The sequence below is a fragment of the Paenibacillus lautus NBRC 15380 genome (genome assembly GCF_004000945.1).
GTDB classification, from domain to species: Bacteria; Bacillota; Bacilli; order Paenibacillales; family Paenibacillaceae; genus Paenibacillus_AQ; species Paenibacillus_AQ lautus.
The window spans coordinates 173014-256406 of record NZ_BIMF01000008.1; the positions used below are offsets into that span (position 1 = coordinate 173014).

The 83393-nt window shown below is 51.0% G+C and carries 70 protein-coding genes and 3 riboswitches (1 of these 73 running past the window's edge); of the genes, 19 read left to right on the forward strand and 51 right to left on the reverse strand.

Features of this window, described 5'->3' with window-relative positions; genetic code table 11:
- The 4 genes from PLA01S_RS16340 to PLA01S_RS16360 all read right to left on the reverse strand — a co-directional run.
- Window positions 1–227 carry the 5' end (the start) of an SgrR family transcriptional regulator gene (locus PLA01S_RS16340; RefSeq protein ID WP_127593125.1) on the reverse strand. Its footprint begins 1561 nt before the window's first position, so only the first 227 of its 1788 coding nucleotides appear in the window; the start codon lies at window positions 225–227; its stop codon lies off the left edge, out of view.
- A 195-nt stretch (window positions 228–422) separates the two neighbouring features.
- The gene (locus PLA01S_RS16345) at window positions 423–1706 is read right to left on the reverse strand and encodes a histidine--tRNA ligase (RefSeq protein ID WP_127593126.1); all 1284 of its coding nucleotides are present in this window, start codon (window positions 1704–1706) and stop codon (window positions 423–425) included.
- Window positions 1707–1962: 256 nt separating this feature from the next.
- Window positions 1963–4032: a catalase gene (locus tag PLA01S_RS16350; protein ID WP_127593127.1), complete on the reverse strand. Its 2070-nt coding sequence runs from the start codon at window positions 4030–4032 to the stop codon at window positions 1963–1965.
- A gap of 420 nt (window positions 4033–4452) precedes the next feature.
- A complete protein-coding gene (locus tag PLA01S_RS16360; RefSeq protein ID WP_127593128.1) occupies window positions 4453–5928 on the reverse strand; it encodes an aminotransferase-like domain-containing protein in 1476 nt (491 codons plus the stop codon).
- 98 nt (window positions 5929–6026) lie between these two features.
- On the opposite strand from PLA01S_RS16360, the gene PLA01S_RS16365 reads away from it, so the two are divergent.
- Window positions 6027–6941, forward strand: coding sequence for a DMT family transporter (locus PLA01S_RS16365; protein WP_127593129.1), 915 nt, complete (start codon window positions 6027–6029; stop codon window positions 6939–6941).
- Window positions 6942–7057: 116 nt separating this feature from the next.
- Here PLA01S_RS16365 and gcvH read toward each other — a convergent pair whose 3' ends face one another.
- Window positions 7058–7447 carry a glycine cleavage system protein GcvH gene (gene gcvH / locus PLA01S_RS16370; RefSeq protein WP_127593130.1) on the reverse strand — a complete coding sequence of 130 codons (390 nt, stop codon included), beginning with the start codon at window positions 7445–7447 and terminating at the stop codon, window positions 7058–7060.
- 178 nt (window positions 7448–7625) lie between these two features.
- Window positions 7626–7747: riboswitch (glycine riboswitch) on the reverse strand.
- 187 nt (window positions 7748–7934) lie between these two features.
- Window positions 7935–8036: riboswitch (glycine riboswitch) on the forward strand.
- A 3-nt stretch (window positions 8037–8039) separates the two neighbouring features.
- Window positions 8040–8145, forward strand: a riboswitch (glycine riboswitch).
- 111 nt (window positions 8146–8256) lie between these two features.
- On the opposite strand from gcvH, the gene gcvT reads away from it, so the two are divergent.
- From gcvT to PLA01S_RS16390, 4 genes are all read left to right on the forward strand, one after another.
- Window positions 8257–9369 carry a glycine cleavage system aminomethyltransferase GcvT gene (gcvT, locus tag PLA01S_RS16375; protein ID WP_127593131.1) on the forward strand — a complete coding sequence of 371 codons (1113 nt, stop codon included), beginning with the start codon at window positions 8257–8259 and terminating at the stop codon, window positions 9367–9369.
- Window positions 9366–10715 carry an aminomethyl-transferring glycine dehydrogenase subunit GcvPA gene (gene gcvPA, locus PLA01S_RS16380; protein ID WP_127593132.1) on the forward strand — a complete coding sequence of 450 codons (1350 nt, stop codon included), beginning with the start codon at window positions 9366–9368 and terminating at the stop codon, window positions 10713–10715. The genes gcvT and gcvPA overlap by 4 nt, the downstream gene beginning before the upstream one ends.
- Window positions 10712–12169 (forward strand): aminomethyl-transferring glycine dehydrogenase subunit GcvPB, encoded by a 1458-nt coding sequence (gene gcvPB / locus PLA01S_RS16385; protein WP_127593133.1) that lies wholly within the window; start codon window positions 10712–10714, stop codon window positions 12167–12169. Before gcvPA ends, gcvPB begins: the two co-directional genes overlap by 4 nt.
- 448 nt (window positions 12170–12617) lie before the next feature.
- Window positions 12618–13400: an arylamine N-acetyltransferase family protein gene (locus PLA01S_RS16390; protein WP_127593197.1), complete on the forward strand. Its 783-nt coding sequence runs from the start codon at window positions 12618–12620 to the stop codon at window positions 13398–13400.
- A gap of 41 nt (window positions 13401–13441) precedes the next feature.
- Here PLA01S_RS16390 and PLA01S_RS16395 read toward each other — a convergent pair whose 3' ends face one another.
- Window positions 13442–13921 (reverse strand): nucleoside deaminase, encoded by a 480-nt coding sequence (locus PLA01S_RS16395; RefSeq protein ID WP_272868153.1) that lies wholly within the window; start codon window positions 13919–13921, stop codon window positions 13442–13444.
- A 219-nt stretch (window positions 13922–14140) separates the two neighbouring features.
- Here PLA01S_RS16395 and PLA01S_RS16400 point away from each other — a divergent pair, with 219 nt between their 5' ends.
- The 3 genes from PLA01S_RS16400 (at window position 14141) to PLA01S_RS16410 (ending at window position 16857) form a co-directional block, all read left to right on the forward strand.
- Complete coding sequence (locus PLA01S_RS16400) at window positions 14141–14482, forward strand: hypothetical protein (protein WP_127593134.1); 342 nt, start codon at window positions 14141–14143, stop codon at window positions 14480–14482.
- Between the two features lie 65 nt (window positions 14483–14547).
- Window positions 14548–16254, forward strand: coding sequence for an ABC transporter ATP-binding protein (locus PLA01S_RS16405; RefSeq protein ID WP_127593135.1), 1707 nt, complete (start codon window positions 14548–14550; stop codon window positions 16252–16254).
- 255 nt (window positions 16255–16509) lie between these two features.
- A complete protein-coding gene (locus PLA01S_RS16410) occupies window positions 16510–16857 on the forward strand; it encodes a hypothetical protein (RefSeq protein ID WP_127593136.1) in 348 nt (115 codons plus the stop codon).
- 83 nt (window positions 16858–16940) lie between these two features.
- Here the strand turns inward: PLA01S_RS16410 and PLA01S_RS16415 are convergent, their stop codons facing one another.
- Window positions 16941–17594, reverse strand: coding sequence for a response regulator (locus PLA01S_RS16415; RefSeq protein WP_127593137.1), 654 nt, complete (start codon window positions 17592–17594; stop codon window positions 16941–16943).
- Window positions 17591–18418 (reverse strand): sensor histidine kinase, encoded by an 828-nt coding sequence (locus PLA01S_RS16420; protein ID WP_127593138.1) that lies wholly within the window; start codon window positions 18416–18418, stop codon window positions 17591–17593. The genes PLA01S_RS16415 and PLA01S_RS16420 overlap by 4 nt, the downstream gene beginning before the upstream one ends.
- A gap of 239 nt (window positions 18419–18657) precedes the next feature.
- Between PLA01S_RS16420 and PLA01S_RS16425 the strand changes: the two genes are divergently transcribed.
- Entirely contained in the window at window positions 18658–19503 is an 846-nt protein-coding gene (locus PLA01S_RS16425) for a chemotaxis protein (RefSeq protein WP_127593139.1), read from the forward strand.
- 41 nt (window positions 19504–19544) lie between these two features.
- On the opposite strand, the gene PLA01S_RS16430 is transcribed toward PLA01S_RS16425, so the two are convergent.
- The 6 genes from PLA01S_RS16430 to PLA01S_RS16455 form a co-directional block, all read right to left on the reverse strand.
- Window positions 19545–20021, reverse strand: coding sequence for a GNAT family N-acetyltransferase (locus tag PLA01S_RS16430; RefSeq protein ID WP_127593140.1), 477 nt, complete (start codon window positions 20019–20021; stop codon window positions 19545–19547).
- 75 nt (window positions 20022–20096) lie between these two features.
- Complete coding sequence (locus tag PLA01S_RS16435; RefSeq protein ID WP_127593141.1) at window positions 20097–21959, reverse strand: ABC transporter ATP-binding protein; 1863 nt, start codon at window positions 21957–21959, stop codon at window positions 20097–20099.
- On the reverse strand, window positions 21956–23743 hold the full coding sequence (locus PLA01S_RS16440) for an ABC transporter ATP-binding protein (RefSeq protein WP_127593142.1): 1788 nt from the start codon (window positions 23741–23743) through the stop codon (window positions 21956–21958). Before PLA01S_RS16440 ends, PLA01S_RS16435 begins: the two co-directional genes overlap by 4 nt.
- A gap of 239 nt (window positions 23744–23982) precedes the next feature.
- Complete coding sequence (locus PLA01S_RS16445) at window positions 23983–24228, reverse strand: hypothetical protein (protein ID WP_127593143.1); 246 nt, start codon at window positions 24226–24228, stop codon at window positions 23983–23985.
- A gap of 379 nt (window positions 24229–24607) precedes the next feature.
- Entirely contained in the window at window positions 24608–25162 is a 555-nt protein-coding gene (locus PLA01S_RS16450; protein WP_127593144.1) for a chromate transporter, read from the reverse strand.
- Window positions 25162–25728 (reverse strand): chromate transporter, encoded by a 567-nt coding sequence (locus tag PLA01S_RS16455; protein WP_127593145.1) that lies wholly within the window; start codon window positions 25726–25728, stop codon window positions 25162–25164. The genes PLA01S_RS16450 and PLA01S_RS16455 overlap by 1 nt, the downstream gene beginning before the upstream one ends.
- Window positions 25729–25835: 107 nt before the next feature.
- On the opposite strand from PLA01S_RS16455, the gene PLA01S_RS16460 reads away from it, so the two are divergent.
- A complete protein-coding gene (locus PLA01S_RS16460) occupies window positions 25836–26723 on the forward strand; it encodes a LysR family transcriptional regulator (RefSeq protein WP_218033657.1) in 888 nt (295 codons plus the stop codon).
- Between the two features lie 299 nt (window positions 26724–27022).
- Here PLA01S_RS16460 and PLA01S_RS32010 read toward each other — a convergent pair whose 3' ends face one another.
- Window positions 27023–27172, reverse strand: a complete 150-nt coding sequence (locus PLA01S_RS32010) for a hypothetical protein (RefSeq protein WP_164817446.1) — start codon at window positions 27170–27172, stop codon at window positions 27023–27025.
- A gap of 617 nt (window positions 27173–27789) precedes the next feature.
- Between PLA01S_RS32010 and PLA01S_RS32630 the strand changes: the two genes are divergently transcribed.
- The 3 genes from PLA01S_RS32630 to PLA01S_RS33050 all read left to right on the forward strand — a co-directional run bounded on the left by PLA01S_RS32630 (window position 27790) and on the right by PLA01S_RS33050 (window position 29617).
- Window positions 27790–28827 carry a hypothetical protein gene (locus tag PLA01S_RS32630; protein ID WP_246059610.1) on the forward strand — a complete coding sequence of 346 codons (1038 nt, stop codon included), beginning with the start codon at window positions 27790–27792 and terminating at the stop codon, window positions 28825–28827.
- A gap of 221 nt (window positions 28828–29048) precedes the next feature.
- Window positions 29049–29450, forward strand: coding sequence for a hypothetical protein (locus PLA01S_RS32635; RefSeq protein WP_246059612.1), 402 nt, complete (start codon window positions 29049–29051; stop codon window positions 29448–29450).
- Complete coding sequence (locus PLA01S_RS33050) at window positions 29357–29617, forward strand: hypothetical protein (protein WP_371860424.1); 261 nt, start codon at window positions 29357–29359, stop codon at window positions 29615–29617. The genes PLA01S_RS32635 and PLA01S_RS33050 overlap by 94 nt, the downstream gene beginning before the upstream one ends.
- Before the next feature lie 164 nt (window positions 29618–29781).
- Here PLA01S_RS33050 and PLA01S_RS16475 read toward each other — a convergent pair whose 3' ends face one another.
- Window positions 29782–30264 carry a tetratricopeptide repeat protein gene (locus PLA01S_RS16475; protein WP_127593146.1) on the reverse strand — a complete coding sequence of 161 codons (483 nt, stop codon included), beginning with the start codon at window positions 30262–30264 and terminating at the stop codon, window positions 29782–29784.
- A gap of 149 nt (window positions 30265–30413) precedes the next feature.
- Window positions 30414–32651 (reverse strand): MMPL family transporter, encoded by a 2238-nt coding sequence (locus PLA01S_RS16480; RefSeq protein WP_127593147.1) that lies wholly within the window; start codon window positions 32649–32651, stop codon window positions 30414–30416.
- A gap of 167 nt (window positions 32652–32818) precedes the next feature.
- Here PLA01S_RS16480 and PLA01S_RS16485 point away from each other — a divergent pair, with 167 nt between their 5' ends.
- Window positions 32819–33442: a TetR/AcrR family transcriptional regulator gene (locus PLA01S_RS16485; RefSeq protein WP_100537637.1), complete on the forward strand. Its 624-nt coding sequence runs from the start codon at window positions 32819–32821 to the stop codon at window positions 33440–33442.
- 130 nt (window positions 33443–33572) lie between these two features.
- Here the strand turns inward: PLA01S_RS16485 and PLA01S_RS16490 are convergent, their stop codons facing one another.
- From PLA01S_RS16490 to PLA01S_RS16505, 4 genes are all read right to left on the reverse strand, one after another.
- Window positions 33573–34208 carry a nitroreductase family protein gene (locus PLA01S_RS16490; protein WP_100537638.1) on the reverse strand — a complete coding sequence of 212 codons (636 nt, stop codon included), beginning with the start codon at window positions 34206–34208 and terminating at the stop codon, window positions 33573–33575.
- A 124-nt stretch (window positions 34209–34332) separates the two neighbouring features.
- Entirely contained in the window at window positions 34333–34782 is a 450-nt protein-coding gene (locus PLA01S_RS16495) for an RrF2 family transcriptional regulator (protein WP_127593148.1), read from the reverse strand.
- Window positions 34783–34911: 129 nt separating this feature from the next.
- Window positions 34912–36915: a Na+/H+ antiporter gene (locus PLA01S_RS16500; RefSeq protein ID WP_127593149.1), complete on the reverse strand. Its 2004-nt coding sequence runs from the start codon at window positions 36913–36915 to the stop codon at window positions 34912–34914.
- Between the two features lie 194 nt (window positions 36916–37109).
- Complete coding sequence (locus PLA01S_RS16505) at window positions 37110–37868, reverse strand: SDR family oxidoreductase (protein ID WP_127593150.1); 759 nt, start codon at window positions 37866–37868, stop codon at window positions 37110–37112.
- 224 nt (window positions 37869–38092) lie between these two features.
- Between PLA01S_RS16505 and PLA01S_RS16510 the strand changes: the two genes are divergently transcribed.
- On the forward strand, window positions 38093–38701 hold the full coding sequence (locus PLA01S_RS16510; RefSeq protein WP_127593151.1) for a TetR/AcrR family transcriptional regulator: 609 nt from the start codon (window positions 38093–38095) through the stop codon (window positions 38699–38701).
- Window positions 38702–38873: 172 nt separating this feature from the next.
- Here the strand turns inward: PLA01S_RS16510 and PLA01S_RS16515 are convergent, their stop codons facing one another.
- A complete protein-coding gene (locus PLA01S_RS16515) occupies window positions 38874–39290 on the reverse strand; it encodes an Lrp/AsnC family transcriptional regulator (protein ID WP_127593152.1) in 417 nt (138 codons plus the stop codon).
- Window positions 39291–39460: 170 nt separating this feature from the next.
- On the opposite strand from PLA01S_RS16515, the gene PLA01S_RS16520 reads away from it, so the two are divergent.
- Window positions 39461–40441, forward strand: coding sequence for an oxidoreductase (locus PLA01S_RS16520; RefSeq protein WP_127593153.1), 981 nt, complete (start codon window positions 39461–39463; stop codon window positions 40439–40441).
- 133 nt (window positions 40442–40574) lie between these two features.
- Here PLA01S_RS16520 and PLA01S_RS16525 read toward each other — a convergent pair whose 3' ends face one another.
- Both PLA01S_RS16525 and PLA01S_RS16530 read right to left on the reverse strand, forming a co-directional pair.
- Window positions 40575–41165 (reverse strand): TetR/AcrR family transcriptional regulator, encoded by a 591-nt coding sequence (locus tag PLA01S_RS16525; RefSeq protein ID WP_127593154.1) that lies wholly within the window; start codon window positions 41163–41165, stop codon window positions 40575–40577.
- Window positions 41166–41235: 70 nt separating this feature from the next.
- Complete coding sequence (locus PLA01S_RS16530; RefSeq protein ID WP_127593155.1) at window positions 41236–42921, reverse strand: glycoside hydrolase family 2 protein; 1686 nt, start codon at window positions 42919–42921, stop codon at window positions 41236–41238.
- Between the two features lie 199 nt (window positions 42922–43120).
- Between PLA01S_RS16530 and PLA01S_RS16535 the strand changes: the two genes are divergently transcribed.
- On the forward strand, window positions 43121–43957 hold the full coding sequence (locus PLA01S_RS16535) for a helix-turn-helix transcriptional regulator (protein ID WP_127593156.1): 837 nt from the start codon (window positions 43121–43123) through the stop codon (window positions 43955–43957).
- A gap of 208 nt (window positions 43958–44165) precedes the next feature.
- Here the strand turns inward: PLA01S_RS16535 and PLA01S_RS16540 are convergent, their stop codons facing one another.
- From PLA01S_RS16540 to PLA01S_RS16605, 14 genes are all read right to left on the reverse strand, one after another.
- Window positions 44166–45176: a LacI family DNA-binding transcriptional regulator gene (locus tag PLA01S_RS16540; protein ID WP_174819223.1), complete on the reverse strand. Its 1011-nt coding sequence runs from the start codon at window positions 45174–45176 to the stop codon at window positions 44166–44168.
- 103 nt (window positions 45177–45279) lie between these two features.
- Entirely contained in the window at window positions 45280–46080 is an 801-nt protein-coding gene (gene iolB / locus PLA01S_RS16545; RefSeq protein WP_127593157.1) for a 5-deoxy-glucuronate isomerase, read from the reverse strand.
- Window positions 46081–46154: 74 nt separating this feature from the next.
- Complete coding sequence (gene iolG, locus PLA01S_RS16550) at window positions 46155–47186, reverse strand: inositol 2-dehydrogenase (protein WP_127593158.1); 1032 nt, start codon at window positions 47184–47186, stop codon at window positions 46155–46157.
- Between the two features lie 24 nt (window positions 47187–47210).
- Window positions 47211–48656 (reverse strand): CoA-acylating methylmalonate-semialdehyde dehydrogenase, encoded by a 1446-nt coding sequence (locus PLA01S_RS16555; protein WP_127593159.1) that lies wholly within the window; start codon window positions 48654–48656, stop codon window positions 47211–47213.
- 55 nt (window positions 48657–48711) lie between these two features.
- Window positions 48712–49725: a 5-dehydro-2-deoxygluconokinase gene (gene iolC, locus PLA01S_RS16560; protein ID WP_127593160.1), complete on the reverse strand. Its 1014-nt coding sequence runs from the start codon at window positions 49723–49725 to the stop codon at window positions 48712–48714.
- Window positions 49726–49976: 251 nt separating this feature from the next.
- Window positions 49977–50891 (reverse strand): myo-inosose-2 dehydratase, encoded by a 915-nt coding sequence (gene iolE, locus PLA01S_RS16565; RefSeq protein WP_127593161.1) that lies wholly within the window; start codon window positions 50889–50891, stop codon window positions 49977–49979.
- A 138-nt stretch (window positions 50892–51029) separates the two neighbouring features.
- Complete coding sequence (gene iolD, locus PLA01S_RS16570; protein WP_127593162.1) at window positions 51030–52895, reverse strand: 3D-(3,5/4)-trihydroxycyclohexane-1,2-dione acylhydrolase (decyclizing); 1866 nt, start codon at window positions 52893–52895, stop codon at window positions 51030–51032.
- Between the two features lie 135 nt (window positions 52896–53030).
- Entirely contained in the window at window positions 53031–55256 is a 2226-nt protein-coding gene (locus PLA01S_RS16575; protein WP_127593163.1) for a glycoside hydrolase family 88/105 protein, read from the reverse strand.
- Window positions 55253–57025: a hypothetical protein gene (locus PLA01S_RS16580; RefSeq protein WP_127593164.1), complete on the reverse strand. Its 1773-nt coding sequence runs from the start codon at window positions 57023–57025 to the stop codon at window positions 55253–55255. Before PLA01S_RS16580 ends, PLA01S_RS16575 begins: the two co-directional genes overlap by 4 nt.
- Before the next feature lie 27 nt (window positions 57026–57052).
- A complete protein-coding gene (locus PLA01S_RS16585) occupies window positions 57053–57928 on the reverse strand; it encodes a carbohydrate ABC transporter permease (protein ID WP_127593165.1) in 876 nt (291 codons plus the stop codon).
- A gap of 26 nt (window positions 57929–57954) precedes the next feature.
- The gene (locus PLA01S_RS16590) at window positions 57955–58857 is read right to left on the reverse strand and encodes an ABC transporter permease (protein ID WP_071218553.1); all 903 of its coding nucleotides are present in this window, start codon (window positions 58855–58857) and stop codon (window positions 57955–57957) included.
- A gap of 93 nt (window positions 58858–58950) precedes the next feature.
- Entirely contained in the window at window positions 58951–60579 is a 1629-nt protein-coding gene (locus PLA01S_RS16595; protein ID WP_127593166.1) for an extracellular solute-binding protein, read from the reverse strand.
- Window positions 60580–61015: 436 nt separating this feature from the next.
- Window positions 61016–63268, reverse strand: a complete 2253-nt coding sequence (locus tag PLA01S_RS16600) for a helix-turn-helix domain-containing protein (RefSeq protein WP_246059614.1) — start codon at window positions 63266–63268, stop codon at window positions 61016–61018.
- Window positions 63269–63594: 326 nt separating this feature from the next.
- Window positions 63595–64635 (reverse strand): Gfo/Idh/MocA family protein, encoded by a 1041-nt coding sequence (locus PLA01S_RS16605; RefSeq protein ID WP_127593167.1) that lies wholly within the window; start codon window positions 64633–64635, stop codon window positions 63595–63597.
- 191 nt (window positions 64636–64826) lie between these two features.
- Here PLA01S_RS16605 and PLA01S_RS16610 point away from each other — a divergent pair, with 191 nt between their 5' ends.
- A complete protein-coding gene (locus PLA01S_RS16610; RefSeq protein WP_127593168.1) occupies window positions 64827–65714 on the forward strand; it encodes an AraC family transcriptional regulator in 888 nt (295 codons plus the stop codon).
- A 173-nt stretch (window positions 65715–65887) separates the two neighbouring features.
- Here PLA01S_RS16610 and PLA01S_RS16615 read toward each other — a convergent pair whose 3' ends face one another.
- The 9 genes from PLA01S_RS16615 to PLA01S_RS16655 all read right to left on the reverse strand — a co-directional run bounded on the left by PLA01S_RS16615 (window position 65888) and on the right by PLA01S_RS16655 (window position 78048).
- Window positions 65888–68257, reverse strand: a complete 2370-nt coding sequence (locus PLA01S_RS16615; protein WP_127593169.1) for a DUF4962 domain-containing protein — start codon at window positions 68255–68257, stop codon at window positions 65888–65890.
- Window positions 68241–70496: a heparinase II/III domain-containing protein gene (locus tag PLA01S_RS16620; RefSeq protein WP_246059615.1), complete on the reverse strand. Its 2256-nt coding sequence runs from the start codon at window positions 70494–70496 to the stop codon at window positions 68241–68243. Before PLA01S_RS16620 ends, PLA01S_RS16615 begins: the two co-directional genes overlap by 17 nt.
- Window positions 70493–71260, reverse strand: coding sequence for an SDR family NAD(P)-dependent oxidoreductase (locus tag PLA01S_RS16625; protein ID WP_127593171.1), 768 nt, complete (start codon window positions 71258–71260; stop codon window positions 70493–70495). The genes PLA01S_RS16620 and PLA01S_RS16625 overlap by 4 nt, the downstream gene beginning before the upstream one ends.
- A 15-nt stretch (window positions 71261–71275) precedes the next feature.
- On the reverse strand, window positions 71276–73147 hold the full coding sequence (locus tag PLA01S_RS16630) for a cache domain-containing sensor histidine kinase (protein ID WP_127593172.1): 1872 nt from the start codon (window positions 73145–73147) through the stop codon (window positions 71276–71278).
- Complete coding sequence (locus PLA01S_RS16635) at window positions 73144–74193, reverse strand: response regulator transcription factor (protein ID WP_127593173.1); 1050 nt, start codon at window positions 74191–74193, stop codon at window positions 73144–73146. The genes PLA01S_RS16630 and PLA01S_RS16635 overlap by 4 nt, the downstream gene beginning before the upstream one ends.
- Window positions 74194–74302: 109 nt before the next feature.
- Window positions 74303–75880 carry an extracellular solute-binding protein gene (locus tag PLA01S_RS16640; RefSeq protein ID WP_127593174.1) on the reverse strand — a complete coding sequence of 526 codons (1578 nt, stop codon included), beginning with the start codon at window positions 75878–75880 and terminating at the stop codon, window positions 74303–74305.
- A 125-nt stretch (window positions 75881–76005) separates the two neighbouring features.
- Window positions 76006–76878, reverse strand: coding sequence for a carbohydrate ABC transporter permease (locus PLA01S_RS16645; RefSeq protein ID WP_127593175.1), 873 nt, complete (start codon window positions 76876–76878; stop codon window positions 76006–76008).
- Between the two features lie 18 nt (window positions 76879–76896).
- A complete protein-coding gene (locus PLA01S_RS16650) occupies window positions 76897–77859 on the reverse strand; it encodes an ABC transporter permease (RefSeq protein ID WP_127593176.1) in 963 nt (320 codons plus the stop codon).
- 6 nt (window positions 77860–77865) lie between these two features.
- The gene (locus PLA01S_RS16655; protein ID WP_076321763.1) at window positions 77866–78048 is read right to left on the reverse strand and encodes a tautomerase family protein; all 183 of its coding nucleotides are present in this window, start codon (window positions 78046–78048) and stop codon (window positions 77866–77868) included.
- Between the two features lie 259 nt (window positions 78049–78307).
- Between PLA01S_RS16655 and PLA01S_RS16660 the strand changes: the two genes are divergently transcribed.
- Complete coding sequence (locus PLA01S_RS16660; protein WP_127593177.1) at window positions 78308–79501, forward strand: glycoside hydrolase family 88 protein; 1194 nt, start codon at window positions 78308–78310, stop codon at window positions 79499–79501.
- 25 nt (window positions 79502–79526) lie between these two features.
- On the opposite strand, the gene PLA01S_RS16665 is transcribed toward PLA01S_RS16660, so the two are convergent.
- The 4 genes from PLA01S_RS16665 to PLA01S_RS16680 all read right to left on the reverse strand — a co-directional run bounded on the left by PLA01S_RS16665 (window position 79527) and on the right by PLA01S_RS16680 (window position 83365).
- The gene (locus PLA01S_RS16665; RefSeq protein ID WP_127593178.1) at window positions 79527–80609 is read right to left on the reverse strand and encodes a sensor histidine kinase; all 1083 of its coding nucleotides are present in this window, start codon (window positions 80607–80609) and stop codon (window positions 79527–79529) included.
- Window positions 80606–81298, reverse strand: coding sequence for a response regulator transcription factor (locus PLA01S_RS16670; protein ID WP_127593179.1), 693 nt, complete (start codon window positions 81296–81298; stop codon window positions 80606–80608). Before PLA01S_RS16670 ends, PLA01S_RS16665 begins: the two co-directional genes overlap by 4 nt.
- Window positions 81299–81448: 150 nt before the next feature.
- Window positions 81449–82288 carry a sugar phosphate isomerase/epimerase family protein gene (locus PLA01S_RS16675; protein WP_127593180.1) on the reverse strand — a complete coding sequence of 280 codons (840 nt, stop codon included), beginning with the start codon at window positions 82286–82288 and terminating at the stop codon, window positions 81449–81451.
- A gap of 3 nt (window positions 82289–82291) precedes the next feature.
- A complete protein-coding gene (locus PLA01S_RS16680; RefSeq protein WP_127593181.1) occupies window positions 82292–83365 on the reverse strand; it encodes a Gfo/Idh/MocA family oxidoreductase in 1074 nt (357 codons plus the stop codon).
- Between the last annotated feature and the right edge of the window lie 28 nt (window positions 83366–83393).

Consider the following 83393-nt stretch of genomic DNA (forward strand, 5'->3'; position numbering starts at 1 on the left):
TCTGCTTGCTCGGCTACAAAGGTAAGCTTGGAACGGATTCCTCGCCCACGTCCTGCCTTCCATATAATCCAACCCTTCTCTTCCAGCTTGCGTATAACAAGCTTGGCATTCCGCGTTGTGCAATACAGCGTATCGGCGATCTGCTCAAGCGTCACTTCCGTAGCCGTATTGGCTGGAGCGTTAACAGCAAGCTTTTGGTGCAGCATGAAGAATTGTTCGTACAGCATGGCAATCCGCTCCCCCCTGGTAAAATCTATACGCTTTATTCTACTTGGAGATCGTTTCGAGCGCGAGTCCCTTTTCGGTAGAAAACCATTATATTCGAAAAAGAACAAAGGCATTCCATATGTCGGCTTCATACAGCTGTTGGAAATGAGTTTTCACACCAAGATGAGGAAGCGGGGCTTCCCCGCTTCCTGTCATCATTCACATCTTTGAGTAATAAGCGCAACCGCCTCCTGCAGAGTCAATGTAAGCTCCTTGCCCTCCATCATTTTTTTCAGTCGGACCATGCCCGCCGCCGCTTCATCTTCGCCAATCAGGATGGCATAAGGAATACTCTCAGCTGAAGCGGAAGCTAATGCTTTTTTCAATTTGCGCCGGTTGTCCGCCAAACGGGTATGAATTCCGCGATTCCGGAGTGCCGCTGCAGCCGTCAATCCTTCCGGGACGGTTTCACCTATCGGGATAACCACTACGAGCGGCTTATTCGTTTCAATCGGACGGCTCCGGATCATCTCCATGATGGATTCCATGCCAAACGAAAGACCCACCGTAGGATAAACAATATCCTCGCGTCCAACGAGCTGGCCGATAATCGCATCATACCTGCCGCCTCCGCCCAAGCTTGAACGGAAATCGTGCAATGCGTCAAATATTTCGTAAACGGTTCCGGTGTAAAATGACAAGCCTCTTGAAAGAAACGGATCCAATACGCAGATATCTTGCAAACCGACGCGCTGCAGCATATTTTGCAGGATCTGTACTTCTCGTGCTCCGCGCTCATTGTCCAGGTTGTATTTGCTTGTTATCTCCTCTAATGTCGGCTCCTTGAGATTAACAAAATCAAGAATTTGACGACAAATCTCCGGAGCAAGTGCCTTGCCCGCAAGCTCTTGCTGAACTCCCTCCTTGCCAATCTTATCGAGCTTATCCAGCGTCAGCATGACGGATGTTTTCCTTTCTTCCGGTACGCCCATAGCCCCGAGGACTTCACCCAGGAAGCTTCGATTGTTCCACCTGACTATGATCGGTATTTCAAGTCTCCGAAACACTTCGGCTGCAAGCTGCATGAGCTCAACTTCCGCTTCTGGTCCCGAAATCCCCACCACATCAACGTCGCACTGCAGAAACTCCCGCAATCTTCCCCGTTTGACGGGACCATCCCGGAATACCTTTCCCATCTCATAACGCTTGAATGGCTGGCTGATGGCGGGATTCAGCGCGATCACCTTGGCGAATGGAATTGTCAGGTCGTACCGGAGCCCCAGACGTCGCGTGCCCTGATCCGTCAGCTGGTACATTTCCTTCAGAATTTCTTCCCCTCCTGCGTATTTGGAAGACAAAAGGTCCGATTCATTCAGAATGGTTGTCTCCATTTCAGCATAGTCATAGCATTCAAACACTTCACGCAGCGTCGATTGCACCTTTCTTCGGATCGCCTGCTCTTGGCCAAAATAATCATACGTTCCTTTTACGTTCTGCATCGCTACTCATCCTTTCGTACTAATGAAAATAAAAAACGCGCCGGACCTCATGGTCCCGCGCGCTGGATATGCGGCAGGGAGGCCAACGCGAACAGCGTTAGCCCACCCTGTAGAATGACAGGCGTGCTAACGCTGCTTGTGATGATGAAGTTGATTGAATTGGATGTTCATCATAGTGTAATCCCCTTCACTTTTCAGCCAATGATTAAGGGGAATTATAGCGCAATCGTTTTATATATTCAAGGGCAATCCATTCTTAAATAATACGCGACCAATGGCGATGCGCCGCGATCGCATCAATGAAGGCTTCGCCAAACGGCTTCAAATCCTCATTCTCCTGAGCAACCACAATCCCTTCACCGCTGGATGATGGAAGCAAGTTTGCCCCTTCGGCTATGGCTGCGATCGGCTTGAAATGCTGATACGCTTCCTTGACGAAATCCAGCACCTTCTGATCCGCCAGGAGCTCCGATACGCTTAACGCGCCGCCTGCAACAAGGACCGCATCGAACAAGACCGAATCCGCCCCAAGCAGCGAATGGTTCACTTCCAGTTCCGCGCCGGCTTTGCCTTGAATGACGCCGAGCTTCGCGCTAACCACTTCGGTGATGATGCCGGCTTGCTGCAGCTGTGTGAGCACAAACGGCAGTTCGTCCGTGAATCCGTTACCTGCCAGCACCGCCACTTTACGGGTTAACGGGAGCTTCACGGTATTCATCATGCTCAGTGCCGGAGAAGAGTCGCTGGAAGCGGAGCCGCTGGTTTGTGGAGGCATGGTTCCAATGCCCTCCGAAATCCGTGTGGCAAGTTCGCTATCAACGTTCGCGAACAGATCGACGACTTGCTGGCGAATTTCCTTTCGCAACACTTTACCAAGCTCGAACTGGAACGCGGATACGATATGCTGCTTCTCGACCTCAGACATGCTGTTCCAGAACAGGGCCGCTTGGCTGAAATGATCCTTAAAGCTGTCACTGCGTGCCTGCACCTTACGTCCTTCCACCTTCTCGGTGTAATGCTCGTAACCGCCGCGCTCCACTGGAACCGGCTGCGGCGTGTTACCGGCAATGCCGTTCTTGTGGTAGCTGACTGGTCCTTTATTAATGGTCATACGGTGCATCCCGTCACGCTGATTGTTATGAACCGGTGCAATCGGGCGGTTGATCGGAATTTCGTGGAAATTGGGTCCACCAAGCCGGGAAAGCTGGGTATCGGTATAGGAGAACAAGCGGCCTTGCAGAAGCGGATCATTGGTAAAATCGATTCCGGGTACGACATGTCCCGGATGGAATGCAATCTGTTCAGTCTCCGCAAAAAAATTATCCGTATTGCGATTGAGCGTCATCTTGCCGATGATTTTGACGGGAATGAGTTCTTCGGGCCAAATCTTGGTCGGATCAAGGATGTCAAAACCAAAATTGAATTCTTCATCCTCCCGAATCATTTGAACACCAAACTCAAATTCCGGATAATTTCCTGACTCGATCGCATCCCATAGATCACGGCGGTTAAAGTCGGGATCCTTGCCTGCCAGCTTCTGCGTTTCATCCCATACAAGGGAATGTGTGCCGAGCACGGGCTTCCAGTGAAACTTCACGAAATGCGCTTGTCCTTCTTCGTTCACGAAACGGAAGGTATGTACGCCGAAGCCCTCCATCATTCGGAAGCTTCGCGGAAGGGATCGGTCGGACATCGCCCACATGATCATGTGCGCGCTTTCCGAATTGTTAGCGACAAAATCCCAGAACGTATCATGGGCGGACTGTGCTTGCGGGATCTCGTTATGCGGCTCAGGCTTGACAGCATGAACGAAATCGGGAAACTTCATTGCATCCTGTATGAAGAAGACCGGCATATTGTTGCCAACAAGATCATAATTCCCTTCTTCCGTATAAAACTTGGTTGCGAAGCCGCGCACGTCCCTGACGGTGTCGGCTGATCCTCTGGAGCCCGCAACCGTGGAGAATCGGACAAACACCGGCGTGACGACGGAAGGGTCCTGCAGAAATTTGGCTTTTGTATAATCTTTCATGGATTCATATAGCTGAAAATAACCATGAGCCCCAAAACCGCGGGCATGCACGATTCGTTCCGGAATCCGCTCATGATCGAAATGCGTCATCTTCTCTCTGAAATGGAAGTCCTCCATCAAGGTCGGACCGCGCTCGCCCGCTTTAAGCGAATGTTCATCCTCAGAGACCTTAAGTCCCTGATTGGTTGTCAGTTCCTTACCGTCATTGTCTACCGTGAATTGTTCCAGCTGTTGGTTCTTGCTCGTCTTGTTGTAGCTGCTGTTAGCATTCGAATTGGCGTTTGAATTGTCCATTTGTCGGAACCTCCTGGTATGTAGGTAGTAGATGAGTGCCTGACGAAAATGCACTTGGTAACAGATCCGCTTGCGAACCCGAAATGTAATTACCCTGCATACTGGAATACGAATCCAGGATCAAACTTCCTTCATGAAAAGCTCATCTAACCGTTCGATTGGGTTTCGCTCATGCATCTCCTGTCTCCAGTAAAAAAACAGCCCCCTCCCTAGAGGTAGGCTGCTCTAATTGTGCTTTAACGATTTTCAAGCATACGCTTAGATCCCCGCAAGTTTATCCGGATTCCTCACAATATAAATATTTTGCAGCAATCCATTCCGAATATTGACAAAGACAACACCGGTAACACTTCCTCAACCATCTCCTTTTGTTTTATGCGATTTTGCACATAACACGAGAAGAGGGCTGTTTTTGTGACATTAAATCAGACCATTTTTAAAATAGGATTCTTGCTTCACCCGTTCCGATATCTCGACGAGACGACGAATTCCCTCTTCCAGCTGAACTTCGCTGATATAGGAGTAGCTGAGTCTGATCCACGAATCCATCTGATCCAGCGGGTCGCATATACGCCCCGGTACAAAAGCTACCGACTCAGCCAGGCATTGCCGCAACAACGCATCCACGCTGACGTTTTCCGGCAGCTGTATCCACAAATTCAAGCCGCCGCCGGGGCTGTTCCATCGCCATTCTGTAGGCTCAAGCAGCTTCTCCATCCTCGCTTTACGAAGCTCCAGCGCAATCCGAAGCTTGGCCACATGCTCCTGAAGTCTGCTCGAGAAAAAATAGTGCTGGAAAATCTTTTGCGTCAGCAGCGGCGTCCCGTTGTCCGACAGCGCCTTGATCGGAAGAATGACATTCATCAGTTCCGGACGAGCAGCCAGCACCGATATCCGCAAGCCGGGGGCCACATATTTGCTGAAGCTTCGAATGTGAATGACATAGCCTTCGGTATCGTAATAAAAAAAGGGCAGCGGCGGCGGATCTCCAAAATAAATGTCGTGATATACCTCATCCTCCACCAGAATGCACTGATATCGTTCCGCCAGTTCAACCAGTGCTTTGCGCTGTGCGATCGGAACCGTGTATCCCGTCGGATTCTGAAACGTTGGGTTCATGTAGAACAGCTTCGGTTTCTCCGTTTGCATAAGACCTTCAATTCGCTCAAGGTCATACCCTTCCGGCGTTATCTCAATTGGAAGCAGCTTGACATTTTGCTGTACAAAAACATCGATCGCCGGACTATACGTCGGTCGTTCGATCAATACGCAATCTCCGCTTTTGACGAGCGAACGCGAGATTAGGTCGATCGCTTGCTGGGATCCCGTCGTAATGAGCAGCTCATCCGGATGGACCGTAATGCCTTGTTTGTCCATAAAATACCGAGCCATTTCCTCGCGCAGCTCCAAATCTCCGGACACGGAAGAATACGTGCTTAATACCTTCGGATACATGTCAAACACTTGTTTCACGTGATTGGACAAGAATGCATTCGGCAGCAGCGTAGGATCAATCAGCGCTTCCGACATCTGGTAATCGACCTGATGCCTGTGTATTTCGGACAAGCGGCTGCGATTGACGTACATCGATTTGGCTTGATATGCCCATGGCGGGCTGGATGAACAGCGTTCCGGCAATGTGACAGGGGCCTTAGCCGCTACGAAATATCCCGATTTATATTTAACTTCCACGATCCCGTCCTCTAACAGCTGCTGATAAGCCTTCAGCACCGTTAATCGATGAACGTTCAAACGCTCGGCCATCGCCCTCACGGACGGGATTTTGTCAGTCTCCTTCCACTCTTCCCGAGCAATTCCTTCCAGAATGGTGTCATAGACCGACTGCTGTAACGTTCGCTTCCCTTGATGTTTGTCGTCCAGCATTGATATTTCCATCTGTTCTTCCCCCGATCCCAATAAAGCATATCTGTTCTACCTATCACCAATCTGTTCTATTAACTACCTATTATAGTATAGAAAAAGGAGGATGCTACATGATTATTTTTAACTACTTGCTAATGTGCGCCATTTTCAGCACGACGTTTCTCGCCATCAAGATTGGCGTTGAAGCAGGACTGCCGCCGTTTCTCTCAGCGGGACTTCGATTTCTTCTGGCGGGCGCCTTCATCTTCCTATGGATGATATTACAGCGGAAGGCAAAACCAAGTCTTCTCCTGCGAAAGGAATTCCTTCTAATCGGGATGACCAGCACATTCTTGACGTTTGCAACGCTGTATTGGGCCGAGCAGCACGTATCCTCGGGGATCGCTGCCATTCTATCGGCAACAGGCCCCATGATGATTCTGATGATCCAATCGGTCGTGATGCGGAAGAATGCCCGGCGCAGTGATTATTGGGGGTGCGCTATCGGTTTTGCGGGGGTATGTTTGCTTATCATGCCCGAGATGGCGATGGGGAGCGATCTCATCTGGATTCTGAGCTGTATCGCCATTCTTATAGGTGAAATCGGTTATAGTGTGGGCTCCCTGGCTACCCGGAAGTTATCCTTTGACATGCCGGATATCTCACCGATTACGATCAATGCGGTGCAGATGATGTATGGCGGCGCAGCCCTATTGCTGTTATCCCTATTCAGTGAACATGTACAATGGAATGGTATTCTAACGTTACCAGCCATCGGATCTGTCTTGTATTTGACGATGGTTGGCTCGATGCTGGGCCATAGTCTGTATGCCTGGCTGCTAAAAGCAACCAATGCTTTTTTTCCGTCCACCTGGCTCTTTGTTTCTCCCATCATCGCGCTGGGGCTGGGCGCATTTCTGTACGGCGAAGCGATTTCTCTCTATTCCATCGTTGGCAGCATGCTCATCATCGGCGGAATTCTGGTCGTGAATCTGCCTGAGCTTCGAGCACGCCGGATCGCACGCCGTGTGGCTTCGAGCACTTGATATCGAACCTGCAAGGTTCCTAGAATTAACGCCAAAAATAAAAACGGCTGCTACTCGTAAACCTCATCATGAGTAGCAGCCGTTATGTTTCATTATTCAATGTTATGATTCCATACTTAATCCACTTTAGCCCGATAAGCTTCCGCAGTCAGCAGTTGTCCGAGTGCTTCCTCCAAATCGCCTTCCACCTCTACCTCAATGATCCATCCGCCTTCGTACGGCTCTCCGTTCACAAGCTCCGGCTGATCTTCCAGGGAAGCATTCACTTTCGTAATGGTTCCTGCTACAGGGGAATACAGTTCCGATACGGTTTTGACCGACTCAATGGTACCGATGCTGTCACCTGCTAAAACGACAGCGCCCGTCTCGGGGAGTTCAACGAATACGATATCGCCCAGCTGGCATTGCGCATGATCGGAAATACCGACGCGCACCACATTTCCATCTACCTTCAATGCCCATTCATGATCGTCGCTGTACACCAAATTCTCTCTGATTTCGCTCATTTACGGATACTCCTCTTTTCTTAAAAGAAATGAAATTAGGGTGAATAAATGAAAAAAAAGGACGCGAAAAAAGGCATTCGCCTTCTCTCTGTCCTCGGTACCTGAGAGTTTATGATCGACCGTTTCATGCACCGGTTCGATCTTTCCCCTTGGGTGGCTTGCGCACTCTCCAGAGCTGCGTCAGATGGCGGTTCGTGTACCTGAGAGATTACTCGTCAGCCCGGCAGGCATAACGGTTTGCTCCTTCGGTGCCGCCAAGGTTTCAACCCTCGTCGGGCGGTCTCTCCCATCCATCGTCATCCGCATATTCGGTTGGCTTATTCTCCCACAGAATAAAACAGGGACGAGATGATGTCAAGATATCTGACAAAAATTTTAAGAATGAAAATAATTTGGTGAAATAAAGGTTGACACTTTATGGAGAGACACGTTTATAATAATCACAAGAACGTAGGAAGATGATGACAACTCAATAATTTTCACGCGGATGATGGTAGCGGGAGAGATTACCGACAGGATTGACAGGTAGCGCCGAAGGAGTAAGCCGTAACACGGTGAATCTCTCAGGCAAAAGGACCTTTACCGGACGCACCTCTGGAGAGAATTCTGAATGTAGAATCACCCACGGGGAAACTCACACACGCTTGACATTATACTTACATGACATGTGGGGTAACTCTCAGGTACAAAGGACAGAGCAGAAGGATTACGCAACGAGCGGGCTTTTTTTAGCACGGCTTGTTATCCTTCTGTCTGTCCTTTTTTGGTGTTTCCCCCAATTGATCATGCCAATTAGAAGAGGTGAAGAGATGAGTTCATTACAACGTACACCGCTTTACCCGCTTTATTCCGATTTTCCTTCTGCCCGCTGCATCGACTTCGGCGGCTGGGAACTGCCCGTGCAATTTTCCGGCATTGTTCATGAGCATGAAGCCGTACGCAAGCACGCCGGCCAGTTCGACGTCTCCCATATGGGTGAATTTATCGTCACCGGACAAGACGCTGAAGCTTTTATCCAGAAGATGACCACGAATGACGTAACCCGCATATCAATTGGCCAGGCCCAATACACGTTAATGTGTTACGACAACGGCGGTACGGTAGATGACCTGCTTGTGTATAAACTGTCGGCAGATCGATTCATGCTGGTTGTGAACGCATCCAACATCGACAAAGACTTTCAGTGGCTTCAAGACCATCTTGCAGGTGATGTCACCATCCGGAATGTGTCCGAAGAAACAGCTTTGATTGCACTTCAGGGACCTGCCGCCGCGAACATCATGTCACAGGTAACGACCGAGGCGCTAGACGAACTCCCTTCCTTCCATTTTATCCAGAACGCACAGGTATGCAGCTGTACCGCCCTACTCTCCCGTACCGGTTATACCGGAGAAGACGGCTTTGAAATCTATTGTTCCGCTGGGGACGCTCCCGTCATTTGGAGAGATCTTTTAGCAGCCGGAGAACCACATGGTCTTGTTCCAACCGGACTCGGCGCCCGCGATACACTCCGTTTCGAGGCGAAATTGCCCTTGTACGGCCAAGAGCTCTCAAACACGATCTCTCCGCTTGAAGCCAGTCTCGGTTTCTTCGTGAAGCTGGACAGCGGCGATTTCATCGGTCGGGAAGCGCTTCAACAGCAGAAGCAAGACGGTGTACCGCGTAAGCTGGTCGGCATTGAACTCATCGATCGCGGAATTCCGCGCTCCCACTATCCTGTATACAACGATGAAGGAGAACTCATCGGTGAAGTGACCAGCGGTACCCAATCCCCTTCACTCAAGCGAAATCTCGGATTGGCCCTGATCGAAACCTCATATACGGGCCTCGATACCGAGGTATGGGTCGAGATCCGCGGTAAGAAGTTAAAAGCCAAAGTGGTAAAGACACCATTCTACAAAAGAGGAGCTGCCTTAACATGAAGCATCGTTACTTGCCTATGACGGAACAGGATCAAGCCGATATGCTTGCTGCGGTCGGCGCGGGAACGATCGAAGATCTGTTTGCCGATATCCCCAAAGCGGTCCGTTACAACGGGGTCCTCCCCATGTCAAAACGGCTGGGTGAGCCTGAGCTTCTCAAGCATATGCGCCGCCTGTCAGACCGCAATGCCGATTTCGACCGTTATACAAGCTTTCTGGGGGCTGGTTTGTATGACCACCATATTCCTGTCGTGCTCAATCATGTGATCTCCCGCTCTGAATTCTACACCGCGTATACGCCATACCAACCGGAGATCAGCCAAGGCGAGCTGCAAGCGATTTTTGAATTTCAATCCTATATCTGTGAATTGACCGGCATGAAAGTTGCCAATGCCAGCATGTATGACGGTTCCACGGCGCTTGCTGAGGCTGCGGCGCTCGCCAGCGGCGCAACCAAACGGAAGAAAATCGTCATTTCGCGTGCTGTCCATCCCGAAGCCCGTGAAATCGTTCTGACTTCGGCCCGCGGACTCGATCTGGACGTCGTGGAAGTCGGCATCGTCAATGGCATTACCGACCAGGATGCACTCGCTGCAGCCATAACGGATGATACCGCCGCCGTTCTGCTGCAATCACCGAATTTCTTCGGCTGCATCGAAGACGTGAAATCAATCGAGCCGCTGGTTCATGAGAAAAAAGCACTGCTTGTGCTGAGCGTTAACCCGCTGTCCCTCGGTTTACTGGAATCCCCTGGCGTGCTCGGAGCCGACATCGTTGTTGGCGACGCCCAGCCGCTTGGCATTCCAGCTTCTCTCGGTGGACCAACCTGCGGATTCTTCGCGGTATCCGAGCCGCTGATGCGCCGCATTCCCGGTCGTATCGTGGGCCAAACCGTCGATCAGGACGGCAAACGCGGATTTGTACTGACGCTGCAGGCGCGCGAACAACATATTCGCCGCGAAAAAGCAACGTCCAACATTTGCTCTAACCAGGCCCTGCTCGCCTTGTGTGCTTCCGTATATATGTCCACGCTGGGCAAAGCCGGCATGCAGGAAGCAGCGCTTCTGAATGTGCGCAAATCCCATTACGCTGCCGACCGGATCGCCAAAAGCAATTTCTCCCTCCCGTTCAGCTCGCCGTTCTTCAATGAATTTGTGGTAAAGCTGCCTGAAGGAACGAACGTGAAGGAGGTCAACTCGAAGCTGCTGGGTGCAGGTTATATCGGCGGTTATGATCTTGGTACAGCTTATCCAGAGCTTCAAGGATGCATGCTGATCGCCGTAACCGAACGGCGGACCAAGGAAGAAATCGACCAATTTATTGGTGAATTGGAGGCGATCGTATGAAACCGGAAAAAGCCTTGATATTTGAACTCAGCAAGCCCGGCCGTGTCGCCTATTCCCTTCCCGAATGCGACGTTCCGGAGACCGACGCCGCTTCATTGATTCCGGAAAGCCTGCTTCGCAGCAAACCGGCGGAACTGCCTGAGGTATATGAAGTGGATGTGATTCGTCACTATACCGAGCTGTCGAGACGGAACTTCGGTATCGATAACGGCTTCTATCCGCTCGGCTCATGCACGATGAAATACAACCCGAAGATCAACGAGGATGTTGCCCGTTTTGCCGGCTTTGCCAAGATTCATCCGTACCAGCCTGAAGAAAGCATACAAGGCGCTCTGGAGCTGCTCTATACCCTGCAGAATGATCTCGCTGCACTGACCGGCATGGATCAAGTAACGCTTCAGCCCGCTGCGGGAGCGCATGGGGAATGGACAGGGCTGATGCTGATCCGTGCTTACCATGAAAGCCGTGGCGAGAAGCGAACCAAGGTGATTGTTCCCGACTCCTCGCACGGTACTAACCCCGCCAGCGCAACGGTGGCCGGTTACGACACGATCACGATTAAATCCAATGAGCGCGGCATGGTGGATCTGGATGCCCTTCGCGCTGTCGTTGGTGACGATACGGCAGCTTTAATGCTCACGAACCCTAGCACACTGGGTCTGTTCGAAGAGCAGATCGTGGAAATTGCGGAAATCGTGCACGAAGCCGGCGGCCTGCTGTACTATGACGGAGCCAATTCCAACGCCATTATGGGAATTACCCGTCCAGGCGACATGGGCTTCGACGTGGTCCATCTCAACCTGCATAAAACGATGAGCACGCCGCATGGCGGCGGCGGTCCCGGTGCAGGCCCTGTCGGCGTGAAGAGCCTGTTGATCCCGTTCCTGCCCAAACCGATCGTGTCCAAACGCGAGGACGGCACCTTCTATTGGGATTACGACCGTCTACAGTCGATCGGGCGCGTAAAGGCGTTCTATGGCAACTTTGGCATCCTGGTCCGCGCCTACACGTATATTCGAACCTATGGACCGGAAGGACTTCGCCGCGTCTCGGAGCTCGCCGTACTAAATGCCAACTACATGATGCATCGTCTGGCCCCATACTACGAAGTTGCCTACCCGGGGCTGTGCAAGCACGAATTCGTGCTGTCCGGCAGAAAGCTGAAGGAGTACGGCGTGCGAACCCTGGATGTTGCCAAGCGGCTGCTTGATTTTGGGTATCATCCGCCAACCATTTATTTCCCGCTCAACGTGGAGGAATGCATCATGATTGAGCCGACCGAGACGGAGAGCAAAGAAACGCTGGACGGTTTCATCGACACGATGATCCAGATCGCCAAAGAAGCCGAAACCACGCCGGAGGTTGTCATCAACGCACCTTATACCACAGTCGTAAAGCGACTTGACGAAACGACGGCGGCACGCAAACCGGTTCTGAACTGCACCTGCGGGTAATGTTGAGATGATAAAAATGTTTAAAACACCGACGCGACGATCGATATTAATGATGACTATTAACTAAGAAAAACGTCTATCGACGAACTTCTCAGAAGACAGACCGCATATATCGGAAGTTTTCCTTGCGAGATAAAGGTGGTAAGCCTTTAAAGTTTATACTTTATTATCTCTTAAGAAAAGGTGTCCCTCGCCGGAGGATTGGCGGTCGGGACACCCTTTTTGTGCTCCATAATACCAGTCGATGGTGATCTTCATCCCCTTCCATATCGTATATAGCAGGAAGTCTCATTAGCTGCCCGAAGGGACGTGATATCCATGGGCATAGTCCCTCTTCCGCCTCCTTCTTGTTCTCTATTAGAAAGCCCAAATATATGATATAAAGGATATAATTATATACATGCTTACTTTTACCAAGCTGACAAAAGACGAAAGATGCGGTGATCGAATGAGTAACCCGATGCATGGGCTGGACGTAAACCAATATCTTGAGCGTATTGGATACACGGGCCCGATTGTAAACAGCGCTTATATGCTCGCCAGATTGCAGGAACAGCATGTGCATACCGTACCCTATGAAAATCTCGATATCCTTCATCAAATTCCGCTTTCCCTGGATATCCCCGATCTTTACGATAAAATCGTAACCCGGCATCGCGGCGGCTACTGCTTTGAGCTCAATGCGCTATTTGGCTGGCTGCTGCAGGAACTGGGCTTTAAGGTCACTCATTACTTTGGACGCTTCTGGAGAGACGAAACGGATACGCCTGCTAAGCGAAGGCACCATATCCTGCAGGTGGATATCGAAGACCAGCGATATATTGCCGATGTCGGTGTCGGAGGAGCCGGACCGCGCCACCCTTTGGAATTGGTTGATGGCCTTGAGCAAACTCAGGGAAACGAAACCTACCGGCTCGTCCAAACCGAAGCGTATGGCTGGATGCTCGAAGAGTGGAAAAAAGAAGCGTGGGATCCCGTCTTCTCCTTTACGGAAGAGCCTAACTTACCGAGAGATTTCATCACCACCTCATTCTGGTGCGAGTATGCCCCCGATTCGCCTTTTAATAAAACAGCTCGGGTATCCATACGTACGGCAGAAGGCAGAAACACCGTGGATGATGACGAATTCAGAATTTACAAAGCCGGCGGCGTCCACACCTTCAAACCGGGTAATGCGCAAGAATATGCTGAAGCGCTCTATACCTATTTCGGCATCCCTATCCATAAATAAGAATAAACCGGGCTTCCCTTGAAGGGAGCCCGGTTTTATGTTTAATATTCGATTTTGCGCTCGGCGGAGCTCCACGCTTGGAATGGCAGCAAATAATCCGCTGTTTGAATCTGCTTCATAGGGATGGAGCGCTGGTCCATCGGCATCGCGATTTCATCGTATATGAAATGATCGTCGAATCCGATCTCAGCCGCATCCTGCTTCGTGCTTGCATAATAAACGGCATCGGGCCTGGACCAGTAGATGGCCCCTAGACACATCGGACAAGGCTCGCAGCTTGTATAAATCGTACAGCCTTTTAATTGAAAATCCTCCAGGTGCAAACATGCTTCCCTTATGGCTTGCACTTCGGCATGAGCCGTCGGATCGTTCAGTGCAGTAACCAGATTCCGGCCCCTGCCGATCACTTGACCCTCCTTCACCACAATCGCTCCAAAAGGACCACCCTCCACATGTTGAACGTTTCGATGGGCCTCCGCAATCGCTTGACGCATCCAGTACTCATGATTATGTTCGATCACTATGTACACAGCTCCCTTCCCATGTTCATCCTGTTCCCGGTGTTCGTATTCATCCATGTCAATCTCCTGGGACTGCTAACTATCATCATAGCATATCTTCCTTCGGTCTCCTCAATTTTTCCAATCTAATGGAGAAAAACGGGTTGACGGATTGTATACAAATGTATACACTCACTTTAAATAGTATACAAACGTATACGTGAAGGAGGTTGATGTTATATGCGCCAAGAGGATCAGGATACATCGAGTCAAATACGGTCGGAGCCTCGCGACCGGGATAACCACCGGCACGGCGGGCGGCACGGAAGACGGCGTGAGGAAGGGCATGACGGCAGGGAAGGCGGCAAGATGGCGCAGACGTTCCGCCGGGGGCGCGCGCTTTCTTTTCTGGACCATTTAGTTGTGAAACGGGAAACCTTGAAGAAGCAAGTCAATGACCCGAACTTTGAAGCCATCCGAGAAGTGGTCAGCGGAGAGCTGAAAGCAGTAGACCAGATCATTCAGGAGTATATTCAGGCGTTTGAGCTGTATGATACGAACCCATCGCAAGACAGCCAATAATGGCTGTCCGCCAACCATTAAAACCAACTACCATGACAGAGGTAGAACTTGGAGCGTGATAATTCTTGATCAGAAAGTTTTTTTCGTACTATCGGCCCTACAAGGGACTGTTTATTTTGGATTTTACGTGCGCCGTTATTGCCGGACTGCTGGAGCTTGCTTTCCCGCTTGCCGTCAGCAAATTTATTGACGACCTGCTGCCAAGCCAGGATTGGCCGCTGATCCTGATTGCCTGCATCGTCCTTCTCTCGATCTATGCGCTGAATACCGCGCTGCAATACATCGTCACTTATTGGGGGCATATGCTCGGCATTAATATCGAGACGGATATGCGGGAAAAAATGTTCTCCCACATTCAGAAGCTCTCCTTCCGTTTCTTTGATAACAACAAAACCGGACATCTCATGGGACGCATCACGAATGATCTTAATGACGTGGGAGAAGTAGCCCACCACGGACCGGAAGACGTATTCATCGCCGTTATGACGCTGCTCGGTTCCTTCTCCTTAATGGCTTACATCAACCTGGAGCTCGCGCTGCTGACCTTTATCATCGTGCCGCTGATGGCATGGCTGATCATTAAATTCGGCGGCAGAATGACCACGACCTATCGGCAACTGTTCCGTAATGTAGGGAATTTCAACGCCCGCATCGAAGACAATGTCGGCGGTATCCGCGTGGTTCAATCGTTTGCGAACGAAGAGCATGAGAATAAATTGTTTCAGGAAGAGAACAAGCAATTCCGGGCAACCAAACTGCTGGCTTATAAAACAATGGCAATAAGCACGTCCATCAGCTACATGCTGATGCGTTTGATCACGGTATTCGTCATGATCTGCGGCGCGTGGTTCTTCATCCAGGGCAAAATTGAAATGGGTGAATTCATGGCCTTCCTGCTGCTCTCCAACATCTTCTTCCGTCCGATCGAGAAGATCAATGCAGTCATTGAGAGCTATCCAAAAGGAATTGCCGGCTTTAAACGCTACCTGGAGATCATGGATACCGATCCGGAAATCGCCGATGTGCCTGATGCCGTATCCCTTTCCTCCGTACGGGGGGATATCCGCTTTGAAGGCGTTACCTTCGGTTACGAACCCTCCCGGACGATACTGAATAACATACATCTCACGATCCGCGCCGGAGAAACGGTTGCGTTTGTCGGACCGTCCGGTGCGGGAAAGACAACCATCTGCAGCCTTCTCCCTCGCTTTTATGATGTGGATCAGGGCACGATCACGGTGGATGGAATCGATATCCGGAATATCAAATTGCAAAACCTCCGCAAGCATATTGGCATCGTGCAGCAGGATGTGTTCCTGTTCTCCGGTACGATCCGCGACAATATCGCTTATGGCGACTTACAGGCAACGGACCAGCAAATCTGGGAAGCCGCACGGCGTGCTTCGCTGGATGAACTGATCCGAAGTCTGCCGGACGGTATGGAAACGGTGATTGGCGAACGCGGGGTTAAGCTGTCAGGCGGTCAGAAGCAGCGCTTGTCCATTGCAAGAATGTTCCTTAAGAACCCGCCGATTCTGATCCTGGACGAGGCCACGTCGGCACTCGACACGGAAACGGAAGCGCAAATCCAGAAGTCTCTGGCTGAGCTGTCCGTCGGCAGAACAACGCTGGTGATCGCCCACCGACTCACCACCATTCAGAGCGCGGACCGGATTATCGTCGTCAATTCCGAAGGCATTGCCGAACAGGGGACGCACCAGGAATTGATTCATTCCAGCGGTGTGTACAGCAGGCTTCACCAAGTTCACTAATGAAGCCAATGATCTGTAGTTAAACATGGATATTAAACTGAAAGTGATGAAATGCCGTAACAGATATTTAAAAAGGATGACTCCCCTCAGTAGGGAGTCATCCTTTTTTTTCGAGACGGCTTAAGAATCTAATCCTTATGACAAGCTGTCATGATATCACGCAAGAGAACTCTGGTCTCATTGTCCTTGGATAAAAAGTTGCTGTATGGAAACATTAATGGCGTACTGCAAAGTCATCGTTACAGGAGGCGCTTTATGTTTTATATTTACAGTGTCGGTCTACTCTTCGGCGGACTGTCGATCATCAACCTTGTCTTCTCGTACCAAACCAAGCATATCCAGCACCTGTTCTGGCCTACGCTGCAGTTTCAGTTATTCATGCTCCCGCTGTTCCTCATTGCCAACATGTGCATCGGATACGGAATCCGTTATGGATTTAAAGCCACCGACCAGTTAGGCTATACGTTGATCTTCTCCAAGTGCCTGGAAATCCTAATCTCGTTAGGGGTGGCTTATTTGTTCCTGAAGGAAGTTCCAACCTGGAAAAATTGGGCCGGCATCGGTATCATTGGGCTGGGCATATTCCTTGTTAAACAGAAATAAACGCACGCCCTCCTTCGACGCCTTTCTCGCTTGAAATCATTCTTTGCTTTTATCTTAGCGGAAACTAGACACGAGCGTGACCGTCATCTCTTCCCCATCCATCCTTGTTCGTAGGCATAACGGGTCAGCTGTACCCGATTTTCCAAATGCAGTTTTTGCAAAATGTTCTTCAGATGGTTCTTGACCGTATTCTCGGATATGCACAAGGCAACCGAAATATCGCGGTTGGACAATCCCTCGGCTACGAGTCCCAAAATTTCTTTTTCCCGGGCCGTTAGTGGACTATTGCTTGGGTCCGGCTTATCGTATTGCGAAAACTCCTTCAATATACGGAAAGCAAGTTCCCTGCTCATCGGTGCTTCGTCCACGGCAATGGCTTTAAGGTATTCGTGCCATGATTCGGGATTCAGATTCTTCAGCAGATAGCCTTGGGCTCCACGTTTCAGGGCATCAAACAAATGTGCGATGTCGTCGGACACCGTAACCATGACAATTTTAACGTAAGGAAATTTGTCCTTCACTCGCTTGGTCGCTTCCAATCCGTCCATCCCAGGCATCTGAATATCCATGAGGATAATATCAGGCATCCATATTTCGGTCAGCTCCAGCGCTTCCTCGCCGCTTTGTCCTTCGGCCACAACCTCAAAGGTCGGGTCGCTGCTTAGAATGGTGCGAATGCCTTCTCTCGCAAGATCGCTGTCATCGATGATTAACACACGAAAAGGCTGCTCGTTCATGCGGTTCTCTCCTTCCGAATGCTGATTATCGTCTTGTGGTTATGCCTTTCCACCATGAACTTCCAGCCCATGGCCTCGGCCCGATCCTTCATAATTTTGATTCCATACCGGTTGCTGCCGAGCGGCTTGTCCAACTCAAAACCTTTGCCATCATCGCTGACGGAGCAGTGCCAGCTCGAATCCTCCGCTGTCGCGGTTATCTTCACGTGCTTTGCTTCGGCATGCTTATGGATATTCAATAAGGCTTCCCTGATCGAAGCCAGCAGCTCCACCTTTTCTTTGGCGGACAGCATGTCATCCTGGATTCCCCACTGAACGTCGAAATGCAGATTCGTCTCCTGCTTGATTTCCTCAATTAAGCTGTTCATGCTATGCATCCACGGAATGGCTTGCGGATCTGCCGGATATCGGAGATTAGCAATGGCTTCTCTTACGTAGGCATTGGTTCGGTGAACACTTTCCTTAATTTCCTGGTATGGAATTTCGCCGGTTAGCCCCGATTTCTCTATTCGGTTAATCTGTGCGTTCAGCAAGAACAAGGATTGGGCGATCCCGTCATGGAGCTCCCGGCCAATCTTCTCCCTTTCATGCATGGCTGCTTGCAATGCCCTGGATTGGTTCAGTTCCTCCTGGTTCCGTTCAATCAATGAGAACAACTGGGTAAGGAACAGAATGGAAACCAAGAACACGATAACAGGTGCCAGCAGATTGCCAAGATCCATCGATATATAAGGCAGCAGGAACTCATGCCTGACATACTCCCAAATGCCAATCGTCAAAGTGGGAATGATCAGAATCAACCATTTCATTTGTTTATAGGACATACCCTGCCTCCTATTTCAATCTATACTTGAATGTACCTGCCTCTTTATCTATCATGTTACCACTGGTTATCCCTTCATTGTAATCAAATTTGGCCCTGGACGGAATGACTCTAAAGTGCTACTGACCTTACCGGTTTCACCCGTACTGTAATAACCTATTTACAATTCGAGTACAAATCGCGTATAAAGAGTAAAAGATATCCATTCATTCCATTTCCGATGAAGGGAGCTGCAGTTAGATGAAGCAAAAAATTGCAGTGATCATTGTACACGGATTGGGAACACAAAAGAAAGACTATGCGGATAAATTTATGAAGAAGTTGAGAGAAACCTTCTCCCGAACGTCAGGTATTCCGCATGAGCAACTGGCCATGGAGGCTGTTCATTGGGCCGATGTATTCGCAGCACGCGAGTCTGAGTTAATCAGCAGCAGCATTAAACCTTACCGTTTACGTTATCAGCACCTTCGGCAGTACGTGATCCACAATCTGGCGGATGCCGTTGCTTACCAACCCGTGGAATCCGAGGATCAGAACTACGAAGCCATTCATCGGACAATCAGTGAAGCGCTGCACCGACTTGCCCTCGCTGCCGGTCCCCAGGCTCCATTATGCGTAATCTCTCATAGCCTGGGATCTGTAATCGCCAGCAATTTCTTCTATGATCTGCAATTCTCCTCCCGTGGGCATCACCTGGTCGTTGACCCGGAAGCTCCGTTGGAGCGAGGAGAGCTCCTGACATTATTCTATACGCTGGGAACCACCTTGCCGCTATGGAGCATGCGGTACCGTGATTTTGACAAGCCCATCGACGTCCCTTCCGGGCAGCTGAAGCACTATCATGATCAGCTGCTTGGGGAATGGGTCAATTTCTATGATAAAGACGATATACTGGCCTATCCCCTTAAGAGTATAAATGAAGCGTATGACCGCACCGTAAGTAACGATATATCCATTAACGTGGGAAACTGGTTAACCTGCTGGAATCCCCTGTCACACAGCGGTTATTTCTACAGTAAACCGATTCTGGAGTATATCGCTTCAAGTTTGGAAGCGACCTGGCGGAGCGTCAACCAAGTTAAATAAAGCAATGCCGCAAAGACCAGGCGTCTTTGCGGCATTTTATTTCAGATGGTTATATTCATAACCCATTGTTCTCCGATAGGCCCCATCCTTCTTCTGCCCGTATCTTCGAAACCAACCCGTTCATACAGCTGCTGAGCCGGAACATTCTTATGGTTCACGACCAACACCACTTCATCGCAGGAAGGAAACTGACTTCGAATGAACGATGGCAGCGCAAGCATCCCTCTTCTGGCATACCCCTTACGCTGCTGACGATGGTCAATGGATAAGGTAGTAAGCAGCATGGCATGAGAATTGCTTGTATACTCCTTGACGCGCTCCGTGGCGTGCAGGATAAAGAAACCGACAGGATGATCATCAGCTAAAATGACGATGGGAAACTGACCTTCCACTAAGTTTAATGCTTCTTTCGGATGAGCGGTAAATTGGACTTGATCATCCGGAAGCTCGAATTCATTCAAGATAGGCAGGTGTTCTGCCGAACGGAATTCCAGCTGAATTTGTTCCGCTTTTTGCATGGGGGGATATCTCCTCTGTCTATGGTGAAATGGATACATCTTTTACTCTATCGATTGCAATCATGATCTTACTTATTATCCTGTTTCTTCGCCATACCACAGCTGCCGGAAGCTTTCGCTTGAAGCCAGCAGCTGTTCTGCCGTGCCTTCAGCCTCAATCTCTCCGCCATTCAACACGATGATATGGTCCGCATGGTGAAGTGCTGCTTTTCGATGCGATACGACAAGGCAAGTCGCCCCGCCGCGCTCGCTGAACAGCCGCTCCCATAACTTACGCTCGGTCTCAACATCCAATGCGCTGGATAAATCGTCAAATACATACAGCTCCGCGTCCCGTACCAGCATCCTTGCGGCCGCTGTCCGCTGAGCTTGACCGCCGGACAGCTTGACTCCTCGTGGTCCTACCATCGTCTCCAGGCCATGCTGCAGATGCTTGATATCTTCTTCCATTACGGCCGCATGTAGTGCGCGGTCCAGACTGCCCGGCTCCTCGAGTATACCTAGCAGGATGTTGTTTCGCAGTTTATCACTGTACAGCCTGGGGATCTGCGCAGTATACGCACTCTGTGGAGGTATAAAGAAATCAGCGGGTTCTGTTATCCTCTCACCGTTCCACCGGATCTCGCCCTTTTCAGCTGGCAGTAAGCCCAGCAGGGTGCGAACCAGCGTCGTTTTACCGCTGCCGATCATCCCTGTAACGACAGTAAAGGTACCACGCTTCAGGGTCAGATTAATATTCGATATACCGCGTCCGGTTTCGGGATATTGATACGACAGCCCTTGCGCTTCAAGCAGTGAGAGAGGTGGCGCCTCGATATAAGCCGTTTCCACGCCGTCTTCGGCTGCGGATATGGCGGAAGGATTGTATCCTCCATTCGTTAACAAATCTTTCTGAGCCCTATGATGAGGATTAGCACCCTTCTCTGTATTCTGTTTGTTCTTAAGCTTTCCGATACCGATATAATTGGCTGCCGTAAGCAGTGAAGCCGGTGCCCCTTGCAGCATGGATTGGATCCGCTGAAAGCTGACACCCATCTGTTTGTAATAGGTCATGAAGTTGCCTACGTTCGATATGAGCTGCGTGACAAAAGTTAAATAATATACAAAGAGCGACAAGTCCCCGACCGTAAAATCGCCATTTCGCATCTTAAGACTCGCAAGCACGAGAATCAATCCTGTGCCGAGATTGACGGAGTTGGTGAATACGGAAGATAAGGTCTCCGTTAACAGCTTATCCTTCACCATGGATTGGCGCCGTTTCTCACTAAGGCTTACAAACCGTTCCACTACGCGTTTCTCAGCCCCTGCGACTTGGATGGCTTGCACATTGGCAAACATTTCGCTAATCGCACCGGTTACCTTGGCCGTCGATTCCCGGCTTGCCGCTCTGTATTTCTGGATGCGTGCGGTCGCAATCTGGGCTGCAGTGACCACGAGGATCAAAGGAACGAACACGAGGATCGTCAGCTGCAGATCGATGGATATGAGAATCCAGCTGGCTACAATGACGAAACCGATAAGTCCTAACGTATCCACGGACCAGCTCGTCGCTTCTTCGGCTTGATCGACGTCATCCCGGAAATTGCTGATGGCTTCTCCGGGCGAGCAAGGTATTGCTCGTGCTCCTGGCTCTTTCATGACATGGGACAGCATATTGCGGCGAAGCAAGGTGCTGATGCGGAAGCGGAAATGCACGTCTGTCATGAAACCGCCGAAGATCAAAGCAATCCGGGCTAATGCAGCGCCAATGAGGAGCACGGCAATCGCCCAAACGCCGTAGGGAAAAACATATGTACCTTCAAGATGGTCGAAGAAAGCTTTGGTTAACAATCCGGGAACCAGCGGTGCCATATGAATAAGGGACCATGCCAGCAGGTTGATAAGATACAGACCCGGCCGGTACAGAATCAGCCGCCAGAAAAAATGTCTTGTTTTCATGCCAGCACCTCCTCCATTCCAACGGCAAGCATGCGGCTAAACCGTGATTGCGGGTTTGAGGCAAGCTCTTCCCGGCGACCGCTTTCGAGCATTCTGCCATTCTCCAAAATAAGAATCCGTTCGGCACGCTGAACCGTGGCCAAGCGGTGGGCAATGATAATACATGTCTTCTCCTGAAGAAGACGCGTAATGGCTGCTTCAATCCGGTATTCCGTTAACGGGTCGAGGCGGGACGATGCTTCATCAAGGATGACGAGACCCGGATCCGTCAGAAAGACACGGGCAAACGCCAACAGCTGGGCCTCACCGGCCGACAGGCTCCCACCGCCTGAGGCCAGGCTCGTATCGAGCCCTTCGGGAAGCGAAGCATACCAGTCTCCAAGCCCAAGCTCCTCAAGCACGGATATAATTCGGCTATCCTCGATGCCTTCATCAAACAAGGTCAGATTATCACGAACAGTCCCTTCCAAAATCTCAATATTCTGCGTAACCATCGCGACCTTGCGCCTCAGTTCATGAAGCTTGCAGACCCGGATATCCGTTCCTGCCAGCTCGATGCTTCCCTCCTGAGGATCATAGAAACGCAGCAGCAGGCGGGCGATCGTCGTTTTGCCGCTGCCTGTACGCCCGAGCAGCCCCAGAGTCTGGCCCGGCTCGAGCCGCAGCTGAAGATTTTCAAGCGTAGCCTGTCCGCCCTCTTCATATGCGAAGTTAAGATTGCGGATTTCCACCGACAACGGGCCAGACGGAAGCGGCGCTCCAGGGCCGTCTTTAATCTGAGGTTCGGTTGCAAGCAAATCGCGGACGCGCATCAAGCTGGCATCCGCTTTTTGCAAATCCTCCAATTGGGTACGAATCTTCTCAATCGGCTTGGCTAGCAGCTCGGTATAATAAAACACGAGATAGATGGAGCCGATCGTCAAGCCGCCCTGTCCATTCTCCCACAGTATGGCGCACACGATAAAAGCGGCAGCATTGCCAAGCGCAAACACCAATATCGTGGTGCTCCACATCAGAAAAAATCCGATGAACGCACGAACCCGAACCGGCAGCATCCGCCTGGCCATCTCATAAAATCGATTCATGACATATCCAGCCGCCCCGTTGGCACGCGTATCTTCGGTTCCTTCGAGGTGCTCGCCGATGAATCCGTAGAAATCCGCATTCAGCTCGCGCCATCGCTTCCATACCGGTATCGCAAACCGCCGGATATGCTGAATGACATAGATGCTGCCGACAACGAACACTGTCATAACAAGACCAATCCAGAAGTTCTCCCGATACAGAAGAGCCAGGATCCCGATCATAAGGAGCAGATTGCCGAACAGATGGATAATAAAGCTGGAGAAGAAATTGGCAAGTGCATTCACATCGCCATCGACCCGTTCGATTAAAGAGCCGGACGTTTGCGTTTTGTGGAAGCTCATATCCAGCGACAGGCAGTGCTCCGCCAATTCAGCGCGAAGTTTGTTGGTTGTCGTCCAGCCCAGATTCTCGCTATAGTAAGCAGCCGCAATGGATACGCCTTGTTGGAGCAATGAAAATACGATAAAAAAACCTGCCGCATAATAAAGGGATGTCAGATTTCCCTCTCCTTGAGCCGTATCGATAAAATACCGGATGATCTGCGGATTAATCAGTTGCAGCCCGATTGAAAATAATAGCAGCACCGTTAGGGCTGCCAGCAGTTTCTTATGCGGGAATACGTATCGGATTAACATCTCCCGGTACATGCCAATCCCCGTGGTCCTTCGCTTGCTGTTTAACGTGTGATCGCTTTGCATTCGTCTATAATCCCCCCGCTTCAGGTTAACCCTCTTGATAATAATAAGCTTCCTGGGAAGATATGACAAGAACGTGGGTTCCTGTTTTCAAAAAAATTTACAGTCGATTGATTAGAAACCATCTGCTGCCGCAAAATCACTCTGATTAAGAACTCTTTTGAGCCCCACGCCAAAAAGACCAGCCCCCTCAGTAGGGAACTGGTCTTCAAAACCGTTACGTATAGAGAATCAACACTATCTTATGTCTCTGCTACTAATTTTAAGAATTGATTAATCATTTCGGGGGTTATTTCCTGGTTCTCGGGGACTTTGACTGCCGGGCTCTTATCAACGGATTGGATGGCAATATTGGATCTGACTGCACTTGAAGCGATACCGGATCGGGCTTGTCCATCATGCACATTGTCATGGTTAGCTAGCATCATCATCAGAAAAGCACTTCCAAGTCCTATCGACCACATACTCATTTTGTTTTTCTTGTTCATCTGCGTTGCTCCTTCCATCACTTGTAGTGACATACTTAGTATAAGGTCCAAACCTTAACGAGAGATGAAGGCAGCCTAAAATCCAGTTAAGTAAAGTGAAGATATGATCATTTCCATGAAATTCCATCACTCCTGCTATATACCATAGTTTTCCGTATTAACTGATTTGAATCATTAGTTTACATAACATAAATTATGTTGGAAGTCACACAAACAAGCGCGAAAAACGTATGCTACGCAAGCATTAATTCAAACAAGCCGGGACCTGGCTCCTTGCCCCATCCTCGTTCGGATAATTTCGATCCCTTCATACTAACACTTGCGGAACGGCGGAGTATCAGCTCCGCTGTTTTCTGCGCGACAAGCCGCGAAACTTTCTTTAATGAATAATGCCTCCCAGTATCCCCGTCAGAACCATGAGAAGAATCGGGTTCATCTTCCATTTTCTCAATACAAACAAAGACCCTGTAAATACACCTACAGCAATCCAATCCACTTTAGCAGCCGCGTTTATTGCTGAAGTCCCAAGAAACGTCATTAGCAATATGGTTGCAGCAGCCGAAATAATAAGCCCCAGTGAAGCCGACCTCAAGCCATTCAAAGCTTCAAACACATAGATAGATTTATTGAATTTTTGAAAAAAGCGATACAGCAATATAGAAATGCCGACACCTGAAATCACGCAGCCGAAAGTAGCAATCATTGCGCCCGGTATCCCCGCGACCTGTAAGCCAACAAATGTGGAGGTGTTTACTGCTAATGGGCCGGGTGTCATTTGCGAGATGGTAATGATATCGGTAAAAACCCTTTGTGATACCCATGCGTGTTTTTGAACTGCCAGTTCCTGAATGTACGGGATGATAGCGTACCCACCCCCGATACTGAACGAACCGATCTGAAAAAAGACCCATAACAGTTTCAATAGTTCCCCCATTATTTCTGCCGCCTTTCATTAAGCCACACTCGCACAATGCATAAAAAACAACACACGATGAGGATAATGGCTACATTGACTTCAAAGATAAAATTCGCCAAAAATGCTGCCGGAATCATCAGGGTAAGAAATAGAGAACGTTCTTTGATCATCATACTGCACATATCCACAACGAAATCAACGATAAGGGCTGCAACGCCTGCCTGCATTCCTCTCAATACTGCGGAGATTAACGGATCCGCCGCAAACGCAACATAGAACGTGGAGATGAATCCCAATATGACGAGGGATGGAATGACAGCAGCAATACAACTGATTGCAGCGCCCGTCATCCCCGCTACCCGAAACCCTGCGAGAGTTGACAAGTTGATTGCGATTGCTCCTGGTGAGGACAGTGCAATAGCAGCCATATTGACGAGTTCATCTTCGTTGAGTCGTTTTTTCCTGGATACAAAATACTTCCGAATCATCGGAACAACAACATACCCACCGCCAAATGTAAATGTGCTGATAAACAAATTTATGCCCAGAAGCCAGATGTATAGTTTGGTTCTTTGGCTTATCATCAGATCGCCTCCTTGTCACCCTGTTATTATGGGGGTTGATGATTGATTAGTAAAATGATATTATTTCGAAATAACGATTAGTTTTATTCATGGGAGGGGGAGCATCAATGATGACTCTTCGGCATTTTGAAATTTTTCGGGCAGTAGCAGAAACGGGAAACTTCACAAGGGCTGCGGAAAGGTTATATATCACGCAATCGGCAGTTTCTCATGCCATACGTGAACTGGAAGAAAAGGCAGAAACAGCATTGTTTGACCGACTTTCAAAAAGCGTTCAGCTTACAAAAAGCGGCCGGCTTTTGCTGGAGGAAGTTACACCGATTCTATCTTCGTGCGAAGCATTAGATGCACGCATCAGCTGTTTGGAAAAACAAGCTCCCCTGCACATCGTTTCCAGCATTACCATTGCAGCGTTCTGGTTACCAAAAATCTTGAAAGCCTTTCAAAAAGATTGGCCTGATCTCCGGGTCAATGTCGATGTGGTCAGCGCAGCGAATGCCATTGAAATATTGCGGAACGGCAAAGCTGACATCGCTTTGATTGAAGGTGCGGCTCCCCAAGGGCCTTTTACATGCATCCCTTTTGCTTCCTATCCGTTATATGTTGTGTGCGCTCCTAACTATCTCATCACGCACAAGGAGTTGACTCTGCAACAATTTTGCTCTGAAAAACTATTGTTGCGTGAAAAGGGAAGCGCCATCCGCGATACTTTAGACAGCGTTCTTTATTTGTCCGGACATACCGCGCAACCTGCCTGGACAAGCGTAAATTCCCTAGCATTGATCGAAGCTGCCAAGGCTGGATTCGGCATCACGATTTTGCCTGATGTTCTTGTAAGCGAGCAGCTATTGCAGGGGGAATTGATTTCACTGTCTGTTCAAGACCTCTTGTTGAGAAATGAATTGCTTGCCGTTCACCATCGAGATAAATATCTGACAACTCCGTTAAGGGCCCTTCTTTTGCACATAGAATCTACGATGTCTCATGGGCCTTAAAACCATGGGCCTTAAAACGTTTGAGATATTTTGTTTGAAATACTACCACGATCCTCTGTGCAAGAATTTTTCTTATTTACGGGCCGCCAGCGTCGGAGGCTGAGATCATCGATAAAGTCGGTCTTATCCTGCACGCGAATCTTGGGAAACGTAGATCGAGTGTGCGATTAATTGGCCGAGACGAGCTTGTTGAGATAATTTTTAAAATGAATTCTGGTTCTGTTCCGAACCCAAAGCAGGTCATTCAGAAGAATCCTACGTAAACTCAATCATGCAACCGTTGCGAAAACCCTGTGGTTCTAAGGAGAGGCCCTAAAGGGAAATTCTATGGGTTGTAGTACGTTACCAAAGAGCAGAAACATGAAGCCTGTTTCATCTTTAAAATCGAAAAAAGAAGCAATCACCCAGCCCTGGCAAAGCAGGAGGATTGCTTCTTTTGCATTGGTCATTGAGCTATCAGCATTCGCTCAGTTAGTAACATTCTAAGTATATTAGAAGCTAGTGTAGATGATTGTTTTCAAAGTTTCTTATCGTACGCATTTTCATGTTATGCTGACTGAATTTTTCCTTAGCGTATGTTTTTTGCGTTTTGTTGGCGTTACCCCATGCCCATCAAGCTAAGAAATTAATACACCCCCAAAACGAAAAAAAAGCTATCCTTTATTAACAAAAAGAATAGCTTCTTTTCGTTTTTGGGGTATTCCAAAATTTTAATTTGATGGGCAACGGGTTTATCCGAGGTACATGTAAAATTGCGTCACTTACATTAGCGGACATTATGATGATGAATCAGCCTATTTCATTTCCGCTAATGGCGATTAGGGGAAATTCCAAGTTGGCACTTCATGACAGCTTCGCTGTTTGATAAACCTAATTAACAAGGGTTTCCGCTGATTTGGAAACGGAATCTCTAGCATGTGACCTATTTCTACCCGCATGTCAGCTGTGCCCGACTAAGGTCTAGCTGGAAAATAGACCTTAGTCTATTTTCGCCAAAGAAATGTTTTTGTAAAATTTCATTGAAAACTGAGATCGAAATTAAAAGGTTAAGGAGCTGGTCTCAACAATGACTTCAAATAACCAAAACCACATTGGAGAAACAATGGCTAAGATGGATGGTGCCAAGATTTCGAGATCGGTTGATAAAGACCCGAGCATACAATCTTATTTTCAAATGTGGGCTGCACTCGGGGCCTGCGCCGTAACCCTGCTAGCCGTTATATTGAAGCCCTTTTTTCCAGACGGGCCAGACTATACAAAGGGATTTGCTCCAATGTGGGTTACGGCATTCGCATCAATAATTGGATTGATCGCTTTGCTGCTGTCAATGGGTTGGACGCGGGTAAGACTTGTGCCACGTCTACTCGTTCTAATCAGCGCATGGAGCGCTTCTATTCTGCTAATCTGGTCATCTGCTGGTATCGTCTTTGACACACTCCGCACGGCCGCTGTGCTTGGAATACCTGGTTTGCCCCCCGTCGTGGACTGGTCAGGCTTTGCGTCCCGGGCTATAAGCCTTACAGGGGCAACGTTACTGGCAATGGTTACCGTCTCTTTTCAGCGCGTATCCCGCGGTGCATGTGTTGCGTGTGGCCAAGTGCCCTTGATCAAGGGAAAGAGTCGCTCTAATGTGTGGCTTGGCTATGCCGCTTTCATCCTTTCATTTCCATACCCTTTGCTGAAAATCTACTGGTCACTTGGCGGGAACTTATGGGGCGGTCAAAATTTCGGTCATCATTCTGCGTTTGGGGAAATTCTGGTTTTTGGTGCTAGTGCATTGCTTTCCCTTGCTCTTGTCCAAAGATGGGGGCGCATATTCCCCCGTTGGGTCCCGTTTTTTGCTGGCAAAAAAGTTCCTCGCTGGATTTTTATCATTGGAGGTTGGATTGCTGCCTGTATGACAGCTCCTATGGGACTACTGGCGATATTTGGGGCTTCTATGCAAGCACTAGGTCTGGCTGATGGTCCAGTGCGTTTCGATGGCAACGGATTGATGGTATCCATGGTGTACGGAGGGTGGTTGTTGTTAGGTATCGCACTTGGCGGAGCCACCTGGGTCTATCAGCAGCAAACTAGAACCAGATGCGCACAATGTGGCCGATAATGCCCATCAAGCTAAGAAGAATCTATACCCCAAAACAGGAAAATAAACTATCCTTTCTATATCAATTATAATTCCATAGAAAGGATTGTTTTCCATGAATTCCATTCCACTTTCTATCAGCGAAGAAATGCATTTACTAGCCCAACAGCTTCAACGTCATTTTTCTCCTACCCAACTTGAGGAGCTCGCTAGAAAAGCTGGCAAAGGTAAAAAAGCAATCGTTGTACAAAGAAATCGATTTGGAAGCTATTATGAATCGTCTTCAATCCGGAGAAATGGTAGAACTTCCCGAAGTGTATCTGGGTCTCTATAAAAAATTCCGCACACGGCTTCTCATCTGCAAACTTACAGAAGAACAGACTCAAAAGCGGCTCCTGATGCGTGCTAAACAGGAGAAAAAGAAAAACATGACCTATAAAGAACGAACAAAGCGTTTAAGTGCCATCAATATCTACAAGACTAATGCCCCTGACATCTACTTAAAAAAGAGCATGTTCATGACCTGTATTCCCTACGCTGGCAAATCGAGATTTTATTTAAAACGTGGAAATCCATCTTCCATATCGACCGGTGCAAGCCGATCAAAAGTGAACGCTTTGAATGTCATGTATACGGGCAGTTGATCGCCATTTTGCTTAGTTCTACTCTCATGTTTCAGATGCGCAGGCTTTTGCTGATGAAGAAAAAGAAAGAAGCCAGTGAGTTCAAAGTAATCTGTATCTTAAAAGAATTTTTTCTTTCTCTACATGATGCCATGAAAAAGCAAGCGGATGATGTCCAGCGAGTGTAGTCTAGAAATTGAAATTCAAAAATCTGTGAAGGCTTATTTAAGTCTGCACGAATTTCCGTTCAGGTCCCAATTGATTCGGATTATGAGAGGAGCGGTAGTATGTAACCTGTTTCTTTGTTCTTAGCTTATGCATGTGGCGTTACCCCTGTTTCGAATAATGTAGATTACTTCCAAATCTGATCGAGCTTATCCGAATAAAAGGTAATCGCCTTCTGGTAGCTATTGATTCCCTCATCATTACTGGTTTCGCCTACTTCTTTAAGAAGTAACGCCATCGCCTTATCGTATTGTCCCACATTGTACAAGGTCATCGCATAAAATACGTTGAACTCCCTCGCCTCGGGATACTCCTGCAATCCCTGCTCCAAAATGCCCTTGGATTTATCGTACATCCCCAACGTACGGTATGTGCTTCCAAGTCCAAGCAATGCGCCGCATCGCTCGGGATCCTTCAGTCCGGAAGAGATCGCCTTTTCATAATAAGGAACTGCATCGCTTTCAAGACCCATCAGATCATGCACCCAGGCCAGCTGATAATGGATTTCGGGATCATCCGGGGATTGAACCAACAGTCCGAGGAGAACTTCTTTTGCTTCCTCCGGTTTCCCTCCAGTACGGAGTTCAATAGCCTTTTGAATCGTTGTCATAGGTCACATCCCTCTTGATTTATAACGCCGCCTCCTCCTTATCTTACTAACGCCCCTTCACTCTCGTCAAAATCGGCAGCAACCACCTTCATCTCTTACATAACCTTAAGATGAGGTGGTTGTCCCAAGAATTCCTTATTAAGTTAAGGCTACGCTTTATTCTCAACGGTCAATGTAGATTTCTCTTCGGTAACCATCTGTTGTTTGCCTGGCCAGAAAGCCCACTTGCCCAGGATCGTTGTGATCGCGGGTACTAGGAAGGGTCTTACAATGAACGTATCCAGCATAACACCGATGGCCGTTATGATCCCAAACTGTACCAATACTTGAATCGGAAGCGTGGCCAGTACGGCGAAGGTCCCTGCCAGGATTAAACCGGCTGAGGTGATCACCGAACTCGTCTCGCCAACGCCTTCTTTAATCGCCTGCTTCAGTGGCATCTGCTTGCGTTTTTGCCATATGCTCGAAATCATGAATATGTTGTAGTCTTCGCCCAGCGCGACCAGGAATACAAACGAATACAGCGGTATGGCTCCTTGGATGGCTTCTGCTCCCAAACCGTAATGAATGATAATCCAGCCAAGCCCCAGGGCGGAGAAATAAGACAAGATGACTGTGGCAATCAGATAGACGGTTGCCACAATCGATCTCAGATATACCAAAAGCAGCAGCGTAATCAAGCCGATAACGACGGGAATGATCAGTTTGGCATCATGTTCTCCCGCGATCTCCGTGTCATACTGGGTAGCCGTTTGACCGCTGATCCACACGGCTTCCGCCGGATTCTCGACCCCTGCCTTCTCAAGTGAAACCTCCGCGATCTCCCTGAGATCCGGAATATGCTGCATCGCTTCCATAGAGTAAGGATTCATCGATAGCTCGATTTCATAACCGATAATATCGTTATTCTCCGCCCCATTCTGCGGTTCGGATACACGATCCACATAATCCAGAGCCTTCAGGCGTTCTTCAAGATCCAAAGCTTGCCCCGCGCCATCCACCATCAGCCGCACCGGCGCAAGCTCTCCTTCCGAGAACTGTTCGCCGATGACGGTGAATCCTTCGCGGGAAGGAACATCCTCAGGGAATGAGGATAGGAGATCGTAGGTGAATTTGATTTGGGATGAGAAGGTCGCAAGTCCACCCAGCAATACTAAAGCTACCAAGACGACGGTCCATGGCTTCGTTGTTACCATACGGCCGATCCGGCTCTCCTTCTCTTTGTGCGGTGCAGGAACCGGCTTTCCTTTTTTCTTGGCGCGCTCCGCTTGCATCTCCGGCGTTCTCGGAATGAAAGGATAAAAGGAACCTCTCCCGAACATAGCCAACAATGCTGGTACCAATGTCAGACTGGCTATGAACATGATCAGAATTGACAAGCTGAAAGGCACCGCAAATCGTTGGTATGCCCCGTACTGAGCCAGAAGCAGCGCAAACAGAGACAAAACAACCGTGAAGCCGCTCATCGCGATGGCGCCCGATGAACTCGTAATCGCCTGGAACAAGGCTTTGCGTTTATCGGGTTCATGCCATAGCAGCTGGCGGAATCTCGAAATCAGGAACAAGCAATAATCCGTCCCGGCTCCAAAGAGCAGCACGGTCATAATGGCGATGGATTGGGAATCCACGGTGATTACGCCTTGATCCGCCATAAAACCGAGAATCGGGCTAGTTACCATATAGGCAAAACCGACTGCTACAAGCGGGATTAGGGCAAGAATCGGAGAACGGTAAATCAGCAGCAGCAATATCAGCACCAGAAGCACGGTTGCAATCATGAGCGACACGTCGGCATCCTCAAACAATCCGGTTGCATCAATAGAGATTCCAACCGGACCTGTTACGCGAGCACTGATTCCGTCTCCGCTCTGGATGGCCGTCTGAAACGGATTACCGCCCAGCAATTGTTCCGATCGCTTCTCAAGCTCTGCCGTTCCTTCCTTGAGCTGGTCCGTCTCCTGGTCTTCTTCAAAAAATAGCGGCATCACCATCGTGCTCTGATCCTCTGACAACTGGGCGCTTAAAGCCTGCGGAGGCAGCTGATGGAAAGGAACAACGAAGGTTTGATACGGGAGCGGATCGGATTCCAGGCTCGCCGTCAACTCCTGCAGCTTGGTTAAATCCCCTTCGTTCAATCCATTGGCTTTATGCCACACGATGAGAGCCGGTACTCCCCCGTTGCTAGGAAATTCCTTATCGGCAATGGCTTCCGCTATGACGGATGGAACATCCTCCTTCAGGTTGGCTGCATTGTTATCCTCTTTATCTGCAACAGCCGGCCATAGCAAATTCAACGCCAGTGCGATGAGTACCCATACACAGAGCGTGACCCATTTGCTTCGCTTCCCTGCAACCCATTTACCGTAATTCGGTCCTGATCCGTGCATTTGTAGATCCTCTCCATTCCGTGATGTTCTTTATCATGATCTTGTTTCTTTCTTAGTAAGCCTGAAAACAAACCGCGCAAATTAATTATATATACCGGTAGGTTAATTTTCAATATTCATTTTGAAAAAATGACCTGCATGTCTTACACTATACACAGGAGGTCATCATGACAAAAATACGAAACCCCCGAAATCCCGGGCGTCCCAAAGCAGCTGCCGATCAGGCTCCTATCCAGGAAACCATCCTCTGGACCGCCTCCAAGTTATTCATGGAAAATGGCTACGAGCCCGTATCCTTGCAGCAGATCGCGAAGGCTTGCCAAGTGACCAAGGCTTCCATCTACTATCATTTCACAAGTAAACCCGAGCTGTTTAAAATAGCGGTAACCACGATTCTAGATAAAGCATATGCTTCTACTCGTCAGTTTCTGCAGGAAGCCGATACCCTAGAGTCTGGATTGATCCGGGTAGCCGAAGCGAAGATTGCCAAGCCTCATGCCGAGATGGAGACCATGATGCGGGAAGCACAGCCTTTTTTATCCCAGGAGCAGATGGCCGCTATCCGTGAGGCGGAACAGCGCATTCATGAAGTCATCGCCGATCGGTTTAATCAAGCCATGCGTTCTGGTGAACTTCGGGAAGGCAATCCTTTGCTCATGGCGCAGGCTTTTTCGGCGATGCTGATGCTGGGCAATCGTGAAGATACCCGAAGCGGTTATGCCAGCCCTCGTGATATGGCTGTTGAGATCGTAGATCTATTCTTGCACGGAGCCGTGAAACTTCCGAAGTAACACGCTGCTCTATAACTGCATGCTTCACACATGAACCAAGAGATTTAGTTCACGAATCATGAGCATCGATCATATCAACGCAAAAGAACGGAGATCATCAAGCAGGATCTCCGTTCTTTTTGCTTATGTTTTAGATTTCATTCCAGAAAGCAACGTCTTCAAGCGGCAATCTTACCGTTGGCCGACCTGGAGCGGCTGCTTTCCCGATGGCAATCAACATGACGCTGCGATAATGGGAAGGAATATTGAACTCTTCCACGAATTGAACTTTGTTATATCCGCCCATCGGTACGGTATCATACCCTCTGGCCCGTGCACTCAGCATCAGCTGCATGGAGATCAGTCCGGCATCCACATCCACGATGCTTTCTTTAACGGATGGATCCAGGTTCGCATACATATTTTCGGCCGTATAAATGAAGCGCTCCTTCACCTCTTCGGTCATATAACCAGCTTCTTCAGACATGGAATAAATCTTCTCGCCTTTCTCATACCATTTCAGATCGCCCAATACGGCGATGACGGCCGAGGCTTGAAGAACATGCTCCTGATTGTTGGCAATCGGATGCAGCTTCTTCAAGAGCTCAGCATCATCGATCACCAGAAAGCGCCATGGCTGGAGGTTGCTTGAGGAAGGTGCCAGTGTAGCGTCCCTAAGGATGGCTTCCATCTCTTCTCTTGGAATCTTTACCGACGGGTCATATTGACGAACCGAGTGGCGTTCCCGAATCACGGTTTGAAAATCGGATTTTGTTATGGTTGACATGGTTTTTCCCCTCCAAAATTATATTGTGCATTTTTTTGCACAGTTTAAATCGCGAGTTAACTGTGTTGATTTATGCACAGTATATAGCAGACTGAATTTCTTTGTCAACAATATTTTGAAAGGTTCACTGAGCCATGTCCGCAATCGTGCGGGATTCCAGTATTTTCAGGGTACTGTCCTCAATCTCGGATAAAATTCCGACAAAGGATTCCTTGATTTCCTCGGCAAAACAATGTCCGGAAGCTGCATCCAGCATACTGTCGCTGATGGAGCTGTGGACCTGAAGAATCGAGTAAACTTCAGCCAGCGTAATATCGCAGGCATTCTTCTTTAGCCGGTATCCGCCGTCTCTTCCTTCACGCGATTCAATCATATCGGCTTGCGCAAGTGTTTTCAGCACCCGTCGAATCAAAGTCGATTCCGAATGCAGATACGATGCGATATCGCCGCTTGAGCATTTGCCGGAGTGACGTTCAAGCGTAACCAGCGCCTGTACGGCCAGACTGAAGGTTTTATAAGTGGACGGGCAGGCCATTGTCGATTTTTTGGAGGCCGCTTCTTTATGGATGCTCATGTTCCTACCCCCTTTAAGATTGGAATTGCCTTTAATAGGTATTCTGCAGCTTTAGCTGTGGTTCCCATCAAGCTTTTCATTATTGTAACGTAAACCTGACACTCCATCAAGAACAACAAGGACCATCGTCTAATGGCCCTCGTCTTCAACCAAGCCTTGAGACTCATACAAATTCGCCTCACGGTAATTCACATCCATTCTTAAATGGCTCGCTAATGCCCGGTCAATATCGCCCTGTTCGAACATGTTTTGAATCTCGTTACGCTCTGACTGAATGGCTTTTAGCTCCAGTTCCCTTCGTTCACTGCTAAGCTTCTGCTTTCTTCGGCTCCATACACGATCATTCTGAAGAAAATGCTCCATTGCACGGTAGTCTGCAATAACCGCTTGCAGGATTTCCTGCCTCGGAGCCGGTTTCACTGCTTGGATTTCATGTATTGCTGCACGTATTGCCGCCAGCTTCAATGCCTTATACATGTCCCAATTCGGATGATCCGGAGACATCGGCGTTTCTTTGGCCTCGTTTTTTTTCAAAGAGTGCTTCCATTTCCGCCATATAGTCTTCGTGAGCAGCTTGAACCTATATCGGCTGGTAAGCAGCATCTCGACTTTGTTCAGCGAGGATAGGAACTGCTCCGCGACCCTTGCAGAAGCTTTATCTTCCTTAAGCCATATTTCTGCAACGTTCCGTTCCGCAGTAAGTCCGATTTTTCTGACTGCGATCGTGGCTTCCCAGAACTCTCGCATGTCGTTTTTATCCGTGATTTGAGAATGCTGAAGCCGCTTGGTATACGCATAGATGAGCTGAACCGCCTCCTCCCTGTTTTCATCCGTCATTTCTTCCCGCACGGTTCGTATTCCCGCTTGCAGCATATGAAGCCGCGCTTCTTTCTCGCGATCGATCACCACAGCCGAATCCGCATGTTTCTCACGTGTCAGCAGCGGAAGCAGAACACTTGCGATGAGCAGCGTTAAGAGGATGACGCCTGCGCAAATGAATAACATTAAGCTTCGCTCTGGAAAAGGACGGTGGTCCGCAAGGGTGAGCGGGATAGAGAAAGCCGCGGCCAGCGTCAATGCCCCTCGTACGCCCGATAGTGCAGTCAGCAGGGAAGATTTGAACTGACGGTTCGTTGAAGCCCATACCCATACGAAGCGCAGCAATATCAGTACAGCCGTAATCAGCAATATATAACCGACGACTTGTCCATTGTTATAGGCAGGGTCACTCCATATTTGATTGACGACCCCCGGGATTTCATGCCCGAGCAGAAGGAACACCAGCCCGTTTAACGTGAACAGAATGACGGACCAGGTGCTGTCTGATACAACTCTAAGCTTAATGGATGCCGATCGCATACGATCCCTCTCGACAGCGTGGGTAACACCCGCAGCAACGACAGCCAGAATCCCGGATAAATGAAATTCTTCGGCTATGAGGTAGATGATGAATGGCGTCAGAATGATAATCAGCATATGAAGCGTGACATCCTCCATCCCGAGCCGGCGCAGCAGCATTCTGAACCAGATCACAAGAAATCCTAGAAGCGCCCCGACAACGATGCCTCCAACCGCAATGACAAAAAAACTGCCGATCGCATTCGTTAAAGAAAAATAACCCGTCACTGTAGCCGCAATCGCAAAATTAAATGCAACGAGACCGGACGCATCATTCATGAGCGCTTCGCCTTCAAGTAAATGCATGATTTTTCCCGGCAGCTTCACCCTGCCTGACAGGGAGCCCACCGCAACCGCATCGGTAGGCGACAGTATTGCCGCCAACGCAAAGGCAGCCGATAACGGTATGCTCGGAATAAGCCAATGAATGAAAGGTCCCGCGATCAGAACCGTTGCAAATACGAGGCCTAGCGCCAGCAGCAGAATATTGGACCTGAGCTTCCATAACTCGCTCCGCGGGGTCAGCTTCCCGTCATTAAACAAAAGCGGTGCGATAAACAGGACCATGAACAATTCCGGATTCAGCGGCACGTGATGGAAACCGCGGATATAGGCGGCCCCGATCCCAAGCGCAATCTGGATCAACGGGACCGGAATGAATGGCAGAAATCGATTGATGATGTTGGAAATACCGACAAGGACGAGAAAAATAAGTACCATAAGAAATATTTCCACAATGCATCTGCTCCTTCCTCGAGAGAATAACCTATGTAAACATGGGCATGTTCGTCAGTAGACGGATTTAGGTTGTGTAGAATCGGAAAGGTTTATTTATGAGTTGGAAAAGTTTCAACCTTCATGCCGCTGCAAAAAACAAGGCTTCCTAAAGGAGAAGTCCTTTAGAAAGCCCTAACGCTTGCGATGACTTATTAATATGCCGTCCAGCCTGCATCGGCTGTAACCACCGTACCGTTTACAAAGCTGGCTTCATCGGAAGCGAGGAACAATACCACCTTCGCGATCTCTTCCGGTTCGCCTGCCCGCGGGTTCAAGTTCATTCCAGCCATCGCTCTTTCCATGCCAAACGAATTCGGCGCGTTGATGGTGGTGCTGATATTGGTGCTAACAGCACCTGGAGCTACCGCATTACACCGGATTCCCTGCGTTGCATATTGAAAACCGACATTTTTGGTTAATCCGACAACGGCATGTTTAGCAGCCGTATAGGCAGCACCTGCTCTGGATCCCATAAGACCTCCAGCAGAAGCAATGTTGACAATGACTCCGCTCTTCTTCTCCAGGAAGATTGGCAACGATTTACGAATGGTTCTCATCGGTCCCGTTGTATTAATGGCAAATACGCGATCCCACAACTCATCCGTTACATCTGCAGCCGGTACGAAGTTGTCCATAATGCCGGCATTGTTGATCAAAATATCAAGCGTTCCATATTCATTAACGGTGGCCTCCACCAGCTGTTGCACTTCTTCTTCCTTGGCCACATTCGCTGCCAGTGCCAGGGCCGTGCCGCCTTTCGCTGTAATTCCGTCAACAACGGCCTGAGCCGCCTCAAGACGTAAGTCTGACACGACAACTTTTGCGCCTTCGGCAGCAAACAGTTCCGCTGTCGCTTTTCCCATACCGGAAGCGGCACCTGTAACAATCGCAACTTTACCAGTTAATCTCATGTTCCATACCCCCATTATTGGTTGTGATATCATTTTGGAAATCAGGGACAACATTCAACAGCTGTACAATACACGACATATGTCTATTCTAGTATAATCGTAGTATGATTTAGGTCACAATCATTAAAAAACGTGGAAATGTACGATACCGAACAAAAATCATAAAATTGTTTATATTTTAACTATCAAATTCGTTATATTTTTAACCGAAAGGAATCGAATCTATGCAAACGAGCAATAAAATGACCGATCGTCGCATCGTCCGCAGCAAAGAAGCTTTAAAACAAGCGCTCCTATCACTCCTCTCCCAGAAGAGCTTCTCCAGCATTTCCATTACGGAAATCGTAGAGCTAGCCAATTACAATCGAGGAACCTTTTATACCCATTACGACAACAAAGAGGCTCTTCTGGATGATATCTTGACTCCTTTAATGGAGGAACTGGTCGCTTCCTTCAGGGCTCCTTACGGGGAAGTCGACATATTTCATATCGATGAGCTGCCCGCCAATGCGGTAAAAATATTTGATCATATTCATCAGAATGCCGGCGTGTATACTTCGCTGTTCAAAAGCGATGTGCTGCCGTTAGTCCGGGATAAAATGTTCTCGGCATTAAAGCAAATCGCCTTGGAGGACTTGGACTATCCAAGCGAAGAGCTAAACCATGAGCTTCTCATCATCTACAACATGCACGCCTTAATCGGCCTGGTATTCCACTGGATCGAGAACAATTTCCACTATTCCGTCCCTTATATGAGGGATCAACTGGTTCTCATGATTAACTGGAGGCCGAGAAGCGTAAGAACACAGATTAAGCGCACGGACCTTACTTGAAATCAATGAGCAGATAACATAGAAAAATAACGTAGAAAAACCATCAACCCGTTCTAATAGCAAATTGAACGGGTTGATGGTTTTGGTTGCTGAGTTAACGGTTTTTCTTACAAAGCCTCCTGCCGCCAATCTGGTCCAGATCGTGAAACAGTCTTATCCCCGGCGGATGTTCTTATGCTTGTTGGTCCAAAGGCATGGAGAGAACCGTCATCGTCGTGGTATGGCCGTACTCGCTGCACTGATAAATGAAGGTTTCAAGAGACTTCATGGAAGCTGTTTCGATTTTCATAAGAAAATTGTATTGCCCGCTGATTTGGTAAATCTCGGCGACCTCCTGCGACTGTTTGGCGAATGCCGTCAGCCGGTCACAATGGCTGGCTTGAATCAGGATGAAGGCCGTTACGCCCTTCCCCATTTTGTCAGGAGATAGAACCGTACGATACCCCGTAATTACGCCCTTCTCCTCCAGACGCTTCACGCGTTCGGATACCGCAGGCTGCGTCATATTGACCTTTCTTCCCAATTCGGAGAAGGAGATTCTTGCATTATGTTTTAACAGCTCCAAGATTTGAAGATCGATCTGATCCATGTTTACACTCCTCTGCCTTACCCAAATTCAATTTCAAAGTCGAATGCACGAAATCGCTATAAATTCAAAGTAATACGGTAGGGATGCCTTGAGTTTGACCTGTAACTATAGGGCTCCGATTTATAAAATGGAACTAGGTTAACAATCATTCATTCAAGGAGGAATATACAATGACAATCACCCTGCATGATCCCATACAAATCGGAACGGTACAATTGAAGAACCGAGTGATCATGGCTCCTATGCAGCAACATCAAGGAACGCCGGATTCTTATGCAACGGATTACCATGTGAAATTTTACAGTGAACGGGCCGAACATGTCAGTTTGATCATTATCGAATCTACCGTCGTGTCTGCAAATGGCCGGCTGTTCCCGGACGATATCGGGATATATACCGAGCAGCATACTGCTCCCCTACGCAGGATTGTCGATGCCGTCCATGCGAAAGGAACGCCGATTTTCATCCAATTGACCCACGCCGGTAGAAAAGCATGGCCCACCGTCACCGAAAAAAGTTTAGCCCCTAGTTCGATTGCCTACGATGATGAGTATGGACTGCCCCAAACGATGTCCCAAGCGGACATTCACGCAGTCATCGACCAGTTTCGGATGGCAGCCCGTCGAAGCCTGCAGGCTGGCTTTGATGGAATCGAGCTTCATGCCGCCCACGGTCATCTGCTCCACCAATTTCTCTCTCCGCTGTCGAATCGGCGAACGGACGCATATGGAGGAAGCCTGGAAAACAGAGTCCGATTGGTCCAAAAAGTTCTAGGCGCCATCCGAACCGAAGTAGGGATCAACTACCCAGTGCAATTGCGGGTTTCTGCATCCGACTTCGCCGATGGCGGCCTGACACCAGCAGAAGTTGCGCTCGCCTTGACGTACCTGGAATCCGAACTGGATGCCGTGCATGTTTCTTCGGGCGGTCTCGTTCCTGCGGCACCTTTAGCCACACCGGAAGGCTACCAAACACCTTATGCTGCGGTGATCAAACAATATGTAAAAATACCGGTGATCGCGGTCGGCAATATCCGCACACCAGCGCTCGCCAATTTCATTCTAGCAGATGAGATGGCAGATATGATAGCCATCGGCCGCCCATTGCTGGAAGATGCAAATTTCGGTGAACAAATGCTGTCCTTAGCTTAAAGGCTACGATCTCAAGTGACATATTCGTTTACTGCGCAATTCAATAGAAAAGCCAAAGGCCGTCTCCGAAGGTAGTTTTGAACCACCTTTGGGTGCGGCCTTTTCTTTAATACCGATTAATTTAATCTATAATCTAGAAAATAGCGTCGAGTGTACTTTCGACGATTCGATCGGCCAGCTCGCGATTCATCGTAGCGGAGTTCATCACCCGCAGTCCATAGTAGCTGCTTAAGAATAAGCTGGCCAGCTGCTTCGCAGAGCGTTCAGCCGGAATCTCCCCCGATTGAATCGCCTCTTCCATCACACTGATCAAGTCTTCCTCGAGATCATAAATATACTGCCCGAATATCCGTTCAACCATCGGGTCCCGCCCCGCTCGTTCCATGCTGATATTAACCGCCATACAGCCGCGGTGATTCGGGTCTGAAAAATCCATGCCGATCGCCCATTCAAACAAGGCGCGCAGCCTTTCCTTAACCGGGATGGAGCGGCCCAAAATCTCTCTGGATATCTCCAATCCTTCATCATTGTAACGTTGAAGCACCTGCTCGAATAACTCATTTTTGCTGCCGAACGCATTGTACAGGCTCCCTTTACCCAGCCCTGTCTTCTCGCACAGCTCTTGCGTAGAACTCGCTTCATATCCCTTGGACCAAAATACGTCCATGGCCGCATCAATGACCGCTTCTTTCTTGAACTCACGCGGTCTTCCGTTCGTGGTCATTCCCCTCATCCCTTTTTGAACATAATCGTGTACCTAAAAGTATAGGGTTTATGTACCACTCAGTCAAATATCATGGGGTTCCCCCCGAAAAGATTCGTCGAACGGTTTCATACGCCAGCTTCGGACGACGATATTCATCCACGATGCCTTTGCTGTTCCGCGTACATGAACGATTCAGCAGCCAGCCAAGCCCTTCCGTCACTCGGCAATCGCTGAATTGCCATATGAACATCCCGGAAATGTATTCGCGCTCCATGTATGCCTTCAGATTACCCGCGATAATATCGGCCTGACGCTCCTCGGAGCCTTTCTCCCGATTCGGACTGCGGAATCCGTAGAACCCGTCCCCTCCGAATTCACTCATGATCATGGGTTTTCCTTTTCCGCCAAGCGCATCAGCCCATCCCCTGGCCAGATCCGCCAGTTCCCCCGGATTCTCGTCGGTATACCACCCTGGGTAAAGATTGAACGACACGATTTCCGCCAAATCAAAACATTTCTCCTGATCCCGATGATGGGAAGCGAAGGACCGGGGCCTGCTTGGATCAAGCTCCCGAATGATGGTTAGCTGCTTCTCGTAGTGAGCTCTCCCCTCTTCGGTGTGACTGGCGCATTCATTCAGAATGGCCCATATAAGGATGGACGGATGGTTAAAATGCTGCTGCACCATTTCGCGAGTCACCTGCTCGCTTTGCCAACCGAAATTCGGGTGCAACATCTGCTCCAGACTCAAGCCGCGGGCGTGATTTTCTTCCCACACCGCAATACCCCGTTCATCGCATAGATCGAGAAATCGCTCATCATTCGGATAATGGCTCGTTCGAACGGAGTTACACCCAAGATCCGTAATGAGGTCCAGATCTTTTACCATGAGAGGCAGCGGAAGCGAGGAACCGGCCATGGGATGATCCTCATGCCGGTTAACGCCTTTGAATACGAGATCCTGGCCGTTCAATTGGATTTTTCCGTTATGCGTGGTTACCTCACGAAAGCCTACACGGTCAAGCCAATCATCGCAATCGGTATCATCAACGGCAAGTACCGCTCGCAGTACATACAAATTCGGGTCGTCCAGCGACCATTCCAATATGCCTGGATAGGATACGGCGGCTATGATTTCGACCCGCTCGCCTGGCTTCGCTTCAAAGCTTCCGAGCGGTCCCTCCACCTCAGCCACCGTACCGCAGAGTGATCCCTTCTTCACAAAACTTCCAATGTTTCGGATCACTACCTTCCAAGAACCGTGCCAAACCCCGTCCTGTTGATATGGAGTGAACATGACGTTTTCAATGTATAAATCGCTTATCTCTTCCAGGGCAACCGGTCGAATGATGCCGCCGTACGTATAGTAATCATTAGGAACATGAAGGGCCGATTCTTCGTTGAAGGAATTATCCACGTACACCAGCAGTTCATGTTCACCGGCTTGAACTTCCGGGATGATCATGTCAAAGGCGGTATAGGCATTATAATGACGAACTGCCAATTCCCCGTTGAAATAGACATGCGCCGTATGACTGACCCCTTTAAATTCGATTCGCAAATTGGTTTTCCGAGACAGCGAGATCATTTTGCGATATACCCCGATTCCCCTATAGTTCCCAAAGCGTGGGTGCATCTCCCAGCAACCGGGAACAGGCAGCTTGTCATTGTATCTTGCAGGTCGCTCCCCCATGCTGGCTGCCGGTGCAAACTCCCAAAGACCCTCCAGTTCCTTGCACGTTCGAATGTGGTGGGTATCAAATAATCGCAGCATCTCTTCTCCTCCTATCCATCATGCGGCTTTGAGGTTTCCTCCAAGTCCGGATAGGTATAACACTAGATTATTGTAACGGCGTATTCCATAGAAAAGCCGATACAAAACATGTAAAAATCGCTCCTGGCGTTCTAGCGAATATCATGATCCTGAGTTATTCTTTTAGTATATCGCCTATCGAATGGGAGGCTGAACTGCATTGTATGAAGCACGAGATTTGGTCGTAAGGATCAACTGGACCTTCCGGAAGACAACCTCTTCCGATTGGTCGGATATCCGTAATAACACGGCAGTGCACAGTTTCTACTGGATCCATGAAGGCAGCGGGATCTTCCATACGGATCAAGCATATCCGGTAAGTCAAGGCATGCTGTTTTACATGGAACCGGGCTTGCAGATGCGGATGAAGAGCGCGCCGGAAACTCCTCTTACCATTAGCATGGTGCTGTTTGAATGCTGCAGCCTTCATCATTGCCGCTCTGAATGGCAGCTCCCTCAAAGCGTTCAGCGGCTTGAAATCCCATTTATGGCCCATTATCTAGGCGAGAAGGCCATCGGGATGGACCATGCTTTCAGCGAGTTGACAACGACTTGGGTTCCCGGGAATACGGAGAGTGAGCTGGAGGGCAGCGCCCTTCTACTGAGGCTGATCGCCAGATTACATCAGCAGAACAAGCCGCCTTTAATAGAGCCCGCATATGAGGCATACCAACGGATTAAATCAGACATCGAGGACCATTACGCCGATCCGCTTCATATTGGAGCATTAGCGAAGAGACATGCCATCTCGGAGTCGTATTTGCGAAAGCTGTTCATGAAGCATCTTCATGTTTCTCCCAAGGACTACCTGACCGACATCCGTATGCGGCATGCAGAGCGTTACTTGGCATACACGTCGTATACGCTGAGGTTCATCGCCAACGCATGCGGGTACCATGATGAATTTCACTTCAGTAAAGCATTTCATAAGTACAAAGGGATGGCACCCGCAGCGTTCCGCAAAACCTCAAAACATGCGAATCATTCAGACCCATAATTGTTGCTGATTGGTGTCTCGAAGTGTACCTTTCGGATCTAAAGCAACTGATGTAAGCGAATGAGGTTCTAAATAAAAAACGGACTTAAGAGACGTTATTCAGCAGATCAGCAGCAAATAGACTGCCAACACCCCTTTATAACGACTCTGTAGCCCGTTTCACGTGCAAAATGATTCCTATGTGGACCATAAAATCTTCCAGAAGATTTTATGCCGGCGGCGGGGCCGTGGATCGGCGGATGATCAGCTCCGGAGGGAGCACAATCCGCTGTGCAGGCTCTCCCTGGCTGGACAGATTCCTTACCACAAGATCCACCGCCAGTCGACCCATCTGTTCCATCGGCTGGGCAATAACGGTAAGCGGCGGATCGGTTACCCGGGCCAGGATCGTATCGTCAAAGCTGACGACCGAACAGTCCTCCGGAACGCGCAGCCCGAGCTCGCGGATCGCCTGAAGGGCGCCAATCGCCAGCAGGTCGTTGCAGCAAAACAGCGCCGTAGGCCGTTCCTCCAGCTCCAGCATAGCTTTGGCTCGGCGATATCCTTCCTCGATCTTATGGTCACAGGCTGCAATATAGTCGGGAGAAGGCCCCAAACCGAGCGAGGCGGCAGCTTCGACAAATCCCCTTACCCGCTCATTGCTGCTCGTCACCCGCTCATGCTCGGCTAGTACCGCCAGCCTGCGGTGACCGAGACAAAGCAGATGCTCGGCAGCCAGACGCCCCCCTTCCAAGTCATGAACCCGAACGCTGCTAGCGCCAAGTGCCGGATTGTCCCGGGCGATAAGCGCTATAGCCAGCGAATGCTCCTGAAGCGGCTTAAGCAGCTCGCCATGGGATATGCCCGTACCGATAATAACGCCGTCCACCTGCTTTTGTCTCAGCAGACTAACATAACGCTTTACCTTCTCTTCCTGGTTGTCCGTGCTGCAGATGATCACGCTGTATCCAAGCTGATGCCCATGATCCTCGACCGAGCGAGCAATCTCGGCAAAAAACGGGTTGGAGATGTCGGGGACGAGCAATCCCAGGGTATAGGTTTTTTTGCCGGCAAGGGCTGAGGCAATCGCGTTCGGCCGGTAATTCAGGCGCTGCATGATATCCAGAATCTCCTCACGCCGTTCACGACTGATCTTGCCCTTGCCGTTCATGACATGAGAGACGGTAGCAATGGAGACGCCGGCTTCGCGCGCAACGTCATAAATAGTCGCTCTTATCATCCCTTGTGCTCCATTTGTTTAATTTTGGCATTTCAATTTATTATGAGCTTTCAACTCATTTAGCGCAAGACCGTCTTACCCTTAATGCAGCCTTCGGACACTTTTATCTCATAAGCCAATCATGATCCGGATCATTGCGGAATTTCCATATTCGCTTCGGCCCCGCCATGACGTTCAAGTAATACACATCATACCCGGGAGGCGCGGATACCGGATGGTAGCCCTCGGGCACCATAACGGCCTCGCCGTCTTTGACCGCCATCGTTTCATCCAGCGAACGGTCATCGGTGTAAACCCGCTGTACGGCAAAACCGCACTCCGGCTGAACCCGGAAATAGTAGGTTTCCTCCAACAGCGATTCCTCCGGCAGCTCGTCGCGGTCATGCTTGTGCGGCGGGTAGCTGGACCAGTTGCCCCCGTCCGTAAACACCTCGACCACCAATAGGCTGTCCGCCGGCTTTTGCTCCGGCAAAATGTTATGCACAAGACGCGACATGCTCCCGCTCCCGCGGTTCTCCACGCCGACATCTTCCGGCGCGATGAGTCGGGCCTGATGAGTGCCTTTCCCAGGGGCAAGGCACACCGCCAGCTCCAATTCGGTTCGTGCCGTGACCTCGTACTGTTTGTGTGAAGGTACATAAACCGTATAGGGAGGCGTCTTCTCAAACACGCTCATGCGCTTGCCAATGTTGTCCCAGCTCTCTCCCCCGGCCTTCACGTCGGCTCGCCCGGTCAGCAGAACAAGAGCCGCTTCCTGATCTCCCGTGGCTCGGTTCAGCGTCTGTCCTTCCCTTAAACGGAAAACTTCAAAGCCCACATAAACCCAGCCTGCGCTTTCCGGCGTAATGGATAGCACGCGCCCGTCCAGGTCCGGCTTCGTTATGGGTACAATTAAGTTCGGCATGGTGTTCCTCCTTTATGGTTCTGCTCTGGAAATGATGAAGTTCCAACGGCTACCAATTACACCCTCTTTCGGGTTTAGCTTGCCGATATGCCGGTGGTCAGCTCGGCCAGCTTCACCGGGCGGCCTTGCTGCAGCGAGCGCTTAGCCGCCAGGGCGATCAGCTCCGCCTGAAGGCCGTCATGGCCACTGACCGGCACCGGCGTCCCGTTTTGCAAGCTTTCGATAAATTGCCGTGTCTCGTTCATGTACGCTTCCTTGTACCGCTCCAGGAAGAAATACAGCGGTTTATCGCGGGTGACGCCATCCGGACCGCTGATAACAGCGGTGCTTGGATAGTCGTTATCGGCGAAGACGCTGCCTCCGGAGCCAAACACCTCGATCCGCTGATCATAACCGTAGACGGCCTTGCGGCTGTTGTCGATGACGCCAAGCGCTCCGCTTTCAAACCGCAGCGTTGTGAGGGCGGTGTCGATGTCTCCCAGCTCCCCGATAGCAGGGTCCACCAATACCGCTCCCTGGGCGTACACTTCGACGACCTCGCTGCCCGATAGATAACGAGCGATGTCGAAATCATGAATGGCCATATCCATAAACAGCCCGCCGGACACTTTAATGTAATCCGGATGCGGCGGGTTTGGATCGCGCGAGGTGATCTTGATCAGATGCGGTTTCCCGATTCTTCCCTCGGACACAATCTCCCGTACCCGGCTGAAGTTGTGGTCAAACCGGCGATTGAAGCCGATCTGCAGACTTACACCGGCCGCTTTCACAGCCGCCAGCGCCTCGCGGGTCTGCTCCACGCTCATGCTGACCGGCTTCTCGCAGAAAATATGCTTGCCGTTCGCCGCGGCCTGCTTGATCAGCGGGACATGCGTATCCGTCGAGGAGCAGATCAACACGGCATCGATATCCGGATGCTCCATGATATCGTTACTATTCGTGGTAACCATAGGAATGCCGCGTTCCACGGCCCAGGCCCGCAGCTCTTCGCCTGCGAACAAGTCGCCGATGGCCGCAATTTCCGCGCCGGGCATGCGCAGCAGATGATCCGCATGAATTTTGCCGATTCGTCCGGCACCGATGATTCCGATTTTAATGGTTTTCATATGAATGTCTCCTCTACTTAAGGGCTACCAGCGTGCCGTCACCATCTTCTTTCGGGTATAGAACTCCACGCCGTCCGTTCCGTTCGCATGCAGATCCCCATAGAAAGAGTTTTTCCAACCGGAGAACGGAAAGAATGCCATCGGCGCAGGAACGCCAAGGTTGACGCCCAGCATGCCGGCATCGATATGCTCACGGAACTGGCGCACATCGCTGCCGTCCTGCGTGAACAGACAGGCCCCGTTCGCGAAGTCCGAGCGGTTGGAGATTTCAATTGCTTCCTCCAGCGATTCCGCACGCATGACGGACAGCACCGGGGCGAAAATTTCGTCCTTCCAAATCTTCATCTCGCTGGTCACTTCATCAAAAATCGTCGGTCCGACAAAATATCCGTCACCGCTCACGGCCTCATCGCTTCGACCATCGCGCACCAGCTTAGCGCCTTCTTGCTCGCCCGCCTCGATATAACGGATCGTGCGCTCCTTGTGAGCTTGCCTAATAACCGGCCCGAGGAAAACGCCTTCGTCCGCTCCGTTGCCGATGGTAATCTCATCGGCCGCCTGCTTCAGCTTCTCCATCAGCGGTTCCGCCACGTCGCCCACTGCCACGACGACGGAGCAGGCCATACAGCGCTCGCCGGCAGAACCGAAGGCCGCGCTGACGATCTGGGTCACGGCCCCATCCAAGTCGGCAGTCGGCATCACGATGCTGTGATTCTTCGCCCCTGCCAAAGCCTGCACGCGCTTGCCATGGGAAGACGCGGTTTTGTACACGTACTCCGCCACCGGCTGGGAGCCAACGAAGGATACGGCGGCGATGCCGGGATGTTCCAGAATGCCGTTGACCACATCATGCGCGCCGTGAACGACGTTCAGGACGCCGTCCGGCAGACCGGCTTCGGCGAACAGCTCCGCCAGACGCTGTGCCAAGAGCGGCGTGCGCTCCGACGGCTTCAGCACGAACGCATTGCCGCAAGCGATGGCGAGCGGGAACATCCAGCACGGTACCATCATCGGGAAGTTGAACGGGGTAATTCCCGCCACTACGCCGATCGGATACCGGTACATGCCGGACTCCAGGTTGGTGGCGATGTCGGGTAGCTGCTTGCCCATCATCAGCGTAGGCGCACCGGCGGCAAACTCCACGCATTCGATGCCCCGCTGTACTTCGCCGTAGGCTTCTGCATAGCTTTTGCCGTTCTCCGCCGTAATCAGGCGCGCCAGCTCCTCCCAATGCTCCACCAGCAGCTGTTGATACTTAAACAGAATGCGCGCGCGGCGAGGAACGGCCGTCTTGGCCCAGGCACGCCCCGCTTTGGCGGCTGCCTGCACGGCCTGATCCACTTCCTCTTTCGTGGATAACGGGACGTAAGCAAGAATCTCTTCCGTTGCCGGATTGTATACGGGATCGGTTGTTTCGGATCGGGATGGAACGAATTGTCCCCCGATATAATTGCCCAGGGTTTGCGTCATGGCTGGTTTGCCCCTTTCGATTGGTCAGTTAATAGATCCTGAGCATGGACTAAACTCAGGAATTGGCCGTAATCTCGCCTCGCTTGCAGCGCTCGATATAATCGTGAACCGCCGTGCTCGTCGGCATCGCATCGGAGCAGCTGTGGCTGGAGATGACGATGCTAGCCGCCGCGCTGCCGAATTCCATGCAGCGCTCGATGGGCCAGCCCTGCATCAGGCCGTACAGAAAGCCGGCAGCGTATGAATCCCCCGCCCCGAACGTCTTGATGACCTTCGCCGGAAAGCTCCGAGCCGTGTGGCTGGCACCGCCTGGGGTATATGCGATGGAGCCTTCCTTGCCGTGCTTGATAATCACGATCTTGGCGTTATAATCAAACCATTTGGCCGCCGTGATGCGATCGCTGCGCTCCGGATTGCCCCCGAACTGCTCCATCATGTCAAACTCTTCGCGCGTGCCGAGAATAATGTCGCATGTTTCCGCCGCTAAATTGTAATAGGTTGCCGTCTCCTGCGGGGATTTCCATGTGTACGGACGGTAATCGAGGTCAAACGCGATCACGGCGCCGTGGCGCTTGGCATAGGCCAGAGCCAGAAACACGGCCTCGCGGGAAGGACTGGCCGCGAGCGCGGTGCCGGAGATCAGCACCATTTTGGCGGATGCGATCAGCTCCTCGCTCACATCTCCCGTCTCCAGCAGCAAGTCCGCGGCGTTATCGCGGTACATCAGAATGCTGCAGTCGGTCGGGCTCTTGATTTCGGTAAAGGCCAGACCCGTTACGGCTCCCGTACGATCGATTGTCACGCCATTCGTTGCAATCCGGTTATCTTCGAGGTACTTTGTAATAAAACGCCCCATCTGATCGTCTGCCACCTTGCCAATGAAGCCTGTATTCAGGCCCAGGCGCGCCATCCCGATACAGATATTGGCGGGTGATCCTCCGACATATTTGGTAAACGTGGTCGTTTCCTCCATCGGCCGGTTAATCTCATTGGCATTCAGGTCGATGCAAAGCCTCCCTACAGCCACAAAATCCATCGGTTTTGCGTTATTGAACGTGATTTCACTCATGGATAAACCTCCTTGATCAGATCGGCCGCGGCTGAGATTCATATGACTGCATGACTCCGTTCGCCAATGGCCGTAATCACTTGCAGCTCTCGTAATACTTACAGTTCAGAAATACTTCCAACCGATAGACACTCCCAGCTCGATCCGCCAGCACTTGAATGAGTTACTGGTGTCCGATAAGTATGTTACGATTCCACCCTCAAACTCAGTCGCATCGCCTTGAGCCTGGCTCGATCCTCGAGCCGTGGGCTTCAGTCCTGCATCTTCGTCAGGTCCTCCAGGCCGTCCAGGTATTCAATCGCCCGTTGAGCATACTCCTTGGCCGGATGAAGCGCAGGATCCTGCTCACCCTCCAGCATCGCCCAGCCGTCATAGCCGCGTTCAACAAGCTCTCCGTTAATCGGCGCAAAATCGATGCATCCGTCGCCAGGAACCGTAAACACGCCCCTGCGGATGCAGCTTACGAAATCGCAGTTGTCCAGGCGCGCCTGTTCCAGCACATCAAGCCGGATATCCTTCAGATGGATATACGCGATCCGGTCATAATGCTTGCGTAACAGCTCCAGCGGGTCGTTCCCCCCGTAATAGGCATGACCGGTGTCGTACAGGAGAGACACCAGCGAAGGGTCAGTCATGGACATCAGCCGGTCGATCTCGTACGGCTGCTCCACAACCGTGCCGCCATGATGATGATAAGCCAGCTTCATGCCGTAGCTTGCCGCAATCTCTCCAGCCTGGTTCAGTCCTTCCGCCAGGCTTTCCCATCCGGCGTCATCCAGACGGAGAACGATGCTCTCATTCGGCGTCCGGCGGGGATCGAAGTGCAGCGATCCCCCGACCTCCGCCGTGCTGATGACCTTGCTGCCGAACCCAGCCAGAAACTCCGCGTGCCGTCGGTAATCCTCCAGCTCCCGCTTGCGATAGTCGGGATCGGAGAACAGCACCGACTTCCACTGGGAGACCAGCTGAATGCCGCGCGCATCCAGCTCCCGTTTCAGCACTGCCGGGTCCTTGGGGAACTTCCTTCCCATCTCCGTGCCTGTCAGACCCAAAGCCGCGATATCATCCACAATCATCTCAAACGTCGTGTCGTCTCCATGCTCCCTAACGTCCTCGCCGACCCAGTTAATCGGATGAATCCCTAGCTTGAACAGCCTGTCACTCATTACCATCGCTCCTTTGCTTTGTTTGGTAGAGGTTTGCTTCTTTCCTCCTGGCCCTTAAGTTCGACCGGCTTCCTTTCCAGAGGCATTTGTTTATCCTTCTTTGCTCCGGGCCAAATAGTATGGCCCCTGCTCCAGCCGCTAGTAGGGCCTTGCTTCCTTGCTTCGGGCAGCCATCTGGCGCTGCGCTTCGGTTACCTTGCTTGAGGCCGACACCTCCGGCACCTCTACGCGCCACCAGGACTCATAACCGTCGGTGTTCGTTCCCGGAACGACCGGAATCTCGATCAGCGTCGTCACGTTTTCCTTCTGCGCCAGGAGCAGCGCTTCATGCAGTGCCTCCGGCGTGTTGGCCTTGTAGGCTTTAGCGCCGAGCGCACGCGCGTGCGCGGCAAAATCAATCGGGAGGTACGCTCCGGTCAAGCGACCCGTCCCCTCTTCGCGGCGTCGGAACTCATTGCCGAACCCGTCGCTGCCGTTGCTCCGCTGCAGATTATGAATGCATTGGAAACCGTGGTTGTCGAACAGCAAAATCGTTATCTTCCGCCCTTCCTGCAAGCTGGTGACCAGCTCCGAGTGCATCATCAGGTAACTGCCGTCGCCAACCAGCGCATAGACTTCACGGTCCGGCTCCGCGAGAGCCGCACCCAAGGCCCCGCTCACCTCGTACCCCATGCAGGAGAAGCCATACTCCATGTGGTACGTCTTCGGTTCGGAAGGTCTCCATAACCGGTGCAGGTCTCCCGGCAGACTGCCTGCCGCACAGACGATGACGGAAGATGGGGAAATGACCTCATTGATGACGCCAAGGGCTCTCGTCTGCGACAAGCCGTCCGGATGCTCGGCAGCGTACAAGCGGTCCACCTCTCTGTCCCACTCTGCTTTCAACCCGGCAAGCTCGCTATCTTCGTAACCCGCTTGATAGCCGTCTCGAGACAACTTCTGATGCAGCGCTTTCAACCCTTCCTTCGCATCGGCAATCAGTGCTTCGCCGCCGAGCTTGGCGCCGTCCGCGCTGTTGACATTCAGGTTCAGGAACGATACGTTCTCCCTTTGAAACGCCCATTTGGAGGACGTTGTAAAGTCAGAATACCGGGTGCCGACGCCGATAATCAGATCAGCAGACGCCGCGACGCGATTCGCCGCCAGTGAGCCCGTTACGCCCATGGCGCCCAGGTTCAGGGGGTGATTCCAGGGAAGCGCGCTTTTGCCGGCCTGGGTTTCGGCAACCGGGATGCCGAAAGCTTCCGCAAATGCAGACAGATCCTTGGCAGCATCGCTGTAGTGCACGCCTCCTCCGGCAATGATGAGCGGACGCTTGCTGGCTGCAATCCGTGCCGCCGCATGCTTCAGTCCTTCGGCCGACGGCGGGCGGCGGTCGATGACGTGTACCGTTTTCTCAAACAGCGAATCCGGATATTCGTACGCCTCGGCCTGCACATCCTGAGGAAGTGCCAGCGTAACCGCTCCCGTCTCCGCCGGATCGGTCAGCACACGGATCGCCTGCCGGGCGGCCGCGATAAGCTGCTCCGGCCGGGATATCCGGTCCCAATACCGGCTCACCGGCTTGAATGCATCTGCGGCCGACACGGTGTAATCCGACGGGGCCTCAATCTGCTGCAGCACCGGATCAGGCTGTCGGCAGGCAAAATTGTCGCCAGGCAGCAGCAGTACCGGGATGCGGTTCACCGTTGCCGTTGCTGCCGCGGTGACCATATTGAGCGCACCGGGTCCGATGGACGAGGTGCAGGCCCAAATCTGCCGACGGTTTTTTTGCTTTGCGTATGCCGCGGCGGTATGCACCATACCCTGCTCGTTTTTGCCCTGAACATAAACCAGGTCTCCTGCGCTTCGTTCCAAGGCCTCGCCAAGACCGGTTACATTGCCGTGTCCGAATATCCCCATCACCCCGTGCACGAATTTCGTCTCCACTCCATCAACAGAAATATACTGTGCATCCAAAAACTTCAGCAGCGCCTGTGCCATCGTTAATCGTGTCGTTGTCAACCGGTTCATCTCCTTTTCAACTTTTCATCTTCATTGCATCCTAATGAAAAAGCATTATGTGATTTAAGCGCTTAACCTATTAGACCTATGCGCCTAACCAACTAAGGGTTAAGCGCTTTACAGAAAGTGTATGCCTTACTGGCCGCCCAGCATGCCTTTCAATTTTATGATTTCCACGCCCGCCAGCATCATGATGCCGGTCCCGTGATTGTCATTCACCACCGTGAGCAGATCATGCTTGTAATAATCCCCGGTAAAGGAATAACGGGACCCGCTGCATACCCCGTGCACGCTGCCGCGGCGATCGATGGCTTTTCCGGTCAGCCCCTGCCATGCCCGAATGGCAGCATCGGCGAACGGCGCGGGATTCTCCAGCCAGCCGAACCGCACACCTCTAGCAAAGGCATAGGTGAACATGGCTGTGCATGAAGCCTCTTCATAAGCATCCGGATCGATGATGACCTGCCTCCACAGTCCCGATTCTCCCTGGTAGGAAGCGATCCCGGCACACAGCTCGCGGAAAAATTCAATCAGGGCCGGCCGATCCTTATGATCCTCCGGCAGGCGTTCAAGCAGCTCGGACAAGGAGAACAGGCTCCAGCCGTTTCCACGTCCCCAAGGAATTCGGGTTGCCTTCCCGTATTTGAAGTCAAACACGTGGCTCATCACGCCTTCCTCCCGCATAAACAGGTATTCCCGATACCTCAGAAACTGGTGGGCCGCGTCATCCAGATAAGAGGAATCGCCTGTAATCATGGCATACCGCGACAAGAACGGCGTGCTCATGTACAGATCATCCGCCCACATCGTATCCGCAGAGTACTCCGATATGCAGAGACGGTAGAATGCACCGTCCTCCCGGCGTTCCAGGCGGTTCGTCATAAAGTCCGCTATACCTTCTGCCACATTCAGATCGTTCGGATTGCCGCTTTCTATGTAGGCTTCCAGCATCGCGGAGCCGAAGGAACCGCAGTTGTCCAGCATTTTGATCAGCACCAGCTGATGGTTAATGGACGGAAATCCATACGTATCCCGATCCCAAACGGCGTATTCATACCATGATGTACAGATGTCGATGTGCGCGCGGGCATATTCCGCCATATCCGGCCGCTTCAGGATTCGCGACGTCTGAAGCAGGCCGTACATCGTCACCCCAAGCGGATAATCCCAGCGCCCGAAATTGGTGGCAGAGCCGGAGGTCCATTTATTGCTCAGCATCGCGTTCTCATAAAACGGCCTGACCCGTAGCCCCGGCGCATCCAGGGACCAGCCGGTCAAACCGCGGCCATCCGCGCGCGGGAATAGCCTTTTGACCGAGCACACCTCCTCCGGCGTTTCCTCCTTCTCAGCAGCCAGCGGCCCGACAAACAGCCAAGGAGAGGGTGCGCCCTGTACCGGAACCGAAAGCACAAACCCCAGCACATTCTCTGAACTGTAGGCCTCAAGCTCAAATCCCCAGCCGGACGGCCCTCGGCAGCTGCGTACGAGAAGATCCCCTCGGCAGGCCGCAGCAGGAAGCTCACAGCCAAAGTCTCCTCCCTCTTGAGTGTCCAGTACAGGCTGCCCGCCGATCCATATCTCCGTCCGCCCCAGAGCGCGTCCTCTAAGCACAACATGGTCAACGCCTGTCGGCACATTCAGCCGGCTCCAGGCATAGCCTGCTGCCTGAATCTCAGGCAGTCCGAATAATCGCTCAAAATTCGGCTTCGCCGCTTCTTCCTCGCTCCAGCCTGTAACCGGGAGCCAGCGAACACCGGTCTCGCCTTCTGTTCCGTGCGCATTCGGAAAGATGCCGCTTTCGCCGAACATGCCGGCAGCCAATGGTCCCGCGTAAACCCAGCCGGCTGCTTCCTTCCGGTCCGTAAAGGGGGACAGCACCTGCAGAATTCTGACCTTGCCCTCCTGGGCGCCAAATCGGCAGCCAAAGCCAGCTTCGGTCCAACGCGCCTCGATCAGCAGCGTATTCCAGCCGGGTTGCAGAACAAGCGAAATGACGATCTTGGCATCGGGCTTCATCTCGTCCTCGGCTCCCGAGCGGTACATCAGCTGATCGTTCAGATAGAAGCGTACGGGGCTGAACGGCATGATCCCGGCGTCAATCGAACGCTCATCGTCGCTCCATACCAGACCGAGCGCATAAGCTGCATCCCCCTGCTTCGCATCCCGGAACCGATCACCGAAGTCCAAATCATAATATCCTTCCTCTGTCTGAAGAATGCCCGTTTCGGCGAACGACCGCAGCGCAAACGGAATTTCCGGGTTTGCCCCGATGTAGCGGCCGGCAATGGTCATCAGCATGCCGGCATCATCATCGCCCATCCAATACCGGATGCTTTCCCGGGCTTCGATATAGCTTGTCATGAAGATACGCCCCCTTCCGTTCGAGCGTGTTCTGCCGCTGGAGAAAGCTTAATATGAATCTCCTTCACGAACGGGGTCACCACATTCAGCAGCAGCGTTCGGAAGCCGAGCGGATAAGCTGCTTCCCGGACGCCCGCCGCCGTGTGCTGAAATCCAGCGCCGCTGATTTCCATCCAGTCTCCGTCCGCTTCATAACGGATGCTCCCTCCCATCCAAAACTGGGCATCCGCTCCGGCAGGAGCAAGCTCTCCGCCGTTAAGGTTTCCGACCGCAGGAAAAATCAGCGAGATCTGCGACACGACTTCCTCCGGCTCCGTCGAGGAAATGACCAGCTTCCAGCCATCGCTCGCTTCTACCACATCCACCTCCACCTTATGCCGCTGGACATGCGTCTGCGGACGGCAGTGATGCGGCAGCAGAAACCAAGGGCTGATGTCTGCCTTGGCACTTGCAGGCAAATCTGCTTCCGGCACCGGTCCGTTGTAGCCCTTTTCCTGTTCGCCGGATAACCGATATCCCTGCTCCAGCGTCGCCATCCGGCTCATCTTGACAAAGCCGGGGTCGAAGTAGGAGGCGAACTGCACGCCGAGCAAACGAGCCGCTCCATGACGAATAGAAAAGAAGGAGGACATTTCCGTGCTGACGGTCACGCTGGTATGTCCTTCACGGATTCGCGCAACCGGAGCGCCAAAATCCGTGTGCATCCGGCTGTAACGGATGACACCGTGATGGCCGGCACCCGCAAATCCGGACAAGTAACGATCCCTTGGAAAATCCGCGTTCAGCACGACCCTGTAATGGTCCGGCATCGGCGTTGTCTCTGCACCCTGACGCTTTAGCCCCGGATCCAAGAGCAGCCGAACGGCTGCGTTGGTTGGTGCTCCGCCGGGATGTTTCAGCAGAGACAGCGACTGTTCCGCCATACCTTGAAATACCGGGTCGTGGTCGAGGGAAGCCATCATCAGACACGGCAGGAAATATCCCGACATATCGAAGCTTTGACCAAAATCCTGCCGCCCGGAATATTCCGTGACGATCTCCCCGTCAGGATGAACCAGATAGGACATCATCTTCAGATTGGCCCGGACCGGTACCAGAAGCTCCGGCCGCTTCAGCAGCCTGGCCGCATGAATCAGCATGACATCGCTGACGACGTTATATATCCCGTTGCTGCGCTCGGTCCATTCCCCGTCGCCCGTGGCATCCATACCTTCTGAGAGCCACGCTTCCGCCCGCTTCAGGGCATCCGGCGAATCAAACAGCTCATTCAAGAACCCTAAAGCCGCACAGATCACCCAGCGATGGTTCGGCGTGTGGCAGCCTCCGGTAATCAGTGCGGGCAAGGTGCGTTCCAGAAACAGCAGCATATCCGCCGCCGTTCCCTTCAGCTCTTCCCAACCGTCGGCCAGAAGCAGCTGCGCCGCTTGCGCGTAACCAACCACGACGAAGGCGGTATCCGGAGGAGAATGAAAATTGGTCCAGCCCGGCGAGATTGTACCGTCGCTGTGCTGAGCCTCCAGCATATAACGCGCCGCAAGCGTTAATCTGCGCGCTAGCTCCCTGCTGCGGTAATAGTCGGATGCCGGATTGCAAAGCGCGGCAGCCCAGATCGCCATGGCGGTCGGTGTCCCGCTGTTGTGGTTAGGCGAAGGCAAACCGTTTTCGACGGTACGAACCCCGCCGAACCAGCGGTGCCCCTGCTCCATAATCTGACGGTCCATCCCCTCCCGAACCCAGCTGTCATTTACTTCAAAAACCCTGTTATACATATACGATCCTCCTGATATCCGTCGTCCTTAACCCTTCACGGCGCCCAGCATCACGCCGCTGACGAAGTAACGCTGCAGCCATGGGTACACGATTAGAATCGGCACCGTGGCAAATACGACGCTCGCCGCTTTCAAGCTTTCCGTGGTTGCTCTGACACCCGCTGCGGGTCCCTCGTTGCGGGTCAGATCCGTAATCATATTGTTCTGTACCAATTGATACAGCTTCAGCTGAAGCGGATACAGTTCTTCGCTTGTAATGTACAGCAGCGTGTCCTGAAATCCGTTCCAGCGCCCGACCGCATAGAACAGGCTTAGCGTTGCTATGACCGGCAATGACAGCGGTAGAATAATTCGAAGCATCGTTCCGATCTGACTTGTGCCGTCAATCTCAGCCGCTTCCTCCAGACTTTCCGGAATTCCATTAAAGAACGAGATCAGGATAATCAGATAGAACGGGCTGATCAGTCCCGGAAGAACGAGGGCCCAAATCGTATCCAGCAAATTCAGGTCTTTCACGAGAATGTATTCCGGGATAATGCCCCCGCTGAAGAACATGGTCACAATGATGATAAACATGAAGATTTTGCGGCCTTTCAGCTTCTTTTTCGTCAGCGGATAAGCGGCAATCATCGTCATGATCATGCACAGCATCGTCGTCAGCAATGTGAGCATGACCGTGAAGCCGAGAGACCGGATCATGCTGGAATCCGAGAATACGGATTTATAAGCCTGAAGGCTGAACTCTACCGGAAACAACGTCACGTCACCTGAGGTTACCGCACGATTTGAGCTGAAGGAGATGGCGATAATATGGAAAAAGGGTGCCAGGCAAAGAAGAACAAAAAGTGCAAGCAGGATGATGTTTACGGTATCAAAAACGCGGTTCGACACACGCTCGCTCATAAGTGATACTCCTTTCTGCAACAAAGTTAAATGATGGACTCGTCCGTCAGTTTTTTGGATGCATAGTTGGCTCCAAGGATAAAGATTAAGCCAACGACAGCCTGGAACAGGCCAACCACCGTCGCCAGCGTATACTGCCCGGATTCCAGACCGGTCCGGTACACATAGGTACTCAGCACGTCGGAGTAATCCATGACCGCTTTATTGCCGATGACAAACGGACGGTCAAAACCGATCGAGATCATATTTCCGAGGTTGATGATGAGGAGCGTTACAATCGTCGTCTTCAGGCCCGGCAGCGTGATATACCAGATTCGCTTGAACCTGCCTGCACCGTCCACTTCCGCCGCTTCAAACAGCTCCTTGTTGATGCCGGTTAAGGCAGCCAGATAGAGGATGGTTCCCCAGCCTGCGCTCTGCCACACACCCGTTGCCAGGTAGGTGATGAGCCACGTATTTTTTTCAGTTAGAAAAGGCACCGAATCAAAGCCGAGCGCCATCAGCATATTGTTGATCATGCCCGATTGCGTGCCAAACACCTGGTATACAATGCCGCCTATAATAACCCATGAAATAAAATGGGGAATATACAATATCGTTTGGGATAAACGTTTGAACCATCGGATTCGGAGTTCATGCAGCATAATGGCCAGAATCAATGGGGCCGGAAATGAAACCAAGAGGTCCAGCAGATTGAGCATCAGTGTGTTGCGCAGTGTTTTATAAAAGTCCTGTGTCTGGAAGACTTCTCGGAAGGCATCCAGTCCAATCCATTCGCTTCCGGTGATACCCTGGAAGAAATTGAAATCCTTAAAAGCAATCTGAACGCCCCACATCGGGCCGTATTTGAAAATGATAAAGTAGACCAAAGGCAGAACAAGCAGTGCATATAGTTGCCAGTACCGGCGCAGGTAAACGGTTCCTCTCATCTGAATCATCCTCTCCTTGCTCATGACGCCGGGAGCGAGGGGACGGCCTCTTGTATATAGCCGTCCGTTCCCTTGTCCCGCTGCGGATTACCTTTATTCGGATTGCATTTCCTGATAAACCTTGGTCCGCTCATCAAGAATCGCCTGGCCGCCGCTGACCATGTAATCCTTCATGGTAGCTTCGAACACTTTCTCGAAGTCTTCCGGTTTGGCCATCGCCGTCTTTACGATCATCTCTTCGTATTTAGCTTGGAGGTTCGTGCCGTACTTCGCTTCAGCTTCGATCGGTCGGTCAAAGTTGACCGGCTTAAACGTATCCGTTGCCGCAATTTCGACGGCCTTGCGGTGCAGATCCTGGAACTTCTCTGGGAAGTTGGTCGTCAGCTTCTCCCGGTTCTGTGCCTCGTCACCAACAAAGTTGCCGTTTGCGATAATGGCAATGTCGCCGGAGTTGTAAAGACGATCAATCACATCTTGAGGAGCGTCGGTCTTCATGACGGGAATGCCATCCACCATTTCATAGTTTTCACCTTCCACGCCGTTTTGCAGAGCCAGCAGATTGTCAGGATCCGCCATCCAATTCAGGTATTTAATCGCTTCTACAGCATGGCTGCTTGTTTTCGGAATCATGATATACATGCCGTTTGGCGCATATTCTGGCTTCGCGCGCTTACCTTCGGAGTTGGTGAATGGATCGATCGGTTCCAGTTTGGCATCCGGCTGGTTTTTCAGCAGCGTATCATAGGTGCCGTCCGCGTAGTACAAGTTCGGATAATCCTCTGTCAGGAAGCCAGTGAGGCCATTCGTTACATCCTGGGTCAACTGCTTCTTGTCTTCGTCCAAACTGAAGTCACGGCTGATCAGCCCCTCATTGTACAGCTTGTTGAAGAATTGAAGCGCATCCTTGAATCCGGGAAGCAGGGTCGGATAGTCATTGGCCCCGAGCTTTTGGAGCTGCGTGTACTTCTGTTCATCCGTGGTCGGCTGGATGAAGGACCAGATTAACGGATCGTATTGAGCCGGTTCGATTGTCATGCCGAAAGGAATGACCTTGCCGCCGGTTTCGCCCGGATCCTTTTCTTTAAAAGCTTTCAAGACATCGTACAGCTCATCCGTGGTTTGTGGCACGTCCATGCCAAGCTTCTCTAACCAGTCGGTACGGATAAAGGAAGAATACTTACCCAGGAAAGCCCGTTTTCCAGGAACGGCAAACTGTTTGCCCATGTACTGGCCGTAACTCATCGCGTCCTCATCGAGGAATTCCTTCAGGTTCGGACCGTGCTCGTTGATCAGATCGGTTAGTTCCGTCAATCCGCCCTGCTCCGCGTAGCGATTGAAGGTGGGGGTATCGTACGTAAAAACGATATCCGGCACGTTGCCGCCGCTGGCCATCAGAACGTTCAGCTTCTTAATTTCCTCCGAACGGGGTACCGGTACGAATTCCATCTTAATGTTGTTAGGAGTTCCAAAGTTGTCCTGGATGTATCTCGTAAGGTAACTGTCGGTTATGGTGTATGGCTTCGGCGTATTGCCGCGGTCAAAAATTTCGACCTTCAGCGTGACCTGCTTACCATCATTAGAGCCGGAATCTCCGCTTCCGCTAGAGGTATTGGTGCTGCTGCCCGAGCCTGATGAACACCCGGATAATACGACCGTTCCGGCCATCAGCATAACGAGCGAGAGCTTTGCGAGCTTTCCCCACTTTTTCTTGCTTGCCGCCATAGTTACATCCCCTTTTCTTATTTTGATAGTTGCCCTGCCGTTTCGCGCCGATCTTTTAATGGAATATATCCTGCGGATACATCCCTAAAGTGCTTCGGGAACCATTAATGTAAGCGCTTAACCTATCGGGTGTCCTCAGTATGCCTCAGAGGCCCGGGAATGACAATAAACCAAATTCCAAACGACAGAACCCGTATGGTTACAAGGTTTCTCCGTTTAGCAATGACTATTTTCGCATCATAAACCGTTTTCGCACAATCGCCTTAAAGCCTTGCTGCATCCATGGTTTGATCCTATGTAGAACATCCCGCCAAATGAGGTCCATGCTGTGATTTTTCAAAAATACGAAACGAGTGCCGCTCCCGATCGGAAACTTCTGCACCCGCTTCTTGATAAACTATAATCATAAACCGCTTTCGCAATCCAAGTCGCTTTTTTAGGATCCGGGCTCCATACCAGGAGAGGGCTTCATCTTCAACTTGCGGAAATCTCCCGGCGTCACACCGGTCGTCCGTTTGAACACCCGCCCAAACGTAATGGCGTTTGCATACCCGATTTTCTCCGCAATTTCCTGTATGGAGAACTCGGTCTCCGCCAGCAGCTCCTCCGCCCGCTTCATCCGCAGCTGAACCAGGAAATCAACGAACTTCATATCGTATTCCATTTTGAATAGATAGCTTGCGTATTTGCCGGAAATCTGAAAACGGTCGCTAAGATGCTTCAGGGACAAATCCGGATCTTCAAAATGCTCTTCGATATAATGTTTCATCTCGCTGATCATGGCCCGGTAGCTTTTGGTTTCGCTGAGCGCAACGTAAGTACGGTAAGTATCCGTTAACTGCTCGCTGATCCTGCTCTGCAGCTCCTCCAGGGTCGCTGCTCCCGCCAGCACATGATCCTTACACTCCGAAAGCTGATTCCGCAGCTCGTCGGATAACACCCCGACCTCCCGGGACAGCAGCTGAAGCATGCTGTTGACCAGGGAACGGATGATATCATCCTTCAGCCGCTCCTCCTTGAACGAAGCGAACATATCCTGCAGACGGGTTCTCCAGCCTTCGTTATTTAAGCGAAAGTCCTTGACCAGCTCCGATATTTCCGTCAAATAAGGAAGCAGGTGACTTAAATCGCCCTTAGACAGCTCATCGCCGACCAGTACACCATGATCCCCCATCGCCAATCGATGACCGAGCACCTCCGAGGCTGAGCGGTACGAAATCCCGACCTCATGAAGCCCGGTGACCGTGCTGCCCAGCCCGAATCTCAAAGGCAGGCGGAGCTTGTCCTCGATCCAGCCGCGACATTCCTCAGCAGCATGGATTAATGCTGCACGAGTCTCACCTTTTACCTCCGGCAGCGCGATCAGAATACCGACGCGGCTTCCGGAGATCCATTCGAGCCAGCTGTTGAAGCCGGCATTGCGTGAAAGCTCCTGGAACACGTTCATCAACGCAAACTTCAACACATTCTGGTCTCGAGCGGTATGAACGTCCTGAAAGCTGCTGTAATCATTGATTTCACCGAGCATCATAACGTAGCCAACCGGTTGTTTCGGCAGGGTCATCGGGGTCAGCTCGCTCATCCGGGATTGCAGCTCCGCCTCGAGCTTCTGCCCGCCGATCAGGTCCATAAACAGCTGACTGCGCTGAAGCTGGAGATTCTCATCCTGCTTTTTGTCATAATCCATGGACCTGTTGATCAGGCTTTCAAGTGCACTGTCGATCATGGATAGTTCATCCTTGGCCGCCTGCGGCATGTTGAGCTGAATGGACTCAATGCGATTCATCATGGCTTTGATCGGTTGATAATTCCGCCTGCTAATATAAACGATATAAATAACGGCAAGCACCACAGTCACGAAGCCGATGACGACCCAGATATAGGATACGACCGACACCCAGGCATAGAGCTGGCCCGCGCGGAGACCGCTTTCAAAAGTCCAGCCCAGCTGTTCCGATTGCAGCGTTGTCAGCACCTTTCCTTCTTTGGCCCGGTTGTCCTCTCCCGTCTGGGACGCTTCGAAGATCAGCTCTCCGCTCGAATCCAGAATATTCAAAAAGGAAACGCTGTCATTTATCATCGGATTGATCATCTGCTCCAACCGGTACATGCTGACGTTAATCACGAGCAGACCCTGACTTCCGAAGGGGAGAGGCAAATTTTTGTACATGGAGATGACCTGCTTCGGCTCGTTCTCGCCCAGGCCCGTCATGGAGCGTACGGCCGACCATCCCCGGTAATCGTGCTCCTTCACGGCGTGCTCGATAAAAGGACGGTCCGGAAACGATGAGAGCGAGCTCTGTCCGCTGGTAGTCAGCACCGACTGATCCGAGTGACGGTACAAATAGACCGATTCAATCAGATCGCTGTCCGTCTGCAGCACGCGAAGACGTTTCACCAGCGAATACATCAGATTCTGATCGGATGACGGGGGACTAAACAGATAGCTTGAGTAAAGGGAAGTCGTCTCCACTTCGTTCAGCACGTTCATCTCAATGGCATGGATGGAGCGGTCCAGGTCTTCCATAATAAATCTCGTGGAAATCCCGTTTGCTTTGGCTGCCTCTTCGCGTGAGGCCTCATTAAACATGATGAAAGAAAGAAACACGATAATTGTAATGGTGATAAGGAAAATGGGAAAATAGGAAAGAAGCAGCTTGCGATACCAGTTTTGCTGCAAAGAGGTCATTCCTTTCTCTTCCAGGTTAAGCGTTTTACTTATGCTTGTGCTATATTGTAGCACGGCTTTGTCCCTCTCTGGAAGAGGGGTGTCTTCGAAGGAAGGACCACTGGAATGATACCTTTTTCCTTCTTCCTGCTTCATGCATCATTCGCACCGAAAAAGCAGGTACTGTCTAATCTTCTCAACACGGTACTTAAAACAAAAAAAGCCGCGAATCCGCGGCTTCATTTACCCTATTGTTTTCGTCCCCAACTACACCTGCAAGAGCAGGCTACCGTCCAGCCAAGACCAAAGTTGCATCAAAGTGTCGGAAGGTTACTCACCCGTTCCCTTCAACCCTTTATGAACTCCGATATCAAGACTTTCCGTCCCGTCTTGGCACTTTCCAATGCAGCCAGCACCATCGCCATGCTGTAGACGTTGTCGCTGCAATCCGTCTCCGGCTTGATGCCGGCTTCGAGAGCATGAAACATATTTTCCAGGCAGCCGTGATGTCCGGTCCTCTCCATTTCGGGCAGCGTCCCTTCAATCCGTTCATACTTCCGGATAAAGTTTCCTGATTGATCCCCTTCCGCCACGATCTCCGCATAAATATCATCATGGCCATCCCAGATCGCAGTCCCTTTCCCTCCCGTTACGCGCCATGCGGCTTCCCAGGAGGTTTGGGCTCCTTCGGCGCACCAGGAACCGCGGTAATTGAACACGGAGCCGTCCGACATTTCATAGATGCATATCGCCATCGCGTTACCGGCATACCAGGAACCCGGTGGGTTAAACTCCTGACAGTATACGGATACCGGATCGGCTCCGCTGATCATTCGGGCCTGATCGAAGGTGTGAATGGCCATGTCAAGCAGCAGGGGACTGTCCATCAGGTCCCGAAACCCGCCAAAATGGGCGCCAAGGAAAAAATCCGCCCCTATGAACCCGGGCTTTCCAATCACTCCACTTTCAATCAAATCCTTGTATGCCCGAATTCGCGGATCAAATCGGCGGTTTTGCATGACGGCATGGGTTCTGCCTGCCGACTCTGCGAGCCTCACAATATCCAGGCATTCCGTCATCGATTCCGCTAACGGTTTTTCGCTGAATACATGACACCCGTGCTTAAGCGCTGCCGTGCTAATCCCATAGTGGCTGGCGGGAATGGTCACATCAAATACGATATTCGCTTCGCTTGAAGTAAGAGCCTCCGTAATATTGGTATATGTGGGACAAGAAAGTCCATGCCGATCGGCAAATGCCTTTGCAAATTTCTCCTGAATATCCACGAGGCCCACGATTTCAACGTCCTCTCGCCCTTTCGCATATTCCGCCCATGTATTCGCCATACTGCCGCATCCTGCTATCACAACTTTAAATGTCGTGGTCATACTCGCTAACTCCCCCTGAATACGTCATAATGTTGTAAACCGCTTACAATAATACATCCTAAACCGTTGTCATCATTCCAATATTGGCTTAATGTAAATGAAGCAACTTCATTATAATGGCGAAACTCAACAATTTCTCTATACAACCTTGTGCATTACCACTCTTATCTTGCGGTCCGAGGTGAATTCTTTTGTCCAATCCAAGAGAGCTTCATGAAAATACGAGACTTGACTATAAAGCCTATCCTGTGCAGGTATTTAATAACTTCTGCTCCCATGCCAAAACGAAAGACTGTATCCTGTATCTCCACTGGCATGAACACTTTGAGATCATTAGCATGCGCCAAGGGCACGCGGTATTCCATATTGATACAACTCCGTATGACGTAAAGGCTGGAGAAGTTATCATCATCCCCGGCGGCAGCCTGCACGTGGGATATGCCCTTGAAGATGGCGACGTGCGATTTGATTGTGTCGTGGTGAATGCATCCCTCTTTAACGATTTCCTCCATGATCCGATTCACGTGCGTTATGTCGCCCCCTATATGGAAGGCCGGCTCCGTTTCCCGGTCAAGCCTGCCGAGAACCACCCTGCTGGCGCAGACTGCTATCCGCTGCTGGATGAAGTCATTGAAGAGCTTGTTGCCCGCCGTCCGGCCTATGAGCTCATTGCCAAGTCCAAACTGTACACCCTGTTCGTTCTGCTGGCACGTACATTCATGCCCACACCGTTCACGGAGAAGTCGGCCGAGCCGTATTTTGCGAATCGGGATCGTTATAAAAAACTCATTCAGCACATCGAGAGCAACATTGGTGAGAGATTGTCGGTAGAGACCGCCGCTGCAGAGGTCGGTTTGAATCCGTTTCATTTTTGCAAAATGTTCAAGCGCTTAACGGGGCGCACGTTCGTGGATTACGTCAACCTGACACGGATCAATGAAGCGGAGAAGCTGCTCCGTGAACGGTCGTTGACCATCACGGAGATTGCCGGCATCGTCGGCTGCAGCAACCCGAATTATTTTACCAAGCTGTACAAACAGTACAAGAGCATGACGCCTTCTCAGGCTAGGCAGTTATAGATCCGGATTCCAGAACACTCCTTAGCGAACGATCTGCGGCCATGACCTGTACGAAAACGCCAGCTGAATCATAAGCATGGTGACGAATATGCAAAAAAAGACTCCACATACAGCAGCTTCGCTGAAGTTGAGTCTATTTTGTGAATTCTGGATCGAATCAGCGCCTCTAAGAGCTAATATGCCTTAGGCACTTCTACCTTTCTTGTGTTCCCGTCTTCATTCGTGAAATAGATATGAACCCCATGGTCCTGATCGTCCAGAAAATACGAGACGTATTTACTCTCATGTGCCCTCATGGGAACCAGGAGGGTCGCGATGCGATGACTTGTGGCTGATTTCGTTTCAGCATGCAGATGCCATTGGTTATCCAGCCCTTCAATTTCTTCGGGATCGACGTCAGTGAATTGATTATGCTGGTTCAGCGACAAGTCGCCGGATGAACTGTACACAAATCGCCCTTCCATTTCAGCTTTGCTGCCCATCACCCGAAACGTCTGCCCCGACAGCTTCATCCGGTTCAGGGTATGAAACAGCCACTCGATGCTGGCTGGCTTGGCAAGATCCACCGTATCCACGATGACAAAATAAGATTCGTCAAAAAAATAGACCTCGCGCACATACCGCTCCAGATAAGGGACATTCTCCCGATAGGCCTGCGTCGCGTTCATACGCGCGTATCCATAACCCGATGAAGCATCTACTTGCTCGACCTTTCCGCTGGCTTCGATGCAAAGCACCTTATCTTTTCCCGCATACTGACCATGGCCATCGATGAGAATATTGTTCGTGGAACGCGTCTGCCTGCGCCAATTCATATGCATCGTGCTTCCAAAAGCGATGTAATATCCACTCTCAATAGCGAGAGGTTCACCATACGCGTGCAGCAGGAATCCGTTCTGGTCACCGTGGCTGTGGCTCATGGAACCGTAACGGCTGCTCTTTGCAAGCAGCATAATGTGCTCATTCGGATCATCCATGCGGTGATGCATCGCCACCCAGTCAATATCGCGGAACCATTTGACGGATTGGATGGTTCCATCCTTTGGTTCCGAGACGTTATCTAAAGAAAACGGAACGGTAACAGAAGGAGAAACAGCTTCCACCTGAGGGTAATCATGCCGATACAGCATATCGTCAAAACGGAAATCCCACCAGCCGTAATTGTAAAACTTGGAGTCGGCGTCCGTATCCGCCTTGGCTACTTGTTCATAATACCACTGATATAATCCATTCCCTGTAATGCCTGCAAACTGGCGAATATTGAAAGCCGTCTTCAGACTGACGGGTTCGCCGAGATAGGACTGGTCCCCGAAGCTGGCCCGGATCGTATCCGGACTGCTGCAGTAGAGTGGGAAATCGCCCGTGCGCCCAAAGAACGGCCGTTGATAGAAATCGATGGCTACGTAGTTGCGAATGAGATTGAGCGCATCGATCACAAATGCCATGCCCGTTGTCCAATAGAGCGGCCCCTCGGCCCAGCCTCCATCTTCTCCGCCCCAAGGCGAATAGAGGCAGGCGTAGTATTCCAGCGTGTAATCCAGCCATGTCTGTGCCTCAGCCTCTTCATGAAGCATGGCAATACAGGCCGGAACAAGAACGGAGGACAACGAACGAACAGCATGGCTGTCATAAGGGACATGATGGATTTTCGAGCGCTCCATCACATGGAAGGCCACCTGCTCCGTACGTCGCAGAAGGGCTCCCCTGACGAGATCAATCTCCTCTGCGCTGAGGTAATCGTGGAGCCAGTCGTATCCCCATGCAAGTGCACCCACCATCCGAAACGCGGCTTCATCGTTATAATCTCTGGACGTTGTACCTTCCGTATCCCACCGGGCCGCGTGGAGCAGCCACGTCTTCGCTTTGGTTATCAAAACATCATCCTGCAAAATGACCCCTGCCACGCTTAAGTGCCGGATAACATACAGCGTTTCTTGGCAATCCATGTACATTTTTCTCCACAGCTTGGCGACACGCTTATTGCCAGGATAACGTTCCGGTTCCGGAATTAACGGCTTATCCAGCCACGGAAGGACCGATTTCTCGTAAAAAGCGCGCCAGCCGCAGTAATCATCATCCTTTCGGAGACATTCCCGGAACGCCTCAATCCCCTTTTCGTCCAGCCATAACCGCGGATGACCGGTATGCGTGCTTTCGTACCGCTGCCCTCTGCCAGGCAGGGGAGTTTCGGGCAGCCCCTCCGGGACATCAAACATTCGGGATTGGCTCCAAGAAGAACGGTTATGGTCCAAATCTGCCGTATCCTCCACTTGCTCCCCGGTCAGCAAGGCATAGCGCCAATAATAAGTACCCGGCTCCAGCGGTTGCTCCGGCGTGTATAAGTTATAGGGAATCGGCGATATCGTCGTTGTTGCTTCCGTTTCATACGAGGGCGAGGTCGAAATTTGCAGCATATAACGGTCGTTCTCCAGCTGTCCCGGCATCCAGGTGAAACGGGGAGGATTCTCAAGCAGCCTACTCTCTTCATCCGGTTGATATGGCACGGACAATAATCCGCTTTTCGGTTCAAACAAGGTTTTCATCGAGTACCCTCTCCTTCAACCCGTTGTTGGTCATCGTGAAGTTTCTCGCGGTCCTTCCATCGGACAGGCTGAGCCAGTCCCCATCCTCTGAACGCGTCCATCCCATAGTGATCGGCTCATCGCCGGCACGATAGACGGCAATGAAGCGGGCTTTCGAATCTAATCGGTGAAGCCGGATTCCTTCCATGAGGCGGCTGGGATCGTCAGCAAGCCCAGGTGACTCCACCTGTGAGCATTCCATCCCCTCGAAGGCGATAAATGAGATTACCGCCAGCGGCCCTGATGCATTGGCAATGTGGAGATTGAATGGCAAGCCATCCTCGGACAAGACGCGGGTGCACCTCTCTTTTATATATGCGTATCCATCTTCGTTTCCAAGATCCGTTTTAACGTGGCCCTGATCAGTATTTGGAAGTCCGCTCAGCTGTCCCATGCCAACGTAATGGAACCACCAATCCACGGCTGCCGGTTCATCCAATTCCACTTCAAACCAATCCAGCAGCCAATCTTCCGTCAATATCAAATGCCGGTCCAGAATGGCTTGATCGTAGGCCTCATCGGCCCGAACCCAAATATAGGAACGGTTTGAAGCGGATTCATACCGTATACATTTGCCTTCTGCCGGATTCTGGGAACGGCCTCCTACCGAGACGGTATTGTGGCAGGCTGTATGGGGATACCACTCCTTCTTCAGGATCGAACCGTACGGTACGGTTCCACGGTCTGGTGAAAGAGGCTGGTTCCCGACATGAATCATCAAATTAAGTTTATCGAAGTGACCATGTGATCCTCCATGAGGGCCAAAATCGACCAACGCATGAAGCCCATTCGAATGGTACGACTTTAACAGAGCGAATCCACTGTGAGGAAGAAAGACGGAAGGCGTACACAGATCGGGCAAGTCGTTCTCGTTTCTGCCTTCGATGCCCCATGCTTCATTACCATCATGTTCATAACCTGCTTGTTTTGCATGTTCTGCATCGCCTGCTGCCTGGACTTCTCGTGTAACTCGGACTTCGATGATGTCCCCTACTTCCCATACTCCACCCGTTGTCTCCTTATGAGAACCCTTCGCCTCAGAAGCAGCCATTCCGTATCTCCCATCCCAATGGCTCATTCCGTATAGCAGAGCTTCCAGCATGCCGATCCGGCCGGCTTCTCCATTCAGTTCACGATATACATTGTCTAGCAATTGCTGATAGCTCTTGTCCCCATATACGGATAAACCGATTTCCGCTATTTCGGCAATTTCTCGCGCATATGGAGCCCTGCAATAAGGACCGTCGTGAAGTGCAGGCAGAAATCCGTTTTGGTCTGACAATCGAACCAGTACCTCCAGCATTCCCTGCATGGATTGGCCTTGCTCTCCTCTCAGGGAAAAAAGCTCTTCACCAACTCTGGCCCCCATTTCCGCAGCAATCAGGTAAGCACGGAGTACAAATACGTGGTAATACATGCTGCCTTCAAATTCAAGCTGATCCGGCCTGATGGCAATGCTGAGATGATGCCGCAGGCCGCCTTCCTTCACGACCAGCTGCCGCAGCTTCTCCGTTTCGCCTTGTACCGCATAGATGCTGAACAGCGCGGCAATCAGCCAGGCGGTATAGTTGTTCTCTGGATTTCCGCGCTCCCGGGTCAAAATATGATGATACTCCGTCATGCTGCTCTCCAGCATATACAGGAATTGATTAATCTTCCGGCGGTCAGCCTCGTCGAACGACACTTGCGCATCCTCCAGCAGCAGGTAGCCGCGAAGCAATGTCGTTGCCCAGATGGCCTCGGTCAAAGCCTGATGGAATGCGCGACCTTTCAGCATCCAGGGCTGGGCATCGGGATGTACAGGGTATAGCGGAAATTGCTCCGCATAGCGGACGATCAGCCTTTTTCCAAGATCGGCGTAAGCCTCCTCCCCCGTGCCTGCATAGACGGCGGCAGATTGCAGAGCATATCGGGCCATGGCCTGATGCTTGAATACCAGCCATGCTCCCCGATACGGTTCTCCTTCCCATTCGCAGCCATGCGGACAACGGAAGCTGCTGCAGTCAGCTTCCAGCGGATCAAACACCAGTTCCGTATGATGTTCGGGACACACATATTGGTGCCACCAGCCGCCTGGGTCAACTGGAACATCCAGCCGCCGGTCGATGACTTGATCAAGCTCGGCCTTCAGGATATCGATTGTGCGTTCGCTCCAAGGATAGAATTTCGACTTCGCGTTGACCTTCATCCAATCCCTCATCGCATGAACATACCGCCGTTAATTTCGATCGTCTCCCCCGTTAGATAAGAAGACAGCTCCGAGACGAGGAACAGAACGGAGCCAGCGACATCGTCCGGGGTGCCCTCTCGGCCGAGCGGAATGCCCTTGATCGTTGCTTTTCGCGCGTCATCCGGGGTAAAGGTGGCGTGAAACGCTGTTTGTCCGATAAAGCCTGGCGATACGGCGTTCACATTAATACCGCTTGCAGCAAGCTCCTTCGCCAGCCCCTTGCTAAAGCTCAGGACGGCAGCTTTACTGGCTGCATAAATGCTTGCGCCCGGTCCGCCGCCGTTATGTGCCGCTACGGAGGTCATATTGACAATGCGACCTTGACCTGCGGCTTTCATCCCCGGAATGACAGCTTTGCTCACGAATACCGTGCTTTTCATATTTACATCCATAACCTTGTTGTATAGCTCCTCGATCATTTCCGCATTCGCCAGACGCTCAACCAAATGCCCTGCATTATTAACCAGAATCGTAACCGGGCCGCCGAATGCCTTCTCTACTTCAGCAACGAGTGCCTCTGCCTGCTCCACATGCGTGACGTCTGCTTGAAATGCATAAGCCTCGCCGCCTAAACTTCGAATCTCCGCTACGGCTTCTTCGGCGGCTTCCCTGCTGTTTAGATAGTTCAGGGCAACCTTGGCCCCGCTTCTTGCCAGCCTCAATGCTACCGCACGACCGATCCCTCCACTCGAACCTGTGACTAAAGCGATGTTACCCGATAAGTTAATATGCATGTTGATCCCTCCTGATTAGGTTTGCAGCTGTTTCAGTCTGCTTTCTTGTTCACGCACTCTTTCCATTCGCGGCATCGTCATGACGATGCTTGTGCCTTGATCCGGCGAACTATGAACCGTTATCCCGTACTCTTCGCCGTAAACCATCTGAATTCGCCGATGGACATTCACGATGCCGATGCCACCCCTTCGCCGCGCATGCATCCCCTCTTCATCATCGACCAGGCGGTTTTCCTCGAGCCTTTTGCGCAGTTTATGAAGCTTATGGACCGCTATGCCTGCCCCGTTGTCCTCGACGATAACCAGCAAGTTGTCCTGTTCGATTCTCGTGTCGATCCGAATGTAATGCCAAACTTCGATCCCTTCCGGAAAAGCATGCTGAAAAATATTTTCGACAATCGGCTGTAAGGAGAGCCTGACCATCTTCTCCAATAGGAGCTCGGGCGGCGTCGCCACCTCGATCTCGAAATCGCGCCCGATCCGATGCTTTAAGATCATCATGTAATGCCGCACATGGTTCAGCTCGTTGGCAATGGTGATTTCCTCCAGGTTGGTCTGAATGGAATATCGAAGCATGAAAGCCATGGCCTCCACCATGTCCGAGATCTCGTCGGAATCCTGAACGATCGCGTAACAATTGATCGTTTCCAGCGTGTTGTACAGAAAATGCGGATTGATCTGTAATTGGAGCGCCTGGAACTCTGCCCGCTGGCGCTCCAGCTGGATGTCCTGCAGCTCCAGCTGCGTTTTCTGATTGTGGAGCTCCGTGTCGTATACCTGCTCGATCATATCGGACAAGCGACTGACCATGAGATTGTAGCTATGGATCAATCCGCCGATCTCGTCCTCCCGCGGCTTCACATCGGTGATATGCGTCCAGTTTCCCTTCTCCGTCTGCCTCATCCCGTTCTTCAGATTGCGGATCGGGTTCACGATCGATTTGCCGAATCTATAGGCAAGAATGAGCGCTATGATCAGCGTAACGAAGCCTACGATAATGGTGGTGGACCGAATCCCCGAAATCGGTGCCCGAAGCTCATCCAGCGGCATCATAATGACGAGGCTCCAGCCTGAATACTCGGACTGCCGCGAGATGATCATCGCTTTCTCGCCTAACACCGGTTCAATGAAGCGATGATCGCCTTTGGCGATAATGCGCTCCGGCAGGTCGGTTGAAGTAATTCCGTCCATATCCACGTGCTCAGGGGCATAAACGACTTCACCTTCGCGATCCAGGATGAAGAAGAAGCCCTGCTCCCCGAGATCGACGCCGTTCCATAAACCCGACAGCTGATCTTCATTGAACTCAACCGCAAGCACGCCTTTCACGTCGTACGAGTTCATTCCCCGGATTTTGCGGGCAACCGTAATGACGTTGTCCCGATCCTGTTCCAGCAGGCTGGTCTTCAAAATGACAATCTCCCCGTTCCCCGGCGTCTTCTCCCTCAGTTCACGAAGACGGTCCGACGGATCGATCGACATGGCGGAGAAATTCTGATTCTGATCAAAAATCGACCGGCCATGAAACCCAAGAATGTACATCATATGGGTCTGGGTAGGGTATTGAATGAAGATCTTCTGAAAGACATCCTTTCGGATGAGATTGGTGAACCGGTAATGCTCATAGCTGTCGCTGGGGTCCATATCCAAAAATCGCTTCACCGAATCCTGGAGCAAAATCGTATTGCTGATCCGCTCAAACATCTTCAGCTGATTATCCGTTTGCCTTGCGGCGTTCGTGATGACGGTGGTCATATACTTCTCGACCTGTTCATCAATCGCTTCGGATGATTTGAGATAGAAGAAAACGCCGACCGTAGATAGCGAGAACAATATGACGATAAAGAAGTACAAAAAGATTTGACGAGACAGGCTCTTGCGCATCATTCGATCCCCAGCAGCTCCCGGTATTCGGAAGGGGTATAGCCGGTGACCTTCTTAAAGGTTTTGGTAAAATGAGGATGATCCGCATACCCCACTTCGAACGAAATATCCGTTATTTTATAATGCGGAATGGCAAGGAGCTTCTTCGCCTTCTCCATTCGTTTCTTGATCCGATAATGGACAAAGGTCTCGTCCGTCATCTGTTTGAACAGCTGACTGAAATACGACGGGTTGAGTCCGAGCATATCCGCAACCTCATCCAGTGAGAGATCGCGGGATAAGTTCCGCTCTATATAGGCTTTCGCTTCCTCTACAGGCTCCTTGGCATTTCCTTTCCTCTTGTCGCGTATGAGCTTTACCGTCTGATCCACGGCATGACGGAATCTCTCGAAATAATGATGGTTCCCTCCGGGTGCAGGCCCCGAGATACCTGTCATACGCTCGAACGAATACACATCCCGGCCGTTTAACTGCTTGATCAGTTTCGCGTACAGCTCATCCAGCAGCTCCTGAAGCTGAATCGATTCGAGCCTGCGCTCACTGCAATAATCCTCGATTTCTTGCAGTTTGTTCTGGATATCGTTCATTTGCAAATGCCATACGGCCAGCTCGAGCTGCTCCAGCCAATCCTCCAGCTTGGAGAGCGGAAAATAGAACCGCTGCTTCTCCTGCATGGACTTTCGATCCGCCATCAATTTATTCATGGTGTTATGTACCACCGATTTGGTCACGGGCTTGAGCAGATATTCCTTAACGCCATAGGACATGCATTTCTGGGCATATTCGAAATCGCCGTAACCGGAGATGACAACAACCGTGATATCGCCGTATGTTTCATATAGCTGCTTGCTTAGCTCCAGGCCGTCCATCTTGGGCATTTTGATATCCGTAAAAATAAAGTCCGGTCGTGTCGTCTGGATCGCTTCCAATGCTTCCATGCCGTTGCCGGCCGTTGCCGCTTGAATCATGGCCGGATCCGTCTGCGTGATCAGTTTCGCCAAGCCCATTCTTATCATAGGTTCATCATCAACGACCAGAATGCGGTACATCACCCATTCCCCTTTCAAGACAGCGAGAGTAGTTTAGCTTTAGCAAGATACTCCTCTGCCAGACAAGCAGAGGAGTCATTCTTCAACACTATACTAAAACATGCTCCGCTTATTCGAAAGCGTTTTCTTTTTCGTTATATCGTTTCGTAGCTTCCTCAATAATCTCGCTGCCGCCTTTGGACAGATATTCCTCGAGCACCTTGCCGTAGTTATCGATAGGCTCCCTGCCGTATACCATGCGGAGCACATGCTCCAGAATCAGCGGCGGCAGTTCATCCGATTTCGGATTCAGCTCCGGATATTTCACCATCGCCTCCAGACGCGGATCGAATTCAATGCCGCGGCGGCCCTCTTTCGTAAGCATGTTATCAAAAGCATCAATCAGCTCTTTGCCGGAATCGGACAACTCGGATACGCGTTTGTTGTAGGTCGTGTCCTGCACCAGCCACAGCCAGTAGTTCAAATATCGCATCTTATCCGCACCTGCCGTGTCCGTTGGAACCTCGAAGACCGGCTTGCCGTCGGTTACCTGATAATCCTCGCCCTCAATGCCGAAGCTGAAGAACAATTCCGCATCTTCACTGACCATCCAGTTGAAGAACTTCACGATATCCTCCGCTTTATCCTTCGCCTTTGCGTTGATGAAGAAGGAACGCGTGACCGGATTGTAATGGGCATATCCCCCTTTACCGTCTGGGCCTACAGGGGAAGGAATCAGCGCTACTTTCGCGTCCGGCACATTCTCCTTCAGCTGGGTGCCCCAGATCGGAAGCTCATTCGCGTTCATGGACCACATGCCCGCTTTGCCGCTCGTGACAATGGATTTGAAATCCGCGCTTTCAATCGTCGCAAATTCCTTGCTGATCAATCCTTCCTCGTGCATCGTCTTGTAGATCTGAATCGCTTGCTTCATGTTTTCTTCATCAAAGAAGGTTGGCTTTACCTTCCCGTCCGGGAATACCTTGAATTGGTTCAGGTAACCCAGCACGTCATAGGCACCGAAGAAGGTATCCGCATATTTGAAATTCTGACGTCCGGCATAAGGCTGCTCCACCCCGGCTTCCTTGAACGCGCGCAGAACATCCATCGTCTCTTCCACCGTTGTCGGGATCTCCTTGCCTACCTTCTCCAGCAGGTCGGTCCGAATCCATGTGGCCCGTCTGGACGGATTGGACAAGATTTCGGGAATTCCGTAGATATTGCCCGTCTTGGAATCCGTCATCCGCTTCCAGGCTTCCTCGGGGATGAACTTGAGCAGGTCCTGCCCATGCTCCTGCAGGAGGTCGTTCAGCGGAAGAAAGACTCCGTTCTCCACGGCACCCGCCAGCTCGGGACCGCTGATTCCGCCAGTGCCCTGCACCACATCCGGAATGTCATTCGTTGCGAACATTTGCACCATTTTATCCTGATATTCGTTATGCGGAATCAGACGGATATCCAGGTCCGTATTCGTCATTTTCTCTAACTCCAGCACGTACTTATCCTTGTTGATATCCGGATTTTTCTCAACGTAGGATACGTTAAGCGTCCGCATCGAAATGGAAAATTTCGTGGCTCCCGCTTCATTCCCGCCTTGGCTGTCGCCGCTCGCATTGGCTCCTCCGCCTCCGCCATTGTTACCCGAACAGCCAACGAGCATGGCCAGTACGAGACCTGATGTAAGCGCACGTGTCCAGCTTTTTCTCATGAATACCCCTCTTTTCAAGCTAATATAGTCGCTTATAATAGCGCTTTCAAACTTAATATCAGTATAGTGAGCCGTCTGGGCGGGAACAAGGAATGTCTTTGGCTCGGTTTGTCGTTTTTTTAGGGTTATTCTTTGATCGACCCGATCATCATCCCATGAATGAAGAAGCGCTGCAGAAACGGATACAAGAGAATGATGGGCAGCGTGGCTACCAGAATCACCGCCATCTGAATGCCTTGAACGGATTGGGAGCTTGCTTCAAATGCCATGTTGCCCGTATCGGTCAGGCCCTCGTTCACCAGAAGCTCCCTCAATTTGACCTGGAGCGGATACTTGGTCCGATCATTGATATAGTAAAGGGCGTCCATATATTTGTTCCAATTGGTCACGGAGTAGAATATCCCTACCGTCGCCAGCGCCGGTTTCGATAACGGAAGCACGATGCTCCACAGGGTACGGACCTCGCTGCATCCATCGATTCGGGACGAATCGATCAGTTCGCTCGGAATTTGGGTGAAGAAGGTTCGAAGCACAAACAGATTGAATGCGCTGATCGCGGATGGCAGCATCAAAGACCACAGCGTGTTGACGAGATTCAGCTCGCGCATCAAAATGAATTGCGGAATCAGCGGTGCCGTGAATATCATGGTCATCAGGATGATGATCATGATTGTTTTTCGACCGACGTATTCAGGCCTGGAGAGCGGATACGCCAGCGAAGCGGTTGCCGCCAGATTAATGAAGGTTCCGAATAGCGTAATATAGACGCTGATCCCGAAGGCCCTCCAGATGGAGATATCGTTGAATACATGCTGATAGTAGGCAAAGGTGAACTCCACCGGCCAAAACATCACTTCTCCGCGATCGATAGCGCCCGGGCTGCTGAACGACTGGGCAATGACATTGAGAAAAGGGAGCAGCATGGTGAGGGCAAGAAAGGTAAGGATGATATAGTTCAATACAAGAAACAGTTTTCTGCCTGCACTGTCATATTTCACGTTGGTTGTCACTCCCCTCTAATACAGCGACTCGCCGGTCGCTTTCTTGCTGATGGTGTTTGCAATGGAAATCAGGAACAAGCCAACAACGGATTTGAACACCCCGATGGCGGTGGCATAGCTGTACTGAAGCTGCTGCAAGCCCGCTTTGTAAATGTACGTGTCCAAGATTTCGCTGGACTGGATGTTAAGCGGGTTCTGAAACACGAATACGCGTTCAAACCCATAATCCATGAAGTCCCCGATCTTGAGCAGGAACAGGATCGTAATTACGGGAAGCAGCGCTGGCAGGGTAATGCTGAGGGTCTGGCGCCATCTTCCCGCTCCATCAATTTCGGAGGCTTCGTAGAGATCCGGATTTATGCCTGCGAGCGCCGCCAGATAGATGATGGTCCCCCATCCGACATCTCTCCATAATCCGGAGCCCACCAATACCGTTCGAATATAGGAATCTTCGCCAAGGAAATAGATCGGCTCTATGCCGAACCAGCCGAGTATCACATTGACGATCCCCGATGAAGGAGACAGGATACCCACAAAGATACCGCTTACAATAACCCATGACAGAAAATGCGGCGCATAGAATATCGTCTGGACTATTTTCTTGTAAACGACCTGACGAACCTCATTGAGCAATAAAGCCAGAACAATGGGGGCGGTAAAAGCAAACAGAATGTCATATGTACCCAGCAGAAGCGTATTACGCAGAATTTTCAAAAAATCATAGTGCTGGAACATGCGTTGAAAGTGCTCAAGGCCCACCCAGGGACTTCCCGTTACGCCCCCAAACAGATTGTAGTTCTGAAATGCGATCACGGAGCCCATTAATGGAACATATTTGAATAATCCGAAGAACAGCAGTCCCGGCAGCGATATGAAGTACAGCGCCCTGTATTTCCACATGAAGCCAAGTAATCTTCTCCGTTTATCGAGCTTTTCCCCCAGATTCGGGCTTACCCCTGCTTTGCTTGGCTCGGCCATCTGTCATCACCTCTTGTTTCTCAAATTGGCCGGTGCGTTGTCATCTATCGGAATTTCGTCAAACCGGATGCTGATAAATTCAGGCTCCCGGTCAATGATCCGTGACAGCTCCTTTGTAAAAACATCAACGATTTCGTTCTTCTGCTCATCCGTGCGTCCTTCATACATTTTAATCGTAATTTGCGGCATCGGCTTTCGCCTCCTTAGGAAATGGATGTGATGAATATCCTTATCCTATAAGTTTTCATGACCGGGCAGCAATGGAAGAAGATCGGTTCCTTTGTGTTTTTTTTAGTTGGATCGGCGGCTTGTGTTTTTTTAAGATCGGCTTGTTATTTCAATAGTTCTTAAGCGGTATATGTAGAATTTGGCAGCGTTCTATGGAACAATGGATCAAAGCAGTTGCGATAATTAGCCAAACGATGACATCAGTTTTGGGAGGTTAGCGATGAACGGACAACATCAGGAAACGATAACGCCCTATTCGTTATTATGGGGACAATTGGAAAAGAAACTGTCGCGCATGACGGGACAGCTCCAAGGCAAAGTTCCTCATGCAACAACGAACGGAATCTATGATTCCACACGGATCGACTGGTGGACCTCCGGTTTTTGGCCGGGAATGCTCTGGATCATGTATGATATGACCAAGGAGCCGCAGTATAAGGAATGGGCTTGGGAATGGGATGTTCGACTTGAACAAGCGCTTATCGGGGACAGTAATTTTCATCACGATGTCGGCTTTCAATTTCTGCCGACAGCCGTCATCAAATATAAACTGACCGGCGATCCGGATGCCAGGCGGAGAGGATTGTTGGCGGCTACCCTGCTGGCCGGGAGGTATAACCCGGTCGGCAGATTTATTCGTGCTTGGAATCAAGTGAAACCAACCTCATGGAATCATGGGAATGAAGGCTGGTCCATTATCGACTCCACCATGAACCTCTCCCTCCTACTCTGGGCTTCCGAGGAGAGCGGCGACCCGAGATTCGCTCATATCGCCAGAGAGCAAGCCAATACGGTTGCCGAGTTTTTCATAAGACCGGACGGCTCCGTTCGGCACATCTGCCGATTTGATCCGTTAACGGGAGAATTCATCGAAGCGCTGGGAGGACAAGGCTATGGTCCGGAGTCTGCGTGGAGCCGTGGAGCGGCCTGGGCATTGCATGGCATGGCTAACACCTATCGTTATACCCGCGATATAAGGTATCTAGAAGCCGCCAAACGGGTTGCCCATTTTTTCATAGCTTCCCTTGAGGAGGATTCCATACCCCGCTGGGATTTTCGTGCGGAGCGCAAGGTGATGGGACCATCCGATCGTAAAGAGACGGAATCATCCCCGATCACTTCCGAACCACGGGATACGTCAGCAGCATCCTGCGCTGCTTCCGGTCTGCTTGAAATCGCGGACCTGGTGCCTTTAACCGAAAGCCCTCTGTACCGCGAAAGTGCCTTGCGTATCATCGACTCCTTGACGGCCCATTACGCCGAATGGGATGACCCCGCGTATGAAGGCTTACTGAAGGAAGGCACGGGCCATCTGCCTGCCGGACAAAATATAAACGTCTCGCTGATCTATGGGGATTACTATTATGTTGAGACCGCTGCCAAGTTAATGGGATGGAAAAACCGGATCTTCTGATCCGGTTTTTTGCATGTCCATTCAACTATTCTTCTTTAGGAATCCGGATATAGAAGCAGCTGCCGCCGGCATGCTTCTCTCCGCTCTCAGCCCATACCTGACCGCCATGCGCAGATACCAGCTGCTTGACGATGGCCAGCCCCATCCCGCTTCCGCCACTTAACCGATTCCTTGACTTATCACCCCGATACAGCCTTTCGAAAATATACGACAGATCGGAGGAAGAGATCCCCTGCCCTGAATCTTTGATTCGAATCAGGGCGTTTGCCCCTTCGTCCACGAGCTCGGCTTGTACCGTTCCGCCAGCTGGCGTGTAGTGTAAGGCATTACTTAACATATTGATGAGAACCTGGAGCATCCGGTCGGCATCCACCTCGGCTAGGATCGGCGAACCGCTGACATATTGCAGGTCCACCTTTTTTTCATGATACATTGCTGCCGCCAAGGTGATGGCCCTCTCCATGATGTGACCAAGCTCCTGCTTGGATCGGGATAGTTGAAACTCAGGCGATTCCATATCATGCAAATCCTCGAGCTCCGTGACGAGCTGAATCAATCGATCAATCTCTTCCAGGCACGTTTGAAACCGATCTGCAGTCGGCTCCCATATGCCATCCGCTAGTGCACGAGTGTGACTCTTTAATGTGGTTAACGGCGTTCGCAGTTCATGTGCGATATCTTGGGTCATATTCCTGCGAAGCAACTCCTGCTTCTGTAGCTGCACAGCCAGCTCGTTCAGCGAAGAGCCAAGTCTCGCGATTTCATCGTACCCTTTGGTTGCCACACGAATGTCCCAATTCCCCCGCGTCATCATTTCAGCCGCTCGCTTCATCTGGACGAGGGGAGCCGATATTCTCCTTGCAACATACATGCCTATTACGGAAGCAATCGCAATTGATAGGAGACATGTCAAAATGATGGATTGCATCTGCGCCTGCTCCAAATGATAATTCAGCTCAGCCATTCCATGATGTACGGATGATTGCTGCTGGAACATGGCGATATGATAATGGTTGGTCACAATATTGATCACGGTAAACATGATCAGAATCCCTGCCGTGATACTGATAATGATGACGGCAAGCCTCAGGTCCAGCCGCTGCTTCAAGGCCCATCACCTCCAAAGCGGTATCCGAATCCGTAAACGGTGATGATATACTGGGGCTGCCTTGGGTCGGATTCAATCTTTTGCCTCAGATTCTTGATATGCTGATCAATAATTCGGATATCGCCGATAAAGTCATAGCCTAACACACGATCGACCAGTTCTTCGCGCGAAAAAATGCGCTGGGGGTACTTAGCCAATAGAAGCAGCAGTTTGTATTCGCTTGGCGTCAAATTTACGACCTGCCCATGGCAGGTAACTTCGTGTTTCATCGAATGAATGGCCAGCGCGCCTTGGTGATATACAATAACGTCCGCCAGCAGCTTGCTGTCATCTCCCCGTCTTAAGACGGCCTTGACTCTTGCCACAACTTCCCGAGGGTCGAACGGCTTCACGATATAATCATCGGCTCCGATGGCAAACCCGCCAATCCGGCTGCTCTGGGCCACCTTAGCCGTTAACATCATGATAGGCACCGCGCTGAACGTACGAATTTCCTGGCATATCCGCTCACCATCCATATCCGGAAGCATGAGGTCCAGTATGACAAGATCGACGGATTCCTCTCGTAGGAAATCGAACGCTTCGGCACCGTTGGCCGCTTCCAGCGTCAGATAATGTTCTTTGTTCAGGTAAGATACAAGAACTTCTCGAATATTCGGTTCATCATCCACGATTAATATAGTCTTCATTCTGGGTTTCTCCTTATTGAATCCTTCGTCAGTACAAGTCAACTTTAACATAAGACCCCATTGTAACTGAAACTTGTGAAGATTCGATGAGGATGAACCAAGAAGCCCATAACATTCATAGGTGCTGCTGTTATTGCTTTGAAGTTCGTGTCATAACATGGCCTCTGTGATTTGGGACTTCAGATAAGAGACGCTTTGCGGCACCTGACGTTCATGCAGGCCATGAAGAATCAGCGGACCCTTGAAATGATAAGCGTGCAGCAATTTCATGTAAGCTTTATAATCCAGTTCACCGGTTCCTGCAGCCGTATAATGGAGTCCGTCTACGGTCGAATAATCCTTGGCATGCGCAATAATGACATGTTCGCTGAGCAGTGACAGCGCTTGATCGATAACTTCTGCCAGGGGTCTCCTCTCCGTCGGACTGAACAAGTTCGCTGCATCCAGAACGACCTTTAACCGGGGAGAATCCATCGTATCCAGCAGCCGTCTGGCTTTGACGGCATCGCTGATCACATTGGCAGGCTCAGGTTCGATAGCCAGTTCCAGCTCGAACTCCTCTGCCATATTCACTACTTCACGCAGGGTCGTTAGCAGGTCATCCCACGCTTCCGGTGAATCGTTGTCCGGATGTTCCCTCCACATATTGTCCTTATCCCTTGTGCCGGTGCACAGGGTAATGACCGACGTCCCCATCGAATGGCACATGGCTGCCAATTGACGAAATCGTCGAATGTCATCCCGCACGCGCTGCCGGTCCGGGTGAATCATATTGAAGGTTCCGGAAACTGCGGCCATATGAAGATGCCGTTTCTTACATTCTTCTCTTATTTGCACCGCGGTTTCCAAATCGATCTCGTCCGGCAGCGACCGAAGACCGGCGCAGGTAAGATTGAATTGAATCACACTCAGTCCGTTTGCTTTCACTGCGTCCAAATTTTCCTCCAATGTAGGTCGTTCAAACGTCTTGGAGAAAATGCCCAGCCTCATGCCTCATACACCTCCCGTTACATCAGCCAGCTTCACCGTATCCCCGCTCTCCACCGATCGTGCAATTGCCGCCATGGCACGCATGGCTGCAACTCCATCCTCCAGATTGGCCCCTCGCATGGGTGCCTGCTCCAAAATCGTATCCGCAAAGGCTTCAACCTGCAGTTTGAAGAAATGCGCATCTTCCCCGAGCGGACGGTGATAACAACCGTCGCGTGAGGAGAATACCTCGACGTCGCTGGACTTAAAAAGCCAAGGATTATAGGTCTTGCCAATCACGCTTCCGTGTTCGCCGTAGATCTGAAAGCCCTCGTGCCAGTCCATCCGCACGGCAACCGTAAGATCCAAATGTCCTACTGCGCCCGAGACATACTGCACCGTGACAAACCAGTTATATGCTCCGAACTTCTGCGTGTTCCACGCCGTAACGCTATCTATCTCTCCGCCTAAAAAACGAGCCGTATCCACCAGATGACTGCCATGCGTCAACATGAAGTAACGCAGCTTATCCAGCTTCGGATTACCCTCCGGCCTTAAAGCATTCGGACTAAGCTGCACCATGGGTTGCACGTTCTCGGTGACCGTATACCGGTAGGTTGAGTCGCAGTACCATGCTTTCAGCGCCAGCATCTCTCCCATTTCTTGATCAATAAACTGCTTGGCATATGTGATGCCGGGGTCAAAGCGTTTCATATTTCCGATTTGGACAATACATCCTGAATGCCGTGCCTTCCGCTGCAACTCCTCACACTCTTCGACGGTGACGCCAAGAGGCTTCTCCACTAGAACATGTTTCCCTGCTTTAATGGCTTTAAGAGTGGCTTCCACATGAAATTGATCCGCGATGCCAATGATAACAGCCCCCACCTCGGGATCGGCCAGCATCTTGTCATAATCATTGTAGGTTATTACTGGCTGGTGGATTTCGGCCATGCGGTTCAGCAAATCCTCCGCGACATCGCATACCGCGTATAGCCTGGCATTGCGCGCTCTCCGGCAAGCCTCGAAATGTCCGTACTGTGATATGGGGCCGCAGCCCAGTACGCCGATATTTAACACCTTCTTCTCCATGATCATGACAGCACCTCCTGTAATGGATGATTAT

Excerpts from the sequence above, each read along its gene's own strand:
- PLA01S_RS16515 (WP_127593152.1), bottom strand. The coding sequence starts at position 39,290 with ATGGATCAGATCGATCTTCAAATCTTGGAGCTGTTAAAACATAATGCA.
- PLA01S_RS16365 (WP_127593129.1), top strand. The coding sequence starts at position 6,027 with ATGATTATTTTTAACTACTTGCTAATGTGCGCCATTTTCAGCACGACG.
- PLA01S_RS16635 (WP_127593173.1), bottom strand. The coding sequence starts at position 74,193 with ATGTACCGCATTCTGGTCGTTGATGATGAACCTATGATAAGAATGGGC.
- PLA01S_RS16485 (WP_100537637.1), top strand. The coding sequence starts at position 32,819 with ATGACAAAAATACGAAACCCCCGAAATCCCGGGCGTCCCAAAGCAGCT.
- PLA01S_RS16680 (WP_127593181.1), bottom strand. The coding sequence starts at position 83,365 with ATGATCATGGAGAAGAAGGTGTTAAATATCGGCGTACTGGGCTGCGGC.
- PLA01S_RS16455 (WP_127593145.1), bottom strand. The coding sequence starts at position 25,728 with ATGATAAGCCAAAGAACCAAACTATACATCTGGCTTCTGGGCATAAAT.
- PLA01S_RS32010 (WP_164817446.1), bottom strand. The coding sequence starts at position 27,172 with ATGACCAATGCAAAAGAAGCAATCCTCCTGCTTTGCCAGGGCTGGGTG.
- PLA01S_RS16415 (WP_127593137.1), bottom strand. The coding sequence starts at position 17,594 with ATGAACGAGCAGCCTTTTCGTGTGTTAATCATCGATGACAGCGATCTT.
- PLA01S_RS16435 (WP_127593141.1), bottom strand. The coding sequence starts at position 21,959 with ATGAAAACAAGACATTTTTTCTGGCGGCTGATTCTGTACCGGCCGGGT.
- iolE (WP_127593161.1), bottom strand. The coding sequence starts at position 50,891 with ATGAGTGACAGGCTGTTCAAGCTAGGGATTCATCCGATTAACTGGGTC.
- PLA01S_RS16630 (WP_127593172.1), bottom strand. The coding sequence starts at position 73,147 with ATGATGCGCAAGAGCCTGTCTCGTCAAATCTTTTTGTACTTCTTTATC.
- PLA01S_RS16440 (WP_127593142.1), bottom strand. The coding sequence starts at position 23,743 with ATGCAAAGCGATCACACGTTAAACAGCAAGCGAAGGACCACGGGGATT.
- PLA01S_RS16430 (WP_127593140.1), bottom strand. The coding sequence starts at position 20,021 with ATGCAAAAAGCGGAACAAATTCAGCTGGAATTCCGTTCGGCAGAACAC.
- PLA01S_RS16420 (WP_127593138.1), bottom strand. The coding sequence starts at position 18,418 with ATGTCCTATAAACAAATGAAATGGTTGATTCTGATCATTCCCACTTTG.
- PLA01S_RS16650 (WP_127593176.1), bottom strand. The coding sequence starts at position 77,859 with ATGGCCGAGCCAAGCAAAGCAGGGGTAAGCCCGAATCTGGGGGAAAAG.
- PLA01S_RS16390 (WP_127593197.1), top strand. The coding sequence starts at position 12,618 with ATGAGTAACCCGATGCATGGGCTGGACGTAAACCAATATCTTGAGCGT.
- PLA01S_RS16475 (WP_127593146.1), bottom strand. The coding sequence starts at position 30,264 with ATGACAACGATTCAAAAGGCTATTGAACTCCGTACTGGAGGGAAACCG.
- PLA01S_RS16640 (WP_127593174.1), bottom strand. The coding sequence starts at position 75,880 with ATGAGAAAAAGCTGGACACGTGCGCTTACATCAGGTCTCGTACTGGCC.
- PLA01S_RS16575 (WP_127593163.1), bottom strand. The coding sequence starts at position 55,256 with ATGACAAGCTATATCGAAGCCCGGGAAAGCATCCGGTATTGGATGGGC.
- PLA01S_RS16525 (WP_127593154.1), bottom strand. The coding sequence starts at position 41,165 with ATGACCACGAACGGAAGACCGCGTGAGTTCAAGAAAGAAGCGGTCATT.
- PLA01S_RS16655 (WP_076321763.1), bottom strand. The coding sequence starts at position 78,048 with ATGCCGCAAATTACGATTAAAATGTATGAAGGACGCACGGATGAGCAG.
- PLA01S_RS16450 (WP_127593144.1), bottom strand. The coding sequence starts at position 25,162 with ATGGGGGAACTATTGAAACTGTTATGGGTCTTTTTTCAGATCGGTTCG.
- PLA01S_RS16425 (WP_127593139.1), top strand. The coding sequence starts at position 18,658 with ATGAAGCAAAAAATTGCAGTGATCATTGTACACGGATTGGGAACACAA.
- PLA01S_RS32630 (WP_246059610.1), top strand. The coding sequence starts at position 27,790 with ATGACTTCAAATAACCAAAACCACATTGGAGAAACAATGGCTAAGATG.
- PLA01S_RS16590 (WP_071218553.1), bottom strand. The coding sequence starts at position 58,857 with ATGAGAGGAACCGTTTACCTGCGCCGGTACTGGCAACTATATGCACTG.
- PLA01S_RS16585 (WP_127593165.1), bottom strand. The coding sequence starts at position 57,928 with ATGAGCGAGCGTGTGTCGAACCGCGTTTTTGATACCGTAAACATCATC.
- PLA01S_RS16345 (WP_127593126.1), bottom strand. The coding sequence starts at position 1,706 with ATGCAGAACGTAAAAGGAACGTATGATTATTTTGGCCAAGAGCAGGCG.
- PLA01S_RS16580 (WP_127593164.1), bottom strand. The coding sequence starts at position 57,025 with ATGTATAACAGGGTTTTTGAAGTAAATGACAGCTGGGTTCGGGAGGGG.
- gcvH (WP_127593130.1), bottom strand. The coding sequence starts at position 7,447 with ATGAGCGAAATCAGAGAGAATTTGGTGTACAGCGACGATCATGAATGG.
- PLA01S_RS16615 (WP_127593169.1), bottom strand. The coding sequence starts at position 68,257 with ATGAAAACCTTGTTTGAACCGAAAAGCGGATTATTGTCCGTGCCATAT.
- gcvT (WP_127593131.1), top strand. The coding sequence starts at position 8,257 with ATGAGTTCATTACAACGTACACCGCTTTACCCGCTTTATTCCGATTTT.
- gcvPB (WP_127593133.1), top strand. The coding sequence starts at position 10,712 with ATGAAACCGGAAAAAGCCTTGATATTTGAACTCAGCAAGCCCGGCCGT.
- iolB (WP_127593157.1), bottom strand. The coding sequence starts at position 46,080 with ATGCCGAACTTAATTGTACCCATAACGAAGCCGGACCTGGACGGGCGC.
- PLA01S_RS16510 (WP_127593151.1), top strand. The coding sequence starts at position 38,093 with ATGCAAACGAGCAATAAAATGACCGATCGTCGCATCGTCCGCAGCAAA.
- iolG (WP_127593158.1), bottom strand. The coding sequence starts at position 47,186 with ATGAAAACCATTAAAATCGGAATCATCGGTGCCGGACGAATCGGCAAA.
- PLA01S_RS16625 (WP_127593171.1), bottom strand. The coding sequence starts at position 71,260 with ATGCATATTAACTTATCGGGTAACATCGCTTTAGTCACAGGTTCGAGT.
- PLA01S_RS16480 (WP_127593147.1), bottom strand. The coding sequence starts at position 32,651 with ATGCACGGATCAGGACCGAATTACGGTAAATGGGTTGCAGGGAAGCGA.
- PLA01S_RS16495 (WP_127593148.1), bottom strand. The coding sequence starts at position 34,782 with ATGAGCATCCATAAAGAAGCGGCCTCCAAAAAATCGACAATGGCCTGC.
- PLA01S_RS16555 (WP_127593159.1), bottom strand. The coding sequence starts at position 48,656 with ATGACGCAAACCCTGGGCAATTATATCGGGGGACAATTCGTTCCATCC.
- PLA01S_RS16505 (WP_127593150.1), bottom strand. The coding sequence starts at position 37,868 with ATGAGATTAACTGGTAAAGTTGCGATTGTTACAGGTGCCGCTTCCGGT.
- PLA01S_RS16445 (WP_127593143.1), bottom strand. The coding sequence starts at position 24,228 with ATGAACAAGAAAAACAAAATGAGTATGTGGTCGATAGGACTTGGAAGT.
- PLA01S_RS16600 (WP_246059614.1), bottom strand. The coding sequence starts at position 63,268 with ATGACCTCTTTGCAGCAAAACTGGTATCGCAAGCTGCTTCTTTCCTAT.
- PLA01S_RS16605 (WP_127593167.1), bottom strand. The coding sequence starts at position 64,635 with ATGACCACGACATTTAAAGTTGTGATAGCAGGATGCGGCAGTATGGCG.
- PLA01S_RS16540 (WP_174819223.1), bottom strand. The coding sequence starts at position 45,176 with ATGATAAGAGCGACTATTTATGACGTTGCGCGCGAAGCCGGCGTCTCC.
- PLA01S_RS16400 (WP_127593134.1), top strand. The coding sequence starts at position 14,141 with ATGCGCCAAGAGGATCAGGATACATCGAGTCAAATACGGTCGGAGCCT.
- PLA01S_RS16360 (WP_127593128.1), bottom strand. The coding sequence starts at position 5,928 with ATGGAAATATCAATGCTGGACGACAAACATCAAGGGAAGCGAACGTTA.
- gcvPA (WP_127593132.1), top strand. The coding sequence starts at position 9,366 with ATGAAGCATCGTTACTTGCCTATGACGGAACAGGATCAAGCCGATATG.
- PLA01S_RS16490 (WP_100537638.1), bottom strand. The coding sequence starts at position 34,208 with ATGTCAACCATAACAAAATCCGATTTTCAAACCGTGATTCGGGAACGC.
- PLA01S_RS16670 (WP_127593179.1), bottom strand. The coding sequence starts at position 81,298 with ATGAAGACTATATTAATCGTGGATGATGAACCGAATATTCGAGAAGTT.
- PLA01S_RS16410 (WP_127593136.1), top strand. The coding sequence starts at position 16,510 with ATGTTTTATATTTACAGTGTCGGTCTACTCTTCGGCGGACTGTCGATC.
- PLA01S_RS16620 (WP_246059615.1), bottom strand. The coding sequence starts at position 70,496 with ATGAGGGATTGGATGAAGGTCAACGCGAAGTCGAAATTCTATCCTTGG.
- PLA01S_RS16530 (WP_127593155.1), bottom strand. The coding sequence starts at position 42,921 with ATGCTGCGATTATTTGATACCCACCACATTCGAACGTGCAAGGAACTG.
- PLA01S_RS16660 (WP_127593177.1), top strand. The coding sequence starts at position 78,308 with ATGAACGGACAACATCAGGAAACGATAACGCCCTATTCGTTATTATGG.
- PLA01S_RS16595 (WP_127593166.1), bottom strand. The coding sequence starts at position 60,579 with ATGGCGGCAAGCAAGAAAAAGTGGGGAAAGCTCGCAAAGCTCTCGCTC.
- PLA01S_RS16350 (WP_127593127.1), bottom strand. The coding sequence starts at position 4,032 with ATGGACAATTCAAACGCCAATTCGAATGCTAACAGCAGCTACAACAAG.
- iolC (WP_127593160.1), bottom strand. The coding sequence starts at position 49,725 with ATGAGTGAAATCACGTTCAATAACGCAAAACCGATGGATTTTGTGGCT.
- PLA01S_RS16460 (WP_218033657.1), top strand. The coding sequence starts at position 25,836 with ATGATGACTCTTCGGCATTTTGAAATTTTTCGGGCAGTAGCAGAAACG.
- PLA01S_RS16675 (WP_127593180.1), bottom strand. The coding sequence starts at position 82,288 with ATGAGGCTGGGCATTTTCTCCAAGACGTTTGAACGACCTACATTGGAG.
- PLA01S_RS16520 (WP_127593153.1), top strand. The coding sequence starts at position 39,461 with ATGACAATCACCCTGCATGATCCCATACAAATCGGAACGGTACAATTG.